This window comes from Dactylosporangium sp. CA-139114, assembly GCF_050955725.1.
Classification (GTDB): domain Bacteria; phylum Actinomycetota; class Actinomycetes; order Mycobacteriales; family Micromonosporaceae; genus Dactylosporangium.
The window spans coordinates 5693479-5807659 of the sequence record NZ_CP192080.1 but is presented as its reverse complement, the minus strand read 5'-3'; the positions used below and the strand labels follow the sequence as shown (position 1 = coordinate 5807659).

100 protein-coding genes and 1 pseudogene (2 of these 101 running past the window's edge) are annotated in these 114181 nt (G+C 73.7%); 50 read left to right on the top strand and 51 right to left on the bottom strand.

Annotation, left to right across the window (positions count from 1 at the left end; all coding sequences use genetic code 11):
• From ACQP2P_RS25475 to ACQP2P_RS25450, 6 genes are all read left to right on the top strand, one after another.
• Positions 1-282, top strand: the 3' end of a protein-coding gene (locus ACQP2P_RS25475; RefSeq protein ID WP_433604744.1) for a DUF2231 domain-containing protein. It extends 597 nt beyond the left edge of the window; 282 of the gene's 879 nt are visible here — the last part of the coding sequence; its start codon lies beyond the left edge, outside the window; its stop codon occupies positions 280-282.
• A gap of 198 nt (positions 283-480) precedes the next feature.
• On the top strand, positions 481-771 hold the full coding sequence (locus tag ACQP2P_RS25470; protein WP_433604742.1) for a hypothetical protein: 291 nt from the start codon (positions 481-483) through the stop codon (positions 769-771).
• Positions 711-1919: a D-mannonate dehydratase ManD gene (gene manD, locus ACQP2P_RS25465; protein WP_433604740.1), complete on the top strand. Its 1209-nt coding sequence runs from the start codon at positions 711-713 to the stop codon at positions 1917-1919. The genes ACQP2P_RS25470 and manD overlap by 61 nt, the downstream gene beginning before the upstream one ends.
• 102 nt (positions 1920-2021) lie before the next feature.
• Positions 2022-2483: a chemotaxis protein CheX gene (locus tag ACQP2P_RS25460; RefSeq protein ID WP_433604738.1), complete on the top strand. Its 462-nt coding sequence runs from the start codon at positions 2022-2024 to the stop codon at positions 2481-2483.
• A gap of 122 nt (positions 2484-2605) precedes the next feature.
• A complete protein-coding gene (locus ACQP2P_RS25455; RefSeq protein WP_433604736.1) occupies positions 2606-2797 on the top strand; it encodes a CsbD family protein in 192 nt (63 codons plus the stop codon).
• Positions 2798-2897: 100 nt separating this feature from the next.
• Positions 2898-4529, top strand: coding sequence for a copper resistance CopC/CopD family protein (locus ACQP2P_RS25450; protein WP_433619266.1), 1632 nt, complete (start codon positions 2898-2900; stop codon positions 4527-4529).
• A gap of 2 nt (positions 4530-4531) precedes the next feature.
• On the opposite strand, the gene ACQP2P_RS25445 is transcribed toward ACQP2P_RS25450, so the two are convergent.
• From ACQP2P_RS25445 to ACQP2P_RS25400, 10 genes are all read right to left on the bottom strand, one after another.
• Complete coding sequence (locus ACQP2P_RS25445) at positions 4532-5194, bottom strand: hypothetical protein (RefSeq protein ID WP_433604734.1); 663 nt, start codon at positions 5192-5194, stop codon at positions 4532-4534.
• A gap of 267 nt (positions 5195-5461) precedes the next feature.
• Positions 5462-6409 (bottom strand): glycosyltransferase family 9 protein, encoded by a 948-nt coding sequence (locus ACQP2P_RS25440; RefSeq protein WP_433604732.1) that lies wholly within the window; start codon positions 6407-6409, stop codon positions 5462-5464.
• A complete protein-coding gene (locus ACQP2P_RS25435; protein WP_433604730.1) occupies positions 6406-7083 on the bottom strand; it encodes an SDR family oxidoreductase in 678 nt (225 codons plus the stop codon). Before ACQP2P_RS25435 ends, ACQP2P_RS25440 begins: the two co-directional genes overlap by 4 nt.
• Complete coding sequence (locus ACQP2P_RS25430) at positions 7080-8414, bottom strand: PfkB family carbohydrate kinase (protein ID WP_433604728.1); 1335 nt, start codon at positions 8412-8414, stop codon at positions 7080-7082. Before ACQP2P_RS25430 ends, ACQP2P_RS25435 begins: the two co-directional genes overlap by 4 nt.
• Positions 8411-8989, bottom strand: a complete 579-nt coding sequence (locus ACQP2P_RS25425; protein ID WP_433604726.1) for a D-sedoheptulose-7-phosphate isomerase — start codon at positions 8987-8989, stop codon at positions 8411-8413. The genes ACQP2P_RS25430 and ACQP2P_RS25425 overlap by 4 nt, the downstream gene beginning before the upstream one ends.
• Positions 8986-10179: a glycosyltransferase gene (locus ACQP2P_RS25420; protein ID WP_433604724.1), complete on the bottom strand. Its 1194-nt coding sequence runs from the start codon at positions 10177-10179 to the stop codon at positions 8986-8988. Before ACQP2P_RS25420 ends, ACQP2P_RS25425 begins: the two co-directional genes overlap by 4 nt.
• Positions 10164-11096 (bottom strand): glycosyltransferase, encoded by a 933-nt coding sequence (locus ACQP2P_RS25415; protein ID WP_433604721.1) that lies wholly within the window; start codon positions 11094-11096, stop codon positions 10164-10166. The genes ACQP2P_RS25420 and ACQP2P_RS25415 overlap by 16 nt, the downstream gene beginning before the upstream one ends.
• Entirely contained in the window at positions 11093-12676 is a 1584-nt protein-coding gene (locus ACQP2P_RS25410) for an HAD-IIIA family hydrolase (protein WP_433604719.1), read from the bottom strand. Before ACQP2P_RS25410 ends, ACQP2P_RS25415 begins: the two co-directional genes overlap by 4 nt.
• Positions 12673-13563, bottom strand: coding sequence for a glycosyltransferase family 2 protein (locus ACQP2P_RS25405; protein ID WP_433604717.1), 891 nt, complete (start codon positions 13561-13563; stop codon positions 12673-12675). Before ACQP2P_RS25405 ends, ACQP2P_RS25410 begins: the two co-directional genes overlap by 4 nt.
• Positions 13560-15206, bottom strand: coding sequence for a carbamoyltransferase family protein (locus tag ACQP2P_RS25400; protein WP_433604715.1), 1647 nt, complete (start codon positions 15204-15206; stop codon positions 13560-13562). Before ACQP2P_RS25400 ends, ACQP2P_RS25405 begins: the two co-directional genes overlap by 4 nt.
• A 97-nt stretch (positions 15207-15303) precedes the next feature.
• On the opposite strand from ACQP2P_RS25400, the gene ACQP2P_RS25395 reads away from it, so the two are divergent.
• Positions 15304-16698, top strand: a complete 1395-nt coding sequence (locus tag ACQP2P_RS25395; RefSeq protein ID WP_433604713.1) for an aldehyde dehydrogenase family protein — start codon at positions 15304-15306, stop codon at positions 16696-16698.
• An 18-nt stretch (positions 16699-16716) separates the two neighbouring features.
• On the opposite strand, the gene ACQP2P_RS25390 is transcribed toward ACQP2P_RS25395, so the two are convergent.
• From ACQP2P_RS25390 to ACQP2P_RS25365, 6 genes are all read right to left on the bottom strand, one after another.
• On the bottom strand, positions 16717-17853 hold the full coding sequence (locus tag ACQP2P_RS25390) for a SigB/SigF/SigG family RNA polymerase sigma factor (RefSeq protein ID WP_433604711.1): 1137 nt from the start codon (positions 17851-17853) through the stop codon (positions 16717-16719).
• A gap of 22 nt (positions 17854-17875) precedes the next feature.
• Entirely contained in the window at positions 17876-19753 is a 1878-nt protein-coding gene (locus ACQP2P_RS25385) for a CheR family methyltransferase (protein WP_433604709.1), read from the bottom strand.
• A gap of 9 nt (positions 19754-19762) precedes the next feature.
• Entirely contained in the window at positions 19763-20506 is a 744-nt protein-coding gene (locus ACQP2P_RS25380) for an ATP-binding protein (protein ID WP_433604707.1), read from the bottom strand.
• A complete protein-coding gene (locus ACQP2P_RS25375; protein WP_433604705.1) occupies positions 20503-21522 on the bottom strand; it encodes a chemotaxis protein CheB in 1020 nt (339 codons plus the stop codon). Before ACQP2P_RS25375 ends, ACQP2P_RS25380 begins: the two co-directional genes overlap by 4 nt.
• 165 nt (positions 21523-21687) lie before the next feature.
• The gene (locus ACQP2P_RS25370) at positions 21688-22632 is read right to left on the bottom strand and encodes an acyltransferase domain-containing protein (RefSeq protein WP_433604703.1); all 945 of its coding nucleotides are present in this window, start codon (positions 22630-22632) and stop codon (positions 21688-21690) included.
• A 10-nt stretch (positions 22633-22642) separates the two neighbouring features.
• On the bottom strand, positions 22643-23878 hold the full coding sequence (locus tag ACQP2P_RS25365) for an MFS transporter (RefSeq protein WP_433604701.1): 1236 nt from the start codon (positions 23876-23878) through the stop codon (positions 22643-22645).
• Between the two features lie 259 nt (positions 23879-24137).
• Between ACQP2P_RS25365 and surE the strand changes: the two genes are divergently transcribed.
• Entirely contained in the window at positions 24138-24929 is a 792-nt protein-coding gene (gene surE / locus ACQP2P_RS25360; RefSeq protein ID WP_433604699.1) for a 5'/3'-nucleotidase SurE, read from the top strand.
• On the opposite strand, the gene ACQP2P_RS25355 is transcribed toward surE, so the two are convergent.
• Positions 24865-26133, bottom strand: coding sequence for a sugar efflux transporter (locus tag ACQP2P_RS25355; protein ID WP_433604697.1), 1269 nt, complete (start codon positions 26131-26133; stop codon positions 24865-24867). The two genes, surE and ACQP2P_RS25355, sit on opposite strands and share 65 nt — an antisense overlap.
• A gap of 140 nt (positions 26134-26273) precedes the next feature.
• Between ACQP2P_RS25355 and ACQP2P_RS25350 the strand changes: the two genes are divergently transcribed.
• Entirely contained in the window at positions 26274-26738 is a 465-nt protein-coding gene (locus ACQP2P_RS25350) for an SRPBCC family protein (protein WP_433604695.1), read from the top strand.
• Between the two features lie 132 nt (positions 26739-26870).
• Complete coding sequence (locus ACQP2P_RS25345; RefSeq protein WP_433604693.1) at positions 26871-28052, top strand: zinc-dependent alcohol dehydrogenase; 1182 nt, start codon at positions 26871-26873, stop codon at positions 28050-28052.
• A 31-nt stretch (positions 28053-28083) separates the two neighbouring features.
• Here ACQP2P_RS25345 and ACQP2P_RS25340 read toward each other — a convergent pair whose 3' ends face one another.
• The gene (locus ACQP2P_RS25340) at positions 28084-29211 is read right to left on the bottom strand and encodes a sigma-70 family RNA polymerase sigma factor (protein WP_433604691.1); all 1128 of its coding nucleotides are present in this window, start codon (positions 29209-29211) and stop codon (positions 28084-28086) included.
• Between the two features lie 74 nt (positions 29212-29285).
• Here ACQP2P_RS25340 and ACQP2P_RS25335 point away from each other — a divergent pair, with 74 nt between their 5' ends.
• The 10 genes from ACQP2P_RS25335 (at position 29286) to gap (ending at position 43210) form a co-directional block, all read left to right on the top strand.
• Positions 29286-30119, top strand: a complete 834-nt coding sequence (locus tag ACQP2P_RS25335; protein WP_433604689.1) for a glucose 1-dehydrogenase — start codon at positions 29286-29288, stop codon at positions 30117-30119.
• Positions 30120-30191: 72 nt separating this feature from the next.
• Positions 30192-30452, top strand: coding sequence for a DUF4235 domain-containing protein (locus tag ACQP2P_RS25330; protein ID WP_433089362.1), 261 nt, complete (start codon positions 30192-30194; stop codon positions 30450-30452).
• Between the two features lie 372 nt (positions 30453-30824).
• Complete coding sequence (locus ACQP2P_RS25325; protein ID WP_433604687.1) at positions 30825-32174, top strand: ABC transporter substrate-binding protein; 1350 nt, start codon at positions 30825-30827, stop codon at positions 32172-32174.
• A 30-nt stretch (positions 32175-32204) separates the two neighbouring features.
• Complete coding sequence (locus tag ACQP2P_RS25320; protein ID WP_433619263.1) at positions 32205-33113, top strand: carbohydrate ABC transporter permease; 909 nt, start codon at positions 32205-32207, stop codon at positions 33111-33113.
• Between the two features lie 10 nt (positions 33114-33123).
• Entirely contained in the window at positions 33124-34005 is an 882-nt protein-coding gene (locus tag ACQP2P_RS25315; protein ID WP_433604685.1) for a carbohydrate ABC transporter permease, read from the top strand.
• Between the two features lie 8 nt (positions 34006-34013).
• Positions 34014-36347, top strand: coding sequence for a glycosyl hydrolase family 28-related protein (locus ACQP2P_RS25310; protein ID WP_433604683.1), 2334 nt, complete (start codon positions 34014-34016; stop codon positions 36345-36347).
• Positions 36348-36360: 13 nt separating this feature from the next.
• Positions 36361-39228, top strand: a complete 2868-nt coding sequence (locus ACQP2P_RS25305; protein WP_433604681.1) for a carbohydrate-binding protein — start codon at positions 36361-36363, stop codon at positions 39226-39228.
• 28 nt (positions 39229-39256) lie between these two features.
• Positions 39257-40861, top strand: coding sequence for a glycoside hydrolase family 13 protein (locus ACQP2P_RS25300; RefSeq protein ID WP_433604679.1), 1605 nt, complete (start codon positions 39257-39259; stop codon positions 40859-40861).
• A gap of 114 nt (positions 40862-40975) precedes the next feature.
• Positions 40976-42109 (top strand): GlxA family transcriptional regulator, encoded by a 1134-nt coding sequence (locus tag ACQP2P_RS25295; protein WP_433604677.1) that lies wholly within the window; start codon positions 40976-40978, stop codon positions 42107-42109.
• Positions 42110-42199: 90 nt separating this feature from the next.
• Positions 42200-43210: a type I glyceraldehyde-3-phosphate dehydrogenase gene (gene gap / locus ACQP2P_RS25290; RefSeq protein ID WP_433604675.1), complete on the top strand. Its 1011-nt coding sequence runs from the start codon at positions 42200-42202 to the stop codon at positions 43208-43210.
• 11 nt (positions 43211-43221) lie between these two features.
• Here gap and ACQP2P_RS25285 read toward each other — a convergent pair whose 3' ends face one another.
• Positions 43222-44202 (bottom strand): LacI family DNA-binding transcriptional regulator, encoded by a 981-nt coding sequence (locus ACQP2P_RS25285; RefSeq protein WP_433604673.1) that lies wholly within the window; start codon positions 44200-44202, stop codon positions 43222-43224.
• A gap of 91 nt (positions 44203-44293) precedes the next feature.
• Between ACQP2P_RS25285 and ACQP2P_RS25280 the strand changes: the two genes are divergently transcribed.
• On the top strand, positions 44294-45250 hold the full coding sequence (locus ACQP2P_RS25280) for a DNA topoisomerase IB (protein WP_433604671.1): 957 nt from the start codon (positions 44294-44296) through the stop codon (positions 45248-45250).
• A 59-nt stretch (positions 45251-45309) separates the two neighbouring features.
• On the top strand, positions 45310-45747 hold the full coding sequence (locus tag ACQP2P_RS25275; protein WP_433604669.1) for a MarR family transcriptional regulator: 438 nt from the start codon (positions 45310-45312) through the stop codon (positions 45745-45747).
• Here the strand turns inward: ACQP2P_RS25275 and ACQP2P_RS25270 are convergent.
• Together ACQP2P_RS25270 and ACQP2P_RS25265 are read right to left on the bottom strand one after the other, a co-directional pair.
• Entirely contained in the window at positions 45707-46624 is a 918-nt protein-coding gene (locus ACQP2P_RS25270; RefSeq protein WP_433604667.1) for an IS5 family transposase, read from the bottom strand. The genes ACQP2P_RS25275 and ACQP2P_RS25270 overlap by 41 nt on opposite strands.
• Positions 46625-46754: 130 nt before the next feature.
• Positions 46755-47567, bottom strand: coding sequence for an MBL fold metallo-hydrolase (locus ACQP2P_RS25265; protein WP_433604665.1), 813 nt, complete (start codon positions 47565-47567; stop codon positions 46755-46757).
• 487 nt (positions 47568-48054) lie between these two features.
• Between ACQP2P_RS25265 and ACQP2P_RS25260 the strand changes: the two genes are divergently transcribed.
• The 3 genes from ACQP2P_RS25260 (at position 48055) to ACQP2P_RS25250 (ending at position 50363) form a co-directional block, all read left to right on the top strand.
• Positions 48055-48489, top strand: coding sequence for a DUF6582 domain-containing protein (locus tag ACQP2P_RS25260; RefSeq protein WP_433604663.1), 435 nt, complete (start codon positions 48055-48057; stop codon positions 48487-48489).
• A gap of 285 nt (positions 48490-48774) precedes the next feature.
• Entirely contained in the window at positions 48775-49329 is a 555-nt protein-coding gene (locus ACQP2P_RS25255; RefSeq protein WP_433604661.1) for a hypothetical protein, read from the top strand.
• 368 nt (positions 49330-49697) lie between these two features.
• On the top strand, positions 49698-50363 hold the full coding sequence (locus ACQP2P_RS25250) for a GNAT family N-acetyltransferase (protein WP_433604659.1): 666 nt from the start codon (positions 49698-49700) through the stop codon (positions 50361-50363).
• 10 nt (positions 50364-50373) lie between these two features.
• Here the strand turns inward: ACQP2P_RS25250 and ACQP2P_RS25245 are convergent, their stop codons facing one another.
• Entirely contained in the window at positions 50374-51507 is a 1134-nt protein-coding gene (locus ACQP2P_RS25245; RefSeq protein ID WP_433619261.1) for a protein kinase domain-containing protein, read from the bottom strand.
• 674 nt (positions 51508-52181) lie between these two features.
• On the opposite strand from ACQP2P_RS25245, the gene ACQP2P_RS25240 reads away from it, so the two are divergent.
• Positions 52182-53387 carry a hypothetical protein gene (locus tag ACQP2P_RS25240; RefSeq protein WP_433604657.1) on the top strand — a complete coding sequence of 402 codons (1206 nt, stop codon included), beginning with the start codon at positions 52182-52184 and terminating at the stop codon, positions 53385-53387.
• A 734-nt stretch (positions 53388-54121) separates the two neighbouring features.
• Positions 54122-55171 (top strand): lysylphosphatidylglycerol synthase transmembrane domain-containing protein, encoded by a 1050-nt coding sequence (locus tag ACQP2P_RS25235; protein ID WP_433604655.1) that lies wholly within the window; start codon positions 54122-54124, stop codon positions 55169-55171.
• Positions 55172-55593: 422 nt separating this feature from the next.
• Here the strand turns inward: ACQP2P_RS25235 and ACQP2P_RS25230 are convergent, their stop codons facing one another.
• The 3 genes from ACQP2P_RS25230 to ACQP2P_RS25220 all read right to left on the bottom strand — a co-directional run bounded on the left by ACQP2P_RS25230 (position 55594) and on the right by ACQP2P_RS25220 (position 57845).
• Positions 55594-55914, bottom strand: a complete 321-nt coding sequence (locus tag ACQP2P_RS25230) for an NIPSNAP family protein (RefSeq protein ID WP_433604653.1) — start codon at positions 55912-55914, stop codon at positions 55594-55596.
• 414 nt (positions 55915-56328) lie between these two features.
• Positions 56329-57318: a hypothetical protein gene (locus tag ACQP2P_RS25225; protein ID WP_433604651.1), complete on the bottom strand. Its 990-nt coding sequence runs from the start codon at positions 57316-57318 to the stop codon at positions 56329-56331.
• The gene (locus tag ACQP2P_RS25220) at positions 57315-57845 is read right to left on the bottom strand and encodes an RNA polymerase sigma factor (protein WP_433604649.1); all 531 of its coding nucleotides are present in this window, start codon (positions 57843-57845) and stop codon (positions 57315-57317) included. Before ACQP2P_RS25220 ends, ACQP2P_RS25225 begins: the two co-directional genes overlap by 4 nt.
• A gap of 160 nt (positions 57846-58005) precedes the next feature.
• Between ACQP2P_RS25220 and ACQP2P_RS25215 the strand changes: the two genes are divergently transcribed.
• Entirely contained in the window at positions 58006-58635 is a 630-nt protein-coding gene (locus ACQP2P_RS25215; protein WP_433604647.1) for a class I SAM-dependent methyltransferase, read from the top strand.
• 123 nt (positions 58636-58758) lie between these two features.
• Here ACQP2P_RS25215 and ACQP2P_RS25210 read toward each other — a convergent pair whose 3' ends face one another.
• Complete coding sequence (locus ACQP2P_RS25210) at positions 58759-61860, bottom strand: ExeM/NucH family extracellular endonuclease (protein ID WP_433604645.1); 3102 nt, start codon at positions 61858-61860, stop codon at positions 58759-58761.
• A gap of 269 nt (positions 61861-62129) precedes the next feature.
• The gene (locus tag ACQP2P_RS25205) at positions 62130-62582 is read right to left on the bottom strand and encodes a hypothetical protein (protein ID WP_433604643.1); all 453 of its coding nucleotides are present in this window, start codon (positions 62580-62582) and stop codon (positions 62130-62132) included.
• A 77-nt stretch (positions 62583-62659) separates the two neighbouring features.
• On the opposite strand from ACQP2P_RS25205, the gene ACQP2P_RS25200 reads away from it, so the two are divergent.
• Both ACQP2P_RS25200 and ACQP2P_RS25195 read left to right on the top strand, forming a co-directional pair.
• The gene (locus tag ACQP2P_RS25200) at positions 62660-63712 is read left to right on the top strand and encodes an alanine racemase (RefSeq protein ID WP_433604641.1); all 1053 of its coding nucleotides are present in this window, start codon (positions 62660-62662) and stop codon (positions 63710-63712) included.
• A gap of 127 nt (positions 63713-63839) precedes the next feature.
• Entirely contained in the window at positions 63840-64172 is a 333-nt protein-coding gene (locus tag ACQP2P_RS25195; RefSeq protein WP_433604639.1) for an STAS domain-containing protein, read from the top strand.
• A 33-nt stretch (positions 64173-64205) separates the two neighbouring features.
• On the opposite strand, the gene ACQP2P_RS25190 is transcribed toward ACQP2P_RS25195, so the two are convergent.
• Positions 64206-64460 carry a hypothetical protein gene (locus ACQP2P_RS25190; RefSeq protein WP_433604637.1) on the bottom strand — a complete coding sequence of 85 codons (255 nt, stop codon included), beginning with the start codon at positions 64458-64460 and terminating at the stop codon, positions 64206-64208.
• A gap of 118 nt (positions 64461-64578) precedes the next feature.
• Here ACQP2P_RS25190 and ACQP2P_RS25185 point away from each other — a divergent pair, with 118 nt between their 5' ends.
• The gene (locus tag ACQP2P_RS25185; protein ID WP_433604635.1) at positions 64579-66843 is read left to right on the top strand and encodes a HelD family protein; all 2265 of its coding nucleotides are present in this window, start codon (positions 64579-64581) and stop codon (positions 66841-66843) included.
• A 64-nt stretch (positions 66844-66907) separates the two neighbouring features.
• On the opposite strand, the gene ACQP2P_RS25180 is transcribed toward ACQP2P_RS25185, so the two are convergent.
• Positions 66908-67954 (bottom strand): glycoside hydrolase family 11 protein, encoded by a 1047-nt coding sequence (locus tag ACQP2P_RS25180; protein WP_433604633.1) that lies wholly within the window; start codon positions 67952-67954, stop codon positions 66908-66910.
• A 226-nt stretch (positions 67955-68180) separates the two neighbouring features.
• Here ACQP2P_RS25180 and ACQP2P_RS25175 point away from each other — a divergent pair, with 226 nt between their 5' ends.
• A complete protein-coding gene (locus tag ACQP2P_RS25175) occupies positions 68181-70463 on the top strand; it encodes a putative bifunctional diguanylate cyclase/phosphodiesterase (RefSeq protein WP_433604631.1) in 2283 nt (760 codons plus the stop codon).
• A gap of 48 nt (positions 70464-70511) precedes the next feature.
• Here ACQP2P_RS25175 and ACQP2P_RS25170 read toward each other — a convergent pair whose 3' ends face one another.
• On the bottom strand, positions 70512-71684 hold the full coding sequence (locus tag ACQP2P_RS25170) for a M48 family metalloprotease (protein WP_433604629.1): 1173 nt from the start codon (positions 71682-71684) through the stop codon (positions 70512-70514).
• A 90-nt stretch (positions 71685-71774) separates the two neighbouring features.
• Here ACQP2P_RS25170 and ACQP2P_RS25165 point away from each other — a divergent pair, with 90 nt between their 5' ends.
• Together ACQP2P_RS25165 and ACQP2P_RS25160 are read left to right on the top strand one after the other, a co-directional pair.
• Positions 71775-72713 (top strand): TIGR03557 family F420-dependent LLM class oxidoreductase, encoded by a 939-nt coding sequence (locus tag ACQP2P_RS25165; protein ID WP_433604627.1) that lies wholly within the window; start codon positions 71775-71777, stop codon positions 72711-72713.
• A 67-nt stretch (positions 72714-72780) separates the two neighbouring features.
• Positions 72781-73641, top strand: a complete 861-nt coding sequence (locus ACQP2P_RS25160) for a S41 family peptidase (RefSeq protein WP_433619259.1) — start codon at positions 72781-72783, stop codon at positions 73639-73641.
• Between the two features lie 94 nt (positions 73642-73735).
• On the opposite strand, the gene ACQP2P_RS25155 is transcribed toward ACQP2P_RS25160, so the two are convergent.
• Both ACQP2P_RS25155 and ACQP2P_RS25150 read right to left on the bottom strand, forming a co-directional pair.
• Positions 73736-74596, bottom strand: coding sequence for a CbtA family protein (locus tag ACQP2P_RS25155; protein WP_433604625.1), 861 nt, complete (start codon positions 74594-74596; stop codon positions 73736-73738).
• A gap of 14 nt (positions 74597-74610) precedes the next feature.
• A complete protein-coding gene (locus ACQP2P_RS25150; RefSeq protein WP_433089431.1) occupies positions 74611-74829 on the bottom strand; it encodes a CbtB domain-containing protein in 219 nt (72 codons plus the stop codon).
• A 291-nt stretch (positions 74830-75120) separates the two neighbouring features.
• Here ACQP2P_RS25150 and ACQP2P_RS25145 point away from each other — a divergent pair, with 291 nt between their 5' ends.
• Positions 75121-77376, top strand: coding sequence for a catalase (locus tag ACQP2P_RS25145; RefSeq protein ID WP_433604622.1), 2256 nt, complete (start codon positions 75121-75123; stop codon positions 77374-77376).
• Between the two features lie 76 nt (positions 77377-77452).
• Here the strand turns inward: ACQP2P_RS25145 and ACQP2P_RS25140 are convergent, their stop codons facing one another.
• From ACQP2P_RS25140 to ACQP2P_RS25095, 10 genes are all read right to left on the bottom strand, one after another.
• A complete protein-coding gene (locus tag ACQP2P_RS25140; protein ID WP_433619257.1) occupies positions 77453-78433 on the bottom strand; it encodes an LLM class F420-dependent oxidoreductase in 981 nt (326 codons plus the stop codon).
• Positions 78433-78933 carry a hemerythrin domain-containing protein gene (locus ACQP2P_RS25135; protein ID WP_433604620.1) on the bottom strand — a complete coding sequence of 167 codons (501 nt, stop codon included), beginning with the start codon at positions 78931-78933 and terminating at the stop codon, positions 78433-78435. Before ACQP2P_RS25135 ends, ACQP2P_RS25140 begins: the two co-directional genes overlap by 1 nt.
• Before the next feature lie 30 nt (positions 78934-78963).
• A complete protein-coding gene (locus ACQP2P_RS25130) occupies positions 78964-79473 on the bottom strand; it encodes a flavin reductase family protein (protein ID WP_433604618.1) in 510 nt (169 codons plus the stop codon).
• Between the two features lie 58 nt (positions 79474-79531).
• A complete protein-coding gene (locus ACQP2P_RS25125) occupies positions 79532-80803 on the bottom strand; it encodes an LLM class flavin-dependent oxidoreductase (RefSeq protein ID WP_433604616.1) in 1272 nt (423 codons plus the stop codon).
• A gap of 110 nt (positions 80804-80913) precedes the next feature.
• Positions 80914-81723: an LLM class flavin-dependent oxidoreductase gene (locus ACQP2P_RS25120; protein WP_433604614.1), complete on the bottom strand. Its 810-nt coding sequence runs from the start codon at positions 81721-81723 to the stop codon at positions 80914-80916.
• Positions 81724-81752: 29 nt separating this feature from the next.
• Positions 81753-82454, bottom strand: coding sequence for a GNAT family N-acetyltransferase (locus ACQP2P_RS25115; RefSeq protein ID WP_433604612.1), 702 nt, complete (start codon positions 82452-82454; stop codon positions 81753-81755).
• The gene (locus tag ACQP2P_RS25110) at positions 82451-84046 is read right to left on the bottom strand and encodes a dipeptide ABC transporter ATP-binding protein (protein ID WP_433604610.1); all 1596 of its coding nucleotides are present in this window, start codon (positions 84044-84046) and stop codon (positions 82451-82453) included. Before ACQP2P_RS25110 ends, ACQP2P_RS25115 begins: the two co-directional genes overlap by 4 nt.
• The gene (locus ACQP2P_RS25105; RefSeq protein ID WP_433604608.1) at positions 84046-84882 is read right to left on the bottom strand and encodes an ABC transporter permease; all 837 of its coding nucleotides are present in this window, start codon (positions 84880-84882) and stop codon (positions 84046-84048) included. The genes ACQP2P_RS25110 and ACQP2P_RS25105 overlap by 1 nt, the downstream gene beginning before the upstream one ends.
• A gap of 2 nt (positions 84883-84884) precedes the next feature.
• The gene (locus ACQP2P_RS25100; RefSeq protein WP_433604606.1) at positions 84885-85805 is read right to left on the bottom strand and encodes an ABC transporter permease; all 921 of its coding nucleotides are present in this window, start codon (positions 85803-85805) and stop codon (positions 84885-84887) included.
• 7 nt (positions 85806-85812) lie between these two features.
• Positions 85813-87435 (bottom strand): ABC transporter substrate-binding protein, encoded by a 1623-nt coding sequence (locus ACQP2P_RS25095; RefSeq protein WP_433604604.1) that lies wholly within the window; start codon positions 87433-87435, stop codon positions 85813-85815.
• 202 nt (positions 87436-87637) lie between these two features.
• Here ACQP2P_RS25095 and ACQP2P_RS25090 point away from each other — a divergent pair, with 202 nt between their 5' ends.
• Genes ACQP2P_RS25090 through ACQP2P_RS25070 form a run of 5 tightly spaced genes read left to right on the top strand, consistent with a single transcriptional unit; the run spans position 87638 to position 92781 of the window.
• Positions 87638-88165 (top strand): hypothetical protein, encoded by a 528-nt coding sequence (locus ACQP2P_RS25090; RefSeq protein ID WP_433604602.1) that lies wholly within the window; start codon positions 87638-87640, stop codon positions 88163-88165.
• Positions 88162-89325: an LLM class flavin-dependent oxidoreductase gene (locus ACQP2P_RS25085; protein ID WP_433604600.1), complete on the top strand. Its 1164-nt coding sequence runs from the start codon at positions 88162-88164 to the stop codon at positions 89323-89325. The genes ACQP2P_RS25090 and ACQP2P_RS25085 overlap by 4 nt, the downstream gene beginning before the upstream one ends.
• Positions 89322-90647 carry an NtaA/DmoA family FMN-dependent monooxygenase gene (locus ACQP2P_RS25080; RefSeq protein WP_433604598.1) on the top strand — a complete coding sequence of 442 codons (1326 nt, stop codon included), beginning with the start codon at positions 89322-89324 and terminating at the stop codon, positions 90645-90647. Before ACQP2P_RS25085 ends, ACQP2P_RS25080 begins: the two co-directional genes overlap by 4 nt.
• A complete protein-coding gene (locus ACQP2P_RS25075) occupies positions 90644-91684 on the top strand; it encodes an LLM class flavin-dependent oxidoreductase (RefSeq protein WP_433604596.1) in 1041 nt (346 codons plus the stop codon). The genes ACQP2P_RS25080 and ACQP2P_RS25075 overlap by 4 nt, the downstream gene beginning before the upstream one ends.
• Positions 91681-92781: an LLM class flavin-dependent oxidoreductase gene (locus ACQP2P_RS25070; RefSeq protein WP_433604594.1), complete on the top strand. Its 1101-nt coding sequence runs from the start codon at positions 91681-91683 to the stop codon at positions 92779-92781. Before ACQP2P_RS25075 ends, ACQP2P_RS25070 begins: the two co-directional genes overlap by 4 nt.
• Here the strand turns inward: ACQP2P_RS25070 and ACQP2P_RS25065 are convergent.
• Both ACQP2P_RS25065 and ACQP2P_RS25060 read right to left on the bottom strand, forming a co-directional pair.
• Positions 92775-93365 (bottom strand): GNAT family N-acetyltransferase, encoded by a 591-nt coding sequence (locus ACQP2P_RS25065; protein ID WP_433619255.1) that lies wholly within the window; start codon positions 93363-93365, stop codon positions 92775-92777. The two genes, ACQP2P_RS25070 and ACQP2P_RS25065, sit on opposite strands and share 7 nt — an antisense overlap.
• An 81-nt stretch (positions 93366-93446) precedes the next feature.
• A pseudogene (locus ACQP2P_RS25060) lies at positions 93447-95267 on the bottom strand (penicillin acylase family protein); the annotation flags it as partial.
• 46 nt (positions 95268-95313) lie between these two features.
• Between ACQP2P_RS25060 and ACQP2P_RS25055 the strand changes: the two are divergent.
• The 9 genes from ACQP2P_RS25055 (at position 95314) to ACQP2P_RS25015 (ending at position 106429) form a co-directional block, all read left to right on the top strand.
• The gene (locus ACQP2P_RS25055; RefSeq protein WP_433604592.1) at positions 95314-96024 is read left to right on the top strand and encodes a siderophore-interacting protein; all 711 of its coding nucleotides are present in this window, start codon (positions 95314-95316) and stop codon (positions 96022-96024) included.
• Positions 96021-97238, top strand: coding sequence for an MFS transporter (locus tag ACQP2P_RS25050; protein ID WP_433604590.1), 1218 nt, complete (start codon positions 96021-96023; stop codon positions 97236-97238). The genes ACQP2P_RS25055 and ACQP2P_RS25050 overlap by 4 nt, the downstream gene beginning before the upstream one ends.
• Complete coding sequence (locus ACQP2P_RS25045) at positions 97225-98712, top strand: pyridoxal phosphate-dependent decarboxylase family protein (RefSeq protein ID WP_433604588.1); 1488 nt, start codon at positions 97225-97227, stop codon at positions 98710-98712. The genes ACQP2P_RS25050 and ACQP2P_RS25045 overlap by 14 nt, the downstream gene beginning before the upstream one ends.
• Before the next feature lie 8 nt (positions 98713-98720).
• The gene (locus tag ACQP2P_RS25040; protein ID WP_433619253.1) at positions 98721-99995 is read left to right on the top strand and encodes a lysine N(6)-hydroxylase/L-ornithine N(5)-oxygenase family protein; all 1275 of its coding nucleotides are present in this window, start codon (positions 98721-98723) and stop codon (positions 99993-99995) included.
• Complete coding sequence (locus ACQP2P_RS25035; RefSeq protein ID WP_433604586.1) at positions 99992-100522, top strand: GNAT family N-acetyltransferase; 531 nt, start codon at positions 99992-99994, stop codon at positions 100520-100522. The genes ACQP2P_RS25040 and ACQP2P_RS25035 overlap by 4 nt, the downstream gene beginning before the upstream one ends.
• On the top strand, positions 100519-102291 hold the full coding sequence (locus tag ACQP2P_RS25030; RefSeq protein ID WP_433604584.1) for an IucA/IucC family protein: 1773 nt from the start codon (positions 100519-100521) through the stop codon (positions 102289-102291). Before ACQP2P_RS25035 ends, ACQP2P_RS25030 begins: the two co-directional genes overlap by 4 nt.
• Positions 102288-103751 (top strand): MFS transporter, encoded by a 1464-nt coding sequence (locus tag ACQP2P_RS25025; protein ID WP_433604582.1) that lies wholly within the window; start codon positions 102288-102290, stop codon positions 103749-103751. The genes ACQP2P_RS25030 and ACQP2P_RS25025 overlap by 4 nt, the downstream gene beginning before the upstream one ends.
• Before the next feature lie 145 nt (positions 103752-103896).
• On the top strand, positions 103897-104862 hold the full coding sequence (locus ACQP2P_RS25020; protein ID WP_433604580.1) for a methyl-accepting chemotaxis protein: 966 nt from the start codon (positions 103897-103899) through the stop codon (positions 104860-104862).
• A gap of 94 nt (positions 104863-104956) precedes the next feature.
• Positions 104957-106429 carry a tetratricopeptide repeat protein gene (locus tag ACQP2P_RS25015; RefSeq protein ID WP_433604579.1) on the top strand — a complete coding sequence of 491 codons (1473 nt, stop codon included), beginning with the start codon at positions 104957-104959 and terminating at the stop codon, positions 106427-106429.
• Positions 106430-106477: 48 nt separating this feature from the next.
• Here ACQP2P_RS25015 and ACQP2P_RS25010 read toward each other — a convergent pair whose 3' ends face one another.
• From ACQP2P_RS25010 to ACQP2P_RS24985, 6 genes are read right to left on the bottom strand one after another with little or no spacing between them, the layout of a single operon-like run.
• A complete protein-coding gene (locus tag ACQP2P_RS25010; RefSeq protein ID WP_433619251.1) occupies positions 106478-107353 on the bottom strand; it encodes a hypothetical protein in 876 nt (291 codons plus the stop codon).
• 17 nt (positions 107354-107370) lie between these two features.
• On the bottom strand, positions 107371-108306 hold the full coding sequence (locus tag ACQP2P_RS25005) for a sulfotransferase family protein (RefSeq protein WP_433604577.1): 936 nt from the start codon (positions 108304-108306) through the stop codon (positions 107371-107373).
• Positions 108303-109139: a TauD/TfdA dioxygenase family protein gene (locus ACQP2P_RS25000; RefSeq protein WP_433604575.1), complete on the bottom strand. Its 837-nt coding sequence runs from the start codon at positions 109137-109139 to the stop codon at positions 108303-108305. The genes ACQP2P_RS25005 and ACQP2P_RS25000 overlap by 4 nt, the downstream gene beginning before the upstream one ends.
• On the bottom strand, positions 109136-109918 hold the full coding sequence (locus ACQP2P_RS24995; protein ID WP_433604573.1) for an ABC transporter ATP-binding protein: 783 nt from the start codon (positions 109916-109918) through the stop codon (positions 109136-109138). The genes ACQP2P_RS25000 and ACQP2P_RS24995 overlap by 4 nt, the downstream gene beginning before the upstream one ends.
• Positions 109902-110933 carry a taurine ABC transporter substrate-binding protein gene (locus ACQP2P_RS24990; protein ID WP_433604571.1) on the bottom strand — a complete coding sequence of 344 codons (1032 nt, stop codon included), beginning with the start codon at positions 110931-110933 and terminating at the stop codon, positions 109902-109904. Before ACQP2P_RS24990 ends, ACQP2P_RS24995 begins: the two co-directional genes overlap by 17 nt.
• A 14-nt stretch (positions 110934-110947) precedes the next feature.
• Entirely contained in the window at positions 110948-111739 is a 792-nt protein-coding gene (locus tag ACQP2P_RS24985; protein WP_433604569.1) for an ABC transporter permease, read from the bottom strand.
• A gap of 440 nt (positions 111740-112179) precedes the next feature.
• Here ACQP2P_RS24985 and ACQP2P_RS24980 point away from each other — a divergent pair, with 440 nt between their 5' ends.
• A complete protein-coding gene (locus ACQP2P_RS24980; RefSeq protein ID WP_433604567.1) occupies positions 112180-114051 on the top strand; it encodes a putative bifunctional diguanylate cyclase/phosphodiesterase in 1872 nt (623 codons plus the stop codon).
• 61 nt (positions 114052-114112) lie between these two features.
• On the opposite strand, the gene ACQP2P_RS24975 is transcribed toward ACQP2P_RS24980, so the two are convergent.
• Positions 114113-114181, bottom strand: partial view of a cation:dicarboxylate symporter family transporter gene (locus ACQP2P_RS24975; RefSeq protein ID WP_433604565.1) — the end only. Its footprint extends 1317 nt past the window's final position; 69 of the gene's 1386 nt are visible here — the last part of the coding sequence; the start codon falls outside the window, past its right edge; it ends in the stop codon at positions 114113-114115.

Here is a 114181-nt window from a genome sequence, read left to right as displayed (position 1 = left end):
TTCTCCTACACGGTGGGGGCGACCCCCGTCGTCGTCTACCGCGACCGCGACCACGGCACCGACCGCTTCAGCGCGTTCGTGGCCCGCTGCGCGCACCGCAGCGGCCCACTGGCCGAGGGCCACATGGTGGACGTCGACGGCGAGGCGTGCCTGCAGTGCCCCTGGCACGGCAGCGTGTTCCGCCTGTCGGACGGGCGGGCGATGCACGGGCCGGCGAGCTCGGACCAGACCATGCTGCGCACCCGCGTCCGCGACGGCCAGCTCGAGGTCGCCCGCCCGTGAACCGCCTCCTGCACCGCGGCGCGCACGAAGGTGCACTCGCGGTCTTCACCTGACGGCGCGGCCTGACGGCGCGGCCTGACGGCGCCGACGCCGTCGTCCGCGTCAGGCACGACGTCATCCGGTGCGAGGCGGCCGCTCCCGGCTGCACACCGGACCGGCGAACGGCAAGGGATCCTCGCGGCGCCGATCCTGGTGCTGGTGCGTACGATCGGCACGTCCGAGCTGACGTTCCTCACCGCCGACGAGGAGTCCTCCACCCTGGTCGTGCAGCGCTACGCGGAGATGGCGTCGCCGGGCATCCGGGCCCGGCAGCCCATCGACGCGACGACCGTGGTCCCCACCCCGACCATGCTCGTGCCGCTCGTGACCGCGCCGCGGATCGTCAGCCCGACCCCGCTCCTCCCGTGTCAAGGAAGAGGTCGACTGACGTGCGCATCGCCGACGCCCGGGTCATCGTCACCTGCCCCGGCCGCAACTTCGTCACCCTGAAGATCGTCACCGACGACGGTGTCACCGGGGTCGGCGACGCCACCCTCAACGGCCGCGAGCTCGCCGTGGCCGCCTACCTCACCGAGCACGTCGTCCCGGCGATCGTCGGGCGTGACCCGCACCGCATCGAGGACATCTGGCAGTACCTCTACAAGGGCGCGTACTGGCGGCGGGGCCCGGTCACCATGTCGGCCATCGCGGCCGTCGACACCGCCCTGTGGGACATCAAGGGCAAGGTCGCCGGGCTGCCCGTCTACCAGCTGCTGGGCGGGCGCAGCCGGGAGGGCGTCACCGTCTACGGCCACGCCAACGCCGAGACCGTCGAGGACGTGCTCGTCGAGGTGGCCCGCTACGCCGACCTCGGCTACCGGGCGGTCCGGGTGCAGACGGGCGTCCCCGGGCTCGAGACCACCTACGGGGTCGGCAAGGACAAGCTGTTCTACGAGCCGGCCGACGCCGCCGTCGCCTCGGAGGCGACGTGGTCGACGGAGGCGTACCTCACCCACGTCCCCGGCGTCTTCGCGCGGGTCCGCGAGGAGTTCGGGCCGCGGCTCAAGCTGCTGCACGACGTGCACCACCGGCTCACCCCGATCGAGGCGGCCCGCCTCGGCAAGAGCCTCGAGCCGCACTCGCTGACCTGGATGGAGGACCCGGTCCCGGCCGAGCTGCAGGAGGGCTTCCGGCTCATCCGGCAGCACACGACCACCCCGATCGCCGTCGGCGAGGTGTTCAACACCGTGTGGGACTGCGAGACCCTGGTCCGCGAGCAGCTCATCGACTACATCCGGGCCACGGTCGTGCACGCCGGCGGGATCACGCACCTGCGCCGCATCTTCGACCTGGCCGGGCTCTACCATGTGCGCACCGGCAGCCACGGCGCCACCGACCTGTCACCGGTGTGCATGTCCGCGGCCCTGCACCTGGACCTGGCGGTGCCGAACTTCGGGCTGCAGGAGTACATGCGGCACACGCCGGAGACCGACGCGGTGTTCCCGCACGGGTACCACTTCGAGGGCGGCTACCTGCACCCCTCCGAGGCTCCCGGGCTGGGCGTGGACATCGACGAGTCGCTGGCCGCGCAGTACCCCTACCGGCCGGCCGCGCTGCCCGTGAACCGCCTGCTGGACGGGACGATGCACTCCTGGTGACCGGGATCCTCGCCCGCACGTCCGCCGTCCTGCAGCAGACCGTGCCCCGATTTCAGCTGGTTCAGCCGGAATTTTCAGGTTTTGTTGAGTAGGTTAGGTGGCATGGCCGACGAGCCGCTCACGCCCCAGGATCTCGAGGGCATCATCTGGCAGGTGTGGACCGCGTACCTCGGCACCAGCCCGACCGTCGTGCTGGACGAGGAGCCGCCCGGGGCCGACGCGGAGATCACCGCGAGCGTCGGCGTGGCCGGCGCCTGGCTCGGCACGGTCGTGCTGCGCGGCGGCCTGGGCGCGGCGGCGGCCCTGGCCGCGGAGATGCTCGAGCTGTCGTCGGTGAAGCCCGACGACATCCAGGACGCGGCCGGCGAGCTCATGAACATCGTCGCCGGGAACGTGAAGAGCTTCCTGCCCAAGCCCAGCCATCTCGCCCTGCCGCAGGTCGTGGTCGGCCGGGCCGAGGTCCTGTGGCCGGGGACGCGGCTGCTGAGCCGGGTCCGGGTGCGCTGGGACGACTACCAGGTGACGGTGGAGGTCCTCGAGGGCGTGCCGCCGCGCCGCGACTAGCGACGCCGGCGCCGTGGGCCGGGGAGGCCGCGCTGCACCGCTGCACCGAGCCGCCGTTTGACCCGGGTCGATTCGGGCATCCACAAGAGTGGGAACACCGCATTCACACCTGGGAGACAGTGATGAGCTTCGGTGACAAGGTCGAGCACGAGGCGGAAGAGCTCAAGGGCAAGGCCAAGGAGGGCTGGGGCACGGCCACCGGCGACCCGGACCTGCGCGCCGAGGGCCGCGCGGACCAGGACGCGGCCAACGTCAAGCAGGCCGGCGACCGCGTCAAGGACGCCGCCCACGACGTCAAGGACGCCCTGAGCTAGCAGCGCCCGGCATCCGAGCCCGGCCCCGTTGAACTCCGGCGGGGCCGGGCTCGTATGCGTGGACGTGAGGCGGCGTACGACATGGTGGGTCCTGGCGTTGATGGCGGGGCTGCTCGGCGTGTTCGCCGCGCCCGCCGCGCCCGCGTCCGCGCACGCGGTGCTGACGAGCGCCAGCCCGGCCGCCGGGGCCGTCATCGCGTCGCGGCCGGGCGAGGTCCGGCTCACGTTCAACGAGGCCGTCCGCGTGGTGCCGGGCCGCTCCCAAGTGCTCGCCCCCGACGGCAAGCGCGTCGACGACGGCGACCCGCGGCCGGTCCGCGACGGCCTCACCATCCGGCTGCGGGCGGGCGACCGGGCCGACGGCACGTACGTCGTCAGCTACCGCGTCATCTCCGGCGACAGCCACCCGGTGTCGGGGTCGTTCACGTTCTCCGTCGGCGCGCCGTCCACCCCCGCGGCCATGCCCTCGTCCGGGGCGATGCCCGTGGGCACCGACCCGATCGTGCGCGTCGCGATCCCGGTCGCGAAGTACGCCGGCTACCTCGGGCTCGTCCTGCTGATCGGCCCCGCGGTGATGCTGGCGCTGTGGTATCCCCGGCGCCTGCCCCGCCGCCCCCTGCTCCGCCTGGCCCGCGCGGGCGCCGTCGCGGTGGCCGCGAGCACCGCCGGCGCGCTGTGGCTGCAGGCCCCGGCCGCGTCCGGGGCCGCGCTGCTGGACGTGTCGCCCGCGGAGCTGCGCGAGGTGATGCTGAGCCCGTTCGGCCTCACGCTGCTGGCGCGCCTGCTCGCCCTGGCCGTCGCCGCCGCGCTCGTGGCCCGCCTGCGCCGCCGCCCGGACCGGCGCGTCCGCGCCGGGCTGCTCGCGGCGGCCGGGGCGGGCCTGCTCACGTGGCCGCTGACCGGGCACCCGGTGGCGTCGCCGAACGCGGTGCTGGTGGTGGCCGCGGACGTCGTGCACCTGGGCGCCATGGGCCTGTGGCTGGGTGGCCTCGTCGCCCTCTGGGCGGTGCTCCTGCGCCGCGCCGACCCGCGCGAGCTGCGCACGATCCTGCCCTCGTGGTCGCGCTGGGCGATGGCCTCGGTCTACTGGCTGGTCGCGGCCGGCCTGGTCCAGGCCCTCGTGCAGATGGGCGACTGGGCGGCGCTCACCGGCGGCGCGTACGGCCGGACCCTCGTGGTGAAGGCCGGGCTGGTCGCGGCGGTGCTGGCGGTGGCCGCCGGCTCGCGCCGGATGGTCCAGCGCGACCGGGGGCCGGGCGGCCGCACGAGCGCCGGGGCGGGCCGGCTGCGGCGGGCCGTGGGCCTCGAGGCGGGCATCGCGGCGCTGGTGCTGGCCGCGAGCGCCGTGCTGGTGCAGCTCACGCCGGGGCGCACGGTCGACGTCGAGGCCCAGGCGGCGGCCCGGGCCGCGGGCTTCGCCACGACGCTGACGAGCCCGCTCTACGCGCTGCAGCTCGAGGTGTACCCGGCGGCGGTGAGCGAGTACAACAGCTTCCACGCCTTCGCGTACACCCCCGAGGGCCGGCCGCTGCCGGTCGTGGAGTGGACGGTGACCGCGGCCCTGCCCGAGCTCGGCATCGAGCCGATGGACAACCCGGTGTTCACGGTCACGGGCAACCAGGGCCTCGGCAACATCACGTTCCCGGCGGCCGGGGCGTGGAAGCTGACCATCACGCTGCGGGTGTCCGAGTTCGATCAGGCGACGGTCACGGCCCAGGTGCCGGTCCGCTGACGTCAGCGGTTGATGGTGAAGTCGGTCGCGGGGCTGACCTTGGAACCCACGCGCGCGACGACCTGGTAGGTGCCGGCCGGGGCGGGGCTCTGGGCCGGCGCGCACGTGTGCGGGGTCGTGCGGTAGCTGCTCCACACGAAGCGGTACCGCACCGCGTCGCCGGCCGCGAAGGCCCGCACGTCGCTGGTCTTCTTGGTGTCGCAGTCGTCCGAGGAGAACAGCAGGGTGCCGTTCTGCATGACGCGGATCTCCTGCGCGCCCGGGCCCAGGTCCCGCGAGCACCAGTCGGTGGCCTTGCTCGCGACGTTGATGCCGAACGTGAACGTGCCGCCGACGACGCCGGGCGACGGGCTCACGGTCACCGTCACGGCGATCTGGTCGTCGCCGCAGGGCGCGACGTTCGCCGGGGGCGCGCTGCGCTCGGTCGCGGCCGGTGCGCCGGCGTCGGCGCCGGCGTCGGGGCTGGCCGGCACGATCTGCGGCGCCGACGGCTCGGGCGTGGGCCCGCCGCCCGTGCCGGAACCGAGCGGGCCGGGCCGGGCCGAGGCGGCCCCGCTGCTCACCGCCGACGGCTTGGCGTCGCCCCCGCCCCGCACCAGGATCCACACGATGAGCAGCACGCCCACGACGGCGACGACCACCATGGCGCGGCGGCGCCAGTACACGGAGGGTGGTAGAGGTCCGACGGTCCAGCCATTCGCCGGTGGTTGCATTCGGGCAGTTTGCCAGACGGCGCGGGGCGCTTCAGCCCCGGATCTGTGTGTGTCGCGGCGATTTGCGAGCGAGTTTCGTCACGACCGGCCCGCGAGCCGGTCGGCGAACCACCCGGGATCGTCCCGCCACGCAACGTGACCGGCGCCCGGCGCGACGACGAGCCCGCCCGAGGTCGCCCAGGCAGGCCAGCGCCCCCATCGGGCCGACGGGCCCGCCGATCAGCCGCCGCCCGTCGCCGCGGCGGTGCTCGGCCAGCACGGCGAGGGTCTCCACCCGCGGATCGTGCGGGCCGCGGCCAGCACCTCGCCGACCGTGACGGCCAGCAGCGCCGGGTGGGGGACCTCGCTCGCGGTGTCGCCCGGCTCGGCGGCGTGGCCCCGCCAGACGGCCACGTGCTGCGGACGGTCCGGCGGCGGGCCCCACAGGCGCGGCGGTACCGGCCCGAAGAGCACGACCGACGGCGTGCCGTAGGCCGTGGCGAGGTGCGCGATCCCGGTGTCGCCGCTGACCAGCAGCCGCGCGTGGCCGACGAGCCCGGCCAGGTCCCGCAGGCGGGTCGCGCCCGCCAGCACGGCGGTCGCGGGCAGCCCCGCCTCCCCGGCGACCCGCCGGGCCAGCGGCTCCTCCTGCGGCGAGCCGGTGACGACGACGTCGTGCCCGGCCTCGGCCAGCGCGCGGGCGAGCGCGGCGAAGCGCTCCGGCGGCCAGCGCCGCAGGCCGGACTTGGCACCCGGGTGCACGATCGTGGCGCCCGGCCGCGGGGAGGCGGGCCGGGTCAGGCCCAGGTCGGCCTCGTCGCACGGCACGCCGTACCACCGCAGCATCCGGCACCAGCGGGCGACCTCGTGCTCGTCGGGGCGCCACCGCGGCGCGTCGCCGAAGGCCAGCAGGCGCCCGGGGCGGGTGGCCCGCAGCAGGTCGTGCGACTGCGGGCCGCGGCCGTGCAGGTTGACGGCCACGGCCGGGCGCAGCCGCGGCAGCTCGTCGTCGAGCCCGTCGCAGGGCAGCACCTCGTCGACGGCGCCGGTGAGCCCGGCCAGCGGGGCGAGCCACGCCGGGGCCGCGAGCACCAGCCGCTCGCCCGGGAACGCGCGGCGCAGCCCCCGCAGCGCCGGCACCCCGGTGGCGAGGTCACCGACGCCCAGGGCCCGCAGCACCAGGATCACGGGTACGACGTCTCCGTCTCGGCACAGACGACGAGCTCGCGCACGGCGCAGCCGCGGGGCTGGCCGAGCGCGAACAGGATCGCGGCGGCCACGTGCGCCGGGTCGTTGAGGACCGCGTCGGGGCCGGGCTTGTACCGCTCCGCGCGGTCGTCGAAGAACCGCGTGCGCATGCCCCCGGGCACGACCAGCGTGACCCCGACCTGCCCGGCGAGCTCGGCGGCCAGGGCCCGGGTGAACCCGACGACCCCGAACTTGGCCGCGCAGTAGGCGGTCGCGTCGCTGACGGCCTTGACGCCGAGCGTGGACGCGACGGTGACGACGTGCCCGTGGGACTCGGTGAGCGCCGGCAGCGCGGCCCGGATGACGGCGGCCGGGGCGAGCAGGTCGACGGCGACGACCCGCTCCCAGGTCTCGGCGGGCACGTCGGCGAGCCGGCCGGGCACGTCGGTCCCGGCGGCGGTGACGACCGCGTCGAGCCCGCCGAGGCCGGCGATCGCCTTGCGGGTGGCGGCCTCGGCGGCCCGGGTGTCGGCGAGGTCGCACTCGATCCAGGGCACTGCGCCGGGGTCCTGGCGATCGATGACGTAGGCGCGGTGCCCGGCCTGCAGGACGGCCCGCACGACGGCGGCCCCGAGGCCGCTGGCGCCGCCGGTGACGAGAACGGAGCGGCTCATGGTCTTCCCCCGATCAGCTTGGTGGTGGAGTGGCCCTCGAGATACGGCACGATGACCGTCTGCCCGCCCCACCGCTTGACGAGCTCGGCCTCGGGCAGCTCCGGCCCGCCGTCGGCGTAGTCGCCGCCCTTGACCCAGATGTCGGGCCGCAGCCAGGCGAGGGTCGCCTCCGGGGTCGGCTCGTCGAAGACGACGACGGCGTCGACGCAGGCGAGCGCGAGCAGCAGGCGGGCGCGGTCGGCCTGGGCGACGACGGGCCGCTCGGGGCCCTTGAGGCCGGCGACCGACGCGTCGGAGTTGAGGCACACGACGAGGCAGTCGCCCAGGGCCCGGGCCGCCTCCAGGGTCGCGATGTGCCCGGCGTGCAGCAGGTCGAAGCAGCCGCCGGTCGCCACGACCGTGCCGCCCCGGGCCCGGACCCGCGCGACGGTCTCCCGCTCGACGCTTCCCCGCTCGCGCGCCTCCGCCGGCACCCGGCCGACGTAGCCCGTCGCGGCGGCCACCGCGGCCTCGACCGCCTCCGAGGGCAGCGCCCCGGACGCGATCGCGGCCGCGGCCGCCGCGGCGAACCGGTCGCCGGCGCCGCAGGTGTCCCCCTCGAACACCCGTGGCGCCGGCACCACGAGCGGGGTCGGCCCGGCGTGGCACAGCACCGCCCCGCTCGCCCCGGTGGTGACCGCGACCGCCCCGGTGCGCCAGCGGCGGCGCAGCGCCTGCCCGGCCCGGGTGGCGGCGGCGACCCGGCCCCCGCCGCCCGCGTCCCCGCTGAACGCGCGGGCCTCCGCCTCGTTCGGCGTGGCCAGGCGCGTCCCGGGGACCGGGACGGCGCCGCGCGGATGGGGGTCCCACACGACCGGCGTGCGGGTCTGCGTCAGGGCCGCCCGCAGCCCCGGCCGCCCGGTCAGGCCCCGGCCGTAGTCGCTGACGAGCACGACGTCGGCGACGTCGAGCAGCTCGCCCGGCTCGGGTTCGGGCGGGATCGCCGGACCGGCGCCGCGGTCGAGGCGCAGCAGCACCTGGCCGCGGGCCCGTAGCCGGATCTTCTCCGGGGTCGCGCCGGGCTGCGTGACCGCGTGCAGCCGCACCCCGGCCGCGGTGAGCAGCTCGGCCAGGCGCAGCCCGCCGGCGTCGTGGGCGATCGCGGTCACCAGCGTCACGTCCAGCCCGTCGCCGGCCGCGAGCAGCGCGGCGAGGCCGGCGCCGCCCGGCCGGTCCACAGTGGACTCCTCGTCGAGGACCAGGGCGGGGGCGTCGGGGCAGACGCGGCGGACGGTGCCGTCGACGTCCCGGTCCAGCAGCGTGTCGCCGACGACGACCAGCCGCGTGCTCACGACGCCACCAGCCGGCGCCGGGCCACGTGGGCGTCGACGTGCTCGCAGAGGACGTGGGCGGCGACGAGGTGCAGCTCCTGCACCACCTGCCCGTCACCGGCGCAGCACACGGCCTCGTCGCAGACCAGGGCGAGCGGGTTCGGGCCGGGCCCGGTCAGTGCCCACGTGTGCAGCCGGCACTCGCGGGCCGCGGCGGCCGCGGCCAGCACGTTCGCGCTGCGGCCGCTGGTCGACAGGGCCAGCAGCACGTCGCCCTCGCGGCCGTGGGCGCGGACCTGGCGGGCGAAGATCTCCTCGTACCCGTAGTCGTTGCCGATCGCCGTGACCGCGGACGAGTCGGCGCACAGCGCGATCGCGGACAGCGGGGTGCGCTCGTCGCGCAGGCGGCCGGTCAGCTCGGCCGCGAGGTGCTGCGCCTCGGCCGCGCTGCCGCCGTTGCCACAGACCAGCAGCCGGCCCCCGTCGCCCAGGATCTCGGCGAGCCGCACGCCCCAGGCCTCCAGCCGCACGGCCGCGTGGCGGAACGGGCCGATCGCGGCGGCCAGGGCGGTGAGGTGTGCGTCGAGCGCCCTCATCGGGCCACCGCCGCGACGCCGCGGCCGGCCACCGCGCGGTAGACCGACTCGAGCTGCCCGGCCGTGCGCGGCCACGAGTAGCGCTGCCGGGCCCGGTCGAGGGCGGCCGCACCGTAGGCGTAGCGGCGCATGTCGTCGTCGACCAGCCGGCGCAGGGCATGGCCGAGGGCGCGCGGGTCGCGGGAGCGCACCAGGTCGCCGGTCATCCCGTCGACGACGGTGTCCAGCAGCCCGCCGACGGCGCTGGCCACGACCGGGCGGCCGCACGCCATCGCCTCGAGCGGGGTGAGCCCGAACGGCTCGTACCAGGGCACGGTGGCGACCACGTCGGCGGAGCGGTACCAGGCCGGCAGCGCGGCGGTGGAGACCTGGCCGGCGAAGCGGACCCGCGCGGCGACCCCGCACCGCTCGGCGACGTGCCGCAGCCGCTCGGTCTCGGCCGGGTCCGGACCGCCCGCGATGACGCACTCGGCGCCGGGACAGTAGGGCATGGCCCGGATCAGGTCCGCGAAGCCCTTGCGCTCGACCAGCCGGCCCACCGAGAGGATGCGGGGCCGGGCCGTGCGCGGGGCGACCGGGCCCTCGGGGGCGAACACGTCCAGGTCGACCCCGGAGGGCACGAGCGCGATCCGGGACCGGGGCACGCCCAGGCGGGTCAGCTCACGGGCCTCGTCGCGGCACTGGGCCACGACCCGGTCGGCGATCCGCCCGAGGTGCCGCTCGAAGCCGATCCGCTGCGGCGGGCTGGTGTCCGCGGCGCCCTGGTGCCGGCGCTTGACGGCGCCGAGGGCGTGGAACGTCTGCACCAGCGGGATGTCCCGGGGCCCGGCGGCGGTCACCGCGGCCAGCCCGCTCATCCAGAAGTGCGCGTGGACCACGTCGGGCACCCACGGGTCGCCGTCCCACTGCGCGCCCAGCCAGCGGCCGAACTCGCCCATGTACGGCAGCAGCGCGTCCTTGGGCAGCGCCCGGGCGGGTCCGGCCGGCACGTGCACGACGCCGACCCCGTCACCCGTCACCACCATCGGCGGCCGGTCGGCGGCGTCGCGGCGGGTGTAGACGCGGATGTCGTGCCCGAGCCCGGCCAGGGCCGCGGCGAGCCCGGCGACGTGGGTGTTCTGCCCGCCCGCGTCCTCGGTGCCGGGCGCGGCGAGCGGGCTGGCGTGCTCGGAGATCATCGCGATACGCACAGTTCGTCCTCCAGCAGACGGTCCCAGTCGGACAGGAAGCGGTCGAGGCCGTAGCGGCGCAGGGCCGCGGCCCGCCCGGCGGCCCCGAGGCGACGGGCCTCCCCGGGCGACTCGATGAGCCAGAGGGCCGCGTCGACGAGCGCGTCGACGTTCGTGGACAGCACCCCGGCGCCGGGCGGCACCGCCTCGACGGCCTCCGTGGTGGCCAGGGCCACGACCGGCACGCCGATCGTCATCGCCTCGATGAGGCTGAGCCCGAGCGAGGTCCAGCGGCACAGGTGCAGGTAGGCGCGGCGGCGGGCGAGCTCGGTGTGCATGGCGGCCTGGGGCGGGTCGTCGTGGACCGCGATCCGCTCGCCGGCCAGGCCCGCGACGCCCATGCCGAAGACGTCCAGGGGCGCGGCCGCGGCGAAGCGCGGGAACAGGTCGGTGCCGGTCACCCGGCCGCGGCGCACGGGCTCGTTGGTGACCACGGCGAGCCGCTCCAGCTCGCCGGTGTAGCGCGCGGCGGGCTCGACGACGCCGTGCTCGATGACGGTGGTGCGGGTGCCGCCGCAGTCCCAGAACAGCGCGTTGAAGTGGGTGACGTGGACGATGACGAGGTCGGCCCGGTCGGCCAGCGGGTGCCGGGTGCGGGGCACGTCACCCTGGGGGGTGTTGTGCTCGAGGTACACCTTGGGCAGCCCCGGCGGGACGAGCGCCAGCTCCTCGGGCCGCTGGAGCACGGCCAGGTCGGCGTCCACCTCGCGCAGCCCGTCGAGCGGGACCTCCTCGACGGTGTCCGGCCAGTCGAACGTGCGGGCCCGGCCGCGCCCCCAGGGGCCGCGGTCCTCGGTCACCGGCACGAGGTAGCGATGCTTGCCCCGCACGAACGCCGTGGTCCACGACCCGTGCACGTGCCACAGGAGGATGTTCATCCGCGCCTCCCGGCCCACAGCAGCTCGGCGGCGGCGACGACGGCGGCCGGGTCCACGCTCGACAGGCACGGGTGGCCGCCGATCGGGCACACGGTCGCGCGCGTGTCGCGGCAGGCGGCCGCGGCGTCGCCGAGGCGGACGACGGGCACCCGGAACGGCGCCCACTGTCCGAAGGGGACGGTCGGCGCGTAGAGGCTCACGACCGGCGTGCCGACCGCCGCGGCCAGGTGCGCCGGGCCGGTGTTGCCCACGACGAGGCAGCCGGCCCCGGCGAGCAGCCCGGCCAGCCCGGCCAGATCGGTCGCGCCGCCGAGATCGACGCCGAAATCGCCGGCGACCTCGGCCGTGAGCGCCTTCTCCGCGTGCGAGCCGGTGACGAGCACCCGCCAGCCGGCCGCGGCCAGGGCCTTGACGATCCGGCGGTGCACCTCGGCGGGGCAGGCGCGGGCGGGAGCGGACGTGCCCGGGTGCACGACGACGTACGGGACGTCCGGAGGGGCCGGGCCGAGCGGGGTGGTCGGGCCGGCCGCGGGGGGTGCGATGCGCAGGCGGGCGTCGTCGCCGGGCGGCAGCGGGAACCCGGCCGCGGCCGCGAGCGACAGCGCCCGCTCCGTCTCGGGGATGCCGGGCGGCACGCGGTGGCGCACGTCGAGCAGGGAGCCGGGGTAGTCGTCGCTGATCGCGCTGACCCGCCCGACCCCGGCCACCCGCAGCAGCAGCGCGGTCGGCAGCGGCGACTGGTGGTAGGAGGTGAACACCACCGCCTCGTCGGCCCGCGCGGCGGCGAGGCGGTCGACGAGCGCGTCCATGACGTCGGGGTCCACGGGGTCGGGCTCGGGGTCGATCCAGGGCAGCCGCCACTCGACGAGCTCGTCGACGCCCGGCAGCAGCTCGGCCGCGGCCCGCCCGCGCGGCCCGCACAGCAGCACCACCCGGCCGGCCCCGGCCGCGACCGCGCGGATCGCCGGGCCGGTCAGGAGCACGTCGCCGGCCGAGTCGGGGCGGACCACGACGACGGTCCCGGCGTTGTGCGGCCGGCGCCGGCCGGACGGGAAGAGCTCGTCGCGGTCCAGCACGAGCTCGACCGCGGCGCGCAGGTCTCCGGCGACGAGCGGCGCCGCGGCGACCTCCCGCCGCAGCGTCACCGCCGTGGGCACGAGGATGCCCGCGGACCCGGCGGCGAGCGCGGCCTGCATGTCGCGGCCGATGTCGCCGATGAACACGCACCGTTCGGGCGTGGTGCGCAGCTCCCGCGCGGCCGCGTGGATGAGGCCCGGACGCGGCTTGCGGCACGGGCACCGGTCGCCGTCGTCGTGCGGGCAGACCTGCCAGGTGTCGAACGGCCCGAGCAGCTGTTCGATGCGGGCGTTGACCCGGGCCAGCTGTTCGGTGCTGACCAGCCCGCGGGCCACACCGGACTGGTTGGTGACCACGCCGAGGCGCAGCCCGGTGGCGCGCAGCCGGTCGAGGGCGGCCCGGGCGCCGGGCACGGGGCGGACCAGGATGGGGTCGTTGACGTACGGCACGTCCTCGATCAGGGTCCCGTCCCGGTCGAAGAGCACGGCGTCGAAGAGGTTCATGCGGCGGCCCGCCAGCGCCAGCGGCCCGCGAGCCAGTGCCCGATCGCGAGCGGCGGGATGAGGACGCTCGTCAGCGCCATGGTGGCCACCTCGGCCGGGGTGCGCGGGCCGGGCGCGATGCGGGCGGCCGCGAACTCGGCGGTGCCGCCCGCCCAGGCCAGGCCGAGCGCGGCCGACAGCCACCGCCACCGGCCCGGCAGGGCGAGGGCGCCGAGCGCGCCGAGGGCCGCGGCGGTGACGAGCGCGTGGCGGGGCCGGCGGCCGGGCGGGATGCCGAGCCACCGGCGCCAGTGCGGGCCGTACAACCGGCGCAGCAGGGCGTCGTCGGCGTTGCCGCGCTGGCTGCGCAGGCTCACCCAGCGGCTCTCGGGCCGCACGGGATGGGTCACGGTGCGCGCCCCCGGCCGCAGCCGCCAGCCCGCCCGCCGCACGCGGTGGGCCAGCTCGGCGTCCTCGCGGAAGGCGCGCGGGAACCGCTCGTCGAAGCCGCCGGTCGCCTCGAGGGCGGCGCGGCGGTACGCCATGTCGGCCGTGAGCCAGGCGCCGTGCTCGAGCCCGATGGTGACCCGCTCCCAGTCGGTCGGGCGGCGCCCGGCCGGCCGTGGCACCCGGACCCGGCCCTGGACCCCGCCGACGGTGCGGTCGACGTCGAGGTCCGCCTGGAGGCGGCGGTACCACTGCGGCTCCGGCACCACGTCGTCGTCGAGGAACACGACCCAGTCGCCGCTCGCCCGCCGCCAGCCGGCGTTGCGGGCGGTGGCCGGGCCGCGGCGCTGCCGGTCCTCGACGACGATCAGCTCCGCGCCGCCCGGCAGCGGGCCGAGCGCGTCGAGCAGCGTGCGCAGGCTCGCCCGGCCCAGCGTCGGCACGACGATGCTGACGTTCACCGGCCCGCCCCGAACGCCGCCGCCCGGTGCACCGCGAACGGGCCGAGCGCGAGCAGATCGACGGGCGCGGAGCCGAACAGCTCCATCGCCTCGCGCGGCGTGTCCACCATCGGCCGGCCGGCGGTGTTCAGCGACGTGTTGACCACGACCGGCAGGCCGGTGCGCGCCTCGAACTCCGCCAGCAGGCGGGCCACGAGGGGCTCGTCGTCCGCGTGTACCGTCTGCACCCGCGCGGTCCCGTCGACGTGCACGACGGCCGGGATCCGGTCCGTCCACTCGGGACGGACGCGGTGCACGAACAGCATGTACGGGCTCGGGTACACGCCGTCGAAGACCTCGCCGAACCGCTCGGCCCGCACCATCGGCGCGATCGGCCGGAACTGCTCGCGGCCCTTGACGTCGTTGAGCCGGGCGGTCATCGCGCGCTCGCCCGGGTGGGCCAGCAGCGAGCGGTGCCCGAGCGCCCGCGGCCCGTACTCGCCGCGCCCCTGGTGCCAGGCGACGATCCCGCCGCCGGCGAGGACCGCGGCGGCCTCGGCGGCGATGTCGGGCGGCCGGGTGTAGGGCAGCGCGGCCCGCCGCAGCTCGTCCTCCAGCGCGGCCTCGCTCCAGCCGCGGCCGAGGTCGGCGCCGCGCATCGGCGCGATCGGGCACTCGGCCGCGCAGGACAGGTGCAGGGCGGCGCCGAGCGCGGTGCCCGCGTCCCCGGCCGCCGGCTGCACCCAGACGCGCTCGAACGGCCCCTCGGCGGCGATACGGGCGTTGGCCACGCAGTTGAGCGCCACCCCGCCGGCCATCGTGAGGGTCGCGGGGCGCCCGGCAGCGTCGAAGACCCACCGCGCCAGGGCCAGCAGCACCTCCTCGAGCCGTGCCTGCACCGACGCGGCCAGGTCGGCGTGGTCGTCGGTCAGCTCGCCGTCGGCCGCGCGGGCCTTGGCCAGGGCCGCCCAGTCGACGGGCTCGACCGCGAAGCCGCCGTCCCCGGTCGGGTACACCAGCTCCCGCAGCTCCGGCAGGAACCGCGGGCGGCCGTAGGAGGCGAGGGCCATCACCTTGTACTCGTCGCTGGAGTGCTGGAAGCCCAGGTGCCTGGTGAGATCCTCGTAGAGCAGGCCGAGCGAGTGCGGCAGGCGCTGTCCCGCGAGCGGGGTCAGCTCCCGGTCGCGGTAGACGCCGGCGAGGTGGCTGGCCGTCTCGCCGCGCCCGTCGAGCACCAGGACCGCGCCGTCGCCGCCCGCGCACAGGCCCGCGGAGGCGGCGTGGGCGACGTGGTGCGGCACGAACCGCACCCGCTGCGGGTCCAGGCCCGGCAGCGCCTCGGCCAGGAACCAGGGCGCCCGGCGGGCGTAGTCGACCCGCATCGCGTCCCACGGGTCGTGGACGCCGAGGCTGCCGAGGTCGCCGCAGAGGGTGGGATCGAAGGAGTACGCGACCGCGTCGAGGTCCTCCGGGCGCAGCCCGGCCTCGCGCAGGCACCAGGCGGCGGCGAGCTCCGGAAGTTCCCAGGCCGAGAACGGCACCGGCCGCTTGCCGTGCTTGCGACGGCTGAAGCGCTCCTCCTCGGCGGCGGCGACCGTGCGCCCATCGATGACGAGCGCGGCCGCCGGGTCGTGGAAGATCGCGTTGATGCCGAGGACCCTCATGCCCGGCCCGCCTACCCCCGCCGCGGCGGGATCAACCAAAAACACTTCTCCGAAGAGAACCGTTTGAGGGCTCCGCAGCGGGGAAGCTCGCTGGCCTATGCACACCGTTGAGCACCTCATCGCCGGGGCGTGGACGGCCGGATCGGACCGGTCGACGGTGATCGACCCGCACGACGGCACGCCGGTGACCACCGCGCCGGCCGCCACCCCGCACGAGGTCGCCGCGGCCGTGGCGGCGGCCCGGGCGGCCCAGCCGGACTGGGCGGCGACCGCACCGGACGCCCGCGCCGACGCGCTACGGGCCGCGGCGAACGCCGTGGAGCACGCGTGCGGCGTGCTGGCCCGCACCATGTCGGCCGAGATGGGCAAGCCGGAGGCGGAGGCGGCCGCGTCGATCGCGGCGGGGGTCGGGACGCTGCGGCAGTACGCCGAGCTCGGCCCGCTGCACGGCGGCCGCACGCTCGGCGGCGACCCGGGCGCGCTGGACCTCATGGTGCCCGAGCCGCGCGGGGTGGTGGCCGCGATCACCCCCTGGAACGACCCCGTGGCGGTCTCCTGCGGGCTGCTCGGCGCGGCGCTGATCACCGGCAACGCGGTCGTCTACAAGCCCAGCGAGCGGGCCCCGGCGACCGGCTGGCTGCTCACGAAGCTGCTCGCCCCGCACCTGCCGCCCGGCGTGCTGTCGATGCTCGCCGGGGCGGCCCCGACCGGGGCGGCGCTCGCCGAGTCGGCCGTCGACGTGGTCGCGCACGTCGGCTCGACGGCCGCCGGGCGGTGGATCGCCGCCGCGGCCGCCCGCACCGGCGCGAAGGCGCTGCTGGAGAACGGCGGCAGCGACCCGCTGATCGTCGACGCCGACGTGGACCCGGCCTGGGCCGCGGGGCAGGCCGCGCTCGGGGCATTCGCGAACGCCGGGCAGATCTGCGTCGCCGTCGAGCGCATCTACGTGCACGCGGCCGTGGCCGAGGACTTCCTGCTGGCGCTGGTGAAGGAGGCGGCCGCGTTCGAGATCGGGCCGCTGGTCGACCTGCGCCACCGGGCCGCCGTGCACGGGCAGGTGGTCGACGCGCTCGACCGCGGGGCGAAGCTGCTGGCCGGGGGCGTCGCGCCGGACGGGCCGGGCGCCTGGTACCCGCCGACGGTGCTGGGCGACTGCACGGACGAGATGCGGGTGGTGGAGGCCGAGACGTTCGGGCCGGTCGCGCCCGTCGTGACGGTCGACTCCTTCGACGAGGCGCTGCGGTGCGCCGCGCGGACACCCTACGGGCTGGCGGCCACGGTGCTGACCGGCTCGATGAGCAACGCGCACTGGGCCTCGCAGCAGCTCGAGGCCGGTACCGTCAAAATCAACGCGGTCTTCGGGGGAGCACCGGGCGGCGCCGCCCATCCCCGCCGGGGCAGCGGGCAGGGCTTCGGCTACGGCCCCGAGCTGCTGGACGAGATGACCGCGACCAAGGTCGTCCACCTCGAGGCGCCGCCCGGCGGCTGGTAGGAGGAGGAAGGAGTCGCCCTAGTCGTCGGCCTGCAGGCGGCGGCGCAGGAAGTCGAGGGAGTGCGCGAGCAGCCGCGACACGTGCATCTGCGACAGCCCGACCTGCTTGGCGATCTCCAGCTGGGACAGGTTGCCGTAGAAGCGCATGGAAAGAATCCGCTGCTCCCGCCGGGGGAGCCGGGCGATCAGGCGCCTGAGGGCCTCGCGGTACTCCACCAGTCCGAACTCGGGCGCCTCGTCGCCGATCGTGTCGAGCATGGTGCCGTCCTCGTCCATGCCGGGCGTCGGCACGTCGAGCGACAGCGGGCGGTACGCCTGGGCCGCCCCGACCGCCTCGACCACCTGCACCTCGTCCAGCCCGGTGTACGCGGCGAGGTCGGGGATCGTCGGCGAGCGCCCGAGCCGCTGGCTGAGCTCGTCGCGGGCGTGGTTGACCGCCATCCGCAGCTCCTGCAGGCGCCGGGGGATGCGGATGCCGGAGGCCCGGTCGCGGAAGTGGCGCTTGAGCTCGCCGGTGATCGTCGGCGTCGCGTAGGTGCCGAACTCGGTGCCGTGCTGCGGGTCGAACCCGTCGACGGCCTTGATCAGCCCGAGCGCGGCGACCTGGGCGAGATCGGCGGCCGGCTCGCTGCCGCCGTCGTAGCGGCGGGCCAGCCGGTGCGCGGCCGGCAGGCACTGCTCGATCACCTGGTCGCGGACCCGGGACCGGTTCGGGTCGTCCGGGTCGAGCTCCGCCATGCGCAGGAGGCGCTCGGTCACCCCGGCCGGCCACTGCCCGTGGCCCAGCTCGATCGCGTCGAGGTCGAGGGGCCGGCGCTGGCGGAGGTGGACCGGCCAGTCCAGCTCCTCGTACGCGCGCAGCGGCTTGGCCGCGCCGGCGATCTCCAGGGCCGAGAGCGCGACCCCGCTCGCCCCGCTCACCTGCACGTCCGCCTCGAGCTGCTCGCCGCGGCGGTGCAGGTAGAGCAGGATCTTGATCGCGGCCGCGTCGATCAGCCGCACGCGGGCCACATCGACCGCGACCCGCCCGGAGCGCGCGTCGAAATGCTCGAACACGATCTGGCGGAGATAGGGCGCCGACGCGTAGTCGAGCACGCCGGAACACTCCAGCAGGGTCGCTTCCGGGCGTCGTGACATGGTGATCGTCAAGTCCATGACCGCCCCCTCAGCCCCCACGCTATGCCGATGGCAGCGCCGATGCACCCGTTGCGGCCGTATTCGCGGTTCCGGCGACCTCCATCACGAGGATCGCCCCGATCACCCCGGAGGTCTCGCTGGTGAGCGGGGAACACACAACGCGCAGGTCAACCGTGCGCCCGCGGCGGTTCACGGCCGACTGCTCCTCGGCCTCGCGCTCCGAGCGGCCGGTCAGCACTTCCCGGATCGCCGGGCGCAGCCGGTCCGTGGACAGCCCGATGTCGATGTTGAGGAAGTGCTGACCGACGGCCTCGTCGGGGCGCAGCCCCCACAGGTCCTCCGAGCGGCGGTTCCAGACGAGGATGTGCATCTCGCGGTCGAGCACCACGACGCCGGCCTGCAGGCTGGTGAGGATCGCCTCCATGAACGTGTTGGCGTCGTTGAGCTCGGCGGTGCGCTCCCGCAGCTCGTCGTTGATCGACTGGAGCTCGTCGTTGGTCGACTGCAGCTCCTCGTTCATGGTCTCCAGCTCCTCGTTGGTGGACTGCAGCTCCTCGTTGGTCGTCTCCAGCTCCTCGACCGTGGACTGCAGCTCCTCGTTGGTGGTCTCCAGCTCCTCGTTGGTGGACTGCAGCTCCTCGTAGGCGGTCTCGAGCTGCCGGTTCGCGTGCTCGAGCTCGTCCTGCAGGCGCCGCGAGGCGGTCATGTCCTGGAAGATCACCACGACGCCGAGCAGGCCGGCGTCGGAGTCGACGAGCGGGTGGATCTGGATGTTGAGGTACTGCTTCTCGCTCGCCGCGGTCACCAGCTCGACGTCGTCGATGCGGGCCACCCGGCGCTCGACCTGGGCCTGCTCGATGTACCCCCGCAGCTCCACGGGGCGGTAGGACAGGTCGAGGTCGCGGAAGGGCCGGCCGATGTCGCGCGGGGAGACCCCGAAGAGCGTCTCGGCGTGCCGGTTGGTGAGCGCGACCAGCCCGTCGGCGGTGACCACGACCTGCGCCACGGGGCTGGCCAGGAACGCCTCGCTGCGCAGCCGGTCCAGGCCGAACAGCTCGGTGCGGGGCGGGGTGTGCGGCGGCTCGGTCAGGTAGACGCCCCCGTTGAGCACCGGCCGCGACACCTTGCGGAACATCCGCCGCTTGAGATCGAGCGGAGTGAACAGGTTGGCGTGGCTGAGCAGCATCTCCGCCTTGCCCAGAAACAGCACTCCGCCCGGGGACAGCGCGAAGTGGAACCGGGACAGGATCCGGGTCTGGGTCTCGGCGTTGAAGTACATCAGCGCGTTTCGGCAGACCAGCAGGTCGATACGGCTTATGGGAGCGTCCTGCACCAGGTCGTTGCGGCCGAAGATGACCGACCGGCGCAGGTCCTTGCGGAACGTGAACCGGGTGCCGGTGGGCTCGAAGTACCGCTCGACCAGCTCCGGCTCCAGGTGCGCCAGGTCCCGCTCGGCGTAGGTCGCCTGCCGTGCGTGGGCCAGGCTCTCCTCGTCGACGTCGGTCGCGTAGATCTTGACCCGCTCCCGGAACCGCTCGACGCCCATCGCCTCGGCCAGCACGATGGCCAGGGTGTACGCCTCCTCGCCGGACGCGCACCCGGCGCTCCACACCCGCAGCGGCCCCTCGTGCCCGTCGACCAGGCGGGGGAGCACCTCATGGCTGAGCGCGGCCCAGGCGTCCGGGTCGCGGAAGAACCCGGTCACGTTGATCAGGATGGTGTTGAACAGTGCCGTGAACTCGTCCGGGTGAACCTGGAGGTAGTCGAGGTACTCCGAATAGTCGCTCGGCGGCACCTGCGCCATGCGCCGCTCGACGCGCCGCATCAGGCTCGAGCGCTTGTAGCCGGTGAAGTCGAAGCCGCGAGCTTCCTTCAGGTAGACCAGCAGGGCCTCGAAGTCCGGATCGGGTTGAGTCACCGCGTCACGCTACCGCCTGGGCTGCAGGCGCAGCGTCGCCCACACCACCTTTCCGCCCGTGGTCTGCACGCAGCCCCACGCCGAGGACATGCCCTCCACGATCAACAGACCCCGGCCCGGCTCCCCGTCCTCGCCGCCGGAGCGCTCCAGCCGCAGCGGGCTCTCGTCGCGGACCGCCAGGTGGAGATGCCGGTTGCGCAGGGCGACGCTGACCTGGATCGGCGTGCCCGCGTGCTCGACGGCGTTGGCGACGAGCTCGGTGACGATCAGCGCGGCGGTGTCGGCCACCGGGGCGACCTTCCACTGCTGGCACGCCCGGTCGACGAGGTCGCGGGCCACCCTCGTGGCGTCCGGCTCCGGGAAGAGCTCGACCTCCATGCGCCGCGGCCCGGGCAGGCGCGCGTGGGCGGCCAGGGCGGTCTCGGGATCCCGGTGTACCGGCACCTGCCGGGCGACCCCGAGCCGTTCCAGCTGTTCGTGGAGGCGCTGATCGGGCCCGACGAGCAGCACGTCGGTGCCGGTGTCCACGCCCTGCCGCGCCAGCATCGGAAACGCCGTGAGGGTGATGTCGTCGGCGGTGTGCAGCTGCGACACGTCGATGAGCAGCACTTCCGGGTGGTCGGTGAGCGCCTTCTGGGCCGCGTTGCGCAGCGTGGGCACGGTGGCGAAGCCGAGCCGCCCGCTCGCGCGCAGGACGGCGACGGGGAAGTCGGGCTCGTGGGTGCAGGTCAGCTCGTCGGTCTCGGGGGTCATGACAGCGCGTCCTCGGGTGCGTCGTTCTCCAGGGCGGCGAGCCGGTCGATGAGTTGCCGGATGGTCTTGCCCGCCGCCTCGGCCTCGCCGGCCGCCTCGGCGTACTGGTTCGCGGTGCTGCGGTGTCCCCGCCCGCTCGCCGCACCGGCCATCCGCCGGCTCAGCGCCGCCTTCTCCTCGAGGCTGCGCAGCGCCATCCACAGCGCGCCCTCGAGCGCGCTGCCGAGCTCGTCCAGCAGCCCGGCCGCCGACCAGCCGTGCCCGACCCGGCAGCGGAACCGCCCGGCGGCCCCCGGCAGCTCGAACAGCGCGCCGTGGCAGGACGGGCAGCCGAAGCCGGCCGGGACCCCGCCCAGCTCGTCCGTGGTGACGTCCTCCATCGCCGCCATCGCATCCTCCGCGTCGATCTCGGCCTGCTCGACCGCCGCGCGCGGAGCCGGCCCGGGCAGCTCGCCGAGCAGCTCGGCGAGCGCCGCGCCCATCGTCGCGGCCGGCAGCGGCCGGGCCGACGGGGACTGGGCGGCGGCGTGGCGGGGCATGGACGGGTACAGCGCCTCGTGCGGGTCCTGGATGAGCCCCGTCCCGCCCTGCCGGACGATCTCGGACAGCCCGTAGGTGCCGTCGTCGCGGTTGCCGGACAGCACCACGCCGAGCGCGGCCGCGCCCCACCAGCGGGCGGCCGAGCGGAACAGCGGGTCGGCCGCGGGCCGGTGGCCGTTCTCGACCGGCCCGTGGGAGAGCGAGAGGCGGCCGTCGCGGACGAGCAGGTGACGGTTGGGCGGGGCGACGTACACGTGGCCGGCCTCCAGCGCGGCCCCGTCGGTGGCGTGCGCGGCCGGCAGCGGACCGGAGCGGTCGAGGATCTGGGGCAGCGCGCTGGTGCCGGTGCGGGGCACGTGGAGCACGACGCAGACCGCTCCGGGGAGGTCGGCGGGCAGCCCGCCCACGAAGGAGCGCAGCGCCTCCACCCCGCCGGCGGAGGCGCCGACGACGACGATCCCCCGGGGCTGCGTCATGCTCGCTGACTCTACGCTCTCCACGATCCCGTCACGGATCGTCCGTTTACCCCCTCCACTCCGGGTTAAACTGCCGGGCGCGCGCGACCGGGCTGCGCCCACTCCGCCACCACGCTTCGACCTGTGGCCGTCACCCGGTGCTGCTGCGGCCGGAGCGGGATCCGGTCAGAACGGGATGTGGCCGCGGCGGATCTGCCAGTGGCGCCCGGCCCGCAGATGGTCGGCGATCGCCCGCTCGAGCACCGTGCGGCGCGGCAGCTGCTCCAGCGGCGTGGTCAGGGTGCGGAAGACGAACCGCAGGACCTCGACGTCGGCGTCCAGCCCCTCCGGCTCCTGGTAGGGCTCCAGCTCGAAGCGCCGCTGGAAGCGCACGATGTTGGAGTCCTCCGGCAGGTACTCCAGCAGCTGCGGGTCGAGCAGCCAGGACCCGCACGCGAACGCCGGGTAGGACTCGTGCGGGAAGTGGCGCCGGAAGAACGCGCGGCCGGCGTCGAGCGATGCCGTCACCGACTCCGGCGTCATCGGGCCGGACTCCGGGATGTGCAGGTCGATGACGGACCCGCCGCGGTGGTGCTGCAGGCGGCCCAGCTCGTAGATCGCCCCGCGCGCGTGCAGGGTCAGCCAGCTCTGCATGACCGGCCAGCCCTCGCCCCGCATCCGCCGGTCGACGGCGAGGTTGCGGCCGAGGTCCGCCAGCGACGCCCAGGAGACGGACTCGGGGACGCCGTGGTCGCGGTGGTAGGCCAGCACGACGTCGAGCAGGGCCAGGTAGGCGTAGACGTAGAGGTGCCGCCAGGCGGGGCCGCGCTCGCGTGGCAGTTGCGGGCCGGGCGGCAGCCAGCCGTGCCCGCCGAGGTCGGCGCGGACGAGGGCGATCGAGCGGTCGAGCAGCCAGCGCAGCTCCGGCGTCCACAGTGGAGAGTCGGCGACCGGCCAGGCCTCCAGGATCTCGGCGGCGTCGTCCGCGGGCACGGCGAGCCGGGCGAGGATCGCGGGCGCGTCGGCCCGGTCGGGGAGCGGGGCCGACGGCCGGTCGCCGGCGAGCCGGTGCACGCGGTCGACGTCCTCGGCGGGGACGCCGAGCCGGGCGGCGGTGTCCTGCAGATCCACGCGGCCGACTCTACCGGGCGGCCGTCGCGCCGGCGGGCTCACGGTGCTCGATGCGGCGCAGGCCCCGGACGGCGGGAATGAGCAGCAGGGCCACGCAGCCCAGGGCGCTCACACCCACCGAGAAGCCCAGCACCGCCTCGGCGGTCAGGGCCGCGGCCACCGGGCCCGCGAGGGCCTGGCCGATGGGGAGGCTGCCGTCGGAGCCGAACACCTCGTACGACGTGATCCGGTTCAGCATCGCCGGCGGGACGTGGGTCTGGACGCTCGTCTGCCACATCACCGACCAGAACGACCACGCGGCGCCGTTCACCGCCGCGGCCGCCAGCAGCAGCGGGAGCGCGGCGTGCAGGGCGATCGCCAGCGGGAGCAGCCCGTAGCCGAACATGGCGACCGCGCCCGCCGCGAGCGGCCGGCCCGGGCGCAGGCGCAGCGCGAGCAGGCCGCCGACGATGGCGCCGGCCGCGAGGCCCGACTCGGTCCAGCCGTATGCGGGCGCGCCGAGGCGGCCGCTGACGAGCACGGAGCCGAGGGGGATGAGCGGGCCGAAGAGCAGCACGCCGTACACCACCCAGACCAGGATCACGCTCCAGATCCACGTGCGCGAGCGGAACGCGTGCCAGCCCTCGACGAGGTCGCGCAGCGGCGAGGTGGACCCGTCGGGAGGCGGCACGGCGGCGAGGCGCAGGCCCGCCAGGCACACCGCGCTCACCGCGAACGTGGCGGCGTCGGTGACGTAGAGCGGCCCCGCGCCGAGGAATCCGAAGACCACGCCGGCGGTGGCCGGGCCGAGCAACTGGGCGATCGACTGGGAGACCTTGATGGTCGCGTTGGCCCGGTGCAGGTCGGTCGCGACCAGCGGGACGATGCCGTTGACGCCGGGCTGGAAGGCGGCGGAGGACACGCCGTGCACCGCGGAGCACACGAGCAGCAGCCACAGCGTGGGAGTACCGAGGAAGAACGCCGCCGCCACCGTGCCCTGGGCGGCGAAGCGCACGATGTCGGCGCCGAGCATGAGCGGGCGGGCACCGGCCCGGTCCGCGAACACGCCGCCGACGAGAATGCTGGCCACGAACGGGATGGAGTACGCGGCCAGCACCAGGCCGACGCCCGTGGCGCCGTAGAGGTGCCCGACGGCCAGGGCCGAGGCCACGATGAGCATCGCGTCGCCGAACACCGACACGGTGCGGGCGACGAAGTAGCGCGTGAAGTTCGAGGTCCACAGGGCGGTCCGGGGCGGCACGATCATGACCGTACCAGCGGTCGCAGCGCCTCGAAGGCTTCGCGAGCCCGGCGGGTGACGGCGGGGATCACGCGGCGGCTCGAGGCGGCGCCGAGGTCCTCGACGGTCCGGACGGCGTGGGGCGGGGCCACCCTCGACGGGCTCGACAAGGCGCTGGAAACCTGGTTCGGCCGCCCCTGCGGCGGGCATAGGCCCGGGCATGGGCGGCGCCCAGCGCAGGGGCCGCCCATCGTGGGCACAGGCACCTCGAACCACTGGAGGCGTCATGAGGGTTCTCGTCACCAACGACGACGGGTTTTCGGCGCCCGGCATCCTGCACCTGGCCCGGGCCGTGTACGAGGCCGGCCACGACGTCCTCGTCGCCGCGCCGGAGACCGAGGTCAGCGGGGCAGGGGCCGGGCTGAGCGCGACGGTCGCGGACGGCCGCGTGACCTACGATCCCGTCGAGCTCGACGGGCTGCCGGAGGTGCGGGCGTACTCCGTGCCGGCCTCGCCCGCCTACATCGCCATGCTCACCGGGCTCGGCGCGTTCGGCGACCCCCCGGATCTGCTGCTGTCGGGGGTGAACCGGGGCGCCAACGCCGGGCACGCGATCCTGCACTCGGGCACCGTCGGCGCGGTGCTCACCGGCGCCGCCGACGGCCTGCGCGGCCTCGCGGTGTCCCTGAACATCGTCGGCGAGGCCGCGCTGAACGCGGTGTCGACGGTCGACGACGAGACCCGCCACTGGCCGACCGCCGCCACGATCGCGACCGGCCTGCTGGACTGGCTGGCCGCGGCCCCGGAGGGCACGGTGCTCAACCTCAACGTGCCCGACCGCCCGCTGGACGCCATCGCCGGGCTCCGCCCGGCCTCGCTCGCCCCGTTCGGCCAGGTCCAGATCACGGTCGCCGAGCACGGCGCCGGCTTCGTGCGCACCGCGCTGCGGGAGCGCGAGGCGGAGCACGCTGCGGGCTCGGACCTCGCGCTGCTGGCGGAGGGGTACGCGACGGTCACCACGGTCCAGCCACCGGTTCAGCACCCGACGCTGGAGCCTCCGGACGACTGGCGGGGCTGAGCGGCCCGGGCGGGGCCGGTGACCGCGGCGGGCGGGTGAGCAGCAGCAGCACGAAGCCGGCCGCGCACAGGACGGCGCCGAGGCCGAAGGCGCTGCGGTAGCCGAAGTGCGCCGCGACCCCCAGCAGCGACCCCGCGATCATCGCGCCGATCGGGAAGGTGTTGGTGTAGAGCGTGGTGGCGGTGCCGGGCCGGGTGGGCATCATGTCCTGGATGTAGGTGATGGCGACGCCGGAGATGGCGGAGATGAAGACCGCGTTCACGACCTGCGCCGCGACGAGCACCCACAGGTTCGGCGCCCACCAGACGATCGCGTAGTACGCGCAGCCCGCCACGGCCCCCACCAGGATCAGGGTGCGGACCGGGAACCGGGTGGTCAGCGCGCCCAGGCCGAGCATGAACGGGATCTCCAGCGCCGCGCAGAGGCCGAGCACCAGGCCGGCCGCGGACGCCTCGTGGTGCAGGTCCCGCTCGATGAACAGGGGCAGCGCCTGCACGCAGAGGGTCATCGGCACCTGCAGCAGCACGAACGCGACCACGGTCACCCCGAGGACCGTCCGCGACACGGTGCGGGGCGACGCCGACTCGTCGGTGTGCTCGGGCCTGGGCGGCTCGAGGTCCTCGAGGCGCAGGAGGGCGACCACGGCCGCCACCGCGTACAGGGCCGCGGCGGTGCAGTACAGCAGCCGGAACCCGCCGGCGTCCAGCAGCACGGCGGCCAGGGCCGGGCCGCCGACCCAGGCCAGGGAGAACACCGTGCGCATCGCGCTGATGCCCAGCGCCGCGCGGCCGGGGCTGTCGCGCTCGAGGACCTGCCGGGCGTACGCGAACGTCTGCGGGAACAGCGAGCCCGACAGGGCGATCGCGGTCACCGACAGGCCGAGCAGCACCCAGTAGTCGCGCACGAACGCGGTGAAGCCGGTGCCGGCCACGCCCGCGAGCGCCGCGACGAGCAGGACCCGGCGCCGGTACGGCCCCCGGTCGGACAGCCGCCCGACGAGCGTCGTGACGAGCACGCCGGCCAGCGGGGCGGCGACCAGGAACACCGTCACCCGGACCGGGCCGGCGTGCACGTCGTTGCTCAGGAACAGCGCGAGGAACGGGTAGGCGACGGCGGTGGACATGCCGACCGCGAGGAACATCAGGCCGAGCGGGATGAGGGCGGGGCTCAGCCCGCGCAGCCCGGGGCGTTCGAGCGTCGTCATGCCCGGGACTTTACCGGTCAGGAAGTCCGGCTCCCCGGTCCGCCAGGCGTTCGTCCACGCGGTTGGAGATCTCGCTTACGTTTTCCCCGACCCTCGCCGGGCACTCCAAAGGGGAGAGTCGAACCGGCTAGGAGGTTGACATGAGCACGGTCACCGAGACCATCGATGTGCACGTCCCGGTGCAGACGGCCTACGACCAGTGGACCCAGTTCGAGTCCTTCCCGCAGTTCATGAGCGGCGTCGAGTCGATCCGCCAGGTCGACGACCGGCACACCCACTGGGTGACGAAGGTCGGTGGCGTGCGGCGCGAGTTCGACGCCGAGATCACCGAGCAGCGCCCGGACGAGCGCATCGCCTGGAAGAGCACGGACGGCGACACCCGCCACGCGGGCGTCGTGACGTTCCACCGCCTCGGGGACACCGACACGCGGGTGACGGTCCAGCTCGACTGGCAGCCGCAGGGCCTGACCGAGAAGGCGGCCAGCGCCGTCGGCGCCGATTCGATGCAGGTGAAGGCGGACACCCGGCGCTTCAAGGAGTTCATCGAGCAGCGCGGCACCGAGACGGGCGCCTGGCGCGGTGAGGTACCCCGCACCGGCAGCTGACCGGTCTTCGCCGGCCCCGCACCTCCTTCCGCGAGGTGCGGGGCCGGTTTGTTTCCGGGTGACGCACCCGGGTAGTCGGCGGTGTATGACGGACGTGACGCAACCACTGCTCTGCGTGCCGGGAGCCGTGGCATGAAGGCGGTGGTCTGGCACGGCAAGCGGGACGTGCGGGTCGACGACGTGCCGGATCCCCGCATCGAGCAGCCCAACGACATCGTCATCAAGGTGACGTCCAGCGGCATCTGCGGGTCGGATCTGCACCTGTACGAGGTGCTCGCGCCGTTCATGACCGAGGGCGACATCCTCGGGCACGAGCCCATGGGCATCGTCGAGGAGGTCGGGCCCGCCATCACCCACCTGCGCCGCGGCGACCGGGTGGTGATCCCGTTCAACATCTCCTGCGGGCACTGCTGGATGTGCGGCCGCGGGCTGATGACGCAGTGCGAGACGACGCAGGTGCGCTCGCAGGACAAGGGCGCGGCGCTGTTCGGCTACACGCGGCTGTACGGGCAGGTGCCGGGCGGGCAGGCGGAGTACCTGCGCGTCCCGCAGGCCCAGTTCGGCCCGATCAAGGTGCCCGAGGGCACGACCGACGACCGGTTCGTGTACCTCTCCGACGTGCTGCCGACCGCATGGCAGGCGGTCGAGTACGCCGACGTCCCGCCGGGCGGGACGGTCGTCGTGCTCGGGCTCGGGCCGATCGGCGACATGGCGTGCCGGATCGCGGCCCACCGCGGCTACCGGGTCATCTGCGTCGACGTGGTGCCCGAGCGGATGGCCCGCGCGCGGGCGAACAGGTTCGAGGTCGTCGACTTGGAGGCGCACGACGACGTGGGCGGCTGGCTGCGGGAGCTGACCGACGGGCGCGGCCCGGATTCGGTGATCGACGCCGTCGGCATGGAGGCGCACGGCTCGCCCGCGGGGAAGCTCGCGCAGACCGCCGCGGGCCTGCTGCCCGACGCGCTGGCGCAGAAGCTCATCGAGAAGTCGGGCGTCGATCGGCTCGCGGCCCTGCAGCTGGCCATCGACGCCGTCCGGCGCGGCGGGACGATCTCGATCTCCGGCGTGTACGGCGGCACGGCCGACCCGCTGCCGATGATGGTGCTGTTCGACAAGCAGATCCAGCTGCGGATGGGCCAGGCCAACGTCAAGCGCTGGGTGGACGACCTCATGCCGCTGCTGACGGGCGACGGCGACCCGCTCGGCGTCGAGACCTTCGCGACGCACCGGGTGCCGCTGGCCAACGCGCCCGCCGCGTACGAGGCGTTCCAGGCCAAGAAGGACGGCACGCTGAAGGTCCTGCTCAGGCCGTGATTGAGCGGCCGCCGTCTGGCGTACCGGGGGGTTACGCCAGGCGGCGGCGCAGGAATCCCAGCGCGTGGGTGAGCAGCCGGGAGACGTGCATCTGGGACATGCCCACGCGCTCGGCGATCTCGGACTGGCTCAGGTTGCCGTAGAAGCGCAGCGCGATGATGCGCCGCTCCCGCTCGGGCAGGCCGGCCATCGCCGCCGGCAGGGACGCGCGCAGGTCCGCCAGTGCGAAGCCGGGGTCCTCGGCGCCCACGAGCTCGGCCAGGGGCGTGTCCTCGTGCTCGCCGGCCGCGGGCGCGTCGATGGAGATCGGGCGCTGCAGGTGACCGGCGGCGGCGCACTCGACGATCTCGTCCACGCCGGCGCCGAGGTGCTCGGCGAGGTCCTCGGCGCGGGGCGGGCGGCCGAGGGCGAGCGTGAGCTCGTCGCGCGCCCGGTTCAGCCGCATCCGCAGCTCCTGCAGGCGGCGGGGGAGGCGCACGGCGCCGGTGCGGTCGCGGAAGTGCCGTTTGAGCTCGCCCGTCACGGTGGGGCTGGCGTAGGCGCCGAACTCGATGGCGCGCTGCGGGTCGTAGCCGTCCACGGCCTTGATCAACCCGACCGCGGCCACCTGGGCGAGGTCGCCGACCGGCTCGCCGGAGGCGCAGTAGCGCCGGGCCAGGTGGCGCGCGGCGGGCAGGCACAGCTCGATGATCTCGTCCCGGAGTCGGGCGCGGCGGGGGTCGGCGGGGCTCAGGGAGTGCAACCGCTGGAGCATTTCGGTGACGCCGACGGGCCAGTGCCCGTGCCCGAGGTGCACGGCCCCGAGGTCGACGGGGGTGCCCGCACGGTCCTGCGCGGGCCAGCCCGCCTCCCCGTAGGCGTCGAGCTCCTTGGCGACCCCCGCGATCTCCAGCGCCGCGAGGGCGGTGCCGCGCGCGTCGGTCAGCCGGAGGTCGCCGCCCGCGCCGAGCGCGCGTTCGCGCAGGTAGAGCAGCACCTTGATGGAGGCCGCGTCGATCAGCCGCAGCGCGGCCGCGTCGAGCGTGATCGTGTGCGCGCCCGCGTCGAAGCGCCGGTAGACGACGTGACGCAGGTAGGGGACCGACGCGTAGTCGAGCACGCCGCATAACTCCAGCAGCGTCTCACCCCCGCGGCACGACATCGTGACCGACAGCTCCATGGCCGCTACTTGCCCTACGGCAAATATTTCAAACGTCTCGTTTCACGGCGGGTGTCGTGGGTAGCGGGCCCACCATGGCCGAACCGCAGCAGCAGCCGCCCGGCACGCTCGGCGCGATGGTGACCAAGCCCGACCACGGCGAGGAGAGCTACCGCGGCTGCGGCCGGCTCAACGGCAAGGCGGCCGTGGTCACCGGCGGCGACAGCGGCATCGGCCGGGCGGTCGCGATCGCCTTCGCCCGCGAGGGCGCGGACGTGCTCATCGCCTACCTCGGCGAGCACGACGACGCGCGGGACACGGCGAAGTACGTGCAGGCCGAGGGGCGCCGGGCCGTGCTCGTGCCCGGGGACCTCGCGGACCGGGCGACCTGCGAGGCCGTGGTGCGCGCCGCCGTGCAGGAGTTCGGGCGCATCGACGTGCTGGTGAACAACGCGGCCTTCCAGATGACCCACGAGACGCTCGAGGAGATCTCCGACGAGGAGTGGACGCGCACCTTCGAGGTCAACATCCACGCGATGTTCCGGCTCGTGAAGGCGGCGCTGCCACACCTGGGGCCGGGCTGCTCCATCATCAACACGAGCTCGGTGAACTACGACCAGCCCAAGCCGACGCTGCTGCCCTACGCCACCACGAAGGGCGCCATCGCGAACTTCACCGCGGGCCTGGCCCAGATGCTCGGCCCGCGCGGCATCCGCGTGAACGCCGTCGCGCCCGGCCCGATCTGGACGCCGCTGATCCCGTCCACGATGCCGCCCGAGCAGGTGGCGGAGTTCGGCCGCAACACGCCGCTCGGCCGGCCCGGGCAGCCCGCCGAGGTGGCGCCGGTCTATGTGCTGCTCGCCGCGGACGAGGGCAGCTACATCTCCGGCGCCGTCGTGCCGGTCACCGGCGGGAAGCCGGTTCTCTGAGCCACGGCCGGCACCGGCGGGCGGCGTTTGGTCCGCGGGCGGGCCGGGAAACGGATCGACATGAGTGGGCGGATGGCCAAGCTGGCGTACAAGCCGGTGGGCGTACTGCTCGGCGCCGCGGCCGGGGCCGCCGCCGGGCTGATCTTCAAGCAGGTGTGGCGCGTCGCCGGGCATGACGACGACGCGCCCAACGCCACCGACGAGGATCGCGCCTGGGGCGAGATCCTGGTGGCGGCGGCGTTGCAGGGCGCCATCTTCGCCGTGGTGAAGGCGGCGGTGGACCGGGCGGGCGCGATCGGTGTGCGCCGCGCGACCGGGCGCTGGCCCGGCTGAGACCCGGCGCGACTGCTGAGCGGTGACGACGCACGTGCGTCGTCACCGCTCTTTGCTGTGCCGCCGCAATCGCGTGCAATGACTTGCGATCATGGACTCGAAAATTGCGCAAGAAGGCGACGGCAATTGCCGTCGGAATCGGCCGGAACGCGTGCTGACCGAACCGGTTAAGGGGCCGTGACCAGGGCTGTACTGCGGTTCCGAGGCCGGTAAGCCGCGCTGCGCGGACGGCAGTCTTGTCGAGTTTTTGCAACGAACGCTGGACTTCTGGCGGCAATACTCGTACTGTCTGCGACACCGAAACGAAACAAATGCCTTTCCCGCACCCCGTCCGCCTGAAGGGATAGATAGATGTCGATAAAAGCACTCCGCTTGGCGCTCGTCGTCGCGCTCGGGGCCACCACGCTCGCCGCGTGCGGCGACAGCAAGGACGACGCCGCCGCCGGAGGCCCGACGACCATCGTGGTCGACTGCCCGCCGCAGAAGACCGACAACAACGGCAAGTCGCTGCAGCTGTGGAACGACGACGTGGCCGCGTTCCAGAAGGCCCACCCCGGGGTCACCGTGAAGACCGTCTCCGTCGGCAGCCAGTGCGACAACCCGCCGGACTTCACCGCCCGGCTGCAGGGCGGCACGCAGGCCGACCTGTTCTACGGGTACATGACCGACCTGGACCAGGTGCTCGACGCCGACGCGGCCGAGGACATCACCAGGTACATCACCGCCGACACGATCCCGAACTGGGACAAGGTCCTGCCCTCGATCAAGGACCCGTTCATCGAGAACGGCAAGACCTACGGCATCGGCTACGCCGGCTACGGCCTCGGTCTCGTCATCAACAAGAAGCTCTTCCAGCAGGCCGGCCTCGACCCCACCAAGCCCCCGGCGACGTGGCAGGAGGTCGCCGCGGCGGCCAAGAAGATCAACGCGCTCGGCAACGGGATCGCGGGCTACCAGGAGTACAGCGCCGGCAACACCGGCGGATGGCACTTCTCGGCCGCCCTGTACTCCCGCGGCGGCTCGGTGGTCAGCGACGACGGCAAGAAGGCCGCGTTCAACACCACCGAGGGCAAGGCCGTGCTGCAGCAGCTGCACGACATGCGCTTCACCGACAACAGCGTCGGGGAGAAGCAGCTGCTGCAGTGGGCCGACCTGCTCACCAACGCCGGCGCCGGCAAGGTCGGCATGTACGTCGGCGCGCCCGACACCATCAAGGCGATCGTCACCCAGTTCAAGGGCGCCTACGAGGACTGGGCGATCGGTCCGATGCCCGGCGACAACGGCCCGGCGAAGACGACGCTCGGCGGCGGCAGCGGCTACTTCTTCAAGAAGGGCCTCTCCCCGGCGCAGATCAAGGCCGGCCTGCAGTGGCTCGCCTTCGAGGAGTTCACGCCCGGCCAGGGCCAGTTCAACTACGTGGCGCAGAAGAGCATGGGCGTGCCCGTGGGCCTGCCGGAGCCGCTCATCTGGAAGCCCGGCACCGACGTGCAGCAGCGGGACGACGAGCTCAAGAAGGCCAACACCAACCTGAACCTGGCCGACTACGCGCCCTACGCCGACCACCCCGTCACCATCAAGGCCGAGCCGCCGCGGGCCCAGGCCATCTATGCCGTGCTCGACGCCGCGATGTCCGCGGTGCTCACCCAGCCCGGCGCCGACATCAACGCCCTGCTGGCCACCGCCGAGCAGAAGGTCAACACGATCCTGTCCCAGGAGTCCTGAGTGCACGGCGCGGTCCGGCTCGACAGCGCGGTGCGGCCGGCCCGCGCCCTGCCGAAGACGCAGAGTCTGTGGCAACGCCGCCTGGTGCACAACCTGACCGGGCACGGCTTCCTCGCCGGGGCGGTGGTCTGCTTCGCGGTGTTCTCGTGGTATCCGATGGTCCGCGAGTTCGTGATGAGCTTCCAGCGCACCCGGCGCGGTGTCACCACCTGGGTCGGCTGGGACAACTACGTGCGGCTCTGGCACGACCCCAGCTTCGCCGCGGCGTGGCGCAACACGGCGATGTTCACGGTGCTGGCCCTGGTGATCGGCTACGCGCTGCCGTTCTTCATCGCCGTGCTGCTCAACGAGCTGCGCCACGCCCGCGGCTACCTGCGGGCCGTGGTCTACCTGCCGGTGATGCTGCCGCCCGCCTCGGCGCTGCTGCTCTTCCGCTACGCCTACGACCCGGGCGACGCCGGCATCTTCAACCACCTCCTGCACGCGGCGCACCTGCCGACGTCGCAGTGGGTGCAGTCCACCACGATGACGACTCCCTCGCTCGTCATCGCGGCGACGTGGATGAACGTCGGAAGTTCGATCCTGGTGTACCTCGCCGCGCTGCAGAACATCCCGGGGGAGCTCTACGAGGCGGCCGAGCTCGACGGGGCGGGACTGCTGCGGCGGCTGTGGCACGTCACCGTCCCGCAGACCCGGCTGATCCTGTCGCTGATGTTCCTGCTGCAGGTCGTGGCGACCATGCAGGTCTTCATCGAGCCGCTGATCCTGGCCGGCGGCGCCGGGGTCGAGGACTCGGCGACGTCGGTGGTCTACCTGATGTACCAGCACGCGTTCAAGCAGAACGACCTCAACGGCGCCGCCGCCCTCGGCGTGATGCTCATGGTCGTGCTGGCCGGCTTCTCGGTCGCCTACGCGCGGCTGAGCCCGAAGCAGGATTGAGGGCCGTCACTTGGACACCGCCGCCCGCACGCTGATCTCCCCGGCCCGGCTCAAGCGCCCGGGGGCCCGCCGCGCCTACTGGGCGATCGTCGTCGCCGTCGTGGTGCTCTTCACGATCGTGTTCACCGGCCCGCTGTACTGGATGGTGACCGGCGCGCTGAAGTCCGGCCCGGAGGTCGCCCAGATCCCGCCGACCCTGTATCCGCAGGACCCCCAGCCCGGCAACTACGCCGAGGCGTGGACGGCCCTGAGCCTCGGGCGGCTGCTGCTCAACACGGTCTGGTACGCCTTCGGAGCCCTCGCCTTCCAGCTCGTCTTCGACGTCGCCGCCGCCTACGCGTTCTCGAAGCTGCGCCCGGCGTTCGGCAACGGGATCCTGGCGCTGATGCTGGCCACGCTCATGATCCCCTCGACGGTGCTGGTGATCCCGCAGTACGTCACCGCCATCGACCTGCCGCTGGTGCACTGGAACCTCGTCGACACCCCGTGGGCGATCTGGCTGCCCGCGGTCACCAACGCCTTCAACATCTTCCTGCTCAAGCGGTTCTTCGACTCGATCCCGACCGACCTCATGGCCGCGGCGGCGATCGACGGCGCCGGGCCGCTGCGCAGCCTGTGGTCGATCGTGCTGCCGATCTCCCGGCCGATCCTCGGCGTCGTGTCCATCTTCTCGCTCACGGCCATCTGGAAGGACTTCCTCTGGCCGCTGCTGGTGGAGCCCTCGTCCGAGAACCGGACCGTCAACGTCGGCATCTACGCCTTCTCGCAGGGCCTCACCCAGAACGTCGTCATCGCCGGCGCCGTCATCGCCGCCGTCCCGACCGTCGTGTTCTTCCTCGTCTTCCAGAAGAACATCATGTCCGGCCTCACCACCGGCAGCCTGAAGGGCTGAAGCACCCCATGTCACGTCGCATGTTCGCGGCGGCGCTGTTCGCTGCCATCATCCTGTGCCCGGTCCCCGCGTCCGCCGGTGTCACCCCGCCCGGCGCCACCGTCGCCTTCACCACCTACGAGGCCGAGAACGCGGCCACCAACGGCGCCCGGGTCGGCCCGTCCGTGGACTTCACCCAGCTCGCCGCCGAGGCCTCCGGCCGCCGCGCGGTCTCGCTGCGGGCCGGCCAATGGGTCGAGTTCACGCTCAAGGCCAAGGCCGACGCGGTGAACGTCCGCTACTCGCTGCCCGACGGCAGCCCGGACGCCAAGCTGCGCGTCTCCACCGGCACCGACCTGCCCCTCACCACCCGCTACTCGCACGTCTACGGCAACTTTCCCTACACGAACAACCCGGCCGACGGCGGCCAGCACCACTACTTCGACGATGTCCATGCGCTGCTCGGCCGGACCCTGCCCGCCGGGGCCAGCGTCCGGTTCACCGCCACCGCGCCCGTCGTCGTCGACCTCGCCGACTTCGAGCCGGCCGGTCCGCCCGCCGCCCGCCCGTCCGGCTTCCTCAGCGCGACCGACTTCGGCGCCGACCCGAGCGGCGCCGCCGACTCCGGCGCCGCGATCCAGGCCGCCCTCGACGCCGGGAAGGCCCAGGCCAAGGGGGTCTGGCTGCCCGCCGGCACCTACGCGGTCACCCGGCACCTGACCGCGGACGGCGTGACCCTGCGCGGCGCCGGGCCGTGGCACACCGTCCTGCGCGGCGCGAACGTCGGCATCTTCGGCACCGGCGCCGCCGCCGTGCACCTGGCTGGTCTTGCCATCGCCGGCGACACCACGCTCCGCGACGACTCCACCTCCGACAGCGGCCTCGGCGGGACCTTCGGCCACGGGTCCACGGTGGACGACGTGTGGATCGAGCACACCAAGGTCGGCATGTGGTTCGACGGGCCCAGCGACGGGCTCACCGTCAGCCACGCCCGCATCCAGAACACCATGGCCGACGGCGTGAACCTCCACCACGGCGTCGCCCACACCGTCATCCGCGACACGTTCGTGCGCAACACCGGCGACGACGGGCTCGCGATGTGGTCGGACGGGGACGCCGACCACGACAACGCGTTCGTGCACGACACGGTGATCGCCCCGCTGCTGGCCAACGGGTTCGCGATCTACGGCGGCCGCGACAACGCCGTCACCGACAGCGTCGCCGCCGACACCGTCACCCAGGGCGGCGGCATCCACGTCGGCAACCGCTTCGGCGCCGTGCCGCTCGCGGGCACCACGACCATCGCCCGCAACGTGCTGCTGCGCGCCGGGAACCTGGTGCCGAACCCGCCCGAGGAGGTCGCCGCGCTGTGGTTCTACGCCGCGGACGCCCCGATGACCGGCGCCGTCGACGTGCACGACGTGTCCATCGTGGACAGCCCGTTCGCGGCCGTGCAGTTCTTCGGCAAGCGCATCGACAACGTGCGCCTGGACCGGGTCGCGATCATCCGGCCCGCGACGTTCGCGCTGCAGCTGCAGGCGCCCGGCTCCGCGCGCTTCTCGTGGGTGGTCGCGACCGCCGGGAAGTACGACTGCGGCAGTGGCTTCGTCATCGACCGCGGCCCCGGGAACCTCGGGTGGGCGAGCACCGCCTGCGGCTTCCCGCCCGCCGGCGCGCTGAAGCTCGGCGCGGACAGCCTCGACTTCGGCAACCAGGCGCTGCACACCACCGGGACCAAGACCTTCACCATCACCAACCCCGGCCCGAAGCCGATCGACGTCCGCGCGCTGCGGGCCCCGACCGGCTACACCGCGACCGCGCCGTGCGCCACGATCGCCGTCGGCGCGACCTGCACGGTCACGGTCACCTTCGACCCGGACCACGCCGGCGTCTTCGCCGAGCGGATCATGGTCGACACCACCTCGCCCGCCGGCCCCTACGTCGTCTCCGTCCGGGGCATCGGCTTCGACCCCGACGGCAACCTCGCGCTCGGCCAGCAGATCACCTCCAGCTCGCAGGCGCTGTCGTGGACCGGCCCGGCCAACCTGATCGACGGCGACCCGGGCACCTACTTCGAGAGCGCCAACAACGCCTTCCCGCAGACCGTGACCCTCGACCTCGGCGACACCCGCACCGTGGACCGGCTCGTGCTCAAGCTCCCGCCGAACTGGGGCGCCCGCACCGAGACGATCGAGGTCAACGGCGTGGTGCCGGCGAGGGACTACACCCTCGACCCGGACACGGGCAACGCGGTCACCATCACGTTCCCGCCGACCGCGCTGCGCACGATCACCCTGACCTTCACCGCGAACAACGGCTGGCCCGCCGCCCAGCTGTCCGAGTTCGAGGTCTACGCGCATTAGAAGGGAGCAGCACATGCAACGACGACTGATCGTCGCGGCGGCCGCCACCGCCGCGGCCATCGCGGGCGCCGCCATCGCCCTGGTCGCCCGCCCCGCCGACGCGGCCACCGCCACCTACCAGGCCGAGTCGGCCACGCTCTCCGGGGGCGCCGCCGTCGCCGCCGACCACGGTGGATACACCGGCAGCGGGTTCGTCGGCGGCTACACCGACGGCAACAAGGGCAGCGCCGCCACCACGTTCAGCGTGCAGGCCGGCAACCAGCTCGCGCTGCGCTACGCCAACGGCACCGGCTCGGCCAAGACGCTCTCGCTCTACGTCAACGGGTCGAAGCTGCGGCAGATCTCACTGCCGGCGACGGCGAACTGGGACACGTGGTCGACGGCGACCGAGTCCGTCTCGCTGACGGCCGCGAGCAACACGGTCGCCTACCGGTTCGACGGCACCGACTCCGGCAACGTGAACCTCGACAGCGTGACGGTCTCGACCGCGGCCTCGAGCGGCCTGGAGGCCGAGAACGCCGCGCTGTCGGGCGGGGCCGTCGTGGCCACCGACCACGGTGGATACACCGGCACCGGGTTCGTCGGCGGGTTCACCGACGGCAACAAGGGCAGCGCGTCGGTCGGCTTCACCGTGCCGGCCACCTCGTCGCTGACGCTGCGCTACGCCAACGGCACCGGCTCGGCCAAGACGCTCTCGCTCTACGTCAACGGGTCGAAGCTGCGGCAGATCTCCCTGCCGGCGACGGCGAACTGGGACACCTGGGCCACGGCGACCGAGCCCGTGAACCTGACGGCCGCGAGCACCACGGTCGCCTACCGGTTCGACAGCACCGACTCCGGCAACGTCAACCTCGACAGCCTGACCGTCGGCGCGGCCCCTTCGCCGACCCCGTCCACGTCGGCCCCGCCCGGATCTGCCTCGACCTACGAGGCCGAGACCGCGTTCTTCTCCGGCGGGCCGAGCGTCTCCGGCGATCACCTCACCGGCTTCTCGGCCGTGGGCGCGCGGGTCATCGTGTCCGTGCACGCGCCCGCCGCGGGCGCGCGGCAGGTCTCGCTGCGCTACACGAACACGTCCGGTGCCGTGCGCACGCTGTCGCAGTACGTCAACGGCATCAAGATCGGACGCGTGGACCTGCCGGCCGGGCCGGGGTGGCTCACCGCCAACCAGACGGTCACCCTCCGCGCCGGGCTCAACCTCATCGGCTGGCAGGTCGACAGCGGCGACACCGGCGGCGTCGACATCGACTCGGTCGGCGTCACCGGCGGGCTGGCCCTGGCCGCCCGCGGCGCGACGCTGCCCTACACCGAGTACCGCGCGGCCGACGCCACCACGAACGGCACGAAGCTCGCCGCGAGCCGCACCTTCCTCACGGTGGCCAGCGAGGCGACCGGGCGCCAGGCCGTCCAGCTCACCGGGGCCGGGCAGTACGTGCAGTTCACGCTGAGCAAGCCGGCCAACGCGCTCACGATCCGCTACTCGATCCCGGACAGCGCGGACGGGGCCGGGGCGAGCGCCCCGATCTCGCTCTACGCGAACGGGACGCACGTCAAGGACATCACGCTCACGTCCCGCTACTCGTGGGTCTACGGGGCGTACCCGTACACGAACGTCCCCTCGCAGGGCTCGGCCCATCACTTCTTCGACGAGACCCGCGCGACGATCGGTGACTGGCCCGCCGGGACCGTCCTGAAGCTGCAGAAGGACGCGTCCGACACGGCGAGCTCGTACACCATCGACGTCGTCGACGCCGAGCAGGCCGCGGCCGCCTTCACCATGCCGGCGAACTTCGTGTCGATCACCAGCTACGGTGCCACCTCCGGCGACGGCTCGGACGACACCGGCGCGATCACCAACGCCGTGTCGGCCGCGCGCAGTGCCGGGCAGGGCGTGTGGATCCCGGCCGGGACGTTCGACATCACCAGCCGGATCAACCTCGCGGGCGTCGCGGTGCGCGGGGCCGGGCAGTGGTACAGCACCGTGAAGGGCCGCAACGGCAAGGGCGGCTTCTTCGCCACCGGCTCCGGGGTCACCATCGCCGACCTGACGATGTCCGGCGACGTCACCTACCGCGACGACACCAACTTCGACACCGGCATCGAGGGCAACTTCGGCACCGGCTCGCTGCTGTTCGACGTGCGCATCGAGCACACCAAGACCGGCGTGTGGGTCTCCGCGGGCACCGACGGCCTGTACGTCGCCGCGCTGTGCATCGCGAACACGTTCGCCGACGGCGCGAACCTCAACGCCTACCTGGGCAACGTCAGCAACACGCGCTTCGACCAGTCCTCGGTACGCAACACCGGCGACGACGCCCTGGCCATGTTCTCCCAGACGAACCCGGTGACGAACTCGTCGTACACCTTCAACACCGTCCAGACGCCGCTGCTGGCCAACGGCATCGGCATCTACGGCGGCAGCGGCAACCTGGCCGCGGACAACCTGGTGTCGGACACCGTGACCGGCTCGGCCGGCATCACCGTCAGCAGCCGCTTCGGCATCCCGTTCAGCGGCCCGACGACCGTCACCCGCAACACCCTCACCCGCACCGGCGGCTACGAGCCGAACTGGCAGTCGAACCTCGGCGCGCTGTGGGTCTACGCCAACCAGTCCGACATCACCACCCCGGTGACCCTCTCCTACAACACGATCGCGGACAGCACCTACCAGGCGGTGCTGCTCAGCGACAGCCACCGCATCGGCAACCTGCTGCTGGACCACCTCACCATCACCGGCGCCGGCACCTGGGGCATCGACGTGCTCAACGTCAGCGGCGCCGCCACCGCCAACTCCGTGACCGTCACCGGGGCCGCGTCCGGCGGCCTCAACAACCCGGGCGGTTACCCGATCACCCGCGGCCCGGGCAACTCGGGCTGGTAAACCCGCAACCTCATTGGGGAGACGCTCCATGCGTTCGAACGGCTGGTGGCGCACCGCCGCCATCTACCAGATCTACCTGCGCAGCTTCGCCGACGGCGACGGCGACGGCGTCGGCGACCTCGCCGGCCTCCGGGCGCGGCTGCCGTACCTGCGGGAACTGGGCGTCGACGCGCTCTGGCTGACGCCGTGGAACGTCTCCCCGATGGCCGACGGCGGCTACGACGTCGCCGACTACCGCGACATCGACCCGCTCTTCGGCACCCTCGCCGACGCCGAGGGCTTCCTCGCCGAGGCGCACGAGCAGGGCCTGCGGGTGCTCGTGGACCTGGTGCCGAACCACTGCTCGGACGCGCATCCGTGGTTCCGGGCGGCGCTCGCCGCGCCGCCCGGCGACCCGGCCCGGGAGCGGTTCTGGTTCCGGCCCGGCCGCGGCGCCGGCGGCGAGCTGCCGCCGAACGACTGGCGCTCCTACTTCGGCGGCCCGGCCTGGACCCGCCTGCCCGACGGCGAGTGGTACCTGCACATGTTCGCCCCCCAGCAGCCCGAGCTGAACTGGGAGCACGAGGGCGTGCGGGCCGAGTTCGAAGACGTGCTGCGGTTCTGGTTCGACCGCGGCGTCGACGGCTTCCGCATCGACGTCGCCCACGGCCTCATGAAGACCCCGGGCCTGCCGGACGTGGGCGCCGACCCGGACCCGGCCGACCTGCCCTACCAGGACCACGAGGGCGTCCACGAGATCTACCGCGCCTGGCGGCGCATCGCCGACGCCTACGCCGACCCGCGGGTCTTCGTGGGCGAGGTCTGGCTGCCGACGACGGCGCAGTTCGTGCGGTACCTGCGCCCGGACGAGCTGCACTCCGCGTTCAACTTCGAGTTCCTGTGCTGCGCCTGGGAGCCCAACGCGATCCGCAAGACGATCGACGACACCCTCGACACGCACCGGCTCGTGGGCGCCCCGCCGACCTGGGTGCTGTCCAACCACGACACCATCCGCCACGTGACCCGCTACGGCCGCGAGGACACCACGTTCGACCTCGGCAACCGCCGCCACGGCGCGTTCACCGACCGGGCCCTGGGCACCCGCCGGGCCCGCGCCGCCGCCCTGCTCACCCTGGCGCTGCCCGGCGGCGTGTACGTCTACCAGGGCGACGAGCTCGGCCTCGCCGAGGTCGAGGACATCCCCCTGGAGCGCATCCAGGACCCGACGTGGGAGCGCTCGGAGCACACCGACCGCGGCCGCGACGGCTGCCGCGTGCCGCTGCCGTGGTCGGGAGGCGAACCCCCGTTCGGCTTCTCGCCCCCGGGCGCGGCGCAGCCGTGGCTCCCGCAGCCCGCGGCCTGGTCGGCCCTGACCGTCGAGGCCCAGGAGCCGGACGCCTCCTCCATGCTGCGGTTGTACCGCCGGGCGCTCGCGATCCGCCGTGAGCGCCTGACCACGCTGCCGCAGGACATCGCCTGGATCGCCGGCGACGACGGCGTGCTGGCCTTCCGCCGCGGCGGCGGCTTCGCGTGCGTCGTGAACTTCACCGCGGCCCCGGCGCGGCTGCCCGCCCACGCCGACGTGCTCCTGACCAGCGAGCCGCTGCTCGACGGCCTGCTGCCGGCCGACGGGGGCGCCTGGCTCGCCCTCTGACGACACCGGCCCGCCGGGGCCCGGTCGTGCGCGGCCGGGCCCTGGCGAGAAACTTGCGGTCCGTGGCTTTCCAGACACTTCCCGCGGGGCCGCCGCAGGTGTGACGCTGCTGGAGTGAGAGCGATCCACCGAGTCGTGGTGCTCGTGCTCGACGGGGCCAAGCCCCTCGACGTGGGCATTCCGGCGCAGGTCTTCACCAACCGGCCGGGGATGCCCTACGCCGTGCACGTGTGCGGGGCCGCGCCCGGCCTGGTCACCGGGGGAGACGGGCTGGCCTACCACGTGGCCGAGGGGCTCGGCGCGTTCGACGCCGCCGACACGATCTTCATCCCGGGGTACCGGCATCCCGACCGGGAGGATCCGCCGGCCGAGGTCGTCGCCGCGCTGCGGGCCGCCCACGCGCGCGGGGTGCGGCTCGCCGCGATCTCGACCGGCGCGTTCGCGCTCGCCGCGACCGGGCTCCTGGACGGCAAGCGGGCCACCACGCACTGGCACTACACGCGCGAGCTCGCCCGGCGCCACCCCGCCATCCGCGTCGACGAGGACGTCCTCTTCGTCGACGAGGGGGAGGTGCTCACCTCGGCCGGGGCGGCCAGCGGGATCGACCTCTGCCTGCACCTGGTGCGGCGGGACCACGGCGTCGCGCTGTCCAATGTGGTCGCCCGGCGGCTCGTCGCGGCGCCGTACCGCAGCGGGGGGCAGGTGCAGTACATCCCCCGCAGCGTGCCCGAGGCCGTCGGCGAGCACTTCGCCACCACCCGGCAGTGGGCGCTCGAGCGGCTCGGTGAGCCGCTGGCCCTCGAGGACCTGGCGCGCAACGCGAACGTGTCGGCGCGGACGTTGTCGCGGCGGTTCCTGGAGGAGACCGGCTACACGCCGACCCAGTGGATCCTCCGCGCGCGCGTGGACCGGGCGCGGGAGCTGCTGGAGCGCAGCGGGCTCGGCGTCGAGCAGATCGCGGCGCGGGTCGGGCTCGGGACCGGCTCGAACCTTCGGCTGCACTTCCAGCGGATCCTCGGCACGTCGCCCAGCGAATACCGCAAGACCTTCGCGCGGCCGAGCGGCTCGACGCACCTGGAAGAGCGGTCGAGGGGCTTGACGCACCTGGAAGAGCGGCCGGGCGGTGTGACGCACGTCGACGGCCGGCCGGGCGGCCTGCCGCACCCGCAAGGCCAGCCGGGCGGCGTGACGCACGTCGACGGCCGGCCGGGCGGTGTGACACACGTCGACAGCCAGCCGGCGGCTTGACGCAGCCGGACCGGCCCAGTGGCGCGATGCTTGCGGAGACTGGCGAGCCGTCTGCTGTCGCCTGATCGGGCGGAAGGGGACGATTGCCGCATGTCTGGACGAATTGCCATCAACGGTTTCGGTCGCATCGGCCGCAGCGTGCTCCGCGCGATCGTGGAGCGCGGCAGCGACCTCGAGGTCGTCGCCGTCAACGATCTCGCGGCGCCGGCGGCGCTGGCGCAGCTGCTGCGGTACGACACCACCCTCGGAAGGTTCGGGCGCCCGGTCGCGGCGGAGGGCGACGAGCTGGTCGTCGACGGCCGGCGCATCCGGGCCCTGGCCGAGCGCGAGCCGGTCAAGCTGCCCTGGGCCGAGCTCGGCGTCGACATCGTGCTCGAGTCGACCGGCCGGTTCACCGCCGCCGACGCCGCCCGCGCGCACCTGGAGGCCGGCGCCGAGCGCGTGCTCGTGGGCGCGCCGTCCGCGGGGGCCGACGTGACGCTCGCGTACGGCGTGAACACCGAGGCCTACGACCCGTACCGTCACACGATCGTGTCGAACGCCTCCTGCACCACCAACGCGCTCGCCCCGCTGGCCGCCGTCCTCGACGGGCTGGCCGGGATCGAGCACGGGTTCATGACGACCGTGCACGCGTACACGCAGGAGCAGAACCTCCAGGACGGCCCGCACCGCGACCCGCGCCGCGCCCGGGCCGCCGGCGTGAACATCGTGCCGACCACCACCGGCGCCGCGAAGGCGATCGGGCTCGTGCTGCCGGGCCTGGCCGGGCGGCTGTCCGGCGACTCGATCCGGGTGCCGGTCCCGGTCGGATCGCTGGTCGAGCTCAACGCGACCGTCGAGCGCGACGTGACGCGCGAGGCGGTGCTGGACGCCTACCGCGAGGCGGCCGAGGGGCCGTTGCAGGGCATCCTGTCGTACTGCACCGACCCGATCGTCAGCGCGGACATCGTCGGCGACCCGGCGTCGTGCGTCTTCGACTCGGCGCTGACCAGGGTCGACGGGCGGCACGTCAAGGTCGTCGGCTGGTACGACAACGAGTGGGGCTTCGCCAACCGGGTCGTCGACACCCTCGGCCTGTTGAGTGCAAAAACCATCGCGTAGATCGCAACCGCCTACGGAGCGGCGGCCGTCGAGGACCGGACGATGAGCTCGGGCTCGAACAGCTCCTCCTCGAGGGGCACCGGCCGCCGCTCGATCTGCGCGACCAGGGAGTGCACCGCGGCCACCCCGATCGCGCCGATCGGCTGGCGCACGGTGGTCAGCGGCGGGTCCATCATCGGCATGTAGACCGAGTCGTCGAAGCCGACGACGGACAGCTGCTCGGGCACCCGCAGCCCCTGCTTGCGGGCCCCGCGGATGGCGCCGAGCGCGAGCGTGTCGCTGGCGCAGACCACGGCGGTCGCCCCGGCCTCCACCAGCGGCGCGACCGCCGACTGCCCGCCGGCGATGGAGAACATCGTGTGCGCGACGAGCCTCTTGTCGGTGGCGAGCTTGCGGAACTCGGTCAGCTTGCGCTCCGAGGGCACGTGCCCGCGCGGCCCGACGATCAGCCCGATGCGCTGGTGGCCCAGGTCGCGCAGGTGCGTGACGGCCAGGTCGACCGCGACCGCGTCGTCGACGGCGACGCGCGGCACCCCGAGGTTCTCGTCGGCCTCGTTGATGAGCACGATCGGCAGCCGCCGCGCCCGCAGCGCCTTGGCCTGCTCGGGCCCGGCGTCGACGTAGCTGGCCCCGACGAAGATGATGCCGGCGACCTTGCGGGCCAGCAGCATCTCGATGTAGTGCGCCTCGGACACCCCGTCGGCGGTGCGGGTGCACAGCACCGGGATGAGCTTCTGGCGCACCAGGGCGCCGGCCATCGCCTCGGCGTAGGCGGGGAAGATCGGGTTGTGCAGGTCGGGCAGCACCATGCCGACCAGGCTGCCCAGCTCCCGCCGGTGCCGGGCCGGCCGCTGGTAGCCCAGCACGTCGAGCGCGGTCAGCACCGCGTTGCGGGTGTCCGCGCCGATCCCGGGCACGTCGCGCAGGACGCGGCTGACCGTCGCCTCGCTGTACCCCGCGTATTTCGCCACCTCGGAGAGCCTCGTCGCCACGGGCTCAGCGTACCGTCCGCGGCAAGAAACCTCGCTGTGCCCGCAAGAACGTGCGGGTTTCGCGGTTCGGATGAGGGGTACTGGCGACGCCATGCGACTGCGCCGGAGTCACCTGGACGACCCGGGCCTCGGCCGGCGCGGATCCACCTACCTCGACGTGCACGGCAACCGGCTGCGCGACCGTTCGGCCGTCGCGCGGATCGAGGCGCTCGCCATCCCGCCGGCGTGGAAGGACGTGTGGATCAGCCCGGACGAGCGCGGGCACATCCAGGCGACCGGGACGGACGCGGCCGGGCGCAAGCAGTACCTGTACCACCGGCAGTGGCGCGAGCGGCGGGACCGCGGCAAGTTCGCCCGCGTGCGCGACGTCGCCGAGCGGCTGCCGGGGATGCGCGCCCGCGTCCGGCGCGACCTGACCCACGGCCGCGGCCTGAGCCGCGACCGCGTGCTCGCCGCGATCGCCGGGCTGCTCGACCTCGGCATGTTCCGTGTCGGCGGCGCGGCCTCGGCCGACCGCGACGAGGAGCCGTCGTTCGGGCTGTCCACCCTGCGCCCCGAGCACGTGCGGCTCCAACGCGGGCGGGTCCTGCTGGAGTTCACCGGCAAGTCCGGCGTGGAGCACGCCTCGCAGGTCGCCGACGGCGAGATCGCCGCCGTCCTGCGCGAGCTGCGCCGGCGCCGCCGCGGCGAGGACCGGCTCTTCGCCTACTGGGACCCGTCGGGCCGCCGCTGGCACCCGGTCGACGCCGGGCTCGTCAACGGGTATCTGCGGCAGATCAGCGGCGAGGAGATGACCGCGAAGGACTTCCGCACCTGGCACGGCACGGTCACCGCCGCGCTGGCGCTCGACGAGGCCGGCCCGCAGCCGACCGCCGCCAAGCGCCGCAAGGCCGTGTCGGGCGCGATGCGGGAGGTCGCCGAGAAGCTCGGCAACACGCCCGCGGTCGCGCGCGCCTCCTACGTGGACCCGCGGGTCGTCAACGCCTTCGAGACCGGCGAGACGGCCGGCTCGGAGCGCGCCGTGCGGGAGCTTCTCGGCCCGGCCTGACCTCGGCGTGTTCCAATATTGGCATGGTCGCGTCCCGGACTGGCTTGGATCCCTCCCGCTTGACCGTCGCCATCGAGCGCGTCTTCAGCGTGCTGCGGCAGGGCAACCCGCCCAACGACATCAGCCTGACCGCCGCGTCGACGATCCGGCGGCTGCAGCAGGAGGGCCCCCGCAAGCTGACCGACCTCGCCACCGCGGAGGGCGTGACGCAGCCGGCCATGACCCAGCTCGTGCAGCGCCTGGAGCGCGAGGGCCTGGTGGCGCGCTCCGCCGAGCCGACCGACCGCCGCGTGGTGCTCATCGAGGTCACCCAGGCCGGCGTCGACCTGCTGGAGCGGCGCCGCGCCGTGCGGGCCGGGCACCTGGCCGGGCTCATGGCCGGGCTCTCCGAGCAGGACGAGGAGCTCCTCGCCGCCGCACTGCCGGCCCTGGAGCGCCTGGCCGCTAGGCCGTGTGTCATAAGTGCTTCGCGAGGCGGCGCAGCCAGATGTCGATGATGCTGATGGTTGTGGTGGTCTCGTACCGCACGGCGAGCTTTTCGTAGCGGGTGGCTACCGCTCGATGGGCTTTGAGCAGGTTGATCCCGCACTCCACGGCGTGGCGCTGCCGGTAGGCCACCAGGTCGAACGCTGGTGGCCTACCGCCCCGCGAACCGCGTGCGCGGCGGTGGGCGGCCTGATCAACTTTGATCGGGATGACGCACCGGATCGACCGCCGCCGCAGGTACTCCCGGTTCGCGCGGCTGCTGTACGCCTTGTCAGCCAGGACCCGGTCCGGGCGGACCCGCGGCCGGCCACCACCGGCACGGACCACCCGGATCCGGCGCAGCACCGTAGTGAACTGCGGGCTGTCCCCGCGCTGCCCGGCAGTCAGTACCAGCGCCAGGACTTTGCGGCCCTGCTCACAGGCCAGATGCAGCTTCGTGGTCCAGCCGCCCCGGGACCGGCCCAGCGCGTGATCACCCGGCTCCGCCGCGCCGTCCCCACCCGGCGGCTCGACCTGCAGATCGGGCCGCTTGCGGGCACCGGCGGCGTGCTGGTGCGCCCGGGTGATCGTCGAATCCACGCTCACGTCCCAGCCGATCAGACCCGCCGCGTCGGCGCGGCCCTGCACCACCGACAGGATCCGCGCCCAGGTACCGTCGCGCTGCCACAGCCGGTACCTGCCATAGATCGTGCGCCAGTGCCCGTAGCACTCCGGCACGTCCCGCCACGGCGACCCGACCCGGATCCGCCACCGAATCCCGTCAATAAGCTGCCGCTTACTCCACCTCGGCGGCCGGCCTGACTTCTTCCCCGTGGGCAGCAGCGGTTCCAGCAGCGCCCACTGCGCGTCGGTCAGGTCGAACCGCCTCGTCACCGCTACGCTGGCCACGAGGTCTCCGTGCAGATGGTTGTCTTGGTCGATAACCCATCTACCGGAGACCTCGCCACATATCGATCACCGACACGCCCGACCAGTCAACTCGCCACCACCACTACACGACCCACTTCTGACACACGGCCTAGCCGTACGCCGGGACCGGGCTCGCCTTGAGGCTCACCGTCTCGCCGCGCAGGATCGGCAGCACGGTGGCCGGGATGTGCGCGGTGACGGTCGGCTGCAGGAAGTTCGAGAGCGGGTCGCGGAACACACCGTAGTCGTCGTAGTGGATGGGGATCACGCGGTCCGGCCGGATCAGGTTGGCCAGGGCCACGCCGTCGCGGGCGTCCATGGTCACCAGCGCGCCCAGGATGCGGGTGCCGCCCAGGTGCAGCAGCGCGGTGTCGATGCCCGGGAAGCGGTCGGGGATGTCGCGCAGCAGGCGCCGGTTGAATCTGGTGTCGCCGGAGATGTACAGCCGCAACCGGCGGAACCCGTCGACCTCCCAGTCCAGGATCGTGCCGATGGTCGTCGGCAGCGCCAGGTGCAGCCCGGTCGGGCCGTGGCGGGCCGGGACCGCGGTGACGCGCAGGGTCTCGGTGCCGCGGCGCAGCACCATGTCGCTCCACGGCCGCAGCCCCACGGCGTCGTCGAAGCGCCACCGCCGCAGCTGCCGCGCGGCCGGGACGGTGGTGAGCACGGGCGCGTCGTGGGGGAGCCGGCGGCGGGCGATCCGATCGAAGTGGTCGCCGTGCAGGTGCGACAGCACGACGGCGTCGAGCGGGGGCAGGTCGTCCGGGCCGAGCGCGGGTTCGGTGAGGCGGCGGCTGGACAGCCCGTGGCCGAGGTAGGCGCGCTGGCCGCGGTGCAGGAAGTTGGGGTCGGTCAGCAGCGTGAACGAGCCGACCCGGAGCAGGACGGTCGCGGTGCCGATGAACGTGGCGGTCGTCTCCATGGCGTCTCCCTGGCGTCTCCATCGTGGTCGGTGGGCTCCACTACCCCTCTTCCGCCGGACGACACGGCGTCGCCGGCACCGGTGGGCGACGACGAGCCGTCTGCCGATCTGCCTGACGGGATCAGTTCGGGGTGGCCGCGAGCTCCACGGATACTCGGCAACCCCGCCGTCCCGACTCGCTGCCCCGTCGACAACCGAGCGAGCCGGTGCGCCCGCCCGGCGCGGGCCGCGGCGCCGGGCTGTGCGTGTCGCTGTCCGTCGTCCGGGGTTCGGTGTGCTCGGTGTCGTCGCCGGCTGTGCGTGTCGCTGTCCGTCGGCCAGAGTTCGGCGTGCTCGGTGTCGTCGCCGGCTGTGCGTGTCGTCGTGCGGAGTTCGGTGTGCTCGGTGTCGTGGTCGGCGTCGGGTGCGGCATCGGTTGCGTGAGTGGCTGTCCGGAGTGCGGCGGGCGCGGCCGAATACATCAGCTCGCTTCGGGTAAGCGAGATGTATGGCTGCAAACAGGAAGCGCTCCGGCACCCTCGACGCCGCCGAGCGCAACGCGATGTCCGACAGCACCTTCGCGTTCCCGCGCCTGCGCAAGGAGCCGCTCAACGACGCCTCGCACGTGCGCAACGCGATCGCGCGGTTCGATCAGGTACGCGACGCCAGCGACGAGGAGCGCGAGGAGGCGTTCCGCCGCATCAAGCGGGCCGCGAAGCGCTACGGCGTCGAGATGACCGAGACGAGCTGGCGGGAGCTGGGCAAGCCGTCGCGCACGATGAAGTCCTCGGACAAGCCGCGCACCCCGGACAAGGCGACGCGCAACCAGCCCCGGTCCGAGCGCTCGCGCGACGACCTCTACGCCGAGGCCAAGCGGCGCAACATCCGCGGCCGGTCGGCGATGACCAAGGCCGAGCTGGTGCAGGCGCTCGGCAACCGCTGACACGCTCCACCCGTCCGGCACGCTCGGGGAACCGCCGACGCACTCCACCTCGTCCGGCACATGCTCGGGGACGGAACCGTCGACGCGCTTCACTGTCTGGCGCGCGCTTGGGGAACCGTCGACGCGCTCCACCCGTCTGGCGCGCTCGGGGTCCGGGGCGCGCTCGGGGAACCGTCGGCCGTCGGCGCGCTTCTCCCTCCAGCCGGCGTTCGGGAGCCGTTGACGCGGGTCATCCCTCCAGCGCAGGTGAGGGCGGCGTCCACCCGGCCGCATTAGCGTGGCCGTATGTCAACGACCGCCACCACGCTCGCCGTCATCGTGCTCGTGCTGATCGTCATCGCCGCGGTCGCGACGGCCATCGGCCGGCGTCGCCGCTCCGTGGAACTGCGCCGGCGGTTCGGCCCCGAGTACGACCGGGCGGTCGCGGAACAATCGTCCCGCCGCGCGGCGGAGCGCGACCTGCGCGGGCGCGCGCAGCGCCACGACAGCCTGGAGCTGCGCGACCTCGACCCGAACCAGCGCCGGGCGTACGCCGACCGGTGGCAGCGCACCCAGGCCCACTTCGTCGAGGAGCCCGAGGTCGCGACCCGGGAGGCCGACGAGCTCGTCACGCAGGTCATGGCGGATCGCGGCTACCCGGTCGACGACTTCGACACCCGCGCGGAGGAGCTGAGCGTCGAGCACGCCGAGACGCTGGTCCACTACCGCGAGGCCCACGAGATCAACAAGGTGAACGAGCGCGGGCAGGCGTCGACCGAGCAGTTGCGCCAGGCCCTGATGCATTACCGGGCACTCTTCGCCGACCTGCTCGGCGAGCGCCCGGCGGCCGGCAAGGCGTGATCGCCCTCGCCGCCAGCTTCCCAGTCGCCACCGCATCCCTGGCCGCCGTCTTCACATCCGCCGCCTTCACGTCCGCCGCGTCCGCCGCCTTCGCGTCCGCCGCGTCCGCCGCCTTCGCGTCCGCCGCGTCCGCCGCCTTCGCGTCCGCCGCGTCCGCCGCCTTCGCGTCCGCCGCGTCCGCCGCCTTCGCGCCCGCCGTCTCCGCCGCCGCCTTCGCGTCCGCCTCCTCCACGTCCGCCGTTTCCGCGTCCACCTCCGCCTCTGCCTCCGCCGCCTCCGCAGCCGGTTCCCGGGGCGTTGCCGCCGGTGTCTGCGCCAGCGCCTCCGGAGTTGCCGTCGGTCTGACGAGGTTTGATCTACTTGGCGGCATGAGTGAGCTCCGTGAGCTGTGCGCGCGCTGGGCACAAGGCTGGACCGCCGCGCGGGAGCTGCCCGCGGCCGACGACCTCGGCGACGGACTGCGGGTGCACTGCAGGCAGGTGGGTCGCGACATCGAGTACTTCGCGCTCGACGACGACCCCGGCGCGCTGACCCGGCTGGCCGGTCTCGTCGCGGCCGAGGACGCGATCACGTGGCTGACCGTGGCGACGACCGACCCCGCCCGCTCGGCCGCGGCGATCGAGCAGGCCGGTCTGGTGCTGCTGCGGTCCTCGGAGCGGCTGATGGCCACCGATCTGGGGACGCATCCGCGGGGTGCGGTGCCGGAGCCGTACCAGATGGAAATTCAGGCCGACGGGTCCTGCATCCGCGTGTCCGTGTCCGCGCCCGGCGACGCGTGGGCGGCGCGCGGCTTCGCCGGCCTCACGGCCCGCACCGCCGTGCCCGACCGGATTTTGACCGGCCCGGACCATCGGCGCCGCGGCCTGGCCGCCGCCGTCATGGGCGCCCTCGCGTCCGCCGCCGCCGAGCGGGGCGCCGAGGAGGGCATTCTCGTCGCGAGTGAGGAGGGCCGGCTGCTCTACCGGACGCTCGGGTGGCGCGAGGCGGCCCAGGTGCTGATCGCGTCGACGCCGGGGGTCGAATACCCGCAGTGACCCGCTGCGGTCACTCCGTGTCGGTGTTGAGCGACGGCGTCCCGCCGGGGCACGTGACACGCATGGTGACGCGGGTGTTGCCGTGCCGGAACGTCACGCTCGCGGCGGCGGCCGGGCCGGGCCGCTCGTCGTCGACCTTCCACGGCTTCGTCGGCGTCTGATCGGTGATCCGCGCCAGCCCGCCGGCGCACTCGGCCGTGATCGTGCCGCCCTCGGAGGTGAACCTCCGCTGGGTCGGCGGCGGCGGAGTGGCGGGTCCCGTCGTCGTCGCGCCGCCGGTCGGGCCGAGGGTCGGGGCGCCGGTAGCCACGGTGCTGCCGCCGCCGTTGCCGGCCACGCTCGGTACCCTGCCGGTGACCGCCGCGCCCGGGTTCGTCGCCGGCTGGTTCGCCGCGGCGCTGGGCGATTTGTCGGACCGGCTCACGACCGCCGGGGAGATGGCCGGGTCGCCCGGCCAGGGCTGGGCCTCCGCCGGCACCGCGTGGTCCGGCGTGGAGGCGAGCACCCAGGCGAGGAGGACGGCCGCCGTCGCGCCGCCGGCCGCTGCCACCGCCGGCCACGCCGCGACCCGGAGCCGCGACGGGCGCGGCTCCGCCGAGGCGCGCAGGACCGCGGCGACCTTCTCGGCGCTCGGCCGCGACCGGGGATGCTTGGCGAGGCAGCGCCGGCACAGGTCGGCGACGGCGGGTGGCACGCCGGGCAGCCGGGGGAGCGGCGCCGGGACCCGGTGCCGGTGCGCGTCGAGCACGTCCGGCCCGTCGGCGACAGGCCAGGGCAAAGTGCCGGCGAGCAGTTTGTACAGCACCACGCCCAGCGAGTACACATCGGACGCCGCGGTGACCGGGTCGGAGCCGAGGCGCTCCGGCGCCAGGTACTGCGGCGTGCCGAGCACCGGCCGCCCGTTCGCGTCCGTGTCGGTGAGCGTCGCCGGCCCGACGGCCGCGGCGATGCCGAAGTCGACGAGTTTGGCGCCGCCCGGGGACAGGATGATGTTCGCCGGCTTCACATCGCGGTGTACGAGGCCGTACGCGTGCGCGGCGGCCAGGCCGGCGGCGACCTCGGCGCAGATGCGGAGGGCGTCGGCCGCCGGGAGCAGTCCCTCGGCGAGACGCTGGGCGAGGGTGGGGCCGGGGACGTGCTCCATCACGACGTACGGCGTCGGCCCGCCGCCCGTCCTCGCCTCCCGCTTCTCGACGGCACCGCTCGGTGACGTCTCGCTTGCGGATGGTTCTCTTGCGGCGTGACGCGTCTCGTTCTCTGACGGTCCTGCAGCCTGCGACGATCCGCTTCCGGATGGTCTATCGGGCTGCGGCGAGCCGCTTTCGGATGGTCTTGCAGACCGCGACGATCCGCTTCCGGATGACCTTCCAGGCTGCGAGGATTCGTTTCCGGGTGGTCTTGCGGGCTGTGGTGTGCCGTTTCCGGATGGTCTTCCGGTTTGCGATGTGCCGCCCGTCGTCGATGCCTTGTCGTCGCCGGGGAAGGCTTCGCCGAAGTCGTACACCTGCGCGATGTTCGGATGCGAGAGCCCAGCCGCGGCGCGGGCCTCGTCGCGGATCCGGCGCCGCGATCGCTCATCGGCCGCGTACTGTCCGGACAGCAGTTTCACGGCGACGGAGCGCCCCAGCACCGAGTCGTGCGCGAGCCAGACCACCGACATCCCGCCGACGCCGAGGATGTCATCCAGCCGGTACCGCCCGCCGAGCACCCGGGGCTCGTCACCGGCACCGCTCCCGTCCATCGGCAGCACGGTACACATCGATACCCGATCTCCAGGATCCGGCCCGATTCGTGCGGAATTGTGCCTATATTGCGATCGTGGAGCCACGCTGGGTCATCGCGCGCGGACGCGGAAGCGTAACAAGACTGTGGTCGCAGCCGGTGATGCTCGCCATCGCCGTGCTCATCGCCTGGCTATCGACCGCGCCGGCGCGAGCATTGGTCGAGACCTCCGTGACCGTGAGTCCCTCTCTCGCTACGGCTCCTGCAGGCCTCGACGCTTCCTTCGGTCCCACCGCCTCCTCTGTTCTCACCGCCTCCTCTGTTCTCACCGCCTCCTCTGTTCTCACCGCCTCCTCTGTTCTCACCGCCTCCTCTGTTCTCACCGCCTTTCCGGGTGCTCCTGCCTCCTCGGGTCCGCGCGTTGCTGCCTCCCCGGGTCCGCGCGTTTCCTCGGGGCGGCGCCTTTCCTCGGGTCGGCGCCTTTCCTCGGGTCGGCGCGTTTCCTCGGGGCTGGGCGCTTCCGCGGGCTCTGGTGTTGCTGTCTCGCCCAGCGCGTTCGCGAGTCCCAGCGTTTCCGCAGGCCCCATCGTGTCCGGCGGCCCGACCGCCCCGGCCGTGCCGCCCGTCACGGGCCAGCCGTACGTGGCGGCATTCTTCGCCATCCCGGCCACCGTCCCAATCGGCGAACCGACCGCGCTCGGCATCGCCGTGTTCAACCCGACTCGGGCGGCGGTCCCATTCACCTTCACCGCGACCCTCCCGCCACATCTGAAGATCACCGCGCTCGGCGCCCCGCCGCAGAACACCTGCGGCGGCCCGGTCACCACGACGCAAGACGGCACCAAGGTCACCACCTGGGGCCGCGTCGACCCCATGCCGGGCGGTTGCGGCGTCATCCTGCCGGTGATCGCCGACAAGACCGGCACCTACACCGCCTCAGACGTCACGCTGAGCGACGTCGCCGGGGTTCCGGCGAGCGTTACCGACATCAGGAGCACGTGCGGCGACCAGTGCGGCGCCCTCGCCCCCGTGCTGACCGTGACGACGACGCTGGCCCCGCAGACGATCACGTTCGGGCCGCTCGCCGATGCGGCGCTGTCGACCACGACGGTGCGGCTCACCGGCTCGGCCTCGTCCGGCCTGCCGCTGACGTACACGAGCGAGACCCGGCCCGTGTGCACCGTCTCCGAGGCGACGGTGACGCTGCTGACGCTCGGCACCTGTACGATCACTGCCGACCAGCCTGGCGATGCCACGTACGCCGCGGCCGATCCGGTCACCGTCTCCTTCGCGGTCCGGTGAGCACCGCCGCCGATCACGCTGTGTGGTCGACGCCAAATTACCGGCATTGTGATTACCGGTAATTCGATAATTCGGTAATCCGCCGCCCGCTCGAGGTCCCCCAGTTCGGCGGCGCGGGTCGCAGTCGGCGGCGGCGAGGTGCGCTCGTTCGAGGTCGCCGGCTCGGTGGCTCGGGTTGCACGGTTGGGGCGAGGTCCGCCCGTCCGGGGGCCTGGGCTGCGGTTGCCGGGGGCGAGGTCCGCCCGTCCGGGGCCCGGGCTGCGGTTGGCGGGGGCGACGTGTGCTCGTTCGAGGTCGCCGGCTCGGTGGCTCGGGTTGCACGATTGGGGCGAGGTCCGCCCGTCCGGGGGCCCGGGCTGCGGTTGGCGGGGGCGAGGTGCGCTCGTTCGAGGTCGCCTGCTCGGCGGTTCGGGTTGCGGTCGGCGGGGCGGGGTCCGCCGGCTCGAGGTCCGGTCGATCTCGTGGTCGGCTCGGATTGTCGGCCTGGTGCGCCCGATCTCGCTTTCGGGCGCCAGATCGTCCTTGGTGCGCCGGATCGCGGTTGCGGCGCCGGACGGTCGGTGCCGCGGTACCGGGTCTCGCTCGATTGTGGTCGTCGTCGTGTGCATTGCCGGTGCGGATGGGAGGTTGCCCGGGCGGGGTGGTGGACGTTGGCCGACGCGTGATCGCCCGTTGAGACGCTGGCCACGGTGCCGGGGGCGAGGGGGTGAGCTGCCGTTGGGGATAATCAGACGGTGTCCGCGTCCACCAAGCCCGAGCTCGCGCCCCCGGCCCCGCCGCGGCGGCGCCGTCGGCGTTGGGTGCGGCTCGCGGTCATCGGGCTCATCGCGGTCGTCCTCGCCACGATCGGACTGCACGGGCGGCTGCCGTCGCCGCAGGACATCTTGGGGGCGTTGGGCGGCGCGAAGTACAGCTGGATCGCTCTTGCCGCCCTGCTCCAGGTGGTCTCCATCGAGTCGTTCGCGCTGCAGCAGCGCCGGTTGCTCAACAGCCTCGGCGCGCATCTGACCCGCGGGCACGTCATGGCGATCACGCTCGCGGGCACGGCGTTGTCGATCTCCATGCCCGCCGGGCCGGCCGTGTCGACGGCGTTCACGATCCGTGAGTACCAGCGCGGCGGCGCCACCCGCGAGGCCTCCGCGGCGTCCGCGATCGTCTCCGGGCTCGCCTCCATCGGCGGGCTCGCGCTGCTCTACGCCGGTGGCGGCCTGGCCCTGCTCGCCCGCAACCCCGACGGGCTGCTCAGCTGGCGGCCGCTCGTGGTCGTCGTCGGGATGGCCGCGCTCACCACCGCGCTGGTCCTGGCCGGGCGCCGGTTCGCCCGCCGTCCCGCCCCGGCGCCGGACGCGCTCCCCACGGCCGGCAATCGGGTGACCCGGGCGCTGCAGAACCTGCTGCGCGCGGCCGGTGACGCTTGGCGGGCCGGGGCCGGGTTGCGGGCCTCGGACTGGGTGTTTGCCCTGGTGTACGCGACCGTGAAGTGGCTCGCCGACCTGCTCTGCCTCGTCGCCGTGGCCGAGGCGCTGCACCTGCAGGTGGGCGTGGCCACGATGGCGACCGTGTACCTGACCGTGCAGATCGTCCGCCAGGTCCCGCTCACCCCGGGCGGTGTCGGCGTGGTCGAGACCGCCCTGATCGCGGGCCTGACCGCCGCGGGCGCGACCGGTGTCGGCGCCGCCGCGGCCGTGCTCGTGTACCGGGTGCTGTCCTGCTGGGCGCTGATCCCCATCGGCGGGATCGCCGCCGTGGTCCTGCGGCGGCAGCGTGGTCGGGAGAGCGCATAACGCCTGCGGGCCCGTGCGGCGGCCCGCTCGGGTGGCGGCCCCCGATCCCTCGACGTCGGCGCGGAACGGCGGCGATCTGCGGCGCCGGAACCGGGCGAGAGCGGGCGCACAAAGGTGCAGCAGCGGTTCAGCGGTGCATCAGTGGTTCAGCGGGGCGGGCGCGGACGCGCAAAGAGCCCTCGTCAATGGGTTGAGCCGGTCGGGAACCCGGCGTGCTCAAGGGGTCACGTCCACGGGCGTGGTGTACGAATCGCCCACCTTTGTGGTGGTTGAGGGTATGGAGACGGTCACCGCTTGATCCTTCGCGACCTGCTCAAGGTGCCGTTGTCAATAGGTTGAGCCGGTCGGGAGCCCGGCGTGCTCAAGGTGCCGTTGTCGGTGGGTTGAACAGGTCGGGAGCGGGTGCGCTCAAGGCGCCTCTGTCAATGGTTTGCTGAACCGGGCAGGAGCGGGCGCATGAACGTCCGTTCGTAGCGCAGCACGCACCCGCTCTCGTCGCGAATTCGATCGGCCGCCACGAAGTCCGGATCCACGCCGAGAAGGGTTCGGTACTGCTCGTACGCGGCCAAACTCGGAAAGCTGAAAAGCGCCAGCGCCTTGTCACTGGCGCCCTCTGACGGCAGAAAGTAGCCGTGGTGTGTCCCACCGTGCCGGTCGACGAGCTCCATCCAGGCGCGCGCGAACGCCTCGAAGGCCGCGATCTGGGCCGGATCGATGACGTACTCGACTACGCACGTGATCACCGTCCGAGCGTAAGCCGCCGCCGGCCCGGGTGCATTGGAGGCCGGCGGCGGCCCACGCGAGACAACGATTGGTCAGCTCACGCAAGGTAAGAGCGGTCAGCTCACGCACGGTAAGAGCGTGCAGTCCACGCACGGTGAGAGCCGTCAGCCCACGCGAGGTAAGAACGGTCAGCTCACGCAAGGTGAGCGGCGGTCGGCTCACGCAAGGTGAGCGGCGGTCGGCTCACGCAAGGTGAGCGGCGGTCGGCTCACGCAAGGTGAGTGGCGGTCGGCTCAGGTGAGGTGAGGAGCGGTCAGCGCGCGCGAGGTGAGGACTGCCGGCTCGCGCCAGGTGACGCGAGAGGACGTGCAGGGTCGAACCTCCTCGAGTCACGCACGGTGCACGGTGCACGGCGCCGCCGAACGGGTCGCTCATCAGCGCTGCACGAGTTCGTACGCGTACAACCGCTGATCGCCGACCCGCACACCCCCCGGCGACGGCCGCGTGTCCCGCACGCCCGGTGACGGTGACGGGCCGTCGCCGCCGCGCGTCAGCTGTGCCCAGCCGGTGACGTGGGCCGTGGCCGGGTCGAACAGGACCATCGCCAGGCTCTGGCCGGACGGCCGGCCGACGCCGATCATCCGCTGACCACCGACCGTCACCTCTTGCAGCACGAGCGTGTCGATCCGGCCGAGCAGGCGCAGCAGCGCGACGCGGACACCGGTCGGCAGCAGGGGATCGACCCGCAGGAGCAGGGACGTGCACGTGGTCCACAGTGAGTCCGTGGACTCGGCGGCGCCGAGCTGCTCCCGCAGGGCCGACGGGTCCGGCGACAGGCCCGCCAGCCATTCGGGCGTGGGGTGGACGACGCCCGGCCCGGCCGACGCGAAGCTCTGCCGTTCCAGCTCGGTCTCGTCCTCGCCCTTCGGGCCCGGGCCGGCCGGGCGCCCGTCGGTGAGGTCGCGGACCGGGATCATGCCCCGCACCTCGTACCAGGTGTCGCGCACCTGCGGGACGAGATCCCGGCCGGGGCCGCCGGCGGGCACCAGCATGGTCATGCGCACGTGCAGCTGGTCCTGCGCGCCGGCCGTGAGCGGCTCGGTCTGCCCGGCCGCGCGTACCAGGTCGTCCCAGCCGGGCCGCGGGTCGATCGTGGCGCCCAGCTCCAGGGTGCCCGACGGGGCCGGGGCCAGGCCGGTGCCCTGGGGGTCGCCGCGGTGCAGGGCCACGCCGACGCCCGCGAGCACGGCGAGCGCGACCACGGCCGCGGCGACCGGCGCGAGCCAGGCCCGGCGACGAGGGCGCGGGGCGCCGGCGTGCAGGACCCGGTACCGCAGCCGGGTGAGCTCTTCCAGCGTCGTGGCCGTGCGCGGCGAGGTGAGCGCGCGCACCGCGTTCAGGTCGGACCGGTCGTCGGTGCTCACAGCTCCCCCTCGGAGTTCGCGGTGGCCAGGGCGGCGCGCAGCTTCGTCCGCGCGCGGAACAGCGCCGACTGCACGGATCCGAGCGGGATGCCGAGCGTGCGCGCGATGGTGTCGTAGTCGAGGTCGGCCAGCGCGTACAGGAGCAGGACGTCGCGCTGGCGGGCCGGGAGGCGGGCGAGCACCGCGGCCAGCTCCCGGCTCACCGCCGAGGCGTGCGCGCGGTCGAGGGCGCGGTCGGCCACGTCCGGTACCAATGGATCATGACCGGTCCGGGCCAGCGTGCGCAGCGCGCGGGTCTCGGTGCGGCGGTGGCGGCGCAGCAGGTTCGACGCGATGCCGTAGAGCCACGCCCGCGCCGGCCCGTCGAGCAGCCTGTCGCGGCGCTGGAACGCGATGAGGAACGTCTCGGCGACGATGTCCTCGGCGAGGGTGCCCCCGACCCGGCCCGCGCAGTAGTGCCGCAGCTCGGCGCCGTACCGGTCGAAGAGGTCCGCCACGTCGGGCGGGCCCTCCCGCGGGTCGGCCATGTAGTGCAACATACCGATGACTGCCCGCACGCCTCGGCCGTGTTCCCGTGCGATCGCGCCCGCGAAGATCCTCCGGTGCCGCCCCGCGTGGCGACAAGGGACCGGTGAGCGTCCTGCTGTCCCGACGCCGGGCCGCGGAGGACCTCTACACTGGCAAGTGATGGCCGATGACGGGCAGACCGCGAAGGTGCTGCGCGCCTGGAACCGGCAGGCGGCGGCGTACGACCGGCAGATCGCGTTCTTCGAACGCGTCTGGTTCGGCGGCGGTCGGGAGTGGCTCACCACCCGAGCGCGCGGCCGCGTCCTGGAGGTCGCGGTCGGCACCGGGCTGAACCTGCCGCTCTACCCGGCGGACACGACCGTGACGGGGGTCGAGCTGAGCCCGGCGATGCTCGCGATCGCGCGGGAAAGGGCGGCCGGCCTCGACCGCACGGTACACCTGCTGCGGGGCAATGCCGAGGCGCTGCCGTTCGCGGCCGGGACGTTCGACACCGTCGTGTGCGCGCTGTCGCTGTGCGGCATCCCGCGGCCGGGCGCCGCCGTCGCCGAGATGCACCGCGTGCTCGTGGGCGGCGGGCGGCTGCTGCTGGTCGACCACGTCGGCAGCACCTGGCCGCCGGTCCGCGCCGCGCAGTGGCTGGTGGAGCGGTTCACCATCCGGGCCTGGGGCGAGCATTTCACGCGCCGGCAGCTGCCGCTCGTGCGGGACGCCGGGTTCGAGGTCGTCGAGGTGGAGCGGCGCAAGGCCGGGACGGTCGAGCGCGTGCACGCCCGCAAGATCCTTGTGTGAGCGCCCCGCGCACCACGGCGTCGTGCGGGACGTCAAGCTGCACGCCGAGGACGACGAGGCGCTGCTCGACCTGCTGGGCCGATAGCACGTCGGGGCCGCCCTCGCGGACGGCCCCGACCGCAACTACACGAGCTTCCAGGGGCCCCAGGGGTCACCGGGGGTCTGGTTGCGCGTCCACCACTTGGCGACGTACTGCTTGCCCTGGTACACGACGACATCCCCGGTGTTGAAGACGCGCGAAGGCGTCCACAGGGTGGTCCCGTCCGGCGTCGTGGCCATCTGCTGCCACGGGCCGTAGGGGTCGCCCGGCTTCTGGTTCTGCGTCCACCACAGCGCCGTCCACACGGAGCCGTTGTACGACACCGAGTCGCCGTTGTTGTAGACCTTCGACGCGTTCCAGGCCGGCACGGCCGGCGTCACCGGGGCGTTGAGCCCGACGACGACCGGGTCGTGGTCCGAGGCCGTGAACGGGTCGGCGCCGTTGAACAGCAGCGTGACGTTGTAGTTGTACCGGCTGTAGGCGAACGCGATCGCCTCCTGCGCGTTGATCTGCCAGACGTCGGCGCCGGTCACGAGGGCGCGCGCGCCCGCGTTGGCCAGCACGTGGTCCAGCGACCCCTGCAGTCCGTCGAAGGCGTACGTGGCCTCGGACGGGTCCAGGGTGGAGCCCAGGTCGGTGTACCCGGCCTGGTACAGCACCTGCATCGGGTCTTCCTGCGTGTACGAGTTGAGGTCGCCCACCAGGAACACCCGGTTCGTGCCGAGCGCCGACGCCTGCTGCGAGGCGAACGCCACGGTGTCCTGCGCCTCCCGGACCCGGGTCGCGTTGAACGAGCCCTGGTCCTTCGCGGGAGACGACGTGTCCTGGGCGTCGCCGTCGTACATCGGCGTGCCGGAGCCCTTGGACTTCCAGTGGTTCGTGACGACCAGGAACGCGTCCGCGTCCTGGGCGCCCGCCTTCTTGAAGCCCTGCGCGAGCGGCTCCCGCGCGATCGAGAACGGCTGGCCCGGAGCCGACGACGTCAGCAGGATCGCCGAGTCGCCGACCGGCGCCACGTCCGCCGGCTTGTAGATGAACGCCGAACGGATCACGTCCTCATCGGCGAGGGCCGGCAGCTTGTCGGCGCTCGGCGAGGGCACGTAGGCCCACACGTTCGCGCCGGCCGCCGCGTTGAGCGCGTCGACGAGCTGAGCCAGGGCCGCGTCACGGCTCTTGCCGAACTTCGCCGAGTTCTCGACCTCTTCGAGCGACACGATGCTCGCGCCGAGCCGGTTGATCCCGGTCACGATCTTCGCCTGCTGCCGCTGGAAGCTGGCGTCGTTCGCGGCCCCGCGCGGGCCGGCGCTGTTGCCCGGACCGGTGCACGACTTCACACTGATGTGCGTCTCGGCCCGGTCGTCGTACCAGGTGCAGGTGCCCATGCCCGCCGCGACGTACTGCTCCCCCGTCAACGGGAAGTAGTTCTGCACGTTGAACGTGGCCAGGCGCAGGTTGCCGCCGACGTCGGCGGGCTGCGCGTTGGCCGTGCGGGTGTCGCTGAAGGTCGCGACCGCGTGGCCGTCGTCGGTGACCTGGCGCGTCGGCTGGAAGTTCCAGAGCGAGAAGCGGTACTCCAGGATCACCGGCTGGTGGAACGTGACCTTCGAGCCGACGCTGACCGGGTTGGTCGGCGTCAGCCACGGCAGCGCGGTGCCGGTGTTCGCGCCGGTGCTGTAGTTGACGCCGGCACCGTCATCGAGGGTCACCTTCCGGGCGGCGTTGTCCGCCACCACGGCCTGCGCCTCGGGGCTGCCCGGCTTGCCCGCGTCGGTGGGCTGACGCAGCGGGGCGTCCCCGGCGGCGAGGGTGAAGGAGCCGTACCAGTTCGCGTCGTAGTTGTCCGACACGGTGAACGTGCCCTGCGGCGCGATCAGCTCACCCTCGTGCGCCTCCTTCTGCGCGTCCGTGGTCAGGATCGACCACGGCAGCGTTGCGGGCACGACCGCCGGCAGCGGCGAGGCGAGCCTGGTCACCGACGGCGAGGAGATCTCGGTCTCGCCCTGGAACTCCTGGACGGTACCGCTGACCCGCACGCTGTCGCCGATGTTCACCTGCCCGGCCGCGATCGACCCGAACACGAAGACCGCGTCGGAGGCCCCGGGCGTCGTGTCCGCCGCCTCGGTGCCGCCGCTGCCCCCGGTCTGCAGGAAGAAGCCGTTGAAGCCGCCGGTCGTGTAGACCGCCGTCACGACGCCTTCCGTGGTCACGAACCGGCCCGTGTACGGGGACGTGTCCGTGTTCGTGCCCTGGATCGCCGCGATCGCCAGCACCTCGGTCGGGGCGTTCACCGTGAAGGTGAACGTCGCCGAGGCGGTCGCGCCGGCGGCGTCGGTCGCGGTGACCGAGACCGACGACGAGCCGGCCGCGCCGGGCGTGCCGGCGACGACCCCGTCCGACGAGATCGAGAGCCCGGCGGGCAGGCCGGTCGCCGTCCAGCTGTACGGCGTCGTGCCCCCCGTTGCCGCCAGGTTCAGCGGCGTGATCGCGGTGCCGGCGATCGCGCTCTGCGCGCCGGGGTTGGTCACCGCGAGCGGGCTCGTGCCCCCGTCCGAGGCCGCGTTCTGCGGCTGCGGCGTCGCCGTGTGGAAGTCGGCGGCGTTGTTGTCGGTGTCAGCGCCGGCCGCGTCCCGCTGGTAGCTCAGCACCAGCGAGTTTCCGGACGTCACGGACCCCTCGGGGGAGTTGCTGGTACCCCAGCCGATCTTGTCGATGACCGTGCTGTCGGTCGGCAGGACACCCGTGGCACTGGCGGCGAGGTAGAGCGTGCCGCCGCCGGCGCCCGGGTTGACGCTGGTGCCGGTGTTGAGGTCCGCCGCTGGCAGCGGCGCCCCCGGGTTGGTGCCCGCCCCGTTGCCGGGCAGCTGGATCAGGAAGTGACCGTGTGCGGCCACCGTCCCGGACAGCGCGAACACCTGGGAACCGCTGGGCACGACGGTGCTGGTGGGCGCCCGGTACTGCAGCGTGCTCCCACTCAGCGGGATCGGGCTCGCGGTCGGGTTGAACAACTCGATGAACTTGTTCAGATAGCTCGCACCCGACGAGCCGCCGTTGACGTAGGCCTCACTGATCACCAGGCCCGTGCCCGCCGGGTTGGCGGACGCGGGGCCGGCGAGCGCAGGTAACGCCAACCCGGCCATGGACAGGGATAATGCGACGGAGACCCGCCGGACGAGCACACGGGACATAGACCCGGACCTCCAGTGGTCGGTTTCGTGTTTCCGCCGGCCCGCAGGCCGACCTGGGGACGCTAAGCGTCCCGGTGCGACGGTCGGCAGACGAAGGCTGAACGGCGTGTAAACCCTATGGCAGATCGACGGGGCCGAACGCGATGGTAGGGCGGGGTGTAGGGGTCCTGCGCGGGGTCGGATTTGTGACTGTCCACGAGACGGCCGCTGGTTCACGGCGGGCGTCGTGTGCCGGTGAGCGTGAAACGGGTACGGCGCGGTGCGGGCGCTCAGCGCACCACGAGCTGCAGCAGCACCAGGTGCGAGGTGCGCGTCTCGACCTTGAACAGCCCGGTCCTGGTCGCCTCCAGGGTCAGCGAGCCGGCCTTGCCGGGCTTGAGGTCGACGCCGCGGTCGTAGCCGGTGACCGTGACCCGGTCGGCCGCGTCGCTGGTGACGGTGATGCGCACGACCTGGCCCTGGGACACGTCGAGGCGGCCGGTCGCCGGGCTGGCCGTGCCCTTGGCGATCGTGAAGGCCACCTCCTTCGCCGGCTTGGTCCGGGCCGCGGGGGAGGTGTAGGTCCCGGCGGGCGCGGGCGGGAGATCGGCGGAGGCGGCGGGCAGCGGGCCCTGGGCGCCCGGGGCGGACTCCGGCGAGACCCACGTGGCGGTGCCGCCGGTGCAGCCGGCGAGGAGCGCGAGCAGCGCGGCGAGCACGGGGACGGCGCGGATGGTCGGCATCGGTGCTCCCGGAGGGCGAGGGGTCGGCCCGCACCTTACCAAGGACCCGTCCCGCCCGGCGTGGCATGATCGCGCGCATGGAGCTGAGCACGCCGTACGTGGTGGTCGACGTCGACGTGCTCGACCGCAACTCCCGGGCGATGGCGGACGCCGCGGCCGCGCGCGGGATCGCCCTGCGGCCGCACGCCAAGTCGCACAAGTCGCCGCAGATCGCCCGGCGGCAGCTGGAGCACGGGGCGGCCGGGCTCACCGTGGCGACCGTCGCCGAGGCCGAGGTGTTCGCCGAGGTCTGCCAGGACCTGTTCATCGCGTACCCGATCTGGGCCTCGCCCGCCCGGGCGCGCCGGCTGCGGGCCCTGGCCGAGCGGGTCGCGCTGCGGGTCGGCGTCGACTCCGCCGAGTCCGCCGAGCTCCTGGCCGCCGCCGTGCCCGGGCTCGCGGTGCTGGTCGAGGTCGACAGCGGCCACCACCGCAGCGGTGTGCGGCCCGCCGAGGCCGGTGCGCTCGCCGCGGCCGCCGCGCGGGCCGGGCTGGACGTGCGCGGGGTGTTCACGTTCCCGGGCCACGGCTACCTCCCCGGCAATCGCGAGCGGGCCGCCGCCGACGAGGCCGCGGCGCTGGACGAGGCCGCGGGCTCGCTGCGGGCGGCCGGCCTCGAGGCGCCGGTCCGCAGCGGCGGCTCGACCCCCACGGCCGCGCTGAGCGATCCCTCGGTCGTCAACGAGCTGCGGCCCGGCGTCTACCTGCTCAACGACGCGCAGCAGGTCGAGCTCGGCACCTGCGACTGGTCCGCGGTCGCGCTGACCGTGGCCGCGACCGTGGTCAGCGTCAACGGCCCCCGGGTCATCCTGGACGCGGGCAGCAAGGCGCTCGGCGCCGACCAGCCGGCGTGGGTGACGGGCGCCGGGCGGCTCCCGGACCGGCCGGAGGCGAGGATCACGGCGCTGTCGGAGCACCATGCCACCGTCACGTTTCCGCACGACGCCGAGGTACCGGCGCGAGGCGACGTCGTCCGCGTCGCGCCCAACCACGTCTGCGCCGCGGTGAACCTGGCCGACGAGCTGATCGCGGTCTCGGGCGGCCGCGTGGCCGGACGCTGGCCGGTGGCCGCGCGCAACGCCAACACCTGACGTACGCCATCGGGGTGAACGGCGCCGGAACGCTGACGCGCTCGACCGCGGTGACGCACTTCGCGGCGCCCGGGGGCTACCATCGGCGGGCGGCCCGACCGGGCCGGTGGCGCGGAGTGGGGATCTCGTGGAGTTGTCGGTGCGGCCCGGGACGGGCGCCACGGTGGTGACCGCCGCCGGAGACCTCGACATCGCGACCTCGGCGGAGCTGCGCCGCTACCTGCACGCGATCCTCGACGAGCACGAGGCCGCCCTCTGCGTCGACGTGGCCGCGGTGCAGTTCATCGACTCCAGCGCCCTGGGCGTGCTCGTGAGCGTCTACCAGCGCCTGGCCGGCCGCGGCCAGAGCCTGACGCTGGTGAGCCCGCACGAGCGGCTGCTGCGCACGTTCCGCCTGACCGCTTTGGATCAGGTGTTCACCATCGTCGCGGCCCTGCCCGCGGAGCCGGCCGCGGCCTGAGCCCGGCTCAGCCGGCGTCGGCCGGGACGTAGGTCAGCCGTAGCACGCCGTTGTCGTAGTCGCGCCGCTCCCGCAGCCGCGGCCGGGCGGGCGCGTCGAACAGCGGCCGGCCATCGCCGGCTGGTTGGCGGCGGTCTCGGCGAAGCGGTACTCGCCCGCGTCGGCGTTGCCCTGGATGCCGTCGAGGTACACCGAGCGCCCCTCGACCCACAGCGGCAGCGGCGGGACGCGAAGCTCACGGCGGCGGGCCTCGACGAGGGCGGCGAATGCGGCTTGGTCCTGCACCACGGTTGAGACGATGCCGCACGGCGAAAGGCATCGCTGTCTTGATTGTACGGAATCGTCAATCCGTTCTCATCGCCCCTGATGCCGATGTTCGCCGCTCGGAACGGACCTACGCTGCACTGTGCCCGACGTCAGAGCGCAGGAGATCGCCGCCGAGCAGCACATCGTCGACCGGGTCTACGCACGCCTCGAGCAGATGCGCGCGCAGGCGGGCGCGCTGGAGCGGGAGGGGTACACCCGATCCTCCGGCAGCACGCTGACCGGCCTGGTCGAGCGCGACGCGATGGTGCTGCGCGCCGCCGCGCGGATGCGGGACCTGGACGCCGAGGAGGAGGGGCTCGTCTTCGGGCGCCTGGACTTCGACGACGGGGAGACCTACCGCATCGGGCGCCTCGGCGTCCGCGAGGGCACCGAACCGCTGCTCGTCGACTGGCGCGCGCCCGCCGCCGCGCCGTTCTACCGGGCCACCTCCGGGGAGCCGCTGGGCGTGGTGCGCCGCCGCGTCATCATCTGCCGCGGCCGGCACGTGCTCGACCTCGACGACGACGTGCTGAGCCCGGACCGGGGCGGCGACCTGCGCGTGCTCGGCGAGGGCGCCCTGCTGGCGGCGCTGCGCCGGTCCCGCGGCCCGCACATGCGCGACATCGTCACGACCATCCAGGCCGAGCAGGACCGGGCGATCCGGGCGCCGGCCCGCGGGGTCACGCTCATCACCGGCGGGCCGGGCACCGGCAAGACGCAGGTGGCGCTGCACCGGGCCGCGTTCCTGCTCTACACCGACCGGGGTCGGCTCACCGGCGGGCGCATCCTCGTCGTGGGCCCGTCGACGGTGTTCACCACCTACATCGCCCGCGTCCTGCCGTCGCTCGGCGAGGACAGCGTGCACCTGCGGGCCGTGGGCGAGCTCGTCGACGGCGTCACCGCCACCCGCCGCGACCCCGCCGCCCTCGCCGCGATCAAGGGCCACGAGCGCATGCGGGCGGTGCTGACCGAGCTGATGTGGCAGACGCCGCCGGAGGCTCCGCAGCACCTGCGGATGGTGTACGCCGGGCAGGTCCTGACCCTCGGACCGCACGACCTGCGGGCGGTACGGCGCCGGGTGCGCGACGACGGCAAGCCCAACGAGGCCCGCTCCCGAGCCGCCGCGGCGCTGCTCGACGCGCTGTGGGACCGGCTCGACCAGCGGCATCTCGACCGGGGCCTGTTCAGCGAGGAGGCCCGCGACCGCGGCGAGTTCGCGCGGTTCCTGCGCGCGTGGTGGCCGCCGCTCACCCCGGCGGCGGTGCTGCGGTGGCTCGCCGAGCCCGAGCGGGTCATCGGCCTCGAGCCCGCCGACGCCGAGCGGCTGTCGCGGTCGTACCGCGACGAGGCCGGCTGGTCCGTCGACGACGTGCCGCTGCTCGACGAGCTCGCCGTCCTGCTGGGCGAGCCCCCGGCCCCGCCCCCGGCCCCCGAGCCCGAGTGGCGGCTGCGGGAGCTCGGCGCCGGCCCCCGCCTCGTGTCCACGTTCGTGCTGAGCTGCGGCCTGCGCGACGGCTGGGAGCTCTACGCCCCCGGCCTGCTCACCCCCATGGCCCAGGCCGGCCCCGGGATCGACAACGACCAGATCGGCGCCGCCCAGCGCTGGGCCGAGGCCGTCATCCGGCGCGAGGGGCACCGCGTCGTCGGGTGGGGCGACGGCTTCGACCCGCACGGCGAGGAGGGCTACGTGCCCCGGCTCGCCGAGCCGCTGCTGCCGGACCCGCCGCAGGACGACGAAGCCGACCCGGAGCCGTACCTGCACGTGATCCTCGACGAGGCCCAGGACCTCTCGCCGATGGAGTGCCGGATGATCGCGCGGCGCGCGGCGTTCGCCTCGATGACGGTCGTCGGCGACCTCGGGCAGGCGACCCACCCGCTCGCCGTCACCGGGTGGCCGGAGCTGATCGAGCGGCTGGGCAAGCGGGAGGTGCGCCACCTCGACCTGCCGACCGGCTACCGGGTGCCGCGGGTGATCGCCGACTATGCGGCGCGGGCGCTCGCCGCGGGGATCGCGCCGACGCGCTCGTACCGTCCGGGCGGCACCCTCGACGTGCGGCACGTCGAGGACCTGCACGCCGCGGTGCGCGCGGCGCTGGGCGAGGCCCCGGCGGGGGCGACGGTCGCGGTGATCGCCCCGGACACGCTCGCCCCGGCGCTGCCCGGGCCGGTGGTGCCGGTGAGTCTCGTGAAGGGGCTCGAATACGACCACGTCATCCTGGTGGAGCCGGGCGTCATCGCCGCGGCCGAGCCGCGGGGGACGAGCCGGCTGTACGTCGCGCTGACCCGGGCGGTCGCGGGGCTGGTGATCCTGCACCGCGACCCGCTCCCGCCCGGGCTCGAGCCCTCGGGCCCGGCTCATGACTGAGGCGGGGCCGGCGGCGCGGCATCTGGACTCCGCCCCGCTCCCACCCCCCCTCATGCGGCAGGCCTCAGGAGCAGGCGGCGCCGTTGAGCGTGAAGCCGGTCGGGGCCGCGCTGTTGCCGGTGTGGTTGGCCTGGAACCCGATCGTCGTCGAGCCGCCCGGCGGGATGCTGCCGTTGTAGCTCACGTTGGTCGCGGTGACCTGGCCGCTGGACGGCGAGTAGGTCGCGTTCCAGCCCGACGTGATGGTCTGCCCGGCCGCGAGGCTGAACTTCAGCGCCCAGCCGTTGATCGCCGACGAGCCGGTGTTGGTGATCGTGATGTTGTCGGTGAGGCCGGTGTTCCACGGGTTGACCGAGTTCGTCACCTTGCACGCGCCGCCGCCGCCGTTGTTCGGGGGCGGGCTCGACACGCCCGGCGTGGTCGGGGTCGGGTTGCCGCCGCCCGTGCCCTCGCTCACGGTGATGCTGGAGCTGCCGCTGCTCTGGTAGCCCTCCGTCGCGAGGATCTGGTAGTCGTGCGAGCCGAGGTTCAGGCCGAGGGCCGCCCACGCGTTGAAGTGGTTGGCCGTGGTGATGGTGCCGCCGGTGCGCTTCTGCTGCCGGACGCTCCAGTACTGGTAGAACGTCGCGTTGCCGATGATCGACGGCTGGTTCACGCGCTGGGTGCGGTAGATGTCGTACGTGCTGCCGTCGGTCGTCACCGAGCCGAGCCGCTGGGCGCCCGTGCTCGGGTTGTAGCTGCCGTAGTTCTCCACGACGTAGTACTCGATCAGGGGGTTGGTCGTCCAGCCGTACAGCGCGAGGTACCCGTTGCCGTTGACGTTGAAGGTGCCCGAGTAGTTCACGGTGTGGCTCGAGCCGGGCTTCCAGCCCTTGCCGACGACCGTGTTGTTGATGTTGCTCCACTGGACGCTGTACGAGCCGGCGGCGCCCAGGTTCATCGTGACGTTGCCGTTGTCCTTCCAGTACGAGAAGAAGTAGCCGTTGTGGGTGCCGGTCGTGTTCGCGGTGACCGTGCGGTCGGCCTCGGCGTGGGCGGTGCCGGCCAGCACGAGCGAGGTCGCGGCCAGCGCCGCGGCACACGCGCCGGCGACGAGGAGCCTTGCCTTCATGCGGGGTCCTTTCGGGTCGACGCTCGTCGATGGCGGCAGTGTGGGTTCGGGCCGCGGCGCTTGTCAATGCGTTCCGGAAGGGCGGTGTGGGCCGTGAACTGGCCGTTTGCGGCGTGTCGTGCGATTTCGGCGCCGGAAGTTGCAGAACCTGGATGAAACTTGCGAGCGGGTGTGACCTGCGCGGAAAGCCTTCAAGGGACGGGTCCGGCGGCCGATGGGTCGATCCGTGACCGCCGAACGCGCCCCGATGCGCCATGTCGTGGCCACGCTCGTGATCGCGGCCGCCGGCGCACTGTGGTTCGTCGTCTGGATGCTCACCGGCGTGGGCCCCGCCGCCGTGGCCTTCCTCGCGCTGCCCCTCGGCGCCGCGACCGCCGCCGCGGCCGCCTTCGACCTGCTCCGGCGGGCCCCGCTCAGCCGCCCGGCCCGCCGGTTCTGGCGGCTCATGACGGTCGCGTTCGGTGCCCTCGGCGTCGGCTACACCATCCTCGCCGTCGCCGCCTTCCGCGACGCGCCCGTCCTGCCCGTCATGCCCCCGGCCGCGGCCGCCTTCGCCGGGGCCGGGTTCCTCGTGGCGATGTGGGCCATGGGGCGGGTCCCGCTCGGCATCACGAGCTCGGGGGACCGCTGGCGGCAGTGGCTCGACCGCTCCATCGCGTTCTTCGGCTGCGGCACGGTGCTGTTCCACTTCGGCCTGGCCCCGATGATCTCCGGCGACCAGGTGTGGAGCGTCCAGGCGCTCATCCTGCTCGGGATGTCCTTCGCGCTCGCGATCGGCGGCATCACCAAGGTCTCGTACATCCGCGGCGGCCCCATCGACCGGGTCTCGCTGCGCCTCATCGGCCTGTGCGGGCTGGTCGGCGCCGGTGTGGCCGTGCTCATGGTGCTCGGCGGCGACCCGGGCACGATCCCGGCCCAGGCCGTGGTCATGCCCATCGCACCGGCGTTCGGCGCCCTCGCGGTGCGGCGGCAGTGGGGCTTCACCGAGGCGAGCGTGGGGCGGTCGAACACCTGGCTGCCGTACCTCGCCGTCGCCGCCGTCGACGTGCCCCTCATCGCCGTGATCCCGGGCGCTCTGACCTGGACCGACAAGCTCGTGATCGTGGCCTCGGTGTGCGTGACGGGGCTCGTCACGATCCGGCAGTACGTCGTCTTCCGCGAGAACGCCCGTCTGCTGCGCGAGAAGCGCGCCTCCGAGGAGCGCCTGCAGCACGAGGCCACCCACGACGGCCTCACCGGCCTGGCCAACCGGGCCCTGTTCCGCCGCCGGCTCGGCGAGCAGCTCGAGGCGGGCGGCGCCACGGTCCTGCTGGTCGACCTCGACGACTTCAAGATCATCAACGACTCGCTCGGCCACGACGTCGGGGACCATCTGCTCATGGCGGTGGCGTCGGTGCTGCGGGACGGCGCCGGCCCCGACGGCCTGCCGGTCCGCCTCGGCGGCGACGAGTTCGCCGTGCTGATCACCGAGCCCGCGGTCCTCGGCGAGACGGTCGCCCAGCGCATCCTCGACGCGTTCACCTGCCCGCTCAGCGAGCACCGGCTCCTCGTGCACGCCAGCGTCGGCATCGCCACGGCCCCTGCCGGCACCCCGCTGGACCGCCTGCTGCGCGACGCCGACGTGGCCATGTACGCCGCCAAGGAGCGCGGCAAGAACAACTGGGTCCGCTACCGCGACGGCATGCGGCCGCCGGTCGTGGTCCACGCCCAGCTCGGCGGCGAGATGCGCCGGGCCCTCGACGCCGGCGAGTTCACCGTCCACTACCAGCCGATCATGTCCCTGCACACCGGCCGCATCGTCGGCGTGGAGGGCCTCGCCCGCTGGCGCCACCCCACCCGCGGCATGATCCCGCCCGCCGAGTTCATCCCGGCCGCCGAGAGCACCGGCCTGATCGTGCCCCTCGGCCGGTTCGTCCTGCGCGAGGTGTGCCGCCAGGCCGCGCTGTGGCTGGCCGAGTTCGGCCCGGACGCCGTGCAGAAGGCCGGCCCCAACGTCTCCGCGCGCCAGCTGCACGACCCGGACTTCGTCGCCGACGTCCAGGCCGCGCTCGCGGACGCCGGCCTGCCCGCCGACCGCCTGGTGCTGGAGCTGACCGAGTCCGCGGCCCTGCGCGGCCAGCAGGTCTCGCGCACCCTGCGCGAGCTGCACGCCCTCGGCGTCCGCATGGCCCTGGACGACTTCGGCACCGGCGAGTCCTCGCTGAGCCTGCTGCGCGCCTTCCCCGCCGCGATCATCAAGCTCGACAAGTCCTTCGTCGACGGCATCGAGCTGGACGCGCCGGGCACGCCCGAGGCTGACGCGCGCCAGGCCGTGGCCCGCGCGGTCATGCAGCTGTCCCTGGCGCTCGGCCTCGGCACGGTCGCGGAGGGCATCGAGAACCAGCAGCAGGCCGACCGCCTCATCGAGCTGGGCTACTCCCTGGGCCAGGGCTACCACCTGGCCCGCCCGATGCCGGCGGCGGAGCTGACCGCCCTCCTGGCCGCGCAGCACCTGACGGCCGCGGCCTGAGGGCCGAGCCACCCGATCGCTCCGGCCACGAGTTGGTGCGTCGCCCGGTCAGCCGTAGCGGAGGTCGCGGGCGAGGCGACGGTACTCGGTCGCCAGGTCGGCGTCGACGCCCGTGCCGCAGGCGTCCGCAAGCGCCGGCTCCAGCGCCGGCCGCGATCGCACCAGCCGGACGCGCAGGGCAAGCGGCGGGTGGCCGGCGAACCATGACGCGGACAGCGGCGGTTCGGCCGGGGCGTGCGCCCGCACGTCGTCGCCGAGCGCACGCCAGGCGGTGAGATCGGGCCGGTCGTCGCCGGCCTGACGGATGTGGCGGCGCAGGACCGTCACCATCGGCTCGCGCAGCCCCAGCGTGTCGAGCATCGCGAGGGTCGCCGCCGAGCCCGCGACCCGGGCGGCCTCGGCGTCGGCGCGGTACTCGGCGCGGTGGACGTCGGCCCGGGCCGCGCTCGCGAACAGCAGCCGGCCGCCCGCCGCGATCCAGCGCAGGACGGCGTTCACGGGGCCGAGGATGAGCTCGGCGTACCAGACCGTGCCGACGCCGGCGCGCATCGGGCCGCCGCCCGCGCCCGCCATCGCGCCCAGGATCGCCGGGTCCTGCAACGCCCGGACCGAGGTGTCGCGCCGCGGCTCGAACAGGGCCACCAGGGCGGTCAGACTGCGGTCGACGGACCCGGCCGGACCGCTGCGCAGCGGGTCGCCGTTGGTGAAGTGGGCGAGTTGATGCGCCACGAGCGCGGTGCGCTGCAGCGGGGTCAGCACGGCGAACAGCGGGACCCCTATGCGCAGGTACCGCCGGCGCAGCAGCCCGGTCGTCCCGCCGTCGGCCTCGAAGGAGTCGTCCACGACGATGATCCGCGGGCACCGGGTGCCGACGGCGGCCGCGACCTCGGCGACGAACGCGTGCAGGTGCGGCGCGTCGGCGCGATCGAGCCGCGTCGAGTAGCGGGGGAGCCCGGCCGGCCTGGGCAGCAGGACGGCTCCGAACGCCAGCAGCACCACGCCCGGCAGCACGGTGATGCTCGGAAAGTCCCGCACGACGAGCCAGGCGCCGCCGCCGAGTGCGGCGATCGCGGCGAGCTGGATGAGGATGGCCATCAGCGTGACGACCACCCGCGCGGGGCCCCACCCGGGCGGTCCCGCAACGTGCCCGGCGAGCTCGGCCGCGAGCCGTTCGTCCCGGGCGAGGGCGCGGCGGGCGGCCCGTCCGGCCACGCGGTTCATGGCATCGATGGTAGTCGAAGGTGGCCGGCTGTCCGGCGGGATGTGGACGGCGACACGGTACGGGCCAACCTTCGTGGGTAACAGGCCCGCATGCGTATCGGGTATTTCCTGTCCTGCGAGGAGTACACCCCGGCCCAGCTGATCGAGCAGGCGCGCCTGGCTCAGGACGCCGGGTTCCAGGGGCTGTGGATCTCCGACCATTACCATCCGTGGAACGACGAGCAGGGGCAGAGCCCGTTCGTCTGGTCGATCATCGGGGCGCTCAGCCGGGTCGTGACGATCCCGATCACCACGGCGGTCACGTGTCCCATCCAGCGCATCCACCCCGCGATCGTGGCCCAGGCGGCCGCGACGAGCGCGGTGCTGCACGACGGCCGGTTCGTCCTCGGCGTCGGCACCGGCGAGGCCCTCAACGAGCACATCACCGGCGAGCGCTGGCCCTCGGCGGCCGAGCGGCTGGAGATGCTCGAGGAGTCCATCGAGGTGATGCGCAAGCTGTGGGACGGCGGGTTCGTCAACCACCGCGGGCAGTACTACACCGTCGAGCAGGCGCAGGTCTACACGCGGCCGCAGACGCCGCCCTCCGTCTACGTCTCCGCCTTCGGCCCCAAGGCGCTGGACCTGGCCGGCCGGATCGCCGACGGCTACATCCTGACCATGCCCGACGGTGACCTCGTGCGAGGCTTCCGGGAGGCGGGCGGCGGCGACAAGCCCGTCCAGGGCGGGTTCAAGGCCTCGTGGGCGCCGACCAAGGAGGAGGCCGTCGCCACCGCGCACCGGCTGTGGGCGAACTCCGGCGTGCCGGGCGAGCTGTCCCAGGTGCTGCCGTCGCCGAAGCACTTCGAGCAGGTCTCGCAGCTCGTCACGCCCGAGCAGACGGCGAAGGCGATCGCCTGCGGCCCGGATCCCGCGGCGCAGGCCTCGTACCTGCGGCAGTACGAGGAGGCCGGCTTCGACGAGGTGTACGTCGCGAACATCGGCCCGCACTACGCGGAGCTCATCGATCTGTACCGCAAGGAATTCCTGTAAGGAGACCGCGCTGAGCGGCCACGAGGACGCCGGCCGCGAACGCCGCCTACAGTTGGTGCCCGTGAGGATGGCGGGGCGGCGGGTGCACCGATATCTGCTGCACGCGCTCGCGCTCATGGAGTCCGACGCGCTGCACCGGGCGGACGTCGACTGGCCCGCCGCGCGGGCCGACGCCGTCGCCCGCTGCGCCGGGGCGCTCACCTACGCCGAGACGCATCCGGTCCTGGCCGAGGTGCTGCGCCGGGCCGGCGGGCCGCACAGCGGGCTGCGGCCACCCCGCCGGAACGAGACCGCGCCCGCCGCCGAGCCGCCCGCCGCCGCACTGCCCACCGGCGAGCTCGCCGGCGGCGTGGCCCGGCTCCGCCTCCCCGGCTGCGTCGCCGGGCGGCGCGCATATCGCGACGCCGGGCGGCGGCTCGTGCGGGCGCTGGCGTCCGCCGAGCCGGCCGGGTGGATCGTGGACCTGCGCGGCAACCGGGGCGGGAACATGTGGCCGATGCTCGCCGTCGTCGCCCCGCTGCTGCCCGACGGCGTCCTCGGGCACTTCGTGGCGCCGGGCCGCCCCGACCAGACGTGGGAGCTGCGGCGGGGGCGCATCCTGCTCGCCGGCCGCGTCATGGACCGGGCCGGCGCCCCGCCCGGCCGCGCCGCGGGCCGGCCGCTCGCGGTGCTCACCGACGGCCTGACCGCCAGCTCCGGCGAGGCGGTCGCGGTCGCCTTCCGCGCACGCCCGGACGTGCGCGCGTTCGGGGCGCCGACCAGCGGCATGACCAGCGCCAACCAGACCCACCGGCTGCGCGACGGCGCCCGCCTGCACCTGACCGTCGCGTACTTCGCCGATCGCGACCGCACCGTGCACCGGGGACCGCTGCCCGTCGACGGGCCCGCCGAGGCCGCCGAGGCCTGGCTCCGCCGCCCCGACGGGTGAGGCAGGTCGCCTTGCCGCCACTGACCGGTGGGTGCTCACCCGTGCTGACACGATCGGCCGTGGCCCGCGCAGAGCGCGGGCCACGGCCGATCGGCTAGACCGTCGCCGGCTCCTGGGCCGGGGCCACGCGGACCGGGCGGTCGCCCAGCAGCCGCTCGGCCAGCGGCGCGAAGATCAGCCCGATCACGCCCCACAGCAGCGCCTGGGCCGCGACCGCGTACAGGCGGAACTCGTAGAGCAGGTCGGCGTCGAAGCCGGGGAAGACGATGTCGCCGGCCTCGTTGCGCAAGGGCAGCGGCGTCTCCGTCGCGTGCTTGCCGTAGTCGGCGACGTTCGTCGGGAGCCGGCCGAAGTCCGGCAGCAGCGCGATGAGCAGGCCGGTCGCCACGACGAAGGCGGCGCCGGCGAGCAGGGTCGCGGTCCAGGTGCCGAAGCGCGGCTGCAGGCGCTGGCCCAGGATCACGGCCAGGATCAGCAGCAGCACCGAGGCCAGGACCATGATCAGGTAGTACGCGCTGCGCTGCCCGATCGTCTCCTCGTGCCCGACCGCGGGCGGGTTCGCCGGGTACTTGAGGAACGGCACGAGGTACATGGTCAGGAAGCCGGACCCGGCCAGCAGCAGCGCCAGGTTGCGCGGGCGGACGTTGCCGACCCGGCCGAGGCAGATCGCGTAGGCGACCGCGAACAGCGCGCCCATCGCGAGCCCGAAGAGCACCATGCCGACGCCGATGCCGAGGTTGCCCTGCACGGTGCGGCTGAACAGCTCGCCGCCCCCGTGCGCGTGGTCGGCCGCGCCCGCGGCGTGCTCCAGGGCCTCCTCGGCCTCGCCGCGGCCGCTCTCGTAGTCGATCGCGTCCTGAATCAGCGGCTCGGCGAAGATCCGCGCGAACACGAACGCGACCAGGCCCGCGACGAGCCCGGCCAGGGCGCCGCGGGCGATGATCCGCTTTTCCATGAGTTCTCCCGCGCTCAGTGGCAGGGGAAGCCGAGGAAGTGCCGGCCGTCGTGCACGAACTCGTGCACGTGGGCGTCGTTGCCGAAGATCGACACCGCGCCCTGGTCGACGCCGATGAAGTAGTACACGAGCAGGGCGAGCGCCGCGGTGCCGGCGAGCCACACCAGCGACCGGGACAGCGGGATGACGACCGGCGTCGCGACGGCGCCGGGGGTGGGCGAGGACACGCTCACGAGGAGCCTCCTTCAGGGATTCTGCGTCCCTCTTGTAGTGGCGATGCGACGATGGAGGGTCTGACTCACCGGGTGGACCCGGTTCACAGTGGCGCGACCGTGCCGGACTCACACCGGCTTCCTGTCACCGTCGATGGCGCCGACGCTACGGCCCGTGCGGGCACACCGTCAATCGCGGGCCACGGTCAGTGCCGCGATTCACGATCTTGCGGACCGGCGCGCGATTGTTTCGCGCCACGGGCGCCGGGTAGCGGCAAGGGGCCCGCAATTTTCGCGAAGGGGACTGACCGGATGAATTCCCGCAAACCGACCAAGGTTGTCAAGGACGTGGTGGAGGCCGCCGCCGCGAAGGTCGCCGACGCGGCCACGCCCGACGTGCCCGGCAAGCCCGGCAGCGTCACGCCGTCGCTGAGCGAGCCGACCACGCCGACCGGTCCGCCGCCGCCATCGCCGGAGCAGGGCATGCCGGCGCCGCTGACCCCGACGGGTGTGCCGACCGGAGGGCCGCCGACCGCCAACGCGCAGCAGGGCGAGTACCTCACCACGTCCTACGGCGCGCGGCTGCCCGACACCGACCACTCGCTCAAGGCCGGTCCGCGCGGGCCCATCCTGCTGCAGGACCAGCATTTCCGCGAGAAGATCACGCACTTCGACCACGAGCGCATCCCGGAGCGCGTCGTGCACGCCCGCGGCGCCGGCGCCCACGGCTACTTCGTCGGCTACGGCACCGCCGACCGGCTGTGCCAGGCGAAGTTCCTGGGCAAGGACGTGCGCACCGACGTGTTCGTGCGGTTCTCCACCGTCCTGGGCTCCCGCGGCTCCGCCGACACGGCTCGCGACACCCGCGGCTTCGCCACGAAGTTCTACACCGACGAGGGCACGTTCGACCTGGTCGGCAACAACATGCCGGTCTTCTTCATCCAGGACGCGATCAAGTTCCCGGACGTGATCCACGCCGCCAAGCCGCACCCGGACCGGGAGATCCCGCAGGCGCAGTCCGCGCACGACACGTTCTGGGACTTCGTGTCGCTGCACACCGAGGCCCAGCACCACACCATGTGGAACATGTCGGACCGGGGCATCCCCAGGTCGTTCCGCATGATGGAGGGCTTCGGCGTCCACACCTTCCGGATGATCAACCGGGCCGGGGAGACCGCCCTGGTCAAGTTCCACTGGAAGCCCAAGCTCGGCGTGCACTCCCTGACCTGGGAGGAGGCCCAGCTCCTCGGCGGGATCGACCCCGACTTCCACCGCCGTGACCTCTACGACGCCATCGAGTCCGGCGCGTTTCCCGAGTGGGAGCTCGGCGTGCAGGTCTTCCCCGACACGCCCGAGGAGACCTTCGCCGGCGTCGACCTGCTGGACCCGACCAAGATCGTCCCCGAGGAGCTGGCCGCGGTGCAGCCGATCGGCCGCATGGTGCTGGACCGGACGCCGACGAACTTCTTCGCCGAGGTCGAGCAGGTCGCCTTCCACCTCGGCCAGCTGCCGCCCGGCATCGACGTCACCAACGACCCGCTGCTGCAGGGCCGCCTCTTCTCCTACGTCGACACCCAGCTGACCCGGCTCGCCGGCCCGAACTTCAACCAGATCCCGATCAACCGCCCTCACGCGCCGGTCAATGACATGCTGCGCGACGGCTTCCACCAGGATGCGGTGCACGGCGGGGTGGCGCCGTACCGCCCCAACTCCCTCGACGGCGGCAACCCGTTCACGGCGACGGCCGAGGAGGGCGCGTTCGTCGAGGCGCCGGTGGTGGTCGCGGAGGCGCCCAAGGTGCGGGCGAACCCGGCCTCGTTCGACGACCACTTCAGCCAGGTCCGCCTGTTCTGGCTGAGCATGTCGCCGATCGAGCGCGAGCACATCGTCAACGCGTACACCTTCGAGCTCTCCCACTGCTACCACCAGCAGATTCGCGAACGCCAGCTGCTCAGCCTGGCCAACATCGACCCGGTCCTGTGCGAGCTGGTCGCCACCGGCCTGGGCCTGCCGGTGCCCGAGGCGACGGTGCCCCTGGCCCAGGTGACGCCCAGCCCGGCGCTGTCCCAGGTGGGCCGCGAGTGGCCCGTCGACGGGCGGGTCATCGGCATCGTGATCGGCCCGGAGCCCGCCGACGCCGAAGGGGTCGTGGGGCTGCGCCTCGCGGCCTTCGCCGCCGGCATGGTGCCGTTGGTGATCGGCCCGCGCGGCGGCGTGATCGGCGACCTCACCGTGCAGCGGACGTTCGCCGGGGCGCGCTCGGTCGAGTTCGACGCGCTGCTGCTCGCCGCCGCGCCCGCGCCCGGCCCGGACGCGCTGCCGTCCCGGGACGCGAAGGCCGGCGCGTCGGACTCGCCGACCGTCGACCCGCGGGTGCTGCTCATGGTGCAGGAGTGCTGGCGGCATGCGAAGCCGATCGGCGCCTGGAGCCGCGGCGTGGAGGTGCTGCGCCAGACGGGCGTGGCGCAGACGGCCGGTGTCGTCACGGCCGACAGCGCGACGGCGGCCCTGGAGTCGCTGCAGCCCCTGCTGGCGACCCACCGGGTGTGGGAGCGTTTCGGCAGCTAGGAATCGCGCCGGGGGCGCGGACGGCCGATGCGGATCGGGTGGGCGCCCGGGTGTGCCCCGGGTGCCCACCCGGCCGTCACTTCGCGAGGGTCCGCAGCCGCTCCAGCAGCGGCCGGGCCGCCTCGTCGAGGAAGCGCTGCTGCAGCGCGTCGCCGACCTGCACGAGGGCGATGTCGGTGAAGCCCGCCTCCAAGAACGGCTTGACGCTCTCGGCGAGCTCGTCGAGGTCCGGGCCGCACGCGATGGAGGCGGCCACGTCGTCCTTGCGCACGAACCGCGACGCGGCCTTGAAACCCGCCGGGGTCGGCAGGTCCGCGTTGACGAACCAGCCGCCGCCGAACCAGCGGAACTGCTCGTGCGCCAGATCGATCGCCTGCTGCCGGTCGGGGGCCCAGCAGATCGGGATCTGCCCGATGGCCCGCGACCTCGGCGAGCCGGACGGCCGGGCGTCGTGCCAGCCCGACACCAGCTCGGCCTTCGGCTCGACGGCGATGAGGTGGTCGCCGAGGGGCGCGAAGCGCTCCACCGAGTGCTCGCCGGAGACGGCCAGCCCGATCGGCACCCCGTCGTCCGGGCAGTCCCACACCCGGGCCGAGTCGACCCGGAAGTAGTCGCCGTCCCAGGTGACGAGCTCGCCGGTGTGCAGCTCCCGGATGATCGCCACGGCCTCCTCGAGCATGTCGTGGCGCTGGGCGACCGGCGGCCAGCCCTCCCCGGTGACGTGCTCGTTGAGGTTCTCCCCGGCGCCGAGGCCGAGGATGAACCGCCCCTGCGACAGCAGCTGGATCGTCGCCGCCTTCTGGGCCACGACCGCCGGGTGGTACCGCTGGATCGGGCACGTCACGTAGGTGGCGAGCTCGACCCGGGAGGTCGCGTGGGCGACGGCGCCGAGGACCGACCAGGCGTAGGGCGCGTGCCCCTGCTCGGTGAGCCACGGCGAGTAGTGATCGCTGCAGACCTCGAAGTCGAAGCCGATCTCCTCGGCCTGCACCGCGTAGCGGACGAGTTCCCGAGGTCCGCTCTGCTCGGTCATGAGGGTGTACCCGAAGTTGACCATCACGCGCGGACGGCGTCCAGGGCCTTCTTCAGCGCCGCGGGCTGGGTCGGCTCCGTCGGCGCCTTCGGCTTGAGCTCCAGCATCTTGGCGCCGATCTCCTGGAGCTGGTTGCGCCCGAGGCCCTCGCGGACCTTCGGGAACCACTCCTGCTCCTCTTCCTCGATGTGGTGGGTCACGTTCTCGATGAGCACGGTGACCTTCGCGTCGAAATGTTCGTCGCCGGCGTCCATGGTGGCGAGCTCGAAGCAGAGCACGTCGGCGACGTGGTGCTCCTCGTAGGACTCCAGCACGTCCTCGTCGAGGTCGGGCAGGAGCCGGCGGACCTCGGGGTACATGACCTCGTTCTCGATGTACGTGTGCACCGTCAGCTCGTGCAGGATCTGCTCGACGATCTTCGCCTTGGCCTCGGCGGGGCCCTCCTGCGCGGCCTCGAACTCCTTGAACAGCCGCTTGACGGTCTTGTGGTCTTCCTTCAGCAACACGATGGCGTCGGTCGACATCGACTCTCCTTGCCGGGTACAGGGCCTGTCTCAGGTCCGCGTACCCGCCTCGGAGCTGCGCAAACGGTTGAATCCACTGCGGTGGAAAACCAGCGGCGCGGCCGCGTGGTCCGCGTCGAGGTCGTGGATGCGCAGCAGCACGATGTCGTGGTCGCCGGCCGGGTACTCCTCGTGGATGCTGCAGTCCAGCCACGCGCACGCGCCGTCGAGCAGGATCTCGCCGTCGCGGCTGGAGCGCCAGGTCGCGCCGGCGAAGCGATCGCCGCCGCGCTGGGACAGCTGCCGCCCCAGGCGCTCCTGGTCGGCCGCGAGCACGCTCACGCCGAGCCGGCTCGCGCGGCGCAGCACCGGCCACGTGGTCGAGGTGCGGGCGATGCACACCGAGGCCAGCGGCGGGTCGAGGGAGACCGACGTGAAGGAGCTGGCGGCGAGCCCGACAGGGATGCCGTCGACGACGGCGGCGATGGCGGTGACGCCGGTCGGGAACGCGCCGAAGACCCGGCGCAGGTCGGTCGGGGACAGCAATGCGGGAGCGGTCATCGGTTCGGCCCTGCTTTCCGCTGGTGTACCGGTCATGAGAAGTCTAGCCGAAGTCCTACTAAAGCGATAGGGATAGGTGGGACCGGAGCGTGGTGCCGGCGTACTCGGTGCGGTACAACCCCCTGGTCTGCAGCTCGGGCACCAGCCGGTCGACGATCTCCTCGACGGTGCCGGGCAGCCGCTCGGGCAGCAGGTTGAACCCGTCCACCACGCCGTCGCGCAGGTAACGGCCCCACTCCTCGGCGACCTGCCCGGGCGTGCCGACGAAGCTGTCGTGGCCGGGGCTTACCTCGATGACGAGGTCCCGGATGGACAGGTTCCGCGCGGCCGCCAGCTCCCGCCAGGCCGCGATCCGGGCCAGCTTGCCGGTGCGGTGCTCGATCGGGATCGTGCCGCGCGACGGGTCCAGCTCGTCGGCGGTGGGGTCGATGTCCGGCAGCGGGCCGTCGGGGTCGTAGCCGGAGAGGTCCTTGCCCCAGTACTGCTCCAGGAACGCGATCGCCCGCGGGCCGGTGGTCTGCTCGCGCTTGATCCAGCGGGCCCGGTCCCGGGCCTCGGCCGCGGTGTCGCCCAGCACGACGGTGGCGCCCGGCAGGATGCGCACCGCGTCCGGGGCCCGCCCGTGCGCGGCGAGGCGGCGGCGCAGGTCCGCGGCGTACGCGGCCGCCTTCTCGTAGGACGTGTTCGCCGAGAACACCACGTCGGCGTGGCGCGCGGCCAGCTCCCGGCCGCCGGGGGAGTCGCCGGCCTGGAACAGCACCGGGCGGCCCTGCGGGCTCGGCGGCACCGCGCCCACGGCGTCGAGCGTGAGGATGTCCCGGGCGGCCGTGACCCGCTCGCCGCGCCAGAGCGCCTTGGCCGTCTCCACGAACGCGCCGGCCCGCTCGTAGCGCCGCTCGTGCGGCAGCCAGCCGCCGTGCCGGAAGTTCTCCCCGGTCCAGGCGTTGTCGGTGGTGACGATGTTCCAGCCGGCCCGGCCGCCGGAGACGGCGTCGAGACTGGCCAGGCGGCGGGCCAGGTCGGCCGGGTAGTTGTAGGTGGTGTTCTGGGTCGCCACGAGCCCGATGTGGGTCGTCTCGGCCGCGAGCGCGGCGAGCTGGGTGATGGCGTCGGGCCGCCCGGCCACGTCGAGCGCGTGGACCTGCCCGCGGTTCTCCCGCACCCGCAGGCCCTCGCCCAGGAAGAACGCGTCGAAGAGGCCGCGCTCGAGGGTCTTGGCGACGTGGACGAACGTGTCGATGTGGGTGTGGTCGGCGAAGTCCGGCTCGGTCCACAGCAGGTTGGGCCCGACACCGGTGAAGAAGACGCCGAGGTGCAGCCGGCGGGTCATGCGACCTCCGCTTCGCTCCGGACCAGTCATGCGACCTCCGCTTCGCTCCGGTCGCACGACCTGTGAGCTGAGTTGATGATGACTGGCCCCTCCGCTTCGCTCCGGACCAGTCATGCGTGCCTCCGGGCGAGCGCGTAGCGGTTCTCGGGTCGCGGCAGGCCGAGCGCCTCCCGCAGCGTGCGGGCGGTCGAGGGGCTCGGCACCCGGGGCAGTGCCGCGCCGGTGCCGCGCAACAGCACCCCGTCGGCGACGCCCCGCAGCTGTTCGATGTCGTACGACACCGGCACCGACGCGAACACGAGCGGGCCGCCGCGCGCGGGCAGCCGGTCCGGCTCCGCGACGACGACGTCGAGCCGGTCGGTGATGCCGAGCGCGGCCGAACCGATCACGACCACCTGGCCCTGCGGCGGGCGCGGGGTGATGAGCGGGCCGACGACGGAGAACCCCTCGCCCTCGAAGTGCACGTGGTGCACGCGCGCCGGGTCGAGGAACCGGCCCGTCGCCACGTCCCTGATGACGGCGTCGTCCTCCCAGGAGTCCCACAGGCCGCGGGCGACGTCGACGACGTCGCGGACCTCGCCCGGGTCGACCTCGGTGCGCCCGACGGTGGCCAGGGCGGCCGGGTCGCTCGTGGCCCCGACGAGCCAGCCGGCCCGGCCCAGCGACGCGTGGTCGAGGCTGGCGAGCTGGGTGGCGAGGTGGAACGGCTCGGTGGTGCTGGTGTGCAGCGCCGGGGCGAGGCCGATCCGGGTGGTGCGCCGGGCCAGGAACGCGGCCCGCACCCCGGCCTCGATCCCGCCGCGCAGCGGGTCGTCGGGGAGGGTGACGAAGGCGTACCCGGCGGCCTCGGCCTCCAGCACGCGCCGTTGCAGGGACTCGAGGTCGGGCGCGTCGACCTCGGCCGCGAAGAGCAGCCTCATGCCGTCACGTCCGCTTCGCTCCGGACCGCTCATGCGGTGGCCCCGCCCACGAGCGCGGGCACCCGCACGGCCCGGAACGCGGTCCGGCGGCGCAGCTCGAAGCCGATGGACTCGTACAGCCTGATCGCGTTGGTGTTCGTCGCCGCCGCGTGCAGCAGGGGCCGCTCGCCCCGGGCCCGGATGCCGTGCGCGACCGCCCGCACGAGCCGGGTGGCGAGGCCCTGGCCCCGGAACGCGGCATCGGTGCACACGGCCGAGATCTCCGTCCACCCTTCCAGGCGCAGCCGCTCGCCGGCCAGCGCGATCAGCCGCCCCTCGCGCCGGATGCCCAGGTAGGTGCCGAGCTCGATGGTGCGCTGCCGGAAGGGGCCGGGCTTCGTGCGGGCGACCAGGTCCAGGATCTCGGGCACGTCGGCCGCGCCGAGCACGACCGCCTCCGGGTCGGGGCGCGCGTCGACGGCGACGTCGAGCAGCTGCACGCCGCCCGCGTCCTCCACGACCTCCCACGAGGGCGGCGGGGCGGGCGCGTCCCCGGTCACGGCGGTGACCGCGCCCGGCCCGGCGAGGGCGGCCACGTCCGGCCACACCTCCGGCCCGGCGTCGGGGTGGACGGTCAGGAACGGGGCCACGTCGGGGTGGTAGCACACCGCGTTGCCGACGGACCCGGCGAAGCGCGCGTGCGGTCCGTGCAGGGCGTGCCAGGCGGGGTTGTCCAGAACGTGCTTGGTCATCGTGCGGCCTCTGGTTCGAGAGTGGGTACGGCTGCCAGCAGGGTCTTGGTGTAGTCGTGCACCGGACGGTCGAAGACCGAGCCGACGGGGCCCTGCTCGACGACCCGCCCGGCGCGCATGACGAGCACCCGGTCGGCGAGGTGGTGCACGACCCCGAGGTCGTGGGAGATGAACAGCAGGGCGGTGCCGTCGGCGGCCTGCAGCTCGGCCAGCAGGTCGAGGACCTGGGCCTGGATGGACACGTCGAGGGCGGAGACCGGCTCGTCGCAGACCAGCACGTCGGGCCGGGGCCCGACGGCGCGGGCGATCGCGACCCGCTGCCGCTGCCCGCCGGAGAGCTCGCGCGGGTGGCGGCGCAGGTGGGCGGGGCCGAGCCCGACGCGTTCGAGCAGCTCCACGACCCGGTCCCGGCGGGCCGGACCGCGCAGCCCCAGGGGCTCCGCGACGAGCTGCTCCACGGTGTACCGCGGATCGAACGACGACCGCGGATCCTGGGCGATCACCTGCACCCGCCGGCGCAGCGGCCGCCGCCGGCGCTCCGGCACCCCGCTCCACCGCGTGTCCCCGAGGTGCACGGTGCCCGCCTCCGGCTCCAGCAGCCCCAGCGCGATGCGCGCCAGGGTGGTCTTGCCGGAGCCGGACTCGCCCACGACGCCGAGGGTCTCGCCGCGGGCGAGGGTGAAGCCGACGTCGTTCACGACATGCCGGTCCCCGTAGTGGTGGTGCAGTCCTTCGGCCCGCAGCACGCTCCGCTGGGCCTCGACGGCCCGCGGCGGGAGGGGCTCCCGCTCGGTGCTGCTCAGCCGCAGCCCCTTCGACGCGGCCGTGGGCACGGCGGCCAGGAGCAGCCGGGTGTACTCGTGCCGGGGCGTGGTGAGCACCTGCGCCGTCGGACCCTGCTCGACGATCACCCCGTCGTGCATGACCAGCACCCGGTCGGCGATGCCCGCCACCACGGCCAGGTCGTGGCTGACGAGCAGCAGCGCCGACCCGGCGGCCCGGCGCTCGGCCAGCAGCCGCAGCAGCTGCGCCTGCACGGTGACGTCGAGCGCGGTCGTCGGCTCGTCGGCGATGAGCAGGGGCGGGTCGGCGGCGATGGCGGAGGCGATGAGCGCGCGCTGGCGCAGGCCGCCGGAGAGCTGGTGCGGGTACTGCCGCGCCCGCTCGGCCGGCTCGGGCACGTGCACCGCCTCCAGCAGCGCGGTGACCCGGGCCGCACGCTCGCCCGGCGCGCCGATGCCGTGCGCGCGCAGCACCTCGCCGATCTCCCGCCCGACCGGGTTGAGCGGGTCGAGGGAGACGAGCGCGTCCTGCAGCACGAGCCCGGCGACACGGCCCCGCAGCCGCCGCCACTGCCGGTCGGTGAACCCGGCGGTGTCGCGGCCGTCGAGCCGCAGCGCGTCGGCCCGCACGTCCGCGCCGGGCCCGGCCAGCCCGACGAGGGTCCGGGCGGTGACGCTCTTGCCCGAGCCGCTCTCGCCGACGACGGCCACGCACTCGCCGCGCTCGACGGTGAAGCTGATGCCCCGCACCGCGGGCACCGGCCCGGGGAACGTGACCCGCAGGTTGTCCACCTCGACCAGCGGCGCCATCAGTGCCGCCCCTCGAAGCGCCGCTGCAGCCGCCGGCCGAGCGCGGTCAGCGAGATGACGGTGACGGTCAGGGCGGCGCCCGGCAGGATCGCCGCCCACCACGCGACGCGCAGGTAGTTGCGGCTCTCCGAGAGCATCGCGCCCCACTCCGGCGACGGCGGCTGCGGCCCCATGCCGAGGAACGACAGCGCCGAGGCGTTCACGATCGCGGTGCCGAGGCCGATGGTGGCCAGGATCGGCAGCGGGCCGAGCACGTTGGGCAGGATGTGCCGCCAGGCGAGCCGGGCGCGGGACAGGCCGAAGGTGACGGCCTGCTCGACGTAGCCGCTGCGGCGCACCAGCAGCGTCTGCGCCCGCACGATCCGGCCGTAGCGGGGCGCGAAGGCCAGCGCGATGGCCAGCACCAGGCTGGGCGTGCCCGGCTCGGTGAAGGCGATGAACAGCAGCGCCAGCAGCACCTCGGGGAATGCCGAGAGCACGTCGAGGGCCCGGCTGAGCACCTCGTCGGCCCAGCGCGGCGCGAGCCCGGCCAGCAGGCCCGCGAGCCCGCCCGCGACCAGCGAGAGCAGGGTCGACGCGGCGCCGATGGCGAGGGAGTAGCGGGCGCCGTGGACGGTGCGGGTGAACACGTCGCGGCCGAGCTGGTCGGTGCCGAACCAGTGCTCGGCGCTCGGCGGCTGCAGCGCGGCGAGCGGGTCCGCGGCCAGCGGGTCGGTGCCGGAGAGCAGCCGGGGCGCCACCGCCGCGAGCACGATGACGGCCAGCGCGAGCGCCGGGACCCACCACCAGCGCGGCACGCGCGCCGCGGCGGCGGGGACGGGCAGGGCGATGGACATGGTCAGCCTTTCCGCAGCCGGGGGTCGACGACGAGGTACGTCAGGTCCGCGAGGGTGCTCAGCCCGACGTAGATGGCGGCCGAGAGCATCACGACCGCGAGGACCACCGGAATGTCCTTGGTGCCGACCGCGTCGGTGGCGACCTGGCCGAGCCCGGGCCGGCCGAACACCCGCTCCACCACCACGGCTGCGCTGAGCAGGAAGCCGATCAGCGTGCCGGCCAGGGTGACGGCGGGCAGCAGGGCGTGGCGCAGCGCGTGCCGCCACAGCAGCGCCTGCCGGGTCAGCCCCCGGGCCCGGGCGGTCACCGCGAACGGCTCGTCCAGCGCCCGCTCGAGGCCCTCGCGCAGCACCTGGCTGAGCAGCCCGCCGATGGGCAGGGCGAGCGACAGCGCGGGCAGCACGAGCGCGGAGACGTCCCGGTCGCCGGAGACCGGGAACCAGCCGAGCCGGAACGAGAACACGCTCAGCAGCAGGATGCCGATGAGGAACCCGGGGGCGGAGACGACCGAGAGTTCCAGGGCGGACACCAGCCCGCGGACCCAGCGGGACCGGCCGGTGCTCACCAGCGCGACCACGACCGCGATGACCGCGCTGAACGCGCACGCCACCAGCGTCAGCTTCACCGTCGGCCAGACCTGGCTGCCGATGATGTCGAGGACCGGGCGCTGCAGCACGTAGGAGCGGCCGAAGTCGCCGTGCAGCAGCCGCCACAGGTAGGTGACGTACTGCACCACGGCCGGGCGGTCCAGGCCGAGGTCGGCCGCGATCTGCGCGCGGATCTGCGGGGTGTCGGGCCCGTCGCCGACAAGGGTGTCGACGGTGTCGCCCGGGGCCAGGTGCAGCGCCAGGTAGGCGGCGGTGGCGGCGGCCCAGAGGACCACCACCGCGCTGCCGAGGCGCCGCAGGACGGGACGCCACATGGGTTGCCTACTTTCCGATCCACACGTTGTACGCGCTCGCCGGCACGCCCGCGGTGGGCTCGAAGCCGACGCCGCCGATGTTCTTCTGCGCCGCGATCTGGTCGGCCGGGGCGTAGAGCGGCAGCAGGGTGGCGTTGTCCGTGAGGGTCTTCTGGATGCCGGTGTAGATCTCCTTGCGCTTGGCCACGTCGCTCGTCGCCGAGCCGGCCGCCACCTGCGCGTCGAGCTGCGGGCTGGTGAAGCCGTGCCGGTTGATCGGCGCGCCCTTGGGCACGATGAGGGTGAGCGCGGCGCCGGCGTCGGTGTCGGCGCGGGAGTTGTCGAAGACCTCGAACTCGCCCTTGTTCAGCGCGTCCGTGGCGGTGCCCTGGTCGACGACCTTCACCTGCAGGTCGATGCCGGCGGACTGCTTGACCGCGGCCTGCACGGCCTGGGCCAGGATGTCGCGCTTGTCCCGCACGAACGGCGCGGAGAGCACGATGCGCACGGTGAGCCGCTTGCCGTCCCTGGTGCGGAAGCCCTCGGCGTCCCTGGCCGCCCAGCCGGCCTGGTCGAGCAGGCGGTTGGCCTCGGCCGGGTCGTTGCCGTAGGACTTCTCCAGCGACGGGTCGTAGTACGGGCTGGACGGGCTCAGGATGCTCCAGGCCCGGGTCGCGGTGCCGCGGTACACGCCCTGCAACACCCCGTCGACGTCGACGGCGTCGCGGAACGCCTTGCGCACGTTGATGTCGTCGAAGGGCGCCTTGGCCTGGTTGAAGTAGTAGTTGTACGCCGTGCCGCTGTTGAGGTGCTGGGCGAACTGGAGGCTCGCGTCGGCCTTGACCAGCCCCTGCTCGGTGGCGGGGACGCCCTCGATCACGTTGACCTGGCCGGAGGTCAGGGCGCCGACGCGCACCGAGGACTCCTTGAGGAAGCGGTACGTCACCTCGTCGAGGTAGGCGGGGCCCTGGTGGCCCGCGTTCGCCGGCGCCCACTGGTAGGCGGGGTTCTTCTTGTAGTGCACCTCCTGGCCCTTGCTGTAGCGGTCGAGGATGAACGGGCCGGTGCCGGCCACGCTCGGGCCGCCCGCCTTGAGGTCCGGGCTCTTGAGCGACTTCGGCGAGATCTGCGCGCCCTGCGGGGAGGCGAAGAAGTCGAGGATGAGCACGTCGGGCTGCTTGAGGTCGACCTCGATGGTGGAGGCGTCGACGATCTTCGCGCCGGCGTAGTGCTTCAGCTGCGTCGAGGTGACGCCCGGGGCGTAGCCGGGCACGAAGAGCTGGTCGAGGTTGGCCTTGACGGCGGCGGCGTCGAAGTGCTCCCCGTCGTGGAAGGTCACGTCGTCGCGGAGCTTGAAGGTGTACGCCTTGCCGTCGGCCGACACCTCGTAGGACTTGGCCAGCCAGGGCACGTAGCCGCCCTTGTCGTCGTGCGTGAGCAGCGCCTCGAAGCTGTTCCAGACCAGCAGGCGGGCCTTGGCCTGGGCGTACAGGTGCGGGTTGAAGGTGACCGGCTCGGTCTCCACGGCCCAGGTGAGGCTGCCGCCGGTCACCGGGGCGCCGGCGCCGGACGCGGGCTCGCCGGACGCGGCGCCACCGCAGCCGGCCGCCAGGAGGGCGACCGCGGCAAGCATCGATAGGTATTTACGCATGGAGATTCCTCGATTTCAGACGGCGAGGACCCGGCGCGCCAAGGCGTTCGGCTCGGGTGGTGTCGGCCAGTGCAGCAGCGACCCTGCGTGACTGTCAACGTTCGACGGGGGTCAGTGTCGGGCATGTCACGCAGGTCTCGCCATATTCCTACTCTGCATGTAGGATTAGTCGGCTATTGCTTGCGGATCCACGGAGGTCCCCGTGTCCAAACTGCCCCGCTCCAGCCGTCTGGCCAGCCCGGTCGACACCGCGGCCCACGGCGAGTGCCGCATATCCCGCCGCCCCGACGACCCCCGACCGCTGTGCCGGTTCACCGGCCACGTGGTCGAGGACCCCCAGCCCGGCCGGTACCACATCGACGCGGGCTGGTGCTGCCCGTGGTCACAGCGGGTCACCATCACCCGGGCGCTGGCCGGGCTCGAGGACGCCGTGACGGTGTCCTACGTGGACAACCAGCGCGGCGGGCGCGGCCGGGCGTTCCGCGAGCGCTACGGCCCCGGCCCGGTCAACGGCTTCACCCTGCTGCGCCACGCGTACGAGGCCACCGAGGAGGGCTTCGACGGGCACGTGAGCATGCCGGCGCTCTGGGACCGCCACCTCGCCCGGGTGGTCCGCAACGACTTCGCGGGCATCGGCATCGACCTGGCCACCCGCTTCGGCCGGCCCACGGCGTCTCGCGACACCACCGACTTCACCACCTTCGCCCACCCCGACTGGACCCTCGCATGAGCGATCACCTGCATCTTGCCGTCGCGCTGGACGGGGCCGGCTGGCACCCGGCGGCCTGGCGCGACCCGTCCGCCGAGACCGGGGACCTGTTCACGCCGGAGTACTGGCTGCGCCTGGTCCGCCTCGCCGAGCGGGGCACCCTGGACTTCGTCACCATCGAGGACTCCCTGGGCCTGGCCGGCCCCGGCGTGGGCCCCGGCGTGGTTCGAGGCCGCCTCGACGCGCTGCTCATCGCCGCCCGCGTGGCCCCGCTGACCAGCCACATCGGCCTGGTCCCGACGGTCACCACCACCCACACGGAGCCGTTCCACGTCTCCACCCAGCTGGCCACCCTCGACTACCTCAGCACCGGCCGGGCCGGCTGGCGGGCCCAGGTCTCGGCCCGGCCCGGCGAGGCCGAGCACTTCGGCCGGCGCGCGATCCCCGCGATCGACCCGGCCACCGCCGACCTCGACTCCCCGGCCGTGCGGGCGATCGTCGCCGAGCTCTTCGCCGAGGCGGCCGACCACGTCGAGGTCGTGCGGCGGCTCTGGGACAGCTGGGAGGACGACGCCGTCATCCGCGACGCCGCCACCGGCCGGTTCATCGACCGGGACAAGCTGCACTACATCGACTTCACGGGCCGGCACTTCAGCGTGAAGGGCCCCTCGATCACGCCCCGGCCACCCCAGGGCCAGCCGGTCGTCACCGCGCTCGCGCACTCCCGGGTGCCGTACGAGTTCGCCGCCGCCGCGGCCGACGTCGTCTACGTCACCCCGGCGAGCGCGGAGCAGGCCCGGGCCATCGCCGGCGAGGTCCGCTCGCTCAGCGACCGGCCCCCGCTCGTCTTCGCCGACCTCAACGTGTTCCTCGACCCCGAGCGCAAGGCCCGGCTCGACGCGCTCGCGGGCGCGCCCTGGACCAGCGACGCCCACACCTGGACCGGCGACGCGGCCGGCCTCGCCGACCTGCTGCTCGAATGGCGCTCGGCCGGCCTCGACGGCTTCCGGCTGCGCCCCGGCGTCCTGCCCGCCGACCTCGACGCGATCGTCACCGGCCTCGTGCCGCTGCTGCGCGAGCGCGGGGCGTTGCGCACCGAGTACACGTCCACCACGCTGCGCGGCCACCTCGGCCTGCCCGCGGCCGCCAACCGCTACGCGCCCCAGGAGGTCTCGGCGTGACCAAGCAGGTGATCCTCGCCGCGCACTTCCCCGGCGTCAACAACACCACCGTGTGGAGCGACCCGGCGGCCGGCAGCCAGATCACGTTCGAGTCGTTCCGCCGCCTCGCGCAGACCGCCGAGCGCGGCAAGTTCGACTTCTTCTTCCTGGCCGAGGGCCTGCGCCTGCGCGAGCAGCGGGGCCGCATCCACGACCTCGACGTCGTCGGCCGCCCCGACAACGTCACCGTGCTGGGCGGGCTGGCCGCGGTCACCACCCACCTCGGGCTGACCGCGACCGTCAACTCCACCTTCAACGAGCCCTACGAGCTGGCCCGCAAGCTCGCCTCGCTCGACCACCTCTCCGGCGGCCGGGCCGGCTGGAACGTCGTCACCTCCTGGGACGCGTTCACCGGCGAGAACTTCCGCCGCGGCGGCTACCTCGAGCGCGACGATCGCTACAGCCGCGCCGCCGAGGTCCTGCAGACCGTGCGGGAACTGCTGGACACCTGGGCCGCGGACGAGGTCGTCGCCGACCGCGCCACCGGCACCTGGTCCCGCCACGCCGATCCGGGCGCGTTCGCGCACACCGGGCGGCACGTGGACATCCACGGGCACTTCAACGTGCCGCGCAGCCCGCAGGGGCGCCCGCTCATCATCCAGGCCGGCGACTCCGACGCCGGGCGCGAGTTCGCGGCCCGCGACGCCGACGCCATCTTCTCCCGGCACGGCACCCTCGAGGAGGGCCGCGCCTTCTACGCCGACGTGAAGGGCCGCATGGCCAGGCACGGCCGGCGCCCCGACCAGCTGAAGATCCTGCCCGCGAGCACCTTCGTGCTCGGCTCGTCCGAGGCCGACGCGCAGGAGCGGGCCCGCCACGTGCGCCGCCAGCAGGTCAGCCCGCAGACGGCGATCCTGCTGCTGGAGCAGCTGTGGAACACCGACCTGAGCGACCACGACCCCGAGGGGCCGCTGCCGTCGTTCGACCCGGTGCCGGAGCAGGACTCGATCATCAAGGGCCGGGCCCGGATGTTCGACGACCCGCTGGCGACCGCGGCGAAGTGGCGCGCCATCGCCGAGGAGAAGGGGCTCGGGATCCGCGATCTCGTCATCGAGCTCACGGGGCGGCAGACCTTCGTCGGTACCGCCGCCAAGATCGCGGAGACGATCAACGACTTCGTGCAGCAGGACGCCGCGGACGGCTTCATCCTCGTCCCGCACATCGTGCCCGGCGGCCTCGACGAGTTCGTCGACACCGTCGTGCCCCTGCTGCAGGAGCGCGGCGTCTTCCGCCGCGACTACACCACCACGACGCTGCGCGAACACCTCGGGCTGACCGCATGAAATTCCTGGCCATCACCCTCATCGTCCACGACCGCCGCACGTCCCCGCGCGAACGGCTGCGCGAGGTCGTCGACAACGCCGTCTTCGCCGAGGAGCTGGGCTTCGACGGCTTCGGCGTCGGCGAGCGCCACGAGCGGCCGTTCATCTCCTCCTCGCCGCCGGTCGTGCTCAGCCACATCGCGGCCCGCACCCGCACCATCCGGCTGTTCACCGCCGTCACCACGCTGAGCCTGCTCGACCCGGTCCGCGCCTACGAGGACTACGCGACCCTCGACAACCTCTCCGGCGGCCGGCTCGAGCTCATCGTCGGCAAGGGCAACGGCGCGGCCCAGGCCCAGCTGTTCCACGTGACCGCCGACGACCAGTGGGACCGCAACCGCGAGGGCTACGAGCTGTTCACGAAGCTGTGGCGGGAGGAGAAGGTCACCTGGGAGGGCCGGTTCCGCCCGCCGCTGACCGACGCCGAGGTGCTGCCCCGCCCGCTGCAGCAGCCGATCCGCATCTGGCACGGCAGCGCCACGAGCAAGGCGTCGGTGGAGCTGGCCGCGCTGCACGGCGACCCGCTGTTCTCGGCCAACGTCACCAACCCGGTCGAGCCCTACGAGGAGCTCGTCAACCACTACCGCGAGCGGCTGGCCTTGCACGGCCACGACCCCGCGACCGCGCTCGTCGGCGCCGGGTCGGCCGGGTTCTACGTGCACGAGCGCTCGCAGGAGGCGATCGACGCCTACCGCCCGATCTTCGAGGCGCGGCTGGAGACGTTCCAGCGCTACGGCGTCCCGCCGGTGTTCACGAGCATCGAGGACGCCATCGAGCGCGGCTCCATCCTCGTCGGCAGCCCGCAGCAGATCATCGACAAGGTCCACCGCTACCACGCCCGCCTCGGCCACGAGGTGATGCACGTGCAGGCCGACGCGGACGGCCTCACCGAGCGGCAGCACCGCGCCTCGCTGGAGCTGTTCCAGTCCGAGGTCGCGCCGGTGCTGCGCCGCGAGATCCCGAGCCGCCCGTTCCCCGCCCTGGAGGTGACCGCGTGAGCGTCCCCCTGTCCATCCTGGACCTCGCCCCGATCAGCTCCGGCTCCGACGCCGGAGCCGCGCTGCGCACCACGATCGACGTGGCCCGGCGCGCCGACGCGCTGGGCTACCACCGGTACTGGGTCGCCGAGCACCACTTCGCCGCCGGCGTGGCCGGCGCGGCCCCGGCGGTGCTCATCGGCCTCATCGCCGCCGCGACCGACCGCATCCGGGTCGGCTCCGGCGCGGTCCAGGTCGGCTACAGCACCGCGGTGTCGGTCGTGGAGCAGTTCGGTCTCCTCGACGCGGTCCACCCGGGCCGGCTCGACCTGGGCCTGGGCCGCTCGGGCGGCAAGCCGGGCCCGATCACCCCGGCCGCCGACCGCGTCGTGGACGGCCTGCTGATCCCGGCGCCGTTCGACGTCGCGAAGCTGGCCGGGTCGCCGAGGTTCGCGACGTACGCGGGCCTGCTGCGCCAGCCGGGGGCCACCCCGCCGCCGTTCGACACGACGGTGGCGGACATCCAGTCGCTGATCGCGGGCACGTTCGAGCGTGACGGGCTCGACGTGCACGCGACGCCCGGCGAGGGGGCCAAGGCCGAGCTGTGGATCCTCGGCTCCAGCGGCGGCGAGAGCGCCCGGGTGGCGGGGGAGCGGGGCCTGCCCTTCGCGGCCAACTACCACGTGGCGCCGTCGAACGTGCTCGAGGCGGTGGAGGCCTACCGGGCCGCGTTCCGGCCGTCGGCGGTGCTCGACCGGCCCTACGTGCTCGTCTCCGCCGACGTGCTCGTGGCCGAGTCCGAGGCGCTCGCCCGGCACCTCGCCTCGCCGTACCGCCACTGGGTCCGCAGCATCCGCACCGGCACCGGCGCGATCCCGTACCCGACCCCGGCCGAGGCCGCCGCGCTGCCGTGGAGCGACGAGGACCAGGCCCTCGTGCGGGACCGGCTGGACACCCGGTTCGTCGGGGACGCGGGCCAGGTCACCGAGCGGCTGGAGACCCTGCGGCGGGTCACCGGCGCGGACGAGCTGCTCGTCACGACCATCACGCACGACCCCGCCGACCGGGTGCGCTCGTTCGAGCTGCTGGCGGACGCCTGGATGCAAGGGCATCACTGAGGCGGGGCCGCGCGGGGGCACACGCCGAGCGGGGCCGGGTAGCGCTGCTCGAACCGCGCGCGGGTCAGGAAGGCCAGCTGGGCGCGCTTCGTCGGCATGTCGACCGCCTCGTCGAAGGTGAAGCCGGACAGTTCGAGCCGGCGCAGCGCCAGGTGGTTGCGCACGTCCGGCTCGACGACCAGGCGCAGGGCCTTCGGGTCCTGGAAAAGGAAGCGGGCCAGGGCCGCGCCGACCGCCTCGGTCAGGCCCTTCGGGGGCAGCCGGCCCGGGGCCATGAGCAGGTGCATGCCGACGTCGCCGGGCCGCACGGCGTACCGCTCGCCGACCGGGTCGGCGTCCGGCTCGTAGCTCTGGAACAGGCCGATCGGGCGGTCGTCCAGCCGGATCAGGTAGGCGTGGTGGGTAGGGAGGCCGTCGACGAACTCGTAGATCTCGCGGACGTCGTCGACCGAGTGGCCGAGCATGCCCCAGAACGCGGCGCGGCGCTGGGTGACCCAGCCGTGCACGAGTTCGGCATCGACGACGGGGTCGAGCGTGGTGAGGGTCAGCCGCCCCAGGCCGGGCAGGTCCTCGCGGTACACCATCGGAAGCTCCTTCGCGAACGGGGGCAGGGGGATGAGCCGGCCGGCGGCCCAGTGGTCGAGCTGGTCGGCGAAGTGCGGGTCGGCGGGGTCGCCGGCGGCGCCGAACGGCACGATCCAGCCGCCCGCGGCGCGGTCGCCGAGGTGCCAGACGTAGCGGGCGACGGGGCCCCGCCAGCAGGCGTCCCCGACGCCGGGGACGCTGGAGGTGGCGAGCACGGCGTCGTTGTCGCCGCAGAGCGGTACCGCGAACCGCGCCGCCGTCACCGCCGGGTGGACGCCGAGGTGGATCGGGTGCAGCACGTGCCGCTCGCCCCAGGGGGCCGGCTCGGCGGCGGCGACCTCGGCGAGCGCGGCGGCGGCGACCGGCAGCGGGTCGCCGCCCAGCGCGGGTAGGCCGGCCACGATGCCGTCGAGCGCGAGCCCGATCCGGCTCGCCGGGTCCAGCCACGGCGCGAACAGCTCGTCGTAGCCGGACGGGGCGTGCAGCGGCGCGAGGACCGGATGCTCGGCCAGCCGGCGGGCGAGCGCGGATCGCCAGGCGGCGAACAGGCCCGCATCGACGCTGTCGGCGGCCATCCGGCCGTCCCAGGCGAGCAGCCGGTCGCGCAGCGGATCCGGGGGCAGCCGCTCCAGCAGGCCGCGGAGCACGGCGAACGGCACGAAGTCGTCGACGTGGATGGCCGGCGATGCCACGCCGTCTCTCAGCAGGGCGCGGATGCGGTTGGCCCGGTGCGGCGGGGCGAAGTCCGTGCCGAGGGCGGCGACGGAGGGCCGGCGGTCGTTGGCGTGCACGGCGACGCCGGTCACGCAGGAAGCCGAGGCCAGCGATGCACCGGGGACGCGCCCGGCGACGATTTCCGAAACCAGACCAGTGGAGTCGGCGACCAGCACGCTGTTGACCGGCTCCACCCAGTGCCGCAGCGCGGCCTCGACGTCGGCGACCGAGCGGGCGTGCAGCAGCGGGAGCAGCGCGTCGAAGCCGAGGTCGCCGTCGGCCCAGGCGGGGGTGCGCAGGCTGATCGCAGTACCGTCGCGGCTGGAGACGTCGATGACCGGGCCGTGGTCCGTCTCCAGCAGCTCCACGGCGACCGGATCGGTGCCGCGAACCGCGATGAGCGCGGTCCCGGACGAGGTCACCGATGGCCGGCCGGCGGGCTCGTGGTGCAGGTCCTGGTAGTCGGCCATGGCGTTGGTGATCGCCCAGGCGACCCGGCCGGCGTGGCCGAAGTGCGGCAGGCCGGGCACGCCGGGGAACGCGAAACCGACGACGTCGAAGCCCGGGCCGGTCAGCCGCACCTGCTGGTAGATGCCGGGCAGCTCGAGCAGGCGGTGCGGGTCGCCGGCGATGACGGCGGCGCGGCCGGTCGCCGGGTCGCCGGAGACCGCCCACGCGTTGCTCCCCGACCCGGCCGGGCCCTCGATCGCGAACAGCCCGGCCGCGGCCGGCCCGAGGGTGGCCTCGACGTGCGTCCGCCACAGCTTGTTGGGGAAGGTGCCGAAGAGGATGTGCTGGACCAGGAACACGCCCAGCGGCGACCACGGCCGCCACGGGTCCGGCCGGCTGCCGGTGAGCCCGAACTCCGGCGCCTCGGACCGCGCCAGCCCGGCGTTCACGCCGTCCACATAGGACTCGACCCAGCGCCGGGTGCGCGCGGCGAGCCGCCCGAACGCGCGCCGGGCGGTCTCGTCGAGCCGGGCCCGGCGGGCGAAGCGGTCCCAGGGGACCTCGCCGGGGCCGAGCCGCTCGGCCAGCCGGCCCTCGCTGCGCCACTTCTCGACCTGGATCTGCCAGGCGCGGTCGACGGCGGCCGCGTACCCCTGCAGGTAGGCGACGTCGTCGTCGCTGTCACCGCGGAGGTGGGGGATTCCCCACGCATCCCGGTGGATGACCAATCGCTCCACTTAGGTTACCCTCCCCTTACTTAGGACAGCCTAACTGGAGGGACGCGTGCAGCGGAACTGGGAAGCGCTCGTGCTCAAGGCGATGGGCGGCCGGAACTTCCGGCTGACCGTGCTGGGTGCCGAGCCCGTCGGCGACGGCTACCGTCGCCTGCGCGTCGACGGCGGCGGCCTGCTCGAGGCCTGCGGCGTCCACCCCACCATGTGGATCCGGCTCTGGTTCGACAACGCCGGCCGGGCCCACCAGCGGGCATACACCCTGGTCGACCCCGACCCGGCGACCGGCGCGTTCGACCTGGTGTTCGCGCTGCACGACGGGTGCGCGGCCCACTGGGCGAGCGCCGCCGCCGTCGGTGACACCATCGATGCGACCGTGCAGGGCAGCGGCTTCCGCTGGCCCGACCCGCGGCCGCGCCACGTCTTCGCGGTCGGCGACGCGGCCTCGCTGCCCGCCGTCAACAGCCTGCTCGACGACGCCGGCGACAGCCCCGCGACGGTATGGCTGGAGTATGCCCACGAGCACGAGCGGGCCCTGCCCGTGCGGGCCCGGGCCGGCGACACCGTCACCTGGCTGCCCCGCAAGGACGGCGGCCGGCTGCTGCTCGACACCGTCAAGGCCGGCCTGCCGCAGAGCGACGGCGCCTACTACTGGGTCGCCGGCGAGGCCGCCAGCACCCGGGCCCTGGCCCGCCACCTGCGCAAGGACCTCGGCGTCGACAAGCACCGGGTCTCGGCGCTGGGCTACTGGAGCGCCTCGTGAACCGCAACCTCACGCTGCTGATGCTCTACGTGACCCAGTACGTCGGGGTCGGCTTCATCACCGTCGGCCTGATCACCATCCTGCGCGACGGCGGCACCCCGCTCGAAACGCTCGGCGCGCTCACCCTGATCGGCCTGGTCTGGCCGCTCAAGGTGCTGTGGGCACCGCTGCTGGACCGGTTCGGCTCGCGTTCCCGCGGGCACTACCGCTCCTGGCTGCTGGTCCTGCAGTCCGGGCTGGTCCTGTCGCTGCTCGCGCTGCTGCCCTTCGACCCTCCCGGCGCCGGCCTCGGCCCGCTTGTGCTGGTCTGCGCGGTGTACGTGCTGCTGTCCGCGACCCAGGACATCGCCGTCGACGCGATCGCCGTGCGGCTGCTGGCCGAGGACGAGCGCGGCGCCGGCAACGGGATCCAGCTCGCCGGCGTCTCGCTCGGCACCGTCCTGGGCGGCGGCGTCTGCCTCATCGCCTACGACCGCCTCGGCTGGACCGCCGCGGTGCTGCTCATGGCGGCGCTCACCGCCGCCGGGCTGTTCACGGTGTGGCGGCTGCGGGAGCCCGAGCGCCTCGACCGGCTCGGCGGCACCGGCGCGGCGTACCGCGCCCTGCTCTCCGTCTTCGGCCAGCCCGGCGCCCGGCCCTGGACGTTCGCCGTGGTCACGCTGCTCTACGTCGGCGCCGGCGCGGCGTGGGCGCTGGTCACCCCGGCCCTGGTCGACGCCGGCTGGTCCGAGGCCCGCATCGGCACCGTCACCGGCGTCGTGGTCAGCATCCCCGCGGTGGTGGCCGGGCTCGTCACCGGCGGCCTCGTCGGGCGGTTCGGCCGCGGCCGGGTCCTCGGGGTCGCCGGCGCGCTGCTCGCGCTCGCCGTCCTGGGCCTGCTGCCGCTGCTGGCCGGCCGCGCCCCGGCCGCCGGGACGATCGTCGCCCTGTGCGCGTTCATGGCCGCCTACACCGCCGTCAACGTCGTGATCTACACGGTCAACATGGACTACTCGCGGCCCGCGACCGGCGGCACCGACTTCACGATGCTCTCCTCGGCCGGTCTCGCGGTCTCCTTCGTCGCCGCCTCGGCCGGGCTGTACGCCGCCGCCTGGGTCGGCTACGCCGCCGTCGCCGTCGCCGCCTTCGTCGCGCTCGCCGCCGGGACCGCCCTCGGGCTGCGCCGGCTCCCCGTCACCGCCACCCAGGTCAAGGACGAACATGCCACTGTCTGACGCCCGCGCGCACCTGCTCACCAACGACACGGCGGACCGGTACCGCCGGCTGCTCAACGAGGGCGTCGACCGGGTGGCGGCCCGGATCGCCACCACCGAGCGGCCCTGCAGCGGCGTGACGCCCGACGTGCTCGCGCCGATCGTCGACTCGGTCGACCTCGACCGGCCGCTCGGCGACCCGCTGGCCGCGCTGGCGGAGCTCGAGGACGTCTACCTGCGCGACGCGGTGTACTTCCACCACCCCCGCTACCTGGCCCACCTCAACTGCCCCGTGGTCATCCCGGCCGTGCTCGGCGAGGCGATCCTCGCGGCCGTCAACTCGTCGATGGACACCTGGGACCAGAGCGCCGGCGGGACCCTCATCGAGCGGCGCCTGGTCGACTGGACCGCCCGGCGGATCGGCTTCGGCCCGGCCGCCGACGGCGTCTTCACCAGCGGCGGCAGCCAGTCCAACCTGCAGGCGCTCCTGCTGGCCCGCGAGGAGGCCCTCGCCGCGACGGGACCGTCCCGGGCCGCGGCGCTGCCCCGCCTGCGCATCCTCGCCTCCGCGGCCGGGCACTTCAGCGTGCAGAAGTCGGCCAAGCTGCTCGGCCTGGCCCCGGACGCGGTCGTCGCCGTCGGCGTCGACGCCGACCGGCGGATGCGCCCGGTGGCGCTGGACCGGGAACTGGCCCGCTGCCGCGAGCGCGGCCAGGTCGTCATGGCGGTCGTGGCCACCGCCGGCACCACCGACTTCGGCTCGATCGACCCGCTGCCGGCGATCGCCGAGCGGTGCGCCGCGGCCGGCGTGTGGCTGCACGTCGACGCCGCCTACGGCTGCGGGCTGCTGGCCTCCACCACCCGGCGGCACCTGCTGGCCGGGATCGAGCGGGCTGACTCGGTGACGGTCGATTACCACAAGTCGTTCTTCCAGCCGGTCAGCTCCAGCGCCCTCGTCGTGGCCGACGGGCGGAGGCTGCGGCACGCCACCTACCACGCCGACTACCTCAACCCGGCCCGCATGGCCGAGCAGCGCATCCCCAACCAGGTCGACAAGAGCCTGCAGACCACCCGCCGGTTCGACGCGCTGAAGCTGTGGATGACCCTGCGGATCATGGGCGCCGACGCGATCGGGGCGCTCTTCGACGACGTCGTCGACCGGGCCGCGGCCGCCTGGGACCTGCTCGCCGAGGACCCGCGCTTCGAGGTCGTCACGCGCTCCGCGCTGAGCACCGTCGTCTTCCGCTACCTGCCGACCGGGGCGGGCCGGGTGCACGCCGACGCGGTCAACCTGCACGCCCGCGAGGCCCTCGCCGCCTCCGGGGCGGCCGTCGTGGCCGCAACCAAGGTGGACGGCCGGCACTTCCTGAAGTTCACGCTGCTCAACCCGGAGACCACCGTCGAGGACATCGCGACGGTCCTGGAGCTCATCGCCGGGCACGCCGAGGCCTACGTCGCCCGGGCCACCGCCCCCCTGCTCGCCTGCACCGCGTGAGGACGGCCATGCACACCTACGACGTCATCGGCATCGGCCTCGGGCCGTACAACCTCGGCCTGGCCTGCCTCGTCGAGCCCATCGACGAGCTCGACGCGCTGTTCCTGGAGGCCCGGCCCCGGGCCGACTTCGGCTGGCACCCCGGCATGATGGTCGAGGGTGCCCACCTGCAGACGCCCTTCATGTCCGACCTGGTGACGCTGGCCGACCCGACCTCGCCGTACAGCTTCCTCAACTACCTCAAGGAGACCGGCCGGCTCTACCCGTTCTACATCCGGGAGAGCTTCTACCCGCTGCGCAGCGAGTACAGCGGCTACTGCCGGTGGGCGGCGCAGCGGCTGCGCAGCGTGCGCTTCGGCGAGGCGGTCACCGAGGTGTGCTACGACCCGGCCGACGGCTGCTACATCGTCCACAGTGGACTGTCTACGAGCAAGGCGCGGCACCTCGTCGTGGGCACCGGCACGCCGCCGCTCATCCCGCCGGCGTGCGAAGGCCTCGCCGGCGACGTGCTGCACAACTCGGCCTACCTGCAGCACCGCGACGCGCTGCGGGGCAAGCGCAGCATCACGATCGTCGGCAGCGGGCAGAGCGCCGCCGAGATCTACCGCGACCTGCTCGGCGACATCGACGGCCACGGCTACCAGCTCAACTGGGTGACCCGCTCGCCGCGGTTCTTCCCGCTGGAGTACACGAAGCTGACGCTGGAGATCACCTCGCCGGACTACATCGACTACTTCCACGCGCTGCCGGAGCCCGCCCGCTACCGCCTGGAGGCCGCCCAGAAGGGGCTCTACAAGGGCGTCAACAGCGACCTCATCAACGAGATCTACGACCTGCTCTACGTCAAGAGCGTCGAGCGGCCGGTGCCGACCCGGCTGCTCACCAACACGGAGCTGGTCTCGGCGGCCTACGACCCGGCGAGCGGGGCGTACACCCTGGGGCTGCACCACGACGAGCAGGGGCGCGACTTCGAGCTCACCACCGAGGGGCTGATCCTGGCGACCGGATACCGGTTCACGCCGCCCGCCTTCCTGGACGGGGTACGGCACCGGCTGCGCTGGGACGGCCACGGCCGCCTCGACGTGGCCCGCAACTACAGCGTCGACGTCACCGGCCGCGGCGTGTTCCTGCAGAACGGCGGCACCCACACGCACGGCATCACCTCGCCCGACCTCGGCATGGGCGCCTACCGCAACTCGTGGATCATCCGGGAGCTGCTCGGCCGGGAGCACTACCCGATCGAGAAGAGCATCGCCTTCCAGGAGTTCGGGGTGGCGGCGTGAGCTTTGCCTTGCGGCCGCTGGACGCGGACGCCGACGCGGTCCTGCTGCACCGGTGGGTCACGCACCCGAAGGCCGTGTACTGGCTGATGCAGGGCTACACCGTCGAGGCCGTCGCCGCGGAGTACCGCCGCATCGCCGCCCACCCGCACCACGACGCCTTCCTCGGGCTGTACCACGGCGAACCGGCCTTCCTCGCCGAGCGGTACGACCCCCGCCACGTGGACCTCGTGGGGCTCTACGCGGCCGAGGACGGCGACGTCGGCATGCACTTCCTCACCGCGCCGACGGACACCCCGGTGTCCGGCTTCACCCGCGGCGTCATCACCGCCGTCATGGCCTGGCTCTTCGCGGACCCGGCGACCCGTCGCGTGGTCGTAGAGCCCGACGTGCGCAACACGGCCGTGCACGCCCTGAACGCGGCGGTCGGGTTCCGCGTCGTCGGACCGATCGCCAAGCCCGAGAAGACCGCACTGCTGAGCGTGTGTACCCGCGAGCAGTTCCTCATCGCCACCGGAGCGTCCGCGTGAACCTCGCCGCCACAGCCCACCTCGACCCCGCCCGCTGGGCCGCCGCCAACCGGGCGCTGGTCCGCAAGGCCCTCGCCGAGTTCAGCCACGAGCGGCTGCTCACCCCGGTGCTCCAGGACGGCTCCTACGCGGTCCACAGCGACGACGGCTCGGTGGAGTACCGCTTCACGGCCACCCTGCGCGCGCTCGACACCTGGCAGATCGACCCGGACAGCATCACCCGGCGCCGCGACGGCGTGGAGCTGCCCCTCGACGCGGTCGAGCTGATGCTGGACCTGCGCGGGCAGCTCGAGCTGCGCGACGAGGTCCTGCCGGTCTACCTGGAGGAGATCACCGCGACGCTGGCCTCCAGCGCCTACAAGCTCAGCCGTACCCCGGTCTGCGCTCGCGACCTGGCCGGCGCCGACTTCCAGGCGATCGAGGCCGGGATGAGCGAGGGCCACCCCGGCTTCGTCGCCAACAACGGCCGCATCGGCTTCGGCATCGACGACTACCACCGCTACGCGCCCGAGGTGGCCGCGCCGGTGCGGCTGATGTGGCTCGCCGCGCACCGCGACCACGCCACCTTCACCTGTAGCGCGGACACCGACTACGACCGGCACCTGCGGGCCGAGCTCGGCGACGAGACAATGGCCCGGTTCGCCGGCACCCTCGCCGACCTCGGCCTCGACCCGGCCGACTACCTCTATGTCCCGGTGCACCCGTGGCAGTGGTGGAACAAGCTCTCGGTCACCTTCGCCGGCGAGCTCGCCACCCGGCGGCTGGTCCTGCTCGGCCGCGGCCCCGACGAGTACCTCGCCCAGCAGTCGATCCGCACGTTCTTCAACGCCTCGCACCCCGAGCGGCACTACGTCAAGACCGCGATCTCGGTGCTGAACATGGGCTTCATGCGCGGCCTCTCCGCCGCCTACATGGAGGCCACGCCCGGCATCAACGACTGGCTCGCCGGCCTCATCGCCGGCGACGAGGTCCTCAAGGCGACCGGGATCGGCATCCTGCGCGAGCGGGCGGCCGTCGGCTACCGGCACCGGCAGTACGAGGCGGCGACCGACCGGTACTCGCCGTACCGCAAGATGCTCGCCGCGCTCTGGCGGGAGAGCCCGGTCGCCGGCCTGGCCCCGGGCGAGCGGCCGGCCACCATGGCCGCGCTGCTGCACGTCGACGAGCGCGGCCACTCGCTCGCCGCGACGCTCATCGAGCGCTCCGGGCTCGACCCGGCCGCCTGGCTGCGCCGCTACCTCGACGCCTACCTGACCCCGCTGCTGCACAGCTTCTACGCCTACGACCTGGCCTTCATGCCGCACGGCGAGAACGTCATCCTGGTCCTCGACGGCGACGTCGTGACCCGGGTGCTGTTCAAGGACATCGCCGAGGAGATCGTCGTCATGGACGGGCGCGTCGCGCTGCCCGCTGCTGTCGAGCGCATCCGGGCCGACGTGCCCGAGCAGATGCGCCTGCTGTCCATCTTCACCGACGTCTTCGACGGCTTTCTGCGCTACCTGGGCGCGCTCCTCGCCGATCGGGGGGTGCTCACGGAGACCGCGTTCTGGGGCACCGTCGCCGCCTGCGTCGCCGATTACCAGTCGGCGGTACCGGGGCTGTCGGAGCGTTTCGAGCGCTACGACCTGTTCGCGCCGGAGTTCTCGCTGTCCTGCCTGAACCGGCTGCAGCTGCGCGACAACCGCCAGATGGTCGACCTGGCCGACCCGTCCGCGGCCCTGCAGCTCGTCGGCACGCTGCGCAACCCGCTCGCGCCGTTCCGGCCATGACCCGCCGGTGGTGGGTGCTCGGCGTGCTGTGCCTCGCCGAGCTGGTCGTCGTGCTGGACAACACGGTGCTCAACGTGGCCGTGCCGGTGCTCGCGACCCGGCTGGCGGCCGACACCGCGGACGTGCAGTGGACGATCAACGCCTACGCCCTCGCGCAGGCCGGGCTGCTGCTGGCGGCCGGGTCGGCGGCGGACCGGTACGGCCGGCGTCGCATGCTGCTGCTCGGCCTGGCGGTCTTCGGCGCCGGCTCGCTCGCCGCCGGCCTCGCCGGCTCGGTGGCCCAGCTCGTCGCCGCCCGCGCGGTCATGGGCGTAGGCGGCGCGCTGCTCATCACCGGAACGCTCGCGGTCGCGATCCAGGTGTTCGACGCGGCCGAGCGCCCCCGGGCGATCGCGATCTGGGCGGCGGTCAACGCGCTGGGCTTCGCCGCCGGCCCGCTCATCGGCGGCGTCATCCTGGCCCACTTCCACTGGGGTGCGATCTTCCTGCTCAACGTGCCGCTGGCGCTCGCCGGGCTGGCCGCCGTGCGGGCGCTCGTGCCCGAGTCGCGCAACCCCGCCCGCGGCCGGCCCGACCTGCCCGGCGCGGCGCTGGCCACGCTCGGCACCACCGCCGTCGTCTACGCCATCATCGCCGGGGCGCCGCTGTTCCTGCTCGGCGGAGCGCTGGTCCTCGGCGGGTTCCTGGCCTGGGAGCGGTACACCCGCAACCCGATGCTCAGTCCCGAGCTCTTCGGCAACCGTCGCTTCGTCGGCGCGGTCACCGGCGTCGTGCTCATCACCTTCGGCAGCGCCGGCGCGCTGTTCCTGCTGACGCTGCAGCTGCAGTTCGTGCGCGGCTACGCCCCGCTGGAGGCCGGGCTGCGGATCGCGCCGTTCGCGCTGAGCGTCGTGGTGCTCACCGCCACCGGCATCGGCCCGGCGCTGATCCGCCGGCTCGGCATCCCGCTCGCCATCGCGGCCGGCATGACCCTGCTCGCCGCCGGGCTCGCCGCCGTCGCGTTCGCCGGCGCCGGCTACGGCGGCCTGCTGACCGGGCTGCTGCTCATGGGGGCCGGCTGCGCCCTGGCCAACCCAGCCATCGTCGAGGCGGTCGTCGGCGCGGTCCCGGCCGACGACGCCGGCGCCGGCGCAGGGGTCGAGGGCACCATGACCGAGCTCGGCAGCAGCCTGGGCGTGGCCGTGCTCGGCGCCCTCATGCAGGCCCGCTTCACCGCCCTGCTCCCCGCCGCCGGCTCCCTCCCCGCCGCGCTGTCGGCGGCCTCCCCGGCGGCCGAGCGGGCGCCGATCCTCGACGCGCTCGCCGCCGGGCTGCGGCTCGGCCAGGGCGTCGGCGCCGCCGCGGTCCTCGCCGGCGGCTGGCTGGCCGCGCTGCTGCTGTGGTCCGGCGGCCCCGACACGGCTGCCCCGCTGGGCGGCGAGCGGGAGCATCCCGGGCGGGGTGGGACCGCAAGGGACTGAGTGCCCGGTTCGGGCCGCTCGGGGCAAAACCCTCAGGTCGGCGTCCGGCCGCCGATTGGGCAGCAAAGAGGCTCCGCGAGCTTGGGGAACGTGCATGGTCTGGGGACGGAAACGAGACGGTTCGGCGGCAGTCGAACCTGCAACGGTGGACAGCGGGCAGCCGGTCGCGGCATCTTCCGAACGTGAGGCGCTGAGGGCGGAGGTCGAGTCGCTCCGTGAGCGGCAGGCGGCAGCCCTCGAACGGTTCGAACTCATGACCGAGGCGGCCGGGATCGGCCTGTGGGACATGGACGTCGTCGCCGATGATCCGGTGAACCCGAACAACGTCTTCAACTGGTCCCAGGATTTTCGCCATATGCTCGGCTTTACCGACGAACGGGACTTTCCGAACATCCTGTCGAGCTGGTCGTCCCGGCTGCACCCCGAGGACGTGGACCGTGTGGTCGCGGCATTTCTGAACCACCTCAACGATCGAACCGGACGGGTCCCGTACGACGTTGAGTACCGGTTGGCGCTGAAGGATGGCAGCTATCGCTGGTTTCGCGCGACCGGGGCGACGAAGCGCGACCGCCACGGTGTGCCGTTGCGTGTCGCCGGCGCGCTCTTCGACATCGACCGCGAAAAGAATCTCATGGCCACGGCCGAGGGCCAGCTTCACCAGCTGACCGCGTCCGCGGCGAAACTCGACCAGGTCAGTCACGACCTCGGGCAGGCTGTGAGTGCCGCCGCCGCCCGGGCGGATGAGGCGGCGGCGACGATCAGCAAGCTGGACGCCAGCAGCGTCGAGATCGGAAACGTGGGCAAGCTGATCACGAGCATCGCGGCCCAGACGAATCTGCTGGCACTCAACGCCACCATTGAGGCGGCGCGGGCCGGGAACGCGGGCAAGGGATTTGCCGTCGTTGCCGGTGAGGTCAAGGAACTGTCGACCGAGACCAGTCAGGCTACCGAGCAGATCGAGGTGCAGATCAAGGAGATCCGCATCCGGACCGGCGAGGCGGTCAAGAGCATCCAAGAGATCAACGCTGCGATGCAGGCACTTCGCTCGACGCGAGAGGCCGTCGACTTGTTGGTCCGCGAACAGCAGCTGCCGGCGGCGAGTCGCCGATGACCATTCGACGGTGACGCCGGCGGCATCAGGCCGCAGTGCGCCCCCGGCCGAGATCGCCGCGTTGCCGCGGGAGCGCCTGGCCTAGACTCCCGCGGTGACCATCACCCCCACCCCGTTCGATGCCGCCGTGGCGCTGCTGCAGGACGGCCGCCTGGTCGAGGCCGAGGCCATCATGGTGCGCGAGGTCGACGCCGTCGCCGCCCGCCACGGCGCCGGCAGTCCACAATGGGCATCGGCCCAGTGCGACCTCGGCAACGTGCTGCTCAACGCCGACCAGCTCGGCCGGGCCGTCGAGTGCTTCCGCGCCGCGGTGTCGGTGTCGCCGCGGGACTTCCCCGGCCTGCACAAGGACCACCTGACGTACCGCAGCAACCTCGGCCTGGCCCTGCGCCTCGCCGGTCGGCTGGACGAGGCCGAGGCGGAGGTGCGCGCCGGGCTCGCCGCCCGCGAGGCGTTCTACGGCCGCGAACACCCCGGCTACGCGTTCGGCCTCGAGCCCCTGGCCGATCTGCTGCTGAGCCGGGGCGCCCTGCCCGCGGCGCGCGAGGCGGCCGAGGAGATGGTCGCGAACCTGTGGCGCAACGGGCACGATCGGGTCGCGGTCGCGCTGGCCCTGCGGGCCGAGATCGTGCGCGCCGCGGATCCCCGGGCCGAGGCGTTCGCCGACGCCGACCGGCTGCCCGGTCCCGTGCTCGAACAGCTGGCGCTCGCCGTGCAGCGGCGGATCGAGGCCGGGGATCCGCGGATGTACGCCGGCATCGTCCGCGACCTGGTGCGGCTGCTGGAGGCGCAGCTCGGCCCGGACCACCGGGCCACGCTCAACGCCCTGTCGAGCCTGGCCAACCTCGGCCGCGACTGCGGTGACCAGGCCGGGCGGGTCGAGGCCATCCAGCGGGTGCTCGCCGCCTACGACCGGCAGGGCAACGCCGAGGCCGCGCTCATGGCCGCGATGGGCCTGGCCCTCGCGCACGGCGAGGCCGGCGAGACGGAGGCCGGCCTGCGCGCGTACGCGGCCGCGCACGAGCGGGCCGTGCGCACCGGCCGGCCCGAGCCGGTCAGCCAGGTGCTGCGCAACTGGGGCCTGGCCCTGCAGGAGGCCGAGCGGTTCACCGAGGCCGAGCCGTGCCTGCGCGACGCCGTGCGGATCGCGCAGACCGGCGCCGACCCCGAGCTGCTCGGCCGCGCCCGGATCGCGCTGGGCCTGTTCCTGCAGCACCGCGACCGGCTCGGCGAGGCCCGCACCGTCATCGAGGAGGGCCTGGCCGTGCTCGACCCGGTGCACCCGGACGCGATGGTCGGGCGCAGCCACCTCGGCGCGGTGCTCGAGGGCCGCACGTGCGGCTGCGGCGACATGCCCGGCACCATCGCCGAGGCGTTCCGCGCGTTCGTGCTGAGCAAGCTGCCGCCGGACCTGCTCGAGGACCTGCGCGTGCGGGTCGAGGACGGCGACTTCAAGACCGACGTGCATCTGCGCCGCAAGCCGTCACCGGCCGAGCTCGAGCGCCTCGACGGGGTCGTCCAGTCCGCCTATGCCGAGTTCCGCCGGCGCCTCGTGGCGCAGCACTGAGCGGACCCGGCCGACCGGCCCGTCAAACCAGCCCGTCAAACCAGCCCGTCAAACCAGCTCCGTACGCAGCTCGTGGGCGCCGTCCTCGCGGGTCATCTCGTAGTACACGCGATGGCGGCCGTCCGGCAGGGTGACCACGCTGAGGTAGCGCAGGCCGCCCGGCGCGTGCGGCGAGGTCAGGGGCTCGGCATCCGTCGCGGTCAGGGCGTCGAAGGTGCCCGTGGCCACGCCGGTGCGCTCCTCCCAGTTCTCCTCGGCGCTCGCGCGGCCGTCGTAGGTGGCGAGCACCCCGGTCGCGGTGGGCACGATCGCCGAGACCCGGACCCCGCGGGCGTCCCAGGCGCCGGGGCGCCCGGCCAGGGCCACGCCCTGCCACTGCCAGTCGAGGCCGTCGCGGCTCGTCGCGTACCAGGTCGACATGCGGTCCGCGTGCTCGTCGGACTCGAGGGGGTGGCAGGACGCCCACAGGTGCCACTGGACGCCGTCGAAGTACACCACCGGGTCCTTGACGCCGATCGTGTGGTCGCCGGGCAGGACCGTCCTGGCCGGGGCGTCGCCGAGCCCGTCCGGCGAGTCCGCTTCGAGCACGTCGACGCGCCAGTGCTTGGTGCCGGGCGTCGCCACGCTCACGTACAGCCGCCAGCGGCCGTCGGGGGTGCGCACGAGCGCCGGGCGCTCGAGGGAGGCGCCGCCGAAGCGGTCCTTGTGCACCTCGGCGACGGGCGTGAACGTCACCCCGTCGGTCGAGCGGGCCACGACGTTCGCGTAGCCGCGGCCCTCGCCGATGGGGCGGCGCAGGCGGTACGCGAGGTAGATCTCCTCCCCGTCGCGCCAGGCGCTCGGCGCGCCCGCCCAGGTGCCGGTGCCGCCGTCGGGCGGGGCGACCGCCACGGCGGAGTCGTGCAGGCGGGGCAGCGGCGGCACAGACAAGGTACGTCCCCTCACGGCTGGTAGCGGCTGGCGTGTTCGAGGCTGAGCCAGTCGGCGTACGACTCCCCGCTCACGTCCTGCAGCTTGCGGATCTCATCGGCGAAACGAGGCAGCAGGGTGGCGCGCTGCGCGGCGGTCACCCGCGGCCGCGGCCCGTGCCGGCGGTGCAGCAGCCCGAGCAGTGGTGTCCGGACGACCTTGCGCACCGGCAGGGGAAAATGGTGCCCGATCCGCCCGCCGGTGCGCAACGCGAGGCGGATGACGGCGTTGGCCCGCGTGTCGTCGACGAACGCGCGCACGTTCTCCGGCGGGGCCTCGGCGAGCAGGCCGGTCTCGACGCCGAGGAAGGCGCACACGCGGTCGAGGGTCTCGCCGGGGCGGTCGCGCAGGTCGCGGTACCGCAGCAGCAGCACCCGCTCCCGGTCCACGTGGGCCAGCAGGTGCTCGAGCTGGCTGCCGTACCGCCCGAGCCCCGTGTAGTGCCAGAACTGCGCCCAGCCGGCGGCGACGCGCCGCGGCTCGAGCTCCACCGCGCGCAGGAAGTCGGCCTCGGACTCCAGGCCGGCGCCGAACAGGTGCGCCCAGTTGGAGTGGGCGCGGTCGACCGGATCGCGCAGCACCAGGATGATCCGCACGTCCGGCAGCAGCTTCGCGATGCGGGCGTGGGAGTCCAGGTCGTGCAGGTAGAACGGGGTCGCCTCGCCGCGCAGGGCACCGGGCGGGGCCGCGTCGAACAGGGCCTCGTAGTCGGCCCGCCGCCACACGTGCTCCTGGTAGGTCTGCACGTCGCCGGGGCCGCCGCGGCGCGGGGGCGGGCCGTCGCTCAGGAAGAACTTCGGCTCCTTCACGGCGGACAGGTGCAGCCGCGGGTGCGGGGCGAGCGCCGCGTGCAGCGCCGAGGTGCCGGCCTTGGGCACGCCGGCGATGAGGAAGTCGGGGAGGCTCATGCGACCCCGCTCGGGATGTCGCCGCGCAGCGTGATGCGGTGCATGACCCGGTGCGCGGTGCCGTAGTCGCGGTTGGCGTAGTGCGCGGTGCTGCGGTTGTCCCACATCGCCACGTCGCCCACGCGCCAGCGGTGCCGCACGATGTGCTCGGGCTTGGTGAGGTGCGCGTAGAGCAGGTCGAGGATGCCGCGGCTCTCCGCCTCCGACACGCCGACGATGTGCGAGGTGAAGCCCGGGTTCACGAAGAGCCCGCGCCGGCCCGTCTCCGGGTGGACCCGCACCACCGGGTGCTCGACCGGGTCGAGGCGGGTCACCACCTCGCCGTCCCACTCGCTGCCCCGCCCGCCGCGGCGCTGGGCCAGGTAGTAGCCGAACTCCCGGTTGCCGTCGTGCACCGCGGTCAGCTCGTCGGCGAGGCGGCGCACCGGCGCGGCCAGGGACTCGTAGGCGAGCTGGCTGTCGGCCCAGCTGGTGTCGCCGCCGGTCGGCGGGAGCGTGACCGCGCGCAGGATCGAGCCCAGCGGCGGGCGGCGCATGAACGTCACGTCGGTGTGCCACACGTCGGCGAACCCGCCGTCGGCGCTGTCCAGCGCGTAGATCTCCGGATGGGCCTCGTCCACGCCGCCGACGACCGGGTGCGAGGCGGTCAGCTCGCCGAGCCGGCGGCCGAGGCGCACCTGCCCGTCGTCGTCGAGCTGCTGGTCGCGGAAGAACAGCACCTTGTGCTCGACGAGCGCGGCCCGGATGTCGGCAATGGACTCGTCGGTCGCGCGGTGCAGGTCGACGCCGAACACCTCGGCCCCGAAGGCCGGGCCGAGCGGATCGAGTTTCATACGGTACTCCCTTGGGGTTCCCGGGCCCGGACGGCGTGCCCGAGCTCGGCGCGGTAGGCGGCGTACTCGGGCAACCGCCGCAGCTCGTCCGGCTCGACGCCGGTGCGCGGCAGGTCGATCGGCTGGTCCAGCGCGACGCGGCCGGGCCGGTCGCTGAGCACCACGACCCGGCTGCCGAGGAACACGGCCTCGTCCACGCTGTGGGTGACGAACACGCACGTGCGGCCGCTCGCCTCGCTCACGCGCCGGAGGTCCTCCTGCAGCCGCTCGCGGGTCAGGGCGTCGAGGGCGGCGAAGGGCTCGTCGAGCAGCAGCAGCGGATTCGGTACGGCCAGAGCCCGCGCGATCGCCACGCGCTGCTGCTGGCCGCCCGAGACCTCCCAGGTCCGGCGCCCGGCCACGTCGTGCAGCCCGACGCGCTCGAGCAGCTCCGCGACCCGGCCGGCCCGCTCCTCGCGCGGGACCCCGGCGTAGCGCAGCGCCAGGGCCACGTTGCCGCCGACCGTCTTCCACGGCAGCAGCCGCGGGGCCTGGAACACGAGCCCCGCGCCGCGGCCCGGCACCGGCTCGGCCCCGGCGACGCGGACCGTGCCGGCGCTCGGGTGCTCGAACCCCGCTATGAGCCGCAGCAGGGTGCTCTTGCCGCAGCCGGACGCCCCCACCAGCACCAGGAAGGTGCCGGCGGGGACGGTGAGGCTGAGCGGGCCGAGCGCGGTCACCGGGCCGTAGCGGTGCTCGACGTCCCGGATCTCGACGGCCGCTTCAGGAGGTGAGGACACCTGGGAGTCCCTTGGTGTAGATGGCCTTCTCGACGACCGCTGCGTCCGGTACGGAGTCGATCTTGTTCTGCGCCTTGAGGAACTGGGCCGCGGCGAGCAGGTTCTTGGCCAGGTCCCCGACCTTGCCGTCGGTGCCGAGCCACTCCGAGGTGGACAGGTCGGCCGGCTTGAGGAACACGCCCTGGCTCAGCTGGTGCTCGGCGTCGGCGGCGGTGATGTTGAGCTCCTTGGCCACCGCCTCGGCGGCCGCGCCGGGCTGGCCGGCGATGATGTCGAGCGCCTTCGCCTCGGCCTTGCGCCAGGCGTCGACGGCGTCCGGGTGCGCGGTCGCGAACGCGGTGGACACGACGCCGAGGTCGAGCGTCGGCTTGCCCGCGGTGGCCAGCTCGCGGCTGGAGACGAGCACCTTGCCGGTCTTCTTGAGCTCGTCCAGCGACGGCAGCCAGGTGTAGGCCGCGTCGAGGTCGCCGCGGGTCCACGCGGCCTGGATGTCCTGCGGCTCCAGGTCGACGATGGTCAGCTCGGACTCCTTGACGCCGGCCCGGTCCAGCGCGGCGAGCAGGCTGTAGTGCGCGGTGGAGGCGAACGGCGTGGCGACCTTGTGCCCGCGCAGGTCGGCGACGGTGGCGATGTTCGTGCCGTTGCGGGCCACGAGCGCCTCGTTGTCGCCGGCCACGTCGAGGACGAAGGCGACCTGGTACGGGATGTTGAGCGGGGCCGACAGCCCGCGCGCGACCGGGCTGGAGCCGATGGCCGCGATGTCGACGCTACCGGCGACGAACGCCGTATTGATGCTGGCGCCGGAGTCGAACTTGGTCCACGTGATCTTGTAGTCCGGCAGCGCCTTCTCGAGCAGGCCCTGGTTCTTCACGATCAGGTCGCCGCTGGGGAAGGCCTGGTACGCGATCCGGATGGTCTTCTCGCTCTTGTCCGGGCTCCCACCGGCGGCACCGTTGCCGCACGCGGCGAGCAGAGCGGTGGCGACGGCGAGGACCGCGAGACGCTTGATTCGCAAGGGGATTCCTTCAGTCAGCTTCGGCCGCGCCACGGGATGAGGCGCTGTTCGATGAGCCGGAGCACGCCGTCGATGGCGAGCCCGGAGAGTCCGATGGCGAAGAGGCCGAGCACCACCACGTCGGTCTGCGAGTAGCGCTGGGCGTCGCGGACCATGCCGCCGATGCCCGGGACGCCGTTGATGGTCTCGGCCGCCACGACGGAGGAGTACGCGATGCCGACCGCGAGCCGGATGCCGGTGAAGATCTCCGGCAGGGCGCTGGGCAGGACCACGTCGCGGACGGCCTCCCAGCGCCCGGCGCCGAGCGCGCGGACCGCCTCGACGAGCGCGGCCGGCGCCGAGCCGACGGCCGACGCGGTCGCCACCGCCACGGGCGGGAGCGCGGCGATGGACAGCAGCCACAGCTTCGGCGTCTCGTCGATGCCGAACCAGATGATGAAGAGGCTGAAGTACGCCAGCGGCGGCAGCGCCCGCACGAACGTGACCACCGGCTCGGCGACGACCCGGACCCAGGTGACGGTGCCCATCACGACCCCGGCGAGCAGGCCGCCCGCGACGCCGATGGCCGAGCCGATGAGGATGCGGCGCAGGCTCACGCCCAGGTGCTCGATGAGCGTGTGGCCGCTGTAGCCGTCGGTCGAAGTCTGCACGAGCCGGTGCCACACGGCGGCCGGGGCGGGGATGAACGCCGGGTTGTGCATGAGCGTGGCGGTGACCTGCCACAGCACGCCCAGCGTCACGATCGGGACGAGCCGCAGCCCCCAGGCCCTCGTGGCCCGCGGCGCGGTCTGGACGGCGGCCGTCATCCGAGATCGAAGACGGCGGTCGCGCCGAGCACGAGCAGCAGCGAGGTGACGGCGACGACGGCGAGCGAGACGCGGCGCCGCGTCTCGGTCTCCGGGTTCTCGGACATGGGGGCTCCCGGGGTTCTGGGCACGGGGAATCGCCCGGCGGCGGCCGGGTCACGGGTGCTTCGGGCGGCGAGGGGTGCGGCGGTCAGACGGCTCGGGCCGGACACAGGCACGCGCAGGTCCGGCAGCAGTCGACGTACCGCCGACTGGTCAACCGGAGCGAATTCATGCCGATACGGTAGACAACAGGAGCGCCGTCGGTCAATCCCCTATCTATCCGATAGAGAATTGGGCACGGGTCGGGCCCCCGGAGACGGGCCCACCTTGCGGGAGCAGTCCGGGTGCGGTCCCAGGGCCCCGTTCAAGGCCTGCGGGCGCGGTCCGATGGAGGGGCCGTGAGGTCGACTGCCCGAACGAAGCCCCGGGACGAGCCCGACGGCGAGTTCCGCCGGGTCGCCGGCCGGGCGATCAGCGCCATGTTCATCGTCGGCGGGCTGCTCACCCTCCTGCTGCCGCTGACGCTGTCCGGGACGGCCGCGCTCGTGGTCGGCATCGTCGGCGCCGTCGCCGTGGTCGCCGGGTTCCTGCTGTGGCGCCTGCCCTGGCATCGCTGGCCCCGCCGTGCCTCGCTGTGGACGGTCGTGCCCGCGCTGCTGCTGCTCGGGGTGGGCAACTGGGCGGAGCCGGACCCGTACCTCGCCGCCATCCTCTACTTCCTGCTCGCCGTCTGGGTCGGCACCGCCCAGCGGCGCGGCACCACCCTCGCGCTCAGCCCCGCCCTCGCGATCGCGTACTGGACGCCGCTGGCGATCACGTCGCACGCGCCCGGGCTGGAGCGCTCGGTGTTCTACGTCACCGCCACGTGCGTGCTGGCCGGCGAGTCCGTCGGCTGGATCACCGCGCGGCTGCACGACGTCCAGCGGCGGCTGCGCGAGCAGGCCCTGACCGAGCAGGCGTGCACCGACCAGCTGACCGGGCTGCCGAGCCGGGCGCTGCTGCTGGAGCGGGCCGAGCAGGTGCTGCTCGCGGCCGACCGCCGCGGCGGGTCCGGCGCGCTGCTGCTCATCGACCTCGACCGGTTCCGGGAGGTCAACGACACGCTCGGGCACCACAACGGGGACCTGCTGCTGCGGCAGGTCGCGGGGCGGCTCACCGCGGTGCTGCGCGAGCGTGCCACGGTGGCCCGGCTGGGCGGGGACGAGTTCGCGGTACTGCTGCCGGACATCGACGGCCCGCAGGACGCGATCGCCGCCGCGACCGAGATCACCGCCGCGCTCGACGAGCCGTTCGTGCTCGGGGGCCTGTCGCTGGAGGTGGACAGCAGCATCGGCGTGGCCGTGTACCCGGACCACGCCCGGAACTGCGCCGAGCTGCTGCAGCGCGCGGACGTGGCGATGTACGCGGCCAAGGAGGGCCACGAGCACCACGTCGTCTACGCCCCCCGCTTCGACCGCCACAACCCCTACCGCCTCGCACTGCTCGGCCAGCTCCGCCGCGCGATCGCCGCCGGCGAGCTCGTCATCTTCTACCAGCCCAAGGCCGACGCCGGCACCGGCCGGGTGCTCGGCACCGAGGCCCTGGTCCGCTGGCAGCACCCCGAGCACGGCCTGCTCGGCCCGAACGAGTTCATCCCCCTCGCCGAGACGACGGGCCTGATCCGGCAGCTCACCTCGTACGTCCTCGAGACCGCCCTGCGCGACTGCCACGCCTGGCGCGCGGCCGGCCACGACATCTGCGTGTCGGTGAACGTGTCCGCCCGCTGCCTGCTCGACCTGGAGCTGCCCGAGGAGATCCGCCGTCGGGCCTTGGAGCACGACGTCCCGCCCGACCGGCTCGTCGTGGAGATCACCGAGAGCGTCATCATGACCGACCCGGACCGCGCCCTGGAGGTGCTCGACCGCCTGCACGCCCTCGGCGTGCGCCTGTCGATCGACGACTTCGGCACCGGCTACTCGTCGCTGGCGTACCTCAAGAACCTCCCCGTGCAGGAGCTCAAGGTCGACCGCTCCTTCGTCACCCACATGCGCGAGCGCGCCAGCGAGCTCGCGATCGTGCGCTCCACCGTGGAGCTCGGGCACAACCTGGGCATGCGCGTGGTCGCCGAGGGCGTCGAGGACGCGGCCACGTGGGCGCAGCTGCACGCCCTGGGCTGCGACGAGATCCAGGGCTACTACCTGGGCCGCCCGATGCCCTCGGGCGAGGTGGTGACCTGGCTCGGCACCCGCGCACCGGCCGCCCGCACCGCGACGGCGCTCGGCGCCCGCTGACGCCGGGGCGTGCCGGGGCGTGCCGGGGGGCGCGCGGCGGCCCGCTCGCCCCCCGGGCTGCTCAGACCCCCGCGCCGGCCCTCGGGGCGGGGGGCGGTGCCGGCTCCTCGTCGTCCGCGGGGCCCGGGGT

Coding starts and splice junctions, on each gene's coding strand:
- ACQP2P_RS25155 (WP_433604625.1), bottom strand. CDS start 74,596: ATGGAAAAGCGGATCATCGCCCGCGGCGCCCTGGCCGGGCTCGTCGCG.
- ACQP2P_RS25455 (WP_433604736.1), top strand. CDS start 2,606: ATGAGCTTCGGTGACAAGGTCGAGCACGAGGCGGAAGAGCTCAAGGGC.
- gap (WP_433604675.1), top strand. CDS start 42,200: ATGTCTGGACGAATTGCCATCAACGGTTTCGGTCGCATCGGCCGCAGC.
- ACQP2P_RS25110 (WP_433604610.1), bottom strand. CDS start 84,046: ATGGCGCCGCTGGTCGAGGTGGACAACCTGCGGGTCACGTTCCCCGGG.
- ACQP2P_RS25265 (WP_433604665.1), bottom strand. CDS start 47,567: ATGGAGACGACCGCCACGTTCATCGGCACCGCGACCGTCCTGCTCCGG.
- ACQP2P_RS25205 (WP_433604643.1), bottom strand. CDS start 62,582: ATGCCGACCATCCGCGCCGTCCCCGTGCTCGCCGCGCTGCTCGCGCTC.
- ACQP2P_RS25040 (WP_433619253.1), top strand. CDS start 98,721: ATGCACACCTACGACGTCATCGGCATCGGCCTCGGGCCGTACAACCTC.
- ACQP2P_RS25170 (WP_433604629.1), bottom strand. CDS start 71,684: ATGAACCGCGTGGCCGGACGGGCCGCCCGCCGCGCCCTCGCCCGGGAC.
- ACQP2P_RS24985 (WP_433604569.1), bottom strand. CDS start 111,739: ATGACGGCCGCCGTCCAGACCGCGCCGCGGGCCACGAGGGCCTGGGGG.
- ACQP2P_RS25450 (WP_433619266.1), top strand. CDS start 2,898: ATGGCGGGGCTGCTCGGCGTGTTCGCCGCGCCCGCCGCGCCCGCGTCC.
- ACQP2P_RS25410 (WP_433604719.1), bottom strand. CDS start 12,676: ATGAACCTCTTCGACGCCGTGCTCTTCGACCGGGACGGGACCCTGATC.
- ACQP2P_RS25375 (WP_433604705.1), bottom strand. CDS start 21,522: ATGACGCAGCCCCGGGGGATCGTCGTCGTCGGCGCCTCCGCCGGCGGG.
- ACQP2P_RS25180 (WP_433604633.1), bottom strand. CDS start 67,954: ATGAAGGCAAGGCTCCTCGTCGCCGGCGCGTGTGCCGCGGCGCTGGCC.
- ACQP2P_RS25085 (WP_433604600.1), top strand. CDS start 88,162: ATGAGCGATCACCTGCATCTTGCCGTCGCGCTGGACGGGGCCGGCTGG.
- ACQP2P_RS25365 (WP_433604701.1), bottom strand. CDS start 23,878: ATGATCGTGCCGCCCCGGACCGCCCTGTGGACCTCGAACTTCACGCGC.
- ACQP2P_RS25380 (WP_433604707.1), bottom strand. CDS start 20,506: ATGACCCCCGAGACCGACGAGCTGACCTGCACCCACGAGCCCGACTTC.
- ACQP2P_RS25395 (WP_433604713.1), top strand. CDS start 15,304: ATGCACACCGTTGAGCACCTCATCGCCGGGGCGTGGACGGCCGGATCG.
- ACQP2P_RS25300 (WP_433604679.1), top strand. CDS start 39,257: ATGCGTTCGAACGGCTGGTGGCGCACCGCCGCCATCTACCAGATCTAC.
- surE (WP_433604699.1), top strand. CDS start 24,138: ATGAGGGTTCTCGTCACCAACGACGACGGGTTTTCGGCGCCCGGCATC.
- ACQP2P_RS25305 (WP_433604681.1), top strand. CDS start 36,361: ATGCAACGACGACTGATCGTCGCGGCGGCCGCCACCGCCGCGGCCATC.
- ACQP2P_RS25095 (WP_433604604.1), bottom strand. CDS start 87,435: ATGCGTAAATACCTATCGATGCTTGCCGCGGTCGCCCTCCTGGCGGCC.
- ACQP2P_RS25350 (WP_433604695.1), top strand. CDS start 26,274: ATGAGCACGGTCACCGAGACCATCGATGTGCACGTCCCGGTGCAGACG.
- ACQP2P_RS25135 (WP_433604620.1), bottom strand. CDS start 78,933: ATGTCGACCGACGCCATCGTGTTGCTGAAGGAAGACCACAAGACCGTC.
- ACQP2P_RS25310 (WP_433604683.1), top strand. CDS start 34,014: ATGTCACGTCGCATGTTCGCGGCGGCGCTGTTCGCTGCCATCATCCTG.
- ACQP2P_RS25025 (WP_433604582.1), top strand. CDS start 102,288: ATGACCCGCCGGTGGTGGGTGCTCGGCGTGCTGTGCCTCGCCGAGCTG.
- ACQP2P_RS25005 (WP_433604577.1), bottom strand. CDS start 108,306: ATGAGCCTCCCCGACTTCCTCATCGCCGGCGTGCCCAAGGCCGGCACC.
- ACQP2P_RS25415 (WP_433604721.1), bottom strand. CDS start 11,096: ATGAACATCCTCCTGTGGCACGTGCACGGGTCGTGGACCACGGCGTTC.
- ACQP2P_RS25115 (WP_433604612.1), bottom strand. CDS start 82,454: ATGACCAAGCACGTTCTGGACAACCCCGCCTGGCACGCCCTGCACGGA.
- ACQP2P_RS25460 (WP_433604738.1), top strand. CDS start 2,022: ATGGCCGACGAGCCGCTCACGCCCCAGGATCTCGAGGGCATCATCTGG.
- ACQP2P_RS25280 (WP_433604671.1), top strand. CDS start 44,294: ATGCGACTGCGCCGGAGTCACCTGGACGACCCGGGCCTCGGCCGGCGC.
- ACQP2P_RS25075 (WP_433604596.1), top strand. CDS start 90,644: ATGAAATTCCTGGCCATCACCCTCATCGTCCACGACCGCCGCACGTCC.
- ACQP2P_RS25145 (WP_433604622.1), top strand. CDS start 75,121: ATGAATTCCCGCAAACCGACCAAGGTTGTCAAGGACGTGGTGGAGGCC.
- ACQP2P_RS25120 (WP_433604614.1), bottom strand. CDS start 81,723: ATGAGGCTGCTCTTCGCGGCCGAGGTCGACGCGCCCGACCTCGAGTCC.
- ACQP2P_RS25250 (WP_433604659.1), top strand. CDS start 49,698: ATGAGTGAGCTCCGTGAGCTGTGCGCGCGCTGGGCACAAGGCTGGACC.
- ACQP2P_RS25340 (WP_433604691.1), bottom strand. CDS start 29,211: ATGGAGCTGTCGGTCACGATGTCGTGCCGCGGGGGTGAGACGCTGCTG.
- ACQP2P_RS25215 (WP_433604647.1), top strand. CDS start 58,006: ATGGCCGATGACGGGCAGACCGCGAAGGTGCTGCGCGCCTGGAACCGG.
- ACQP2P_RS25400 (WP_433604715.1), bottom strand. CDS start 15,206: ATGAGGGTCCTCGGCATCAACGCGATCTTCCACGACCCGGCGGCCGCG.
- ACQP2P_RS25165 (WP_433604627.1), top strand. CDS start 71,775: ATGCGTATCGGGTATTTCCTGTCCTGCGAGGAGTACACCCCGGCCCAG.
- ACQP2P_RS25160 (WP_433619259.1), top strand. CDS start 72,781: ATGGCGGGGCGGCGGGTGCACCGATATCTGCTGCACGCGCTCGCGCTC.
- ACQP2P_RS25425 (WP_433604726.1), bottom strand. CDS start 8,989: ATGAGGGCGCTCGACGCACACCTCACCGCCCTGGCCGCCGCGATCGGC.
- ACQP2P_RS25220 (WP_433604649.1), bottom strand. CDS start 57,845: ATGGCCGACCCGCGGGAGGGCCCGCCCGACGTGGCGGACCTCTTCGAC.
- ACQP2P_RS25045 (WP_433604588.1), top strand. CDS start 97,225: ATGCCACTGTCTGACGCCCGCGCGCACCTGCTCACCAACGACACGGCG.
- ACQP2P_RS25130 (WP_433604618.1), bottom strand. CDS start 79,473: ATGACCGCTCCCGCATTGCTGTCCCCGACCGACCTGCGCCGGGTCTTC.
- ACQP2P_RS25335 (WP_433604689.1), top strand. CDS start 29,286: ATGGCCGAACCGCAGCAGCAGCCGCCCGGCACGCTCGGCGCGATGGTG.
- ACQP2P_RS25210 (WP_433604645.1), bottom strand. CDS start 61,860: ATGTCCCGTGTGCTCGTCCGGCGGGTCTCCGTCGCATTATCCCTGTCC.
- ACQP2P_RS25065 (WP_433619255.1), bottom strand. CDS start 93,365: ATGGTGTACCGCGAGGACCTGCCCGGCCTGGGGCGGCTGACCCTCACC.
- ACQP2P_RS25245 (WP_433619261.1), bottom strand. CDS start 51,507: ATGGAGCACGTCCCCGGCCCCACCCTCGCCCAGCGTCTCGCCGAGGGA.
- ACQP2P_RS25390 (WP_433604711.1), bottom strand. CDS start 17,853: ATGGACTTGACGATCACCATGTCACGACGCCCGGAAGCGACCCTGCTG.
- ACQP2P_RS25345 (WP_433604693.1), top strand. CDS start 26,871: ATGAAGGCGGTGGTCTGGCACGGCAAGCGGGACGTGCGGGTCGACGAC.
- ACQP2P_RS25200 (WP_433604641.1), top strand. CDS start 62,660: ATGGAGCTGAGCACGCCGTACGTGGTGGTCGACGTCGACGTGCTCGAC.
- ACQP2P_RS25125 (WP_433604616.1), bottom strand. CDS start 80,803: ATGACCCGCCGGCTGCACCTCGGCGTCTTCTTCACCGGTGTCGGGCCC.
- ACQP2P_RS25105 (WP_433604608.1), bottom strand. CDS start 84,882: ATGTCCATCGCCCTGCCCGTCCCCGCCGCCGCGGCGCGCGTGCCGCGC.
- ACQP2P_RS25260 (WP_433604663.1), top strand. CDS start 48,055: ATGGCTGCAAACAGGAAGCGCTCCGGCACCCTCGACGCCGCCGAGCGC.
- ACQP2P_RS25435 (WP_433604730.1), bottom strand. CDS start 7,083: ATGAGCCGCTCCGTTCTCGTCACCGGCGGCGCCAGCGGCCTCGGGGCC.
- ACQP2P_RS25140 (WP_433619257.1), bottom strand. CDS start 78,433: ATGGTCAACTTCGGGTACACCCTCATGACCGAGCAGAGCGGACCTCGG.
- ACQP2P_RS25100 (WP_433604606.1), bottom strand. CDS start 85,805: ATGTGGCGTCCCGTCCTGCGGCGCCTCGGCAGCGCGGTGGTGGTCCTC.
- ACQP2P_RS25000 (WP_433604575.1), bottom strand. CDS start 109,139: ATGAAACTCGATCCGCTCGGCCCGGCCTTCGGGGCCGAGGTGTTCGGC.
- ACQP2P_RS25330 (WP_433089362.1), top strand. CDS start 30,192: ATGGCCAAGCTGGCGTACAAGCCGGTGGGCGTACTGCTCGGCGCCGCG.
- ACQP2P_RS25255 (WP_433604661.1), top strand. CDS start 48,775: ATGTCAACGACCGCCACCACGCTCGCCGTCATCGTGCTCGTGCTGATC.
- ACQP2P_RS25355 (WP_433604697.1), bottom strand. CDS start 26,133: ATGACGACGCTCGAACGCCCCGGGCTGCGCGGGCTGAGCCCCGCCCTC.